This is a genomic window from Enterobacter sichuanensis, assembly GCF_002939185.1.
In the GTDB taxonomy this organism is placed as follows: Bacteria; Pseudomonadota; Gammaproteobacteria; order Enterobacterales; family Enterobacteriaceae; genus Enterobacter; species Enterobacter sichuanensis.
This window is the reverse complement of the sequence record NZ_POVL01000017.1, coordinates 1-82,592: the sequence shown is the minus strand read 5'-3', so window position 1 is coordinate 82,592 and position 82,592 is coordinate 1. Positions and strand designations below refer to the sequence as shown.

The 82,592-nt window shown below is 56.2% G+C and carries 77 protein-coding genes and 2 pseudogenes; 44 read left to right on the top strand and 35 right to left on the bottom strand.

Annotation, left to right across the window (positions count from 1 at the left end; genetic code table 11):
* Window positions 1-23 precede the first annotated feature (23 nt).
* Together tynA and C5687_RS10085 are read left to right on the top strand one after the other, a co-directional pair.
* The gene (gene tynA, locus C5687_RS10090; RefSeq protein WP_104556871.1) at window positions 24-2,297 is read left to right on the top strand and encodes a primary-amine oxidase; all 2,274 of its coding nucleotides are present in this window, start codon (window positions 24-26) and stop codon (window positions 2,295-2,297) included.
* 120 nt (window positions 2,298-2,417) lie between these two features.
* The gene (locus C5687_RS10085; RefSeq protein WP_104556870.1) at window positions 2,418-3,524 is read left to right on the top strand and encodes a GGDEF domain-containing protein; all 1,107 of its coding nucleotides are present in this window, start codon (window positions 2,418-2,420) and stop codon (window positions 3,522-3,524) included.
* A 98-nt stretch (window positions 3,525-3,622) separates the two neighbouring features.
* Here the strand turns inward: C5687_RS10085 and C5687_RS10080 are convergent, their stop codons facing one another.
* A complete protein-coding gene (locus tag C5687_RS10080; protein ID WP_104556869.1) occupies window positions 3,623-5,122 on the bottom strand; it encodes an aldehyde dehydrogenase family protein in 1,500 nt (499 codons plus the stop codon).
* A 241-nt stretch (window positions 5,123-5,363) separates the two neighbouring features.
* Here C5687_RS10080 and feaR point away from each other — a divergent pair, with 241 nt between their 5' ends.
* A complete protein-coding gene (gene feaR, locus C5687_RS10075) occupies window positions 5,364-6,272 on the top strand; it encodes a transcriptional regulator FeaR (RefSeq protein WP_104556868.1) in 909 nt (302 codons plus the stop codon).
* Here feaR and C5687_RS10070 read toward each other — a convergent pair whose 3' ends face one another.
* From C5687_RS10070 to C5687_RS10060, 3 genes are read right to left on the bottom strand one after another with little or no spacing between them, the layout of a single operon-like run.
* A complete protein-coding gene (locus C5687_RS10070; protein ID WP_104556867.1) occupies window positions 6,273-6,590 on the bottom strand; it encodes a YdbL family probable chaperone protein in 318 nt (105 codons plus the stop codon). It lies immediately after the preceding gene.
* Between the two features lie 7 nt (window positions 6,591-6,597).
* The gene (locus tag C5687_RS10065; protein ID WP_025757982.1) at window positions 6,598-6,789 is read right to left on the bottom strand and encodes a YnbE family lipoprotein; all 192 of its coding nucleotides are present in this window, start codon (window positions 6,787-6,789) and stop codon (window positions 6,598-6,600) included.
* The gene (locus tag C5687_RS10060; RefSeq protein ID WP_104556866.1) at window positions 6,786-9,425 is read right to left on the bottom strand and encodes a YdbH family protein; all 2,640 of its coding nucleotides are present in this window, start codon (window positions 9,423-9,425) and stop codon (window positions 6,786-6,788) included. The genes C5687_RS10065 and C5687_RS10060 overlap by 4 nt, the downstream gene beginning before the upstream one ends.
* Window positions 9,426-9,635: 210 nt before the next feature.
* On the opposite strand from C5687_RS10060, the gene C5687_RS10055 reads away from it, so the two are divergent.
* The gene (locus C5687_RS10055) at window positions 9,636-10,625 is read left to right on the top strand and encodes a 2-hydroxyacid dehydrogenase (RefSeq protein ID WP_025757986.1); all 990 of its coding nucleotides are present in this window, start codon (window positions 9,636-9,638) and stop codon (window positions 10,623-10,625) included.
* Here C5687_RS10055 and C5687_RS10050 read toward each other — a convergent pair.
* The 3 genes from C5687_RS10050 to dcp all read right to left on the bottom strand — a co-directional run bounded on the left by C5687_RS10050 (window position 10,609) and on the right by dcp (window position 16,916).
* Complete coding sequence (locus C5687_RS10050; RefSeq protein ID WP_104556865.1) at window positions 10,609-11,850, bottom strand: MFS transporter; 1,242 nt, start codon at window positions 11,848-11,850, stop codon at window positions 10,609-10,611. The two genes, C5687_RS10055 and C5687_RS10050, sit on opposite strands and share 17 nt — an antisense overlap.
* Window positions 11,851-11,944: 94 nt before the next feature.
* Entirely contained in the window at window positions 11,945-14,551 is a 2,607-nt protein-coding gene (locus C5687_RS10045; protein ID WP_104556864.1) for a bifunctional diguanylate cyclase/phosphodiesterase, read from the bottom strand.
* A 331-nt stretch (window positions 14,552-14,882) separates the two neighbouring features.
* Window positions 14,883-16,916 (bottom strand): peptidyl-dipeptidase Dcp, encoded by a 2,034-nt coding sequence (dcp, locus tag C5687_RS10040; RefSeq protein ID WP_104556863.1) that lies wholly within the window; start codon window positions 16,914-16,916, stop codon window positions 14,883-14,885.
* A gap of 129 nt (window positions 16,917-17,045) precedes the next feature.
* On the opposite strand from dcp, the gene ydfG reads away from it, so the two are divergent.
* From ydfG to ydfZ, 3 genes are all read left to right on the top strand, one after another.
* Window positions 17,046-17,792 (top strand): bifunctional NADP-dependent 3-hydroxy acid dehydrogenase/3-hydroxypropionate dehydrogenase YdfG, encoded by a 747-nt coding sequence (gene ydfG, locus C5687_RS10035; RefSeq protein ID WP_025757989.1) that lies wholly within the window; start codon window positions 17,046-17,048, stop codon window positions 17,790-17,792.
* Between the two features lie 91 nt (window positions 17,793-17,883).
* Entirely contained in the window at window positions 17,884-18,570 is a 687-nt protein-coding gene (locus C5687_RS10030; protein WP_025757990.1) for a GntR family transcriptional regulator, read from the top strand.
* A gap of 238 nt (window positions 18,571-18,808) precedes the next feature.
* Window positions 18,809-19,012 (top strand): putative selenium delivery protein YdfZ, encoded by a 204-nt coding sequence (gene ydfZ / locus C5687_RS10025; protein WP_025757991.1) that lies wholly within the window; start codon window positions 18,809-18,811, stop codon window positions 19,010-19,012.
* 43 nt (window positions 19,013-19,055) lie between these two features.
* Here the strand turns inward: ydfZ and C5687_RS10020 are convergent, their stop codons facing one another.
* The 5 genes from C5687_RS10020 to C5687_RS10000 all read right to left on the bottom strand — a co-directional run bounded on the left by C5687_RS10020 (window position 19,056) and on the right by C5687_RS10000 (window position 24,866).
* Complete coding sequence (locus C5687_RS10020) at window positions 19,056-20,519, bottom strand: mannitol dehydrogenase family protein (protein WP_104556862.1); 1,464 nt, start codon at window positions 20,517-20,519, stop codon at window positions 19,056-19,058.
* Window positions 20,520-20,738: 219 nt separating this feature from the next.
* Entirely contained in the window at window positions 20,739-22,106 is a 1,368-nt protein-coding gene (locus C5687_RS10015; protein WP_104556861.1) for an MFS transporter, read from the bottom strand.
* Between the two features lie 73 nt (window positions 22,107-22,179).
* Window positions 22,180-23,199, bottom strand: coding sequence for a Zn-dependent oxidoreductase (locus tag C5687_RS10010; protein ID WP_104556860.1), 1,020 nt, complete (start codon window positions 23,197-23,199; stop codon window positions 22,180-22,182).
* A 14-nt stretch (window positions 23,200-23,213) separates the two neighbouring features.
* On the bottom strand, window positions 23,214-24,428 hold the full coding sequence (gene manD / locus C5687_RS10005) for a D-mannonate dehydratase ManD (RefSeq protein WP_047958474.1): 1,215 nt from the start codon (window positions 24,426-24,428) through the stop codon (window positions 23,214-23,216).
* A 111-nt stretch (window positions 24,429-24,539) separates the two neighbouring features.
* Window positions 24,540-24,866, bottom strand: coding sequence for a YnfA family protein (locus tag C5687_RS10000; protein ID WP_045284860.1), 327 nt, complete (start codon window positions 24,864-24,866; stop codon window positions 24,540-24,542).
* Window positions 24,867-25,018: 152 nt separating this feature from the next.
* Here C5687_RS10000 and C5687_RS09995 point away from each other — a divergent pair, with 152 nt between their 5' ends.
* The gene (locus C5687_RS09995; RefSeq protein WP_008502414.1) at window positions 25,019-25,357 is read left to right on the top strand and encodes a DUF1283 family protein; all 339 of its coding nucleotides are present in this window, start codon (window positions 25,019-25,021) and stop codon (window positions 25,355-25,357) included.
* Window positions 25,357-25,917 carry a spermidine N1-acetyltransferase gene (speG, locus tag C5687_RS09990; RefSeq protein ID WP_104556859.1) on the top strand — a complete coding sequence of 187 codons (561 nt, stop codon included), beginning with the start codon at window positions 25,357-25,359 and terminating at the stop codon, window positions 25,915-25,917. Before C5687_RS09995 ends, speG begins: the two co-directional genes overlap by 1 nt.
* A 17-nt stretch (window positions 25,918-25,934) precedes the next feature.
* On the opposite strand, the gene C5687_RS09985 is transcribed toward speG, so the two are convergent.
* Window positions 25,935-26,645 (bottom strand): YnfC family lipoprotein, encoded by a 711-nt coding sequence (locus tag C5687_RS09985; protein ID WP_094917699.1) that lies wholly within the window; start codon window positions 26,643-26,645, stop codon window positions 25,935-25,937.
* 104 nt (window positions 26,646-26,749) lie between these two features.
* Between C5687_RS09985 and C5687_RS09980 the strand changes: the two genes are divergently transcribed.
* From C5687_RS09980 to dmsD, 3 genes are all read left to right on the top strand, one after another.
* Window positions 26,750-27,043: a DUF1161 domain-containing protein gene (locus C5687_RS09980; RefSeq protein WP_047958472.1), complete on the top strand. Its 294-nt coding sequence runs from the start codon at window positions 26,750-26,752 to the stop codon at window positions 27,041-27,043.
* A 131-nt stretch (window positions 27,044-27,174) separates the two neighbouring features.
* Entirely contained in the window at window positions 27,175-29,613 is a 2,439-nt protein-coding gene (gene ynfE / locus C5687_RS09975; RefSeq protein ID WP_104556858.1) for a selenate/tellurate reductase subunit YnfE, read from the top strand.
* A gap of 82 nt (window positions 29,614-29,695) precedes the next feature.
* On the top strand, window positions 29,696-30,310 hold the full coding sequence (gene dmsD / locus C5687_RS09970; protein WP_104556857.1) for a Tat proofreading chaperone DmsD: 615 nt from the start codon (window positions 29,696-29,698) through the stop codon (window positions 30,308-30,310).
* Between the two features lie 44 nt (window positions 30,311-30,354).
* Here the strand turns inward: dmsD and C5687_RS09965 are convergent, their stop codons facing one another.
* Window positions 30,355-32,070 (bottom strand): SulP family inorganic anion transporter, encoded by a 1,716-nt coding sequence (locus tag C5687_RS09965; RefSeq protein ID WP_047958469.1) that lies wholly within the window; start codon window positions 32,068-32,070, stop codon window positions 30,355-30,357.
* Between the two features lie 431 nt (window positions 32,071-32,501).
* Between C5687_RS09965 and C5687_RS09960 the strand changes: the two genes are divergently transcribed.
* Window positions 32,502-32,813 (top strand): hypothetical protein, encoded by a 312-nt coding sequence (locus tag C5687_RS09960; protein WP_104556856.1) that lies wholly within the window; start codon window positions 32,502-32,504, stop codon window positions 32,811-32,813.
* A gap of 79 nt (window positions 32,814-32,892) precedes the next feature.
* Here C5687_RS09960 and C5687_RS09955 read toward each other — a convergent pair.
* Window positions 32,893-33,198 (bottom strand): annotated as a pseudogene (locus tag C5687_RS09955) (nucleotidyltransferase family protein); the annotation flags it as partial.
* A 64-nt stretch (window positions 33,199-33,262) separates the two neighbouring features.
* Window positions 33,263-34,099 (bottom strand): MipA/OmpV family protein, encoded by an 837-nt coding sequence (locus tag C5687_RS09950; protein ID WP_104556854.1) that lies wholly within the window; start codon window positions 34,097-34,099, stop codon window positions 33,263-33,265.
* A gap of 200 nt (window positions 34,100-34,299) precedes the next feature.
* On the opposite strand from C5687_RS09950, the gene C5687_RS09945 reads away from it, so the two are divergent.
* The 3 genes from C5687_RS09945 to oqxR all read left to right on the top strand — a co-directional run bounded on the left by C5687_RS09945 (window position 34,300) and on the right by oqxR (window position 36,982).
* On the top strand, window positions 34,300-34,977 hold the full coding sequence (locus C5687_RS09945) for a response regulator (RefSeq protein WP_047958466.1): 678 nt from the start codon (window positions 34,300-34,302) through the stop codon (window positions 34,975-34,977).
* Window positions 34,977-36,365: a sensor histidine kinase gene (locus tag C5687_RS09940; RefSeq protein WP_047958465.1), complete on the top strand. Its 1,389-nt coding sequence runs from the start codon at window positions 34,977-34,979 to the stop codon at window positions 36,363-36,365. Before C5687_RS09945 ends, C5687_RS09940 begins: the two co-directional genes overlap by 1 nt.
* Window positions 36,366-36,502: 137 nt before the next feature.
* On the top strand, window positions 36,503-36,982 hold the full coding sequence (gene oqxR, locus C5687_RS09935) for an efflux pump transcriptional repressor OqxR (protein ID WP_025760257.1): 480 nt from the start codon (window positions 36,503-36,505) through the stop codon (window positions 36,980-36,982).
* A gap of 66 nt (window positions 36,983-37,048) precedes the next feature.
* Here the strand turns inward: oqxR and oqxB are convergent, their stop codons facing one another.
* Window positions 37,049-40,204: a multidrug efflux RND transporter permease subunit OqxB gene (gene oqxB / locus C5687_RS09930; RefSeq protein ID WP_104556853.1), complete on the bottom strand. Its 3,156-nt coding sequence runs from the start codon at window positions 40,202-40,204 to the stop codon at window positions 37,049-37,051.
* A 24-nt stretch (window positions 40,205-40,228) separates the two neighbouring features.
* Complete coding sequence (gene oqxA / locus C5687_RS09925) at window positions 40,229-41,404, bottom strand: multidrug efflux RND transporter periplasmic adaptor subunit OqxA (protein WP_025760255.1); 1,176 nt, start codon at window positions 41,402-41,404, stop codon at window positions 40,229-40,231.
* Window positions 41,405-41,740: 336 nt separating this feature from the next.
* On the opposite strand from oqxA, the gene C5687_RS09920 reads away from it, so the two are divergent.
* The 3 genes from C5687_RS09920 to C5687_RS09910 all read left to right on the top strand — a co-directional run bounded on the left by C5687_RS09920 (window position 41,741) and on the right by C5687_RS09910 (window position 42,792).
* Window positions 41,741-42,094, top strand: coding sequence for a helix-turn-helix domain-containing protein (locus C5687_RS09920; protein ID WP_032676801.1), 354 nt, complete (start codon window positions 41,741-41,743; stop codon window positions 42,092-42,094).
* Window positions 42,095-42,164: 70 nt separating this feature from the next.
* Complete coding sequence (locus tag C5687_RS09915; protein WP_047958463.1) at window positions 42,165-42,482, top strand: YebG family protein; 318 nt, start codon at window positions 42,165-42,167, stop codon at window positions 42,480-42,482.
* Window positions 42,483-42,576: 94 nt separating this feature from the next.
* A complete protein-coding gene (locus C5687_RS09910; RefSeq protein ID WP_104556852.1) occupies window positions 42,577-42,792 on the top strand; it encodes a DUF6500 family protein in 216 nt (71 codons plus the stop codon).
* A 101-nt stretch (window positions 42,793-42,893) separates the two neighbouring features.
* Here the strand turns inward: C5687_RS09910 and C5687_RS09905 are convergent, their stop codons facing one another.
* Window positions 42,894-44,051, bottom strand: a complete 1,158-nt coding sequence (locus C5687_RS09905; RefSeq protein WP_238380465.1) for a DUF6516 family protein — start codon at window positions 44,049-44,051, stop codon at window positions 42,894-42,896.
* Window positions 44,052-44,181: 130 nt separating this feature from the next.
* Between C5687_RS09905 and C5687_RS09900 the strand changes: the two genes are divergently transcribed.
* The gene (locus tag C5687_RS09900; protein WP_104556851.1) at window positions 44,182-44,583 is read left to right on the top strand and encodes a YybH family protein; all 402 of its coding nucleotides are present in this window, start codon (window positions 44,182-44,184) and stop codon (window positions 44,581-44,583) included.
* 52 nt (window positions 44,584-44,635) lie between these two features.
* Here the strand turns inward: C5687_RS09900 and C5687_RS09895 are convergent, their stop codons facing one another.
* Window positions 44,636-45,091 (bottom strand): hypothetical protein, encoded by a 456-nt coding sequence (locus C5687_RS09895; RefSeq protein WP_063618767.1) that lies wholly within the window; start codon window positions 45,089-45,091, stop codon window positions 44,636-44,638.
* 332 nt (window positions 45,092-45,423) lie between these two features.
* On the bottom strand, window positions 45,424-46,308 hold the full coding sequence (locus tag C5687_RS09890) for a LysR family transcriptional regulator (protein ID WP_104556850.1): 885 nt from the start codon (window positions 46,306-46,308) through the stop codon (window positions 45,424-45,426).
* A gap of 114 nt (window positions 46,309-46,422) precedes the next feature.
* On the opposite strand from C5687_RS09890, the gene C5687_RS09885 reads away from it, so the two are divergent.
* From C5687_RS09885 to C5687_RS09870, 4 genes are all read left to right on the top strand, one after another.
* Entirely contained in the window at window positions 46,423-47,550 is a 1,128-nt protein-coding gene (locus C5687_RS09885; RefSeq protein ID WP_104556849.1) for an alpha/beta hydrolase, read from the top strand.
* Between the two features lie 49 nt (window positions 47,551-47,599).
* On the top strand, window positions 47,600-48,784 hold the full coding sequence (locus C5687_RS09880) for an MFS transporter (protein ID WP_104556848.1): 1,185 nt from the start codon (window positions 47,600-47,602) through the stop codon (window positions 48,782-48,784).
* An 83-nt stretch (window positions 48,785-48,867) separates the two neighbouring features.
* Complete coding sequence (locus C5687_RS09875; RefSeq protein ID WP_095440764.1) at window positions 48,868-49,491, top strand: glutathione S-transferase family protein; 624 nt, start codon at window positions 48,868-48,870, stop codon at window positions 49,489-49,491.
* 160 nt (window positions 49,492-49,651) lie between these two features.
* Complete coding sequence (locus C5687_RS09870) at window positions 49,652-50,389, top strand: YoaK family protein (RefSeq protein ID WP_104556847.1); 738 nt, start codon at window positions 49,652-49,654, stop codon at window positions 50,387-50,389.
* Here the strand turns inward: C5687_RS09870 and C5687_RS09865 are convergent.
* Window positions 50,354-50,788, bottom strand: a complete 435-nt coding sequence (locus tag C5687_RS09865) for a MerR family DNA-binding transcriptional regulator (protein WP_104556846.1) — start codon at window positions 50,786-50,788, stop codon at window positions 50,354-50,356. The two genes, C5687_RS09870 and C5687_RS09865, sit on opposite strands and share 36 nt — an antisense overlap.
* A 92-nt stretch (window positions 50,789-50,880) precedes the next feature.
* Between C5687_RS09865 and C5687_RS09860 the strand changes: the two genes are divergently transcribed.
* The 6 genes from C5687_RS09860 (at window position 50,881) to clcB (ending at window position 56,949) form a co-directional block, all read left to right on the top strand.
* A complete protein-coding gene (locus tag C5687_RS09860; protein WP_104556845.1) occupies window positions 50,881-51,828 on the top strand; it encodes an NAD-dependent epimerase/dehydratase family protein in 948 nt (315 codons plus the stop codon).
* A gap of 275 nt (window positions 51,829-52,103) precedes the next feature.
* Window positions 52,104-52,814, top strand: coding sequence for an osmoprotectant ABC transporter permease OsmY (osmY, locus tag C5687_RS09855; RefSeq protein ID WP_059385289.1), 711 nt, complete (start codon window positions 52,104-52,106; stop codon window positions 52,812-52,814).
* Window positions 52,815-52,832: 18 nt separating this feature from the next.
* Window positions 52,833-53,732 (top strand): osmoprotectant ABC transporter substrate-binding protein OsmX, encoded by a 900-nt coding sequence (osmX, locus tag C5687_RS09850; protein WP_104556844.1) that lies wholly within the window; start codon window positions 52,833-52,835, stop codon window positions 53,730-53,732.
* 8 nt (window positions 53,733-53,740) lie between these two features.
* Entirely contained in the window at window positions 53,741-54,388 is a 648-nt protein-coding gene (osmW, locus tag C5687_RS09845) for an osmoprotectant ABC transporter permease OsmW (RefSeq protein WP_045284879.1), read from the top strand.
* Entirely contained in the window at window positions 54,388-55,536 is a 1,149-nt protein-coding gene (osmV, locus tag C5687_RS09840; RefSeq protein ID WP_104556843.1) for an osmoprotectant ABC transporter ATP-binding protein OsmV, read from the top strand. The genes osmW and osmV overlap by 1 nt, the downstream gene beginning before the upstream one ends.
* Window positions 55,537-55,638: 102 nt before the next feature.
* Window positions 55,639-56,949: a voltage-gated ClC-type chloride channel ClcB gene (clcB, locus tag C5687_RS09835; protein ID WP_095440770.1), complete on the top strand. Its 1,311-nt coding sequence runs from the start codon at window positions 55,639-55,641 to the stop codon at window positions 56,947-56,949.
* On the opposite strand, the gene bioD is transcribed toward clcB, so the two are convergent.
* From bioD to C5687_RS09820, 3 genes are all read right to left on the bottom strand, one after another.
* Window positions 56,884-57,579 carry a dethiobiotin synthase gene (gene bioD, locus C5687_RS09830; RefSeq protein ID WP_094917579.1) on the bottom strand — a complete coding sequence of 232 codons (696 nt, stop codon included), beginning with the start codon at window positions 57,577-57,579 and terminating at the stop codon, window positions 56,884-56,886. The two genes, clcB and bioD, sit on opposite strands and share 66 nt — an antisense overlap.
* Window positions 57,580-57,709: 130 nt before the next feature.
* Window positions 57,710-58,930, bottom strand: a complete 1,221-nt coding sequence (gene mlc / locus C5687_RS09825) for a sugar metabolism global transcriptional regulator Mlc (protein WP_104556842.1) — start codon at window positions 58,928-58,930, stop codon at window positions 57,710-57,712.
* Window positions 58,931-59,024: 94 nt separating this feature from the next.
* Window positions 59,025-59,957: a LysR family transcriptional regulator gene (locus C5687_RS09820; RefSeq protein WP_104556841.1), complete on the bottom strand. Its 933-nt coding sequence runs from the start codon at window positions 59,955-59,957 to the stop codon at window positions 59,025-59,027.
* A 121-nt stretch (window positions 59,958-60,078) separates the two neighbouring features.
* On the opposite strand from C5687_RS09820, the gene C5687_RS09815 reads away from it, so the two are divergent.
* Window positions 60,079-61,332, top strand: coding sequence for an MFS transporter (locus C5687_RS09815; RefSeq protein WP_047958437.1), 1,254 nt, complete (start codon window positions 60,079-60,081; stop codon window positions 61,330-61,332).
* Between the two features lie 75 nt (window positions 61,333-61,407).
* Here C5687_RS09815 and C5687_RS09810 read toward each other — a convergent pair whose 3' ends face one another.
* The 3 genes from C5687_RS09810 to C5687_RS09800 all read right to left on the bottom strand — a co-directional run bounded on the left by C5687_RS09810 (window position 61,408) and on the right by C5687_RS09800 (window position 64,574).
* Window positions 61,408-62,799: an APC family permease gene (locus tag C5687_RS09810; protein ID WP_104556840.1), complete on the bottom strand. Its 1,392-nt coding sequence runs from the start codon at window positions 62,797-62,799 to the stop codon at window positions 61,408-61,410.
* Window positions 62,789-62,974 (bottom strand): YmjE family protein, encoded by a 186-nt coding sequence (locus C5687_RS25350; RefSeq protein WP_420796104.1) that lies wholly within the window; start codon window positions 62,972-62,974, stop codon window positions 62,789-62,791. Before C5687_RS25350 ends, C5687_RS09810 begins: the two co-directional genes overlap by 11 nt.
* 181 nt (window positions 62,975-63,155) lie before the next feature.
* Complete coding sequence (locus C5687_RS09800; protein ID WP_013096832.1) at window positions 63,156-64,574, bottom strand: glutamine synthetase family protein; 1,419 nt, start codon at window positions 64,572-64,574, stop codon at window positions 63,156-63,158.
* Between the two features lie 214 nt (window positions 64,575-64,788).
* Here C5687_RS09800 and puuD point away from each other — a divergent pair, with 214 nt between their 5' ends.
* The 10 genes from puuD to C5687_RS09755 all read left to right on the top strand — a co-directional run bounded on the left by puuD (window position 64,789) and on the right by C5687_RS09755 (window position 74,360).
* Entirely contained in the window at window positions 64,789-65,553 is a 765-nt protein-coding gene (puuD, locus tag C5687_RS09795) for a gamma-glutamyl-gamma-aminobutyrate hydrolase (RefSeq protein WP_025758617.1), read from the top strand.
* Between the two features lie 25 nt (window positions 65,554-65,578).
* Complete coding sequence (gene puuR, locus C5687_RS09790) at window positions 65,579-66,136, top strand: HTH-type transcriptional regulator PuuR (protein WP_008502454.1); 558 nt, start codon at window positions 65,579-65,581, stop codon at window positions 66,134-66,136.
* 157 nt (window positions 66,137-66,293) lie between these two features.
* Window positions 66,294-67,787 (top strand): aldehyde dehydrogenase PuuC, encoded by a 1,494-nt coding sequence (puuC, locus tag C5687_RS09785; protein ID WP_104556839.1) that lies wholly within the window; start codon window positions 66,294-66,296, stop codon window positions 67,785-67,787.
* Entirely contained in the window at window positions 67,784-69,064 is a 1,281-nt protein-coding gene (locus C5687_RS09780) for an NAD(P)/FAD-dependent oxidoreductase (protein WP_104556838.1), read from the top strand. The genes puuC and C5687_RS09780 overlap by 4 nt, the downstream gene beginning before the upstream one ends.
* Window positions 69,065-69,089: 25 nt before the next feature.
* Window positions 69,090-70,361, top strand: a complete 1,272-nt coding sequence (puuE, locus tag C5687_RS09775; protein ID WP_104556837.1) for a 4-aminobutyrate transaminase — start codon at window positions 69,090-69,092, stop codon at window positions 70,359-70,361.
* 149 nt (window positions 70,362-70,510) lie between these two features.
* Entirely contained in the window at window positions 70,511-71,998 is a 1,488-nt protein-coding gene (locus C5687_RS09770; protein ID WP_104556836.1) for a carboxypeptidase M32, read from the top strand.
* A 163-nt stretch (window positions 71,999-72,161) separates the two neighbouring features.
* A complete protein-coding gene (locus C5687_RS09765; RefSeq protein ID WP_025758611.1) occupies window positions 72,162-72,701 on the top strand; it encodes a thioredoxin fold domain-containing protein in 540 nt (179 codons plus the stop codon).
* Between the two features lie 166 nt (window positions 72,702-72,867).
* Window positions 72,868-73,260, top strand: coding sequence for an acid resistance repetitive basic protein Asr (gene asr / locus C5687_RS09760; RefSeq protein WP_045284890.1), 393 nt, complete (start codon window positions 72,868-72,870; stop codon window positions 73,258-73,260).
* A gap of 92 nt (window positions 73,261-73,352) precedes the next feature.
* On the top strand, window positions 73,353-73,436 hold the full coding sequence (ydgU, locus tag C5687_RS25445; protein WP_021241182.1) for a small membrane protein YdgU: 84 nt from the start codon (window positions 73,353-73,355) through the stop codon (window positions 73,434-73,436).
* 102 nt (window positions 73,437-73,538) lie between these two features.
* Window positions 73,539-74,360 (top strand): trypsin-like serine peptidase, encoded by an 822-nt coding sequence (locus tag C5687_RS09755; protein ID WP_045284891.1) that lies wholly within the window; start codon window positions 73,539-73,541, stop codon window positions 74,358-74,360.
* A gap of 1 nt (window position 74,361) precedes the next feature.
* Here the strand turns inward: C5687_RS09755 and C5687_RS09750 are convergent, their stop codons facing one another.
* The 4 genes and pseudogenes from C5687_RS09750 to C5687_RS25345 all read right to left on the bottom strand — a co-directional run bounded on the left by C5687_RS09750 (window position 74,362) and on the right by C5687_RS25345 (window position 77,575).
* Window positions 74,362-76,524, bottom strand: coding sequence for a bifunctional diguanylate cyclase/phosphodiesterase (locus C5687_RS09750; RefSeq protein WP_104556835.1), 2,163 nt, complete (start codon window positions 76,522-76,524; stop codon window positions 74,362-74,364).
* An 84-nt stretch (window positions 76,525-76,608) separates the two neighbouring features.
* Entirely contained in the window at window positions 76,609-76,938 is a 330-nt protein-coding gene (gene mdtI / locus C5687_RS09745; protein WP_025758607.1) for a multidrug/spermidine efflux SMR transporter subunit MdtI, read from the bottom strand.
* The gene (gene mdtJ, locus C5687_RS09740) at window positions 76,925-77,287 is read right to left on the bottom strand and encodes a multidrug/spermidine efflux SMR transporter subunit MdtJ (protein ID WP_025758605.1); all 363 of its coding nucleotides are present in this window, start codon (window positions 77,285-77,287) and stop codon (window positions 76,925-76,927) included. Before mdtJ ends, mdtI begins: the two co-directional genes overlap by 14 nt.
* 117 nt (window positions 77,288-77,404) lie before the next feature.
* Window positions 77,405-77,575, bottom strand: a pseudogene (locus C5687_RS25345) (protein YdgV).
* Window positions 77,576-77,708: 133 nt separating this feature from the next.
* Between C5687_RS25345 and C5687_RS09735 the strand changes: the two are divergent.
* Window positions 77,709-78,743 carry an AI-2E family transporter gene (locus tag C5687_RS09735; RefSeq protein ID WP_104556834.1) on the top strand — a complete coding sequence of 345 codons (1,035 nt, stop codon included), beginning with the start codon at window positions 77,709-77,711 and terminating at the stop codon, window positions 78,741-78,743.
* Between the two features lie 3 nt (window positions 78,744-78,746).
* Here the strand turns inward: C5687_RS09735 and C5687_RS09730 are convergent, their stop codons facing one another.
* Window positions 78,747-79,694 carry a zinc-dependent alcohol dehydrogenase family protein gene (locus C5687_RS09730; RefSeq protein ID WP_104556833.1) on the bottom strand — a complete coding sequence of 316 codons (948 nt, stop codon included), beginning with the start codon at window positions 79,692-79,694 and terminating at the stop codon, window positions 78,747-78,749.
* A 28-nt stretch (window positions 79,695-79,722) separates the two neighbouring features.
* Entirely contained in the window at window positions 79,723-80,748 is a 1,026-nt protein-coding gene (locus C5687_RS09725; protein ID WP_104556832.1) for an LLM class flavin-dependent oxidoreductase, read from the bottom strand.
* 178 nt (window positions 80,749-80,926) lie between these two features.
* On the opposite strand from C5687_RS09725, the gene yajD reads away from it, so the two are divergent.
* On the top strand, window positions 80,927-81,274 hold the full coding sequence (yajD, locus tag C5687_RS09720; RefSeq protein WP_003857471.1) for an HNH nuclease YajD: 348 nt from the start codon (window positions 80,927-80,929) through the stop codon (window positions 81,272-81,274).
* A gap of 35 nt (window positions 81,275-81,309) precedes the next feature.
* On the opposite strand, the gene C5687_RS09715 is transcribed toward yajD, so the two are convergent.
* Complete coding sequence (locus C5687_RS09715; RefSeq protein WP_104556831.1) at window positions 81,310-82,095, bottom strand: MipA/OmpV family protein; 786 nt, start codon at window positions 82,093-82,095, stop codon at window positions 81,310-81,312.
* A 123-nt stretch (window positions 82,096-82,218) separates the two neighbouring features.
* Between C5687_RS09715 and C5687_RS09710 the strand changes: the two genes are divergently transcribed.
* A partial coding sequence (locus C5687_RS09710) for a response regulator transcription factor (protein WP_146086277.1) occupies window positions 82,219-82,592 on the top strand: 374 nt, incomplete at its 3' end.

The window sequence follows — 82,592 nt, the reverse complement described above, 5'->3', positions numbered from 1 at the left end:
AACACAACAAGATGAGGTCTACGATGGGAAGCAATTCTTCTTTTTCTGCCCGTAGAACGGCACTGGCCATGGCCGTTGCGCTGTGTTGCGCCTGGCAATCCCCTGTTTTCGCCCACGGCAGTGAGGCGCATATGGTCCCGATGGACAAAACGCTACAGGACTTCGGCGCGGACGTTCAGTGGGATGATTACGCACAGATGTTTACCATTGCGAAAGACGGTGCCTTTGTGAAGGTCAAACCGGGTGCCAAAACCGCCATCGTCAACGGCAAAACCCTCAAGCTTGAGGTGCCGGTGGTGATGAAAGGCAAGAAAGCCTTTATTTCAGACAGGTTCATCAACGATGTTTTCCAGTCCGGTCTTGACCAGACCTTCCAAGTTGAAAAAAGCCCTCACCCGTTAAACGCGTTAACGGCGGACGAAATTAAGCAGGCCGTCGAGATTGTGAAAACCTCTGCGGATTTTAAACCCAATACCCGCTTCACCCAGATTGCCCTCGCTGAGCCAGAGAAAGCCAAAGTGTGGGACTTTGTGCTTAACGGCACGCCAGTGGATGCCCCCCGCCAGGCGAAGATCGTGATGCTGGATGGAAAGCACGTTATCGAAAGCGTGGTGGATCTGAAGGATAAAAAAATCCTGCGCTGGGAACCGGTGAAAGACGCGCACGGCATGGTGCTGCTGGATGATTTCACCGCAGTGCAGCAGATCATCAACGAGAGCACCGAGTTTGCTGAGGTGCTGAAAAAACACGGCATTACCGACACCAAAAAAGTGATCACCACGCCGCTTACCGTGGGCTATTTCGACGGTAAAGACGGTCTGAAGCAGGAAGATCGCCTGCTGAAAGTGGTGAGCTATCTCGATGTCGGCGATGGCAACTACTGGGCGCACCCGATTGAGAACCTGGTGGCCGTGGTGGATCTTGAGCAGAAAAAAATCCAGAAAATTGAAGAAGGCGCCGTGATCCCGGTGCCCATGACCCCGCGCCCCTACGATGGCCGCGACCGGGTAGAGACGCCGAAAAAGCCGCTCGACATTACTGAACCGGAAGGCAAAAACTACACCATTACCAGCGACAGGGTTCACTGGCAGAACTGGGATTTCCACCTGAGCCTCGACTCCCGCGTCGGCCCGATGATTTCGACCGTGACCTATAACGACAACGGCAAAAAGCGCCAGATTATGTATCAGGGCTCCCTGGGCGGGATGATCGTCCCGTATGGCGACCCGGACGTGGGCTGGTACTTTAAAGCCTATCTCGACTCCGGCGACTACGGTATGGGCACCCTGACCTCCCCGCTGGTACGCGGGAAAGACGTCCCGTCCAACGCCGTGATGCTCAATGAAACCATCCCGGATTACACCGGCGCGCCGATGGAGATCCCCCGCGCGATTGCCATTTTCGAACGCTACGCCGGGCCGGAATACAAGCATCAGGAGATGGGCCAGCCTAACGTCAGCACCGAGCGCCGCGAGCTGGTGGTGCGCTGGGTGAGCACCGTTGGCAACTACGATTACATTTTCGACTGGGTGTTCCATGAAAATGGCACCATCGGCATTGACGCTGGCGCGACAGGAATCGAAGCGGTGAAAGGCGTGCAGGCGAAAACCATGCACGATGCTACCGCCAAAGACGACACCCGTTACGGCACGCTGATCGATCACAACATCGTGGGCACCACGCACCAGCACATCTATAACTTCCGCCTGGATATGGATGTGGATGGCATCAACAACAAGCTGGTGGCCATGGATCCGGAAGTGAAACCGAATACCGCCGGCGGCCCGCGCACCAGCACCATGCAGATCAATCAGTATGATATTGATACCGAGCAGCAGGCGGCGCAGAAATTCGATCCAGGCACTATTCGCCTGCTGAGCAACACCCGCAAAGAGAACCGCATGGGCAACCCGGTCTCGTATCAGATCATCCCTTACGCGGGCGGTACGCACCCGGTGGCGACCGGCGCGACGTTTGCCCCGGACGAGTGGATTTACCATCGCCTGAGCTTTATGGACAAACAGCTGTGGGTGACCCGCTACCACCCGGATGAGCTCTACCCGGAAGGGAAATTCCCTAACCGCTCGATCCATGATACGGGCCTGGGACAGTACAGCAAAGATAACGAGTCGCTCAACGACCAGGATGACGTGGTCTGGATGACCACCGGCACCACCCACGTGGCGCGCGCAGAGGAGTGGCCGATCATGCCGACGGAATGGGTGCATACCCTGCTTAAACCGTGGAACTTCTTCGACGAGACGCCAACGCTCGGCAAGAAAAAAGACAATAAATAACTCCCCCGCCGGGCAATTGCCCGGCTTTTTTTTGCCGCAACATTTGAGGATCGTCCAGGCTTGCTTATAGTTACTGATATCTCAGCCGCATGATTTATCCCCCGGACGGGAAAGGATTTTATGGAAAAAAGAAAAAAACCGCCCCTCGAACGGGCGACCTGGCCGACACGCCATGCCATGGTCATGCATGGCCTGGCGAAAAACCTGCCGTGGCTGGCCTTCGTCAACGTCAGTTTCGCGGTAATGATCCTGCTGCGACACGTCCTGCTTAAACCCGGCGATCCCCTTTATCCGACCTCTCCGCATCTGACAAAAATGGTCGATGCCTCAATGCTCGGCATTATTATCCTCTCTGCGGCACTGGTCCTGATGGCATGGCGACGTATCGCCGGTATCAGCGTGGTGCTGTTTTTCTGTAGCGCCATCTGGTCAGTCGCCTGTTTCTGGTTTGTGACCCAGCTGCTGCTGCCCCATGTCTGGCCGCTGTGCGTCATTCTGTTACTCGCCGGTTTGACGGCGCTCTACTTTTACCCCGAGGGGTTGCTCGCCTTTGAACTTCCGCTCTGGATCACCCTGCTGATTGCTAGCTGGAGGCTCAATGACGGTCTCAACCTTCACTTCGTCATCATCTGGAGCGTGTTTACGCTGATCCTGATCTGCGGGCGTTTCATCCTGTTGAGCTGGTTTGACGAAGCCTGGCGACGCAACCAGCAAAATCAGCTGCTGATATCCCGGCTGGACGCACTGGCGCATCAGGATCCGTTAACCAAAACCGCCAACCGCCGGAAAATGGAAGTGGTGCTGGAAAACGCCGTTGAGCAGAAAAAAACCTTCTCGGTGATCATGCTGGATATCGACTATTTCAAGCGCTACAACGATACCTACGGGCACCCGGCGGGTGACGAATGTCTGACGCGCGTAGCGCGGGTGCTGAAGCAGTCGGTGCGCACCCCGGAAGATGTGGTGTCACGCTACGGTGGCGAAGAGTTTCTGGTGATTCTGTTTAATTGCCCTGAAGCCATCGCGGAAAAGGTTGCCCTGCGTATTCAGGACGGCCTGCGCGCAGAGGCCATCCCGCATGGGGCCTCAGCGGTCAGCGACCATGTCACGGTGAGCATGGGGATTACGAGTATGGCGGAGGGGCTAGCCGGCACCGAGATCATCGCCCGCGCCGACGCGGCACTGTACCGGGCGAAAGAGGCCGGGCGGGATCGGTGGTCGCGGTGATAAAGCCCGGTGCGGCCTGATGCCCTCACCCTGACCCTCTCCCACGGGAGAGGGAACAAACACTAAAAAGGCAACCTCCCGGTTGCCTTTTGCTTTTACTAGTAGCGCACGCACACCGATTTGGTTTCGCACCAGCCGTCCAGCCAGTCCGGACCAAAATCACGTCCGGTGCCGGACTGCTTCATCCCGCCGAACGGCAGGTTGGCGTCAATCAGCGTGTGGCTGTTTACCCAAACGGTGCCCGCCTGCAGCCTGTCGGTATACTCCAGCGCCTTGCTGATATTCTGCGTCCAGACGCTGGCCGTCAGGCCATATTCGGTGTCGTTTGCCAGCTGGAGCGCCTCTTCCCCGTCGGAGACGCGCACCAGGTTGACCACCGGGCCGAACACCTCTTCGCGGGTCAAGCGCAGCCCGGCGTCCGGGTTTATCACCAGCGTAGGCGAAACGTAATAGCCTTTGCCTTTCGGGCCTCGGTTGCCGACGATCAGCTCCGCCTTGCGAGTTTTCGCTTCATCAAGGAAGGTTTGCACCTTGTCGCAATGCACGCGCGACACCAGCGGGTTGATAAACGCCTCCGGCGACATGCCCGGCCCAACGCTCAGGGATTTCACCGCCTGCTCAAAACCGCTGACCAGCGTGTCGAAGAGCGGCGCCTCAATGTAGATACGGGAACTTGCCGCGCAGACCTGCCCCTGGTTCAGGAAGCTGCCGGTCATCAGGCCTTCGATCACCCAGGCCGGGTCGGCATCCTTCAGCACAATGGCCGGGTTTTTGCCCCCCAGTTCCAGCGTCACCCCGGTTAGCGTGTCCGCCGCCGTGCGGGCAATCTGCTTGCCGGTCGCCGTTGAGCCAGTGAAACTGACCTTGGCAATATGCGGATGCGCGGTCAGCGCTGCGCCACACACCGCGCCGCTGCCGGTTACCACATTGAATACCCCGTCCGGGATCCCCGCTTCGCTGGCCAGTTCCGCCACGCGCAGCATGGTCAGCGGCGTGGTTTCCGACGGTTTAATGACGATGGAACACCCCGCCGCCAGGGCAGGCATCACTTTCCACATCCCGATCATCAGCGGGAAGTTCCACGGGACAATCCCGGCCACCACGCCAACCGGCTCTTTGCGCGTCCACGCCTGGTAGCGTGCGCCCTGCGGCAGCGGAATGGAGAGGTCGAGGGTTTTCCCCGCAATCTTTGTGGTCAGCCCGGCGGTATAGCGCATCCAGTTGAGGGTACAGCCGACTTCAAAGGCGCGGGAAATGTTGATGGACTTGCCCTGCTCCAGCGTTTCAAGCTGGGCCAGCTCCTCGCCGTGCTGTTCCACCAGATCGGCGAAATGGAGCAGGATCCGCTCGCGCTCCGCCGGTAATTTTCCGGCCCAGCTGCGGGCGACAAAGGCGCGCCAGCCGGACATCACGGCGCGGTCAACGTCATCGACGCTGGCATCGGCAGTCGAGGCTATCACCTCGCCCGTGGCCGGGTTATAGACATTGAGCCGTTTTTCACTGTCCGACGCGGCCTGACGCCCTTCAATCCACAGGCCATGATGTCGGTCTAAAAATTGCTGCACGGCAGGCTGAATAGCCACCTGTGATTCAGACATAGGATACTCCTTCGTTATTATTCGCAGGGTGTTTATCCAGTCTAAGAGGGGTTTCGCATTCCCGCTTTTGTCTCTGTGACATTCGCTTTGCCACCTGTGACAGGCTCCGCAAATCGTGATAATTCCGTCTTATAGCGCTGTCCCCGGTGAGTGTTCTTTCCTATAGTCAGCCTCAGAGCTCTGACAAAATGCAACACAAATGCAACAATGCGTAAACGTTGACGGTGCAGTGAGAAAAACGATGGCGTGTGCAAGCGAGCAGGAACAGTATCAGCAGTGGCTGGCGCAAATTAACCAGGTTTGCGGGCGTTTCAACGCGCGTCCTCTGGAGGGAAAATTCTTCGGTGAACTGGAGACCAGCTATGCGCGCAGCCTGAAGCTCAGTACCGTGACCGCTGGCGGCGTTACCCTGTTCCGCTCCCGCCAGGAGATCAGAGACAGTAACGATGCCTGGTTCTATACCGTGTTTCAGCTTGAAGGCAGCGCGCAAATCGAGCAGGACGATCGCCGCTCTGTGCTGAGAACCGGGGATATTACGCTGATTGACGCATCGCGCCCGTGCTCAATTCACTGGCAGGAAAAATCCCGCCAGATTTCGCTGCTGGTGCCCCGTCAGATCATTGAGCAGCAGTGCCGGTTTCAGGAGATCAGCTGCGCGCTGACGCTCTCCTGTTCGTTGCCGACGGTACAGTTAAGCCATCGTCTGTTGATGGAGAGTATGTGTAATGCCGACCTGAGCGACCGGGAAAGTGAAGCGGCGCTTGAAGCGATGGTGTGCCTGCTGCGCCCGGCGTTCCAGCAGCGCGAGTTGATTCAGCCACGTAAGGAACGCCAGTTCCGGCAGGTGGTGGCGCTGATCGACGACAACATTCAGTCTGACTCTCTGCGTCCGGAATGGATTGCCGCCGAAAGCGGAATGTCCGTGCGCAGCCTCTATCGCATGTTTGCCGAAAAAGGGCTGGTGGTGGCGCAGTACATTAAAAACCGTCGTCTGGATCTCTGCGCGCAGGTGCTACGCTCCGCCGGAGATGATGAAAAGCTGGCGGGGATTGGCTACAGCTGGGGGTTCACCGACCATAGCCATTTTTCAACAGCGTTTAAGCAGCGTTTTGGCGTCTCACCGGGTGAATACCGCAGGCGCTATCGCTAGCTACTTTTTGAGCCACTTTCCGTTAATGCCCTTCACGTACTCGCCCGGCTGCGCGCGGGCAACCAGCTTTTGACCTGCCATTTTCGCCACTTCATCAACCGGCAGATTGTTGCTGTCCGCCAGTTTCTGGTAGTTTTCCGTGCGCGCCGCGTTGATGCGGCTGACCAGTGCCAGCGTTTCCGCGTCCTGTTGAATCGGGGCCAGATAGCCGCTGAGGGTTTCCCCCACCCGGCCCTGCGCCCGGGCGTCGTTCAGGGTCAGCGCAGCCGCCTGCACGTTCATCCCTAATGCCAGTAAAATCAGAGCTAATCGATTCATAGCATCCTCAGAACAGATCGCTGCGCGATTTCAGCAGATTTTCAACGTCTTTATCGACCTTTATATGGATCTCATGTTCGATTTTGACGTTCATATTGATGGTAATCGGCTCTTTTGGCGCGGCGACTTCAATACGCGGCGTACAGCCAGTCAGTAGCGCGGCAGCGGCAACGGTGAGCACACCAGCCCTCGTTTTCATTGTTGTTCCTCACTTTCCTTGCCAGTCGAACTGCGGGGCGCAGGTATCGCCGTATGTTGCTCAAACCAGGTTTGCAGGTTGTCGCCAAAACGCAGGCTGCGCCAGAGGGTAAAGACATTCTCGTCATGGGTATAGTTCAGATTGACGGAGCTGCTTTTGCCCTCCACGCGGCTGGTCCCCTTGATGGTCGCCTGCATGGTTAATTCACCCAGGTTATCTAAATTGATTCTCGTCCACGAACGTGAAATTTCCATATAGCGGAGCCAGTTAATCGCGGCACCCGCCACCATATTATCTTTAACGATGGCGTCTGCCGTATCTTTGTCGATGCGCAGCGTCATGGGCCCCGGGTTGGTCAGCCAGCCATCTTTAATGATCCACTTTTCATTGTCCAGCCAGAACGGCAGCGCTCCGCTGACCGGGCCAGACATGGCAAACTGTTTCGGATTGACGGCACTAATCAGCTCGCTGGAGGAGATATTGTCCACACGCAACAGGGCCGGATCGTGCTGCGGCATCCGCAACTGCTGCATGGTGATCTTCCCGCCGAGGGTTTCCACCTTCACGTTGGTGAGCAGCAGCGGATTGTCCTCGGTCCAGGGATAGTCCCCCTGCAAATCCGCGGTAATGTTGCGCGCGGTTACCAGGTTTTCCACTTCGCCAATGCGCAACGTCACCGGTCCGCGGGTCCCCAACGACCAGGTCCCTTCGCTGAAGCGGAATGGCAGCACAAAATCGACGCCATTAATCTGGTTATCCGGCATCCAGGCGCTGCCGGATTTCAGTACGCCGTGCCCGCCGGCCTCAAAACCCTGATCGGCCGCCGCCGAGAAGGCAACCTGGGCATAGAGCTCCCCGTCGCGCAGGGTCATTTTCCAGTCTGGCGGGATCAGCGGCTGGAAGACGGTGAGCGACTGTTTCGGCCACCAGGCCTGCCCGCGAAGACGCTCCCCGTCCCAGCGGCCGTTGACCTGTACCGGGCCGATGTTGTCCGCGCGGAGATCGCCTTTGAACTGGAAAATCGTCGGATCGGTACCGTCGACGCTTAAGGTCAGAACCGACGGCGGCAACACGCTGCCGCCGGAGAAACGGGTCTGTCCGGCATTGAGCGACAACGCGCCGCTGAAGGACGGTTTTTCGGGGTCACGGAACCAGCGCACCGGTTGGTCGAGCACCATGCGTGGCTTGCTGACCTCCATCGTGCCGTACTGAAGCTTGTCAAAACCGGTGGAGAGCGCCGTCAGCTCGATAAGGTTGTCGCGCCACTCGCCTTTCCCGGCGACATCCCAGCGGGCATGCATCGGCGTAAAGCCGCCTTTCCCCCAGTAGCGCCACTGCCACAGGCCGTTATCGGGTAAAAAGTCGTTTGCCTGACCGTCGAGGTGGAGCTCAAAATCCCCCATTTCGTTTTCATGGGCGCGCAGAATAGCCTGTAAACGGCCGTCCACGCCCTTTTGCGTGAGCTTCACGCCCGCCAGCGGCCAGCGAATTTCATCAATATCGAGCGAGTCAATGATGCGCCCGCGCGAGCGGAGCAGCGCGCCAGGCTCAAAGGCGAGCTGCGGTTCATACAGGCTGCCGGTCAGTTTTGCCGGCAGCCTGGCGTAGAGAATAAGATCGTTCTGTTTCGCCTCACCGCTCAGGTGCAGCGGCATGTCGCTGTTTTCCATGCTGAGCCTGCCGGGCCCAATATTCAGTACCGCGTTGCCTTTCCCGGCATCGCCGTGGGTCAGCACATTCAGTCGACCGGTCAGGGTGGCCTTCTCCAGCCCCTGCTGCCAGTTGTCGGCACGAAGCGAAACGCGTCCGCTCAGCGGCATGCCGGAGAGCGCCCAGTTCCAGCGTCCGTCGCTGATGTTCAGCTGCTCCGCGGTGATCTGCCACGGCAGGTCAAGGAGCGGTTCGGGGTTGTCCCGCGCCATCACCACCAGTTGCCCCTGATTGTCTTCCCAGTCCAGATCGGCATCGACCAGGGACGTTAGCTGTGGAACGTTAAAGGTCGCCACCGCATGGCCCTTCACCGGCACGCCATCCGGCACCAGCGGCAGCGTGAATTCGCCCACCAGCTTAACGGGCTGCGGCTGGTCAGGAAGCTGCACATCGAACTGGGTAACGGAGAGCGTCTGCCCGCGAAGTGTCCCCTTAATGCTGACCTGCTCGCCTTTATAGGCGATCTCCTGTCTTGCCGGGGTCAGCGACGCGTTAAGTTCCCCCTGCCACTGCTGCCAGGGTGAAAGCGTCAGACGGTGAACCGTAAGCCAGGTATTCGGTAACACCGCCTGCCACTGGGCCAGCGTTTTCGGGGCAACCGTTGACGGTGCGGACTGGGGAATCTTGCTCAGACAGACGGCGTTGAGATCGAGCGTGCCGATATCCAGCTTCCAGCGGCTGGGATGTGACAGCGTCACGTTATCGATGCGGGCTATCTCGCAGTCTTCCACCAGATAGCGGAGATCGGGGATCACTAGCGCGTGACGAGTGAGCTTCGGGCTCTCTTCGAACGCGATACGCGTCCCAACGGGCAGCCAGATCCCGGCTAGCGTCGGTACCCACTGGGCGAGCGTCATCAGCAGCGTCAGCGGCAACAATATGAACAGCAGTAAAAGCGCAAGTGCGGCTTTGTATTTACCCTTCATGGGCAGTTAATATCCTGATTTAGCGAAAAAATTAAGCCGGCAGTGCCGATCATTGTCGCATGTTTGGCCAGTCAGTTGAAGGAAATGCCATTTTTAAGGATAGATGCTCTAGAATAATTAACAGAACTTATTGAATTCAATAATATTTTAGAAATTGTAAGATAATTTTAATCATGCTAACGTGAATGCAAAATCACTGGAGAAAGTCTTATGAAACTCGCGGTATATAGCACAAAGCAGTACGACAAAAAGTATCTGCAACATGTTAACGAGGCTTACGGGTTTGAGCTTGAATTTTTCGACTTTCTGCTGTCCGAAAAAACCGCCAAAACGGCGCACGGGTGTGAAGGTGTCTGCATTTTTGTAAACGATGACGGCAGTCGTCCGGTGCTGGAGGAGTTAAAAAAACAGGGGGTGAAATACATCGCCCTGCGCTGTGCGGGCTTTAATAATGTGGATCTCGATGCAGCCAAAGAGCTGGGTCTGAAGGTGGTTCGCGTGCCGGCGTACTCCCCGGAAGCGGTGGCGGAACATGCGATTGGCATGATGATGTCCCTCAACCGTCGTATTCACCGTGCTTATCAGCGTACCCGTGACGCCAACTTCTCGCTGGAAGGCCTGACCGGCTTTACCATGTACGGCAAAACCGCTGGCGTGATCGGGACCGGTAAAATTGGCGTCGCCGCCCTGCGGATTCTGAAAGGCTTTGGCATGCGTCTGCTGGCGTTTGATCCGTACCCAAGCGCGGCTGCGCTGGATCTGGGCGTGGAGTACGTTGACCTGCCAACCCTGTTCTCGCAGTCTGACGTAATCTCCCTGCACTGCCCGCTGACGCCGGAAAACTACCACCTGCTTAACCAGGCGGCATTCGACCAGATGAAAGACGGCGTAATGATCATCAACACCAGCCGCGGCGGGCTGGTTGACTCTCAGGCCGCTATCGAAGCGCTGAAAACCCAGAAAATTGGCGCACTGGGGATGGACGTCTATGAGAACGAACGCGATCTGTTCTTCGAAGACAAGTCGAATGACGTGATCCAGGACGACGTGTTCCGTCGCCTCTCCGCCTGCCATAACGTGCTGTTTACCGGACACCAGGCGTTTCTGACCGCCGAAGCGCTGATCAGCATCTCGGAAACGACGCTCGGGAATTTGCAGCAGCTGGAAAAAGGTGAAACCTGCCCTAACGAACTGGCTTAAATCTCACGCCGGGTGGCGTATACACTTCACCCGGCGCGTTCGTTTCCCAGCTACGGTGGGCAAAACGCCACCACAGCAGTACGCCCATCAGCGCAATCGCGCTTAATACACTGAATGCCGTCGCAAACGAGTAATGCCCGGCGATCGTACCGGTTAATGCCGGACTCATGGCTGCCCCCACACCCTGCATCAGCATCACGACACTCTGCCCGGCATTGACGTGCCCGCTTCCGCGCAGCAGCACCACGATAAACGACGGTACCACGACCCCCAAAATGCCGGCGGCCAGACCGTCGAGAATTTGTACCGGGATCATCATGAACGGTGCGTCCGTGCTTGCTGCCAGCGCCGCGCGTACCGGCATCACCAGCAGCGCCAGCATAATTAACCGCCAGTAGCCGTAGTGTTCTATCCGGCGTGCGCTCCAGATGGCGACGGGGATCATCACGGCCTGTGAGATGATGACGGTACCCGCCGCATACAAACCGGGGTTGATCGAGGCGGGTGCCGCTGCAACCCGCATGCTCAGCATCGGCAGCAGCGCGGCATTCGCCAGGTGGAACAGCAGAAGCGTCAGTCCGGTCACAAAAAGCGCTCGGTTTTTCATCAGCACCGCAAAGCCGGGAACCGGCACGCTCCCTGAAGATGACAGCCCCCGCGCGGCATTGTTGTCGATATCGCCGTTGCGAATGGCCAGCAGCGCACAGAGCGTGAGCAGCGTCGTACAGGTCATCAGCAGGAAAATCCCGCCGACGCCCCAGTACCAGGCAATGCCGCCTGCCATCAGCGCGGTGACAAAGTTTCCGCCGTGATTGAACGCTTCATTTCTGCCCATCTGCGCGCTGAAGCCGTTCTGGCCGGTCAGCCCCAGCGTAATGCCGGCGATCAACGGCCCGACAAATGCCGCACAAATACCGGTGATAATTTGCGAAATGGCGACCACGCTGCTCTGCTGGCTAAACCAGAGCAGAAGCGTGCTCAGGGTGATCAACAGGCAGAGCAGCGCCAGCACGGCACGTTTGTTCCTGGAAGTGTCAGTAATAAATCCTGCCGGGAGCGTGGCCAGTAATCCTGCCAGCCCACCGGCCGTCATCAGTATGCCGATATTGTCCGGGGTCCAGTGACGCTCGGTCAGAAAAATACCGAGAAATGGCCCAAGGCCATCGCGAACATCCGCAATAAAAAAACTGGCCAGGCATAATGCCCGCAGCGAACGAAGAGACATACTTCCTGCCTTTGTCTGTTATCGCCTGAAAAAATGAAAATGTAGTATAGCGGGTATTTTTGACAATCAGCGTCACGCGGGTTGTTCAATACTATCAATTCACTGTATGGCCCAGGCTATACGCACTTAATACCACTGCGTTTAAATTTAAGTCCGCAATGGCAGACGGTTTCCCGAGTAAGTACCCCTGCACTTCATCACACTTATTTTTCATGAGGAAAGTGAGCTGTTCGAGAGTTTCCACCCCTTCTGCGGTGATCTCCATGGAATAGGCCTTGCCCAGATCGATTATTTTCTCAACGACAGCCTGGTTCTGCGGTGAATCGCCTAACGTAAAAATAAAGCTTTTGTCGAGCTTGAGCCCATCAAACTGAAACTTCCGCAGATAGCTCAGCGAGGCATAGCCGGTACCGAAATCATCAATCAGAATGCGAACGCCCATTTTTTTGAGGGCCTTCATGGTCTGCAGGGTTTTTTCTGGATCGGAAAGCGTGACATTCTCCGTCACTTCGATTTCCAGCCGCTGGGCTTCGAGCCCGGTGTCATGAAGAATATCTTTAATCCTTTCGGCGAGATCGCTTGCCTGGAATTCAATCGCAGAAATATTGACCGATACCGATAATCCTGGCAAGAACGCTTGCGCATCCAGACACGCTTTGCGAATAACCCAGTTGCTGAGACTAATAATAAGCCCGGTTTCTTCAGCCAGCGGGATAAACTGATCGGGCATCATGTTTCCGCGTTCCGGGTGCTGCCAACGAACCAGGGCTTCCACGGCCTCGATTTTAGAATATCGGAGGCTATAACGCGGCTGATAAACCAGAGAGAGCTGGTCCTCGCGAATCGCAGTTCTGAGCTCTAATTCCAGTTTTCTGCGTTCAGTCAGCTTTTCCGACATATCCGGGCGATAATAAACCCACCGGTTTCTACCGGATTGTTTCGCCTGATAAAGGGCAATATCCGCAAAGCGTAAAAGATCGTTTGCGCTGCTGCTGTCCTGTGGCGCCATTGCAATCCCCATGCTGACGCCTATTGCCACATCGTTGCCATCAATGGTGAAAGGACGGTTGAGTTCTTCCACGATACGTTGACACACCTCTTCGATCTGCTCTTTTTGAGTGATGTTGCCGAGGAGCAGCATAAATTCATCGCCCCCCTGTCGGGCGACAAAATCCCCGCCACGAACACAATGTTTAAGACGCGAGGCGACCTCGCCAAGCAGTGCATCCCCCGTGGAATGGCCAAAAATATCATTGACGGGTTTAAACTTGTCTAAATCCAGGCAAATCATGGCGAAGGGGTAATGTTTAACGCCTTCTTTCGCTAACTGGCCCGCCAGAAACTCCTTAATATGGTACCGGTTCGGGAGGCCTGTTAATTCGTCATGCCGTGACAGGAACTCCACGCGTTTTGTGGCCTCCACTTCCAGAGAAACGTCGGTTGCCGCGCCGCGCAATACAACAGTGCCATCCGGCTGAGTCGAAAATTTAGCCAGCAGCGTGCAATACGCGGTGGCATGTTGATAGTTCGTATAAGGGCAGTTCTTAAATTCGAAGCGCCCAGTTAACGCATGGCCCGTTACAGGCTTATTAAAACTGCCTCTGGTCGAAGGAAAGAGTTCATCCAACCGGCGACCGATCCATTGACTCTGATCGTATCCTGTGACGGTGGAAAAACGGCCGGACAGCCATGTTATTTTTAACGATAAATCGGTTTCCCAGAACCAGTCGCTGGTGGTTTCACTGACGTCCCGGAAGCGTTTTTCGCTCGTGATAAGATTCAGTCTTGCCTGTTCAAGCAGAAATGTATTTTCGTCATGCATTCTCGCCTTGTGCATAATATGGCGCATGAGGATGACCATCATCGAAATTGTCAAAAGTACTGACAGGATCATTAACGGCAGAAAATAGATGATCAACGCCTGACCGGGGTTTTCACTGTCCCAGATAATGTCCACATCACCATTTTGGGTGCGCAGAGTAAATGCCGTCTGGTTATTTGCCTGAGCATTCTCTTTATTAATGGAAGCGCGTACATTATTTATTCCGGCATCCTGCCCAATCGTCAGCAGTTTTTTAGCCGTTAATTTATCAATAAAGACCATGACTGACGGCTTACCCGGTGAGGGTTGTACACTCGGATCATCGCCCGTTGTTATCCATTCGGCTGAAACAATGGCGGGGACGGAATGGATAAGCGTGAGCATGGAGACCGGCAGTCCATTTTTCAGGCTAAGCTCATGGAGTAAACGCGCTTTCGTAGGTTTATCTAACCAGCTTTCCAGTTCTTCACGTTTCAGTTTCCCGTCAAGCACGCTGTAATGCGTGGTCCCTTCCGCTGAGATAACAAACACCCCTTCGTAACCAAAGTTGTCGTACAGGGACTTACCCAGATTCTGCTTATCCCATGCCCAGTGAAGGTCAATTTTCTGATGAAGATGTTTATAGACATCGCCCCACTCGGCATTGTCTTTAAGATGACTTCGCATGCTTTCCTGGCGAGTCTCTAACGCTTTTTTTAATAAATATTCATCGTGTTGGTCGCTGATTTGGTTAACATTGTTTTTTATTATTAGCAAGGAAACGATTGCCGCAATGAAAATACTTATCAATAACGTAACGACATAGGTAAAGGTTTTATTTATCAGCCTTTTAGAATTTTCGGTATCCGTAAAGCCAGGAGTGTTCAGAGGTAGGGTCATCATTCGCCTTCTTAACTGCTCTTACGTCATGTTTTATGCCATCTTCGGTTATCGGCATAAAACAAGAAAATTTTAGCGTTAAAACCTGACACTAAAGAATATTTGTTTTCCCTAATCAAGATCAAATGATTAATCATTAACTATTTTGCAAACTCTACACTGTTTATAAAACATGCCGTGCAGAATGACTTTATTTCGCATAAATTTAATTTAAATATAAGGTTTGTTGGCGGGAAATAGGATATTACTTTGTCGGTGCCATTCCAGACTTCAGACCCGGTATAAAAAAACCGGGCGTAAAGCCCGGCTCTGTTTTCAGGCAACCCGGGTTCTACGCACTCAACCCGCGATTCTCCAGCATCGGTTCGATCTGCGGATCGTGTCCGCGCCAGTTACGATACAGTTCCGCTAAATCCGTGCTGTTTCCGCGAGACAAAATCGCCTCGCGGAATTTTTGCCCGTTCTCACGCGTTAAGCCGCCCTGTTCGACAAACCACTGGTAGCCATCATCCGCGAGCATTTGCGTCCACAGGTAGGCGTAATACCCCGCCGCGTAGCCGCCGCCGAAAATATGGGCAAAATAGCTGCTGCGATAGCGCGGCGGTACAGCGGGCAGATCCAGCCCCTCTTTTTGCAACGCCGCCGTTTCAAATGTGTCAACGTCCGAAACGGCCTCACTGATGCCGTGCCAGTTCATGTCCAGCAGCGCGGCGCTCAGCAGTTCCGTCATATCATAGCCCTTGTTGAAATGCGTCGCGTTGAGCATGCTTTCCCGCAGCGCGTCCGGCATCGGTTCGCCGGTTTCGTAGTGGCGCGCATAGTGCGTAAACACCTGCGGATGGCTGGCCCAGTGCTCATTGATTTGCGACGGGAATTCAACAAAATCACGCGGGGTATTGGTGCCGGAGAGCGTGGCGAAACGCTGGCTGGCAAACAGGCCGTGCAGCGTATGGCCAAACTCGTGGAAGAGCGTTATCACATCATCCCAGGAGAGGAGCGCGACACCGCCGTTCGCCGGTTTTTGGTAGTTACAAACATTATAGATAACCGGACGGGCCGCAAACTCGAACGATTGTTCGACGAAATTGCCCATCCAGGCGCCGCCCTGCTTGGAATCGCGCGCGAAGAAGTCGCCGTAAAACAGCGCCATGCCCTCACCGGTGTGGTCGAAAATTTCCCATACGCGAACGTCCGGGTGATAAACCGGGATATCGAAGCGCTCGACGAAGCGGATGCCAAACAGCTGGCTGGCCGCCCAGAACACGCCATCCTGCAGCACGGTATTGAGCGCAAAATAAGGCCTGATTTGCGACTCATCGAGGGCATATTTTGCCTGGCGCACGCGCTCCGCATAAAAGGCCCAGTCCCACGCCTGCACCGTAAAACCAGCCTGCTCGTCATCAATCACTTTCTGAATATCGGCCTGCTCGCGCTCCGCGCGGGCGCGGGCGGCAGGCACAATACCGCGCATAAAGGCCAGCGCGGCGTCAGGGGTTTTCGCCATCTGATCCGCGGTACTCCAGCTGGCGTAATCCTCAAAGCCCAGCAGGCGAGCCTGACGGGCACGCAGCGCCGTGAGACGAAGGATCAGCTCGCGGGTGTCGTTTTCATCCCCTTTCTGGGTACGTGTCCAGCCAGCCCTGAAGAGATTTTCACGCGTCTGACGATTGCGCAGCGCAGCCAGCGCGGGCTGCTGGGTAGTGTTCAGAAGCGGGATCAGCCAGCGATCGTTAAGCCCTCTCTCTGCGGCTGCCTGTGCCGCGTCCGCGATCTCCGTTGCGCTGAGCCCGTCAAGCTGGTGCGCATAATCCACCACCAGCCCACCGGTCTTATCGGCAGCCAGCAGACGTTGATTAAACTGGCTGGTCAGAGAGGCTGCCTCAGTATTCAGCGCCTTTAGCTCGGCTTTTTCTGTCTCATTCAGACGCGCCCCGGCCAGTATAAACCGCTGATACGTCTCCTCGACCAGCCGCCGGGATTCGGCGTCCAGCGCGGCACGGTCCTGCCAGACGCTCTCGACGCGGGCGAAGAGGGTATCATTCAGCCAGATATCGTTCGCCAGCGCGGCAAGTTCGGTGGAGAACTGTTCTTCCAGTTCCTGCAGATACGCGTTGGTGTGCGCAGAGGTCATGGCGAAGAAAACGCTGCTGACGCGCGTGAGCATAACGCCACTTTTTTCCAGCGCCAGCACGGTGTTATTGAAATCTGGCGCAGCGTGCTGAGCGACAATGGCCTCAATGTCCGCCCGCTTCTGGCGAAGCGCTTCATCGAAAGCCGGGCGATAGTGGCTGTCGTTGATTTCATCAAAACGAGGCGCCTGGTAAGGCAACAGACTGATGTCAAAAAAAGGATTGGTGGCCGCCATCTTTCACTCCTGAGTACGGGTTTCTTCCCAGAGTAGCCCCTGCAACGCTGTCATACAAATGTTGCCTTAACGCTCCCTCTGCGACCATGCTATGTTAGTACAACACAAAAAGCGTTGAGGAACAGTGAGATGATTATTTTAGTTACCGGGGCAACGGCAGGTTTTGGTGAAAGCATCACGCGTCGCTTCGTCGCCAACGGGCACAAGGTTATTGCGACCGGGCGCCGCCAGGAACGTTTGCAGGAGCTGAAAGACGAATTAGGCGACAGCATCCTGACCGCGCAGCTCGATGTGCGTAACCGCGCTGCCATTGAAGAGATGATTGCCAACCTGCCCGCTGAATGGCGCGCCATCGACGTGCTGGTCAACAATGCTGGTCTGGCGCTGGGCATGGAGCCCGCCCACAAAGCCAGCGTAGAAGACTGGGAAAACATGATTGATACCAACAACAAAGGGCTGGTCTACATGACCCGCGCGGTGTTGCCGGGGATGGTTGAGCGTAACCGTGGCCATATTATCAATATCGGCTCAACGGCCGGGAGCTGGCCTTACGCGGGCGGCAACGTTTATGGCGCGACGAAAGCGTTTGTACGCCAGTTCAGCCTTAACCTGCGCACCGATCTGCACGGCACCGCCATTCGTGTGACCGATATCGAGCCGGGTCTGGTGGGCGGCACCGAATTTTCCAATGTCCGTTTCAAAGGCGATGACGCGAAGGCGGATAAGACCTACGAAAATGCTAACGCGCTTACGCCGGAAGATGTCACCGAAACCGTCTGGTGGGTGGCGACGCTGCCAAAACACGTCAATATCAATACTGTCGAAATGATGCCCGTCAGCCAGAGTTTTGCCGGCCTGAACGTCCATCGCGGCTAACCGTGCCCTTCCCGGCCTGCGGGCCGGGTCTGTTTCGGGTTATAAAAGAATGGTAGTATGTTCGGGCTAACTCTCTGAGAAATGACAACTCATGGCCGCTGAATCGCAACTTAATCCCACCCAGCCCGTCAACCAGCAAATCTATCGCATTTTGCGACGCGATATTGTTCATTGCCTGATCCCACCGGGAACACCGCTTTCCGAAAAAGAGGTCTCCGTGCGGTTTGACGTCTCCCGGCAGCCGGTGCGTGAAGCGTTTATTAAGCTTGCGGAAAACGGTCTGATTCAGATCCGTCCCCAGCGCGGCAGTTACGTGAATAAAATTTCACTTTCTCAGGTTCGCAACGGATGTTTCGTTCGTCAGGCCATTGAATGCGCGGTGGCGCGTCGTGCTGCAACGCTTATCAACGACAACCAGTGTTACCTGCTGGAGCAGAATCTGCATCAGCAGCGTATTGCGATTGACCGTAAACAGCTGAATGACTTCTTCCAGCTCGATGATGAATTCCACCAGAAACTGGCGCAGATTGCGGATTGCCAGCTCGCCTGGGACACTATCGAAAACATCAAAGCCACCATCGATCGCGTGCGGTATATGAGTCTCGATCACGTCTCGCCACCGGAAATGTTGCTCCGACAGCATCACGATATTTTCAGCGCGCTCGAAAAACGCGACCCGGACGCTGTGGAAAAAGCAATGACGCTGCATCTGCAGGAAATTAGCGAATCGGTGCAGCTTATCCGTCAGGAAAATAGCGAGTGGTTTAGCGAAGAGTAACATTCGCCGCCCCTTACGGGTGCGGCGAGTCATGCGTTCTCCTGCCCGATTTTATTCCATCCAATGACGTTCGCGCTATATTCCCCTCTCTGCGATCGCTGCTCCTGCGAAATAAAGAAAAAAGTGTGAGTTTGATCAAAAACAAAAAACTGACCTGCGGACAGGCGTATTTATATGCCCCGTGAACGGCGTGCCTGAAATAACGCCGTAACGACCAGGTTAGAGAGGAGAAAATACCATGATGACATACGACCGTAACCGCAATGCAATCACTACTGGCAGCCGCGTCATGATTAGCGGCACAAACCAGTTCGGCGTGATTAAAGCGATCCACAGTGACGGCCTCAATGCCGAGCAGGTGCGTCGTAGCAAAACCGTGGAAGTGGAAGGATGTGAAGGTAAGTTCGAACCGATTGAGCTGATTCGTCTGGGGATGCACTAACCTGTGTCCCTGCATGCCGCCGCGAACGGCGGCATGTGCTGAACTACCGTTGCGACACGAACTGCGCCACGGTCGCTTTGGCGCCCTTCTGCAGTAACGTCTGATATGCCTTCATCACCGCATCCACAAAGTCAGCGTCCTGCGGTAACGCTTTACCGAAGATAGCCTCAATACCGAGCAGCGCATGCACCCGGCTTTCCCCTTCTGCACTGCCCTTCACCGCCGCCTGAATGACCGCCAGCTGCGGATCGCTCACCTCAATGGCCTTGCCCTGCTCATCCACGCCGCCGACATAGCGCATCCAGCCGGCAACACCCAGCGCCAGCAGCCGGAAAGGCTTCCGGTGCGCCAGATGCCAGCGCACAGAATCAAGCATCCGCTGCGGGAGCTTCTGGCTACCGTCCATCGCGATTTGCCACGTACGGTGACGCAGGGCCGGGTTGCTGTAGCGGGCTATCAGCAGATCGGCATAGCGACCTAAATCGACGCCTTTCACCTTCAGGGTTGGCGCCTGTTCGCCGATCATCAGCGCGTGCGCGGCAGCGCGGTAGTTCTCGTCTTCCATACACTCGTTGATATGTTGATACCCGGCCAGATACCCCAGATACGCCAGGAACGAGTGGCTGCCGTTGAGCATGCGCAGCTTCATCTCTTCAAACGGAATGACGTCAGCAACCAGCTCGGCACCGGCTTTTTCCCACTCAGGACGACCGGCGACAAAGTTATCTTCTATTACCCACTGGCGGAACGGTTCGCAGGCCACCGCTGCAGGATCGCGAACGCCGGTCAGCTGCTCGATTTTATCCAGCGTATCGGGCGTGACTGCGGGCACGATGCGGTCCACCATCGTTGACGGGAAGGTGACGTGGGTTTCGATCCAGTCCGCCAGCTCAGCATCAACCGCCCGGGCGTAAGCGCAGGTGACGCTGCGCATCACATGGCCGTTCTCCGGCATGTTGTCGCACGACATCACGCTAAATGCTGGCAGACCCGCCGCTTTGCGGCGCGCCAGCGCTTCCACCACCACACCCGGCGCGGATTTTGGCTGGTGCGGGTTTTGCAGGTCGGCGACGATAAACGGGTGATCGAGCATCAGTTGTCCGGTCGCCGGGGAATGGCAGTACCCTTTCTCGGTGATGGTCAGTGAGACAATCGCCACCTGCGGTTCGCACATTGCTACCAGCACGCTCTCCAGCCCGTCAACCTGCGCATGCAGCGCCTTTTTGACTACGCCAACCACGCGGGAGGTCCATGCATCGGCGGACATTTCCGCCACCGTATAGAGGTTATCCTGCGCGTTCAGATCGGCGATCTGCTGCTCGCCGCCAATCAGGTTAACCTCGCAGTAGCCCCAGTCGCTGCCCTGTTCTGCCGCGAGTATGTCGGCATACACCGCCTGATGCGCCCGGTGAAAGGCGCCAAACCCTAAATGAACGATGCGTGCTTTGAGGCTGTCGCGATCGTACTGAGGCAGCGTCGCGTGGGCCTGCAATAACTTGTTTTCCATGATTAAGACTCGTTAATTAGAACGCTGTGGAACGCTGCCGCATGTTGTTAAACGGCAGCGTCTGCTGACTACACCAACTAGAATGGCAGTTGGGGTAAACCATAACTGCCATCAACCATACTGATACTGCCGTTTGAGGTTTTGATTTATATTAACTTTTGCGCACGTGGTGTGACATAAAGAGAAAGTTGTGTGATATCTCACGGAAGATATAAACCACTAACGGCGCGAGGAGAGCGCTCCGTAACCAACAGTCTCTTCTGGCACCGTCTCCGCCGCGTCTTGCGGCGCGCTCAAATCACGGTCGCGCACCTCTGGCATCAGGATCGCCGAGACCAGCCCGATCGCGGAATAGGCCACCAGCATGGCAACAATCGGCCACCAGGAGCCGGTCATATTACAGAAGATCCCCGCCAGCACCGGACCAAAACCTACTGCCACCAGACCACCCGCCTCTTTTGAGATAGCCATGCGGGTAAAGCGATTTCGCGAGCCAAACATCTCCGCCATGGTGATATTTTCCAGCGCAAACAGCCCCAGTACGGCGAAATTGTGGATAACGATAATCGAGAGCATGATCGTCCCCGGCGCGTAGCTTTTGTCGACGATGATCGACAGCATCGGATACGCGAGAAGAATGGCGGAGATATTGAGGATTATGTACGGCAGCCGGCGGCCCACTTTATCGGAAAGCCAGCCCAACAGCGGAATGGAGATAAACCCAAGAATGGAGCTGATCATCAGCGCATCGGTCGGGATGGCTTTATCGAACAACAGCGTCTGAACCAGATAACCCGCGAGGAACGTCTGAATCAGGCCTGAATTCCCCGCCTGTCCAAAGCGCAGGCCGGTCGCCAGCCAGAAGGATTTGCTTTTCACCATAGAGCCCAGCGAGGTGTCCGGCATCGCGGTTTCTGCGTCGTTGACTTTCTCAAACACCGGGCTCTCTTTCAGGTTCATACGGAGCCAGATGGCGAAGATCATCACCACAACGCTTGCGAGGAACGGCACGCGCCAGCCCCAGGCGAGCAACTGTTCACGGTCAAGGGCGAAGAACATAATGGCCCAGATAGCCGTTGCGCTCAGCGTCCCGCAGTTGGTGCCCATCGCCACCAGCGAGGAGATAATGCCGCGTTTACCTTTCGGCGCGTACTCCGCAAGCATCGTCCCCGCTCCGGAGATCTCCGCCCCGGCACCCAGTCCCTGAATAATGCGTAGCGTCACCAGCAGAACGGGGGCGAAAATCCCTATCTGGGCATAGGTCGGCAGTACGCCAATCAGCGTGGTGCAGATCCCCATCATGGTAATGGTGATAAACAGCACCTTCTTACGGCCAATGCTGTCGCCCATGCGTCCGAAGATAAAGGCCCCGACGATGCGCGCAATATAACCTGCGCCGTAGGTGCCCATCGCCAGGATCAGCGCCATCGCGGCAGATTGTTCCGGGAAGAAGATCTCATGGAAAACCAGGGCGGCTCCCAGTGAGTAAAGCTGGAAGTCCATAAATTCGAGCGCGGTGCCCAGCCAGCCGGAAACGGCGGCTTTCACCAGATCGGAGGTGGTTCTTTGAGGTTGTACTTGCGTCATAATGGCTATCTCTGAAAGGTAAGATGCGTACCACTTAGCGCCTGTCTGCGCAGGCGCTTAACCGCGTAAATGATTATTGCCCGAACGTGAGCAAGACTTTGCAGCACTGCCGCTGGTCTTTTTCAAACAGTTCAATGGCGTCTGTAACGTGGTGATAGTCAAAGGTATGGGTGATCAGTTTTTCCGGGTCGATCAGCCCTTTTTCCAGCCAGTCGATGACGACCGGGAATTTGTTGGCATTCAGGCGCGAGGAGAAGATCGCCAGCTCTTTGCCGGTAATGCCCTGCTGCACAATCTGGCTCGGCTCGCTGGAGAAGCCCATCAGCACAATGCGCGCCGCCGGAGAGGCCAGGGTTATCGCTTCCTGCAGAATCGACGGATGACAGGCAGCATCAATGATTAACGTCGGCCTGATGCCTTTTTCGTCCAGCGCGACCTGCAACGACTGCTCGCCGTTATTGAGGACCCAGTCCGCGCCGCTGCGCTGCGCCATGGCAAGGCGTTCATCTATACGGTCAACCACGATAACCTGCTTCACCTTATAGACGCCCTTCAGCGCCTGTACGGTGACCAGCCCCATCGGGCCTGCGCCATAGATCAGCGCAACGTCCTGTTCAGTGGGATTGGCCTGCCCCGTCACGTTGGCAGCAATGGTGAAGGGCTCAACCATGACGGCATGGTTATCCGGGATCGCATCCGGAATGGGCCAGGCATTTTTAGCGGGCACTGTCGCATATTCGCTAAAACCGCCGTCACGGTGTACGCCCAGTACCACCAGCGAGGTGCAGACGTTCGGTTTCCCGACGGAGCACGGATAGCAGTGCCCGCAGCTGATCACCGGGTCGACGGAGACGCGCTGGCCCAGGCGGGCGCTGTCGACACCCTCGCCCACGGCGTCGATCACGCCGAAAAACTCATGGCCGATCACGCGCGGATACTTCGCAAACGGGTTGTGCCCGCGGTAGATGTGGCTGTCTGAACCACAGATGCCGGCCAGCCGGATGTTAACGCGGACCTCACCTGCGCCCGGCTCCGGGAGAGGACGCTTTTCAAGCACCAGTTCGTTCGGCTGTTGAATCACTACGCTTTTCATCGTTAGCTCCTCCATTACCAGTTCCACAGCGTACCGTCTTCGAGACGGGCCACCGGCAGATAGGCGGGATCGTAGGGGTATTTCGCGGCCAGTTTTTCATCAAATTCGATACCCAGCCCCGGCTTGTCGCCCGGATGCATATAGCCGTTATCGAAACGCCAGCTGTGCGGGAAGACTTCCAGCATCTGTTCGGAATAGCCCATGTACTCCTGTACGCCAAAGTTCGGCACCCACAGGTCGAAATGCAGCGCGGCGGCATGACACACAGGCGACAGATCCGATGGACCATGCGAACCGGTACGGACCTGGTAGAGCGAGGCGAAGTCCGCGATGCGACGCATCCCGGTGATCCCGCCCGCATGGGTAAGGGTGGTACGGATATAGTCGATAAGCTGCTCTTCAATGAGCTGCTTGCAGTCCCAGATGCTGTTAAACACCTCGCCCACCGCAATCGGCGTAACGGTATGCTGGCGGATAAGGCGGAAGCAGGCCTGATTTTCCGCGGGCGTAGGGTCTTCCATCCAGAACATGCGGAATTCTTCAATGCTCTTGCCAAAACGGGCCGCTTCAATCGGCGTCAGGCGGTGGTGCATGTCGTGAAGAAGATGTTCATTAAAGCCGAACTGGCTGCGCACCGCATCGAACAGCTTCGGCGTGAAATCGAGGTATTTCTCGGTGGACCAGAGCTGCTCTTCCGGCCAGTCGCCTTTGGTCGCAGGCTCGTAGGCCAGCCCTTTCCCTTTGGCCATGCCGTAGGTGGTTTTCATGCCCGGCACGCCGCACTGCACGCGGATCGCCCTGAAGCCCATCTCTTTATGCCGGGCGTAATCTTCCAGCACGTCGTCAATGGTGTGCCCGGTGGTGTGGCAGTAGACCATGACCCCTTCCCGGGACGCGCCGCCCAGCAGCTGGTACAGGGGCATGTTGGCGGCTTTGGCTTTGATGTCCCACAGCGCCATATCCACCGCGGAGATGGCCGACATGGTGACCGGGCCGCGACGCCAGTAGGCGCCTTTATAGAAAAACTGCCAGATATCTTCAATGCGGTGCGCATCGCGGCCAATCAGCTGAGGGCACAGGTGATCTTTCAGATAAGAGGCCACGGAAAGCTCGCGTCCGTTCAGCGTGGCATCGCCCAGACCGACTATCCCCTCATCAGTGGTGATTTTAAGGGTGACAAAGTTACGTCCCGGACAGGTCACAAATACTTCAGCCCCGACAATCTTCATAATTCCTTTCCTTACATCGCGTGTTGTGATGTGGGAAATTTACGCAACTGAGCTACTACCATACAAGTATGATGATCAAAATATCCGCGAAGGATCACAAAACTGGGGCGCTCAGGCGCGCCCCCATCCTGCGACAATAATCAGCATGCCGCAAAGGGCTACCAGCGCCCCGGCCCAGTCGTATGCGCTGAGTTTGACGCCATCTACCACCCGTAACCACAGCAGCGCGGTGCAGACATAAACACCGCCGTAAGCCGCATAGACGCGACCGCTGGCCGCCGGATGCAACGTTAATAACCAGACAAACAGGGCCAGCGCGACCCCGGCCGGGATCAGCAACAGTGCGCTTCCCCCCTTCTTCAGCCAGAGCCAGGGCAGGAAGCAGCCGATGATTTCGCACAGCGCGGTGGCAAAAAAAAGCAGTGTTGTTTTGAGCATGTTTCACTTCAGGTGAGGATCCATTTAGACATGATACCTGATGATGCCCTTTACTTTTCCATACTTGCCCCGCGGGTATGCCGTCATTTCGCTTTAGTGTAGAATCTGTACGGGGTAACTTGATTATCTGCACCCATTTAAAAGGAAACGCTATGACCACATTAAGCAAACGCCTTTGTCTGACAGCCCTGCTGGCGCTGTCATCGTTCGCCTTTGCCGCCTCTGCGACAGCGGAAACCAGCAAACTCATCATTGAGTCTGGTGACAGCGCGCAAAGCCGCCAGAACGCCGCCATGGACAAAGAACAATGGAATGACACCCGCAGCCTTCGCCAGAAGGTCAACAAACGTGCCGAAAAAGAGTGGGACAAAGAAGATGTCGCCTTTGACGCGCGCGATAAGTGTCAGCAAAGTGCAAACGTCAACGCCTACTGGGAGCCTAATACCCTGCGCTGCCTGGATCGCCGCACTGGCCGTACGGTAGCCCCATAATGTCGGCGCCCTGTGACGTAAAACTTCGTCCGCTGGAGCGTGAAGACCTGCGCTTTGTCCACCAGCTCGACAACAATGCCAGCGTGATGCGCTACTGGTTTGAAGAGCCCTACGAGGCGTTTGTCGAGCTGTCCGATCTTTACGACAAGCACATTCACGATCAGAGTGAGCGTCGTTTTGTGGTGGAGTGCGAAGGCGAAAAAGCCGGTCTTGTGGAGCTGGTTGAGATCAACCACGTTCACCGCCGGGCGGAGTTCCAGATCATTATTTCCCCTGAGCATCAGGGTAAAGGCCTTGCCTCACAGGCGGCGAAGCTGGCAATGGATTACGGATTCAACGTTCTGAATCTCTACAAGCTTTACCTGATTGTGGACAAAGAGAACGAGAAAGCGATCCATATCTACCGCAAGCTGGGCTTTATGGTGGAAGGCGAGCTGATTCACGAGTTCTTTATCAACGGTGAATACCGTAACACCATCCGCATGTGCATTTTCCAGCATCAGCATCTGGCCGGGCACAAACCGTCAGGCGCCAGCCTGCTGAAACCGACCGCGCAGTAACCTGCGCGGTTTTATTCTCAGTAGTATTCAATCGTATTTTTGATGGTGTATTTGCGCTCAACGGCGGGCTTGACGCTATCGTCCGTGATGATCAGGTCGCAGCTTACCGGGTTGTTGTGTCGGTCGTAGTCACAGCTCTGCTTCACGTTACCCAGCGGTTTGTCGTTCAGCATGCTGACTGCCGAGTAGTCCATTCTTTTGCGCAGATCCTTAGACGGCGTCGACTGGACGGACAGATGCTGATCCCCGGAAATGGTGGTTTTGCCCAGCGGGTAGCCATCAGCGTCGTAGCGATACTTCACTTCCATCTCTTTGCCGTGGGCCGCCACCACAAACCCGTTGTCGTCGGTATCCCACGTCACTCCTGCTGACGGCAGTTCGGCCAGCTGGCATTTTCCCTGCAGCTTCACTTTTCGCTGCTGGGTTTCCGCATCAAGGTAGTAATTGGCATCCAGTACCAGCGCCACGCCGGTATTGGCCTCCAGGTCGTGCAGCTCCAGCGTATCAAAACACCCTTCTGCCGATACGGTGCCGGTGACCCGTTTGGACACTTCGCCCTTTTCGTTGAACAGAGTCTGGGTAAAGTCTTTAACCGGGCCGCGCAGGGGATCAAAATCAAACTCGTTGGAAAAACTCGCCATCTCGGGCGTAAACGACAGCGGCGCGGAGTTGTTATCGCATCCCACCAGTGCTGCTGCCAGTAGCGTTATCGCTGCGTATTTCTTCACATTCATTTCCGTACAGGGAGATTATTCCCAATCATATTAGCAAATACAGTTGTTTACACGAAGCCTGCTAAAATTAATCTCTACACAGAGAAAAGGAGCTACAGATGAAACGGTTACCCTGGATTACCGCCCTGCTGTTAATGAGTGCCTCAACGGCCGCGCTGGCGGCACCGGATTCCTGCGAGCGTGTGAAAAGCGACATTCAGCAAAAAATCATCAACAACGGCGTGCCGGAGTCCGGTTTTACGCTGAACATTGTACCGAACGATCAGGCCGACCAGCCGGATGCACAGGTGGTGGGTCATTGCGCTAACGATACCTTTAAAATCCTTTATACCCGCACAGGCAGCGGATCGGCGGCAGGCGGCCAGGACTCCACGCCGACTGAACCGCAGTAATTTTCCTGCAATTCCCGTTGATTTGATGAGGATTAAGATCTAATCCCCCCAAATCAGTAACACTCACCCCATCATTAGCCCGGTTGTAATAACGGGAAAAATAATACGCAATTATAATGATGGGGTGAGCCATGTCCGATAGTGAACATCACGGCGGTATTAGCCGTCGAACACTCGTAAAATCTACAGCCATTGGTTCTCTGGCGCTTGCCGCCGGCGGTTTGTCGTTGCCCTTTGGCGTGAAACGTGCCGCCGCGGCCATGCAAAACGCCATGAACGCTGCCGAAGATAAAGTGGTCTGGGGCGCCTGCTCGGTTAACTGCGGCAGCCGCTGTGCATTGCGTCTGCACGTCCGTGACGACGAAGTGTACTGGGTTGAAACGGATAATACCGGTGACGATATTTACGGTAACCATCAGGTGCGTGCCTGCCTGCGCGGACGTTCTATTCGCCGCCGTATTAATCATCCTGACCGTCTGAACTACCCGATGAAACGGGTGGGTAAGCGCGGTGAAGGCAAATTCGAGCGCATCACGTGGGACGAAGCCCTCAATACCCTCACTGCCAGCCTGAAAGACGTCGTGGCCAAATACGGCAACGAAGCGGTTTACATCAACTACTCCTCCGGCATTGTCGGCGGCAACATCACCCGCTCCTCCCCTTATGCTTCACTGGTGGCGCGCCTGATGAACTGCTACGGCGGTTTCCTGAGCCACTACGGCACCTACAGCACGGCACAAATCGCCTGTGCGATGCCCTACACCTACGGCAGCAACGACGGCAACAGCACGTCTGACATCGAAAACACCAAACTGGTGGTGATGTTTGGCAATAACCCGGCGGAAACGCGCATGAGCGGTGGCGGGATTACGTACTATCTGGAGCAGGCTCGCGAGCGATCCAGTGCGCGCATGATCGTCATCGACCCGCGCTACACCGACACCGCCGCTGGCCGCGAAGATGAATGGATCCCCATCCGTCCGGGTACCGATGCCGCGCTGGTAGCCGGTATTGCGTGGGTATTGATCGCCGAAAACCTGGTCGACCAGCCGTTCCTGGATAAATACTGCGTGGGCTATGATGAAAAAACGCTGCCGGAAGGCGCACCCGCTAACGGCCACTACAAAGCGTATATTCTCGGTCAGGGCGATGACAAGACCGCGAAAACCCCTGAGTGGGCTTCCCGCATTACGGGCATACCCGCCGATCGCATTGTTAAGCTTGCCCGTGAAATCGGCTCCGCCAAACCGGCTTACATCTGCCAGGGTTGGGGACCCCAGCGCCAGGCAAACGGTGAACTGACCGCCCGCGCGATCGCGATGCTGCCTATCCTCACCGGAAACGTGGGGATCAACGGCGGTAACAGCGGCGCGCGTGAGTCGACATACACCATCACTATCGAACGTATGCCGCTGCCGGACAACCCGGTCAAAACGCAAATTTCCTGCTTCAGCTGGACGGATGCCATCGCTCGTGGACCGGAAATGACCGCCCTGCGCGACGGCGTGCGCGGGAAAGATAAGCTGGACGTGCCGATTAAGTTCATCTGGAACTACGCGGGCAATACCCTCATCAACCAGCACTCCGATATCAATAAAACCCACGATATCCTGCAGGATGAAAGCAAGTGCGAAATGATTGTCGTCATCGACAACTTTATGACCTCATCGGCGAAATATGCCGATATCCTGCTGCCAGATCTCATGACCGTTGAGCAGGAAGACATCATTCCGAACGATTATGCCGGGAACATGGGCTACCTGATTTTCCTCCAGCCCGTGACCGCGCCGAAGTTTGAGCGCAAGCCCATCTACTGGATCATGAGTGAAGTGGCGAAACGCCTTGGACCGGATATTCATCAGAAATTCACCGAAGGACGGACGCAGGCGCAGTGGCTGCAGTATCTGTATGCCAAAATGCTCGAAAAAGACCCCACACTGCCCTCCTATGACGAGCTGAAAAAAATGGGCATTTATAAGCGCAAAGATCCGAACGGGCACTTTGTAGCCTATAAAAAATTCCGCGAGAACCCGGAAGCCAATCCGCTGAAAACGCCGTCGGGCAAGCTTGAAATATACTCCAGCAAACTCGCGGAGATTGCCGCCACCTGGGAGCTGGAAAAAGATGAAACCATCAGCCCACTGCCCGTCTACGCCTCGACCTTTGACGGCTGGGACGCGCCCGAACGCGAGCAGTTCCCGCTGCAGCTGTTTGGCTTCCACTTCAAAGCCCGTACCCACTCAAGCTATGGCAACGTCGACGTGCTGAAAGCGGCCTGTCGGCAGGAGGTATGGATTAACCCGGTCGATGCCGAAAAACGCGGCATTAAGAACGGCGATACGGTGCGCGTCTTTAACGAACGCGGTGAGGTGCGAATTGAAGCGAAAGTCACACCGCGCATCATGCCCGGCGTGAGCGCCATGGGCCAGGGCGCCTGGCACGACGCCAGTATGAATGGCGATCGTATTGACCACGGATCATGCATCAATACCCTGACCACGCACCGCCCGTCACCGCTGGCAAAAGGCAACCCGCAGCACACCAATCTGGTGCAGTTCGAAAAGGTTTAGCACGATCGTGGTTTATTATACGGTCAGTATTCTTGGTTAACACAGCCGCGCGGGCGCAATCCGCGCGAGCAAGGAAGGTTTAATGAAAGACGTCACACCGCGTGAATCGTTCGCGTTCAGCGCCCGCGTACTGGGCGCGCTGTTTTATTTTTCACCCGACAGCGAGCAGGCCGCGCCGCTGGTGCAGGCCCTTACCGCGGGTGAATGGGTTCAGGACTGGCCGCTGCCACCGGAAACGCTGCAGCCCCTTGCCGAAACCTTTGCCACCCCAGCCGATGAGCCGCTGACGGACGCCTGGCAACGGCTGTTTATTGGCCCTTATGCTCTGCCCGCACCGCCGTGGGGCTCCGTCTGGCTGGATCGCGAATCGGTGCTGTTTGGCGACTCGACCCTCGCGCTGCGCCAGTGGATGCGAGAAAACGGCATTGCTTTTGAGATGCAGCAAAATGAACCGGAAGATCATTTCGGTACCCTGCTGCTGCTGGCGGCGTGGCTGGCCGAGAATGGCCGCGAAGCGGAGTGCGATCGGCTTCTGGCGTGGCATCTGCTGCCGTGGAGTACCCGCTTCCTCTCGGTGTTTGTCGACAACGCCGGGCATCCGTTTTATACCGCGCTGGGCAAGCTCGCGCAGCGGACGCTGGCGGACTGGCGTTCCGCGTTGCTTGTTCCGGTTGCGGAAAAAACGCTGTATCGCTAAGGGGTGCGGCTTGCTCGTGGCTGGCGGGCAAGCCAGGGTTTGGTTTATACCTCTCCACCTGATTCACTCGCACTCTCTTTGCTTTGAATGAACCGGAGTGCCAGATAGAGGTCTGGTGCCAGAATCATGTCATCATCATTCATTGTTGGCCGACTGTCTTTAAACCAGCGCGTTAATTCCGTTTTCCTGCCCGCCAGGATTAACGTCACCTGCCGGGCTTTGAGGTCGCGCTTTAACTCATTTATGGTTGCCAGAACACTGATGTCTGAATAGGTGAAGCAAGCCACGGCATCAATAATCACCCATTTAGGCTGTAATGCAGCACCATCAACTAAGTTCAATACCCGGCGTTTAAAATAAGCCACATTAAAATAGGTCAACGGTGAGTTAAACCGATACATCAGCACCCCCGGGACCATTTTAATATCGGTTGTATTGCCTAATGAGTGAATCATGCCATCTTCGTCAGTGCCCAGTAAGTGCTCGGAGGGACGAAAGACGGTACGCAGGAACTGTAACAGGCCAAGCAACACCGCGAGGCCGATCCCCTGGATAACGCCGATAATTAACACACAGCCAAACGTGAAGAAAGCCAGGCGAAAGGCCTGTTTATTTCGCCGTCTCAGGTTCCAAAGCCCACGTAAATCAATCAATGACCACGATGCGTACATTAGAACAATCCCTAACGCCGAAACCGGAATAAATTGTAATGGCTGAGTGAAAAATACCACGACGATACCGATGATTAAGGCGGCGACCACGGAAACCAGCTGGCTTTTCCCTCCAACTGAATCATTCACCGCGGTCCGGGAATCGGCGCCACTGATAGCAAACCCCTGAGATAATCCCGCCATCAGGTTCGCAATACCCAGCGCTCTGAATTCAGCATCCGCATTAATTTCATAACCATTTTTCGCGGCGAAACTGCGCGCGGTCAGCATCAGACTCACAAAACTGACCAACGCCAGGTTCAGCGCCGGGATCACCAAATCACGCATCGGACCAGGCTGAAACGTCTCCCAGTGAACAACGGGCAAACCAGGCTGGAAACCGTCTCCCCCAATGGTGGCAATACCGTACTGTTGTGCAGATGTCCCCCAGACCAGTAACGTTGTCAGAACAATGGCAATCAAAGGTGCGGGCCAGTGGCTGCGATACGTTTTGATAGCCATTAAAATAGCGAGCGTTAAAAGTGATATTCCTGCGGTTAAAAAATGGCTGTCTGAAATACGGCCTGGTAATGCGATGATTTTCTCGATCACCTGCGCTTCATCAAGCTTGATCCCTAAAACCTTGCCGATTTGTCCGACGATAATCGTCACGGCTACGCCATTCAGCAAACCGGTAAGAATGGGATGAGAAAGCAGATCGGCAAGCGCGCCGAGGCGGAATTTACTGGCAAGCAGGCACCATCCGCCCATCATCAACGTCATGACGATCGTCAGTTGCCAGTGCAGTTCAGGATTTCCCGCCGAAAGAGGAAACACCACGGCCGCAATCACCGCACAGGTCGTGGCATCAGGGCCGACAATAAGCTGACGTGAAGAGCCAAACAGTGCATACGCTATCATCGGTAAAACGCAGGAGTACAGCCCGACTATGGCCCCAACACCCGCCAGCTCCGCATAAGCAATCGCAACCGGTAGCGCGACAGCCGCGACGGATAACCCGGCTTTAACATCATGTTTTAGCCAGCTTTTATCGTAGGCTAACAAATTTTGCAGGCCCGGCATGTAGCTTAAAAAATACTTTCCGAACACGTTATTCTCCGGAGATTAATATTACCCGCGAAATGTTGGCACACTTTTAAGTGAGGTTCTGGCTTTCAAATGCTCCGGACGGAGGCCCCGCCGCTCGGGCCATATAAATACTTAACTATTTTGATATTCTGACTGGTGTTAAACATAGTTCAAAAACTACTGCTTAGCCGGGGTGGTCCCTGCCGGATGCTGCCGTGCTGCACGCGGACGACGGATGGGTGGAATCGACAGCCCGGGAGCCGATGATCTTACAGGTTTGTGGTTCGGTATGAGGAGTCTTGAGAAAAAGTTAAGCCCAGAAGATTGTCTGCTTAGTGCCAAAAGCGGACGTTGCTAACATCAATTCAGAAGTTCACCATAGAAAAAGTTGTGATAATTTGATTGGCTTATAGTGGTAAACCACGCCAACATATCATCATGGAGGCTGTTTAATGAGTTGCGATCGGTGCTTGGATTTATGTGTTAAATACGTTATCCGCCAACCTGAACAATTACGTAAAGCAATCCGTATTGCAAAGAATGCGCTCAGCGAAGGGGTTCTTGCCGAAATTGATGCAACGGATGACTGGAATCAATACAGCTTTCAAGAGTGTGCTGAAAAGATGATATGGGGCGATATCGTCGATTACCATTTTGTTTGTAGGCACTGTGGAACTAAGTTTGTATTAGGTGCTGAAACTTACCATGGCAGCGGTGGGTATTGGTCGCCCGAGAATGAAAAACCATCGAAAATAATTGACTAACTTCCGCTTCTCGCTCACACCAGACCTTCACCCCTCGCAACTTCCCTCTTCTCTCATCCCTCTTCTTTCCGACAAACCTTTAATAAAATAATGTCCATCCAACACACAGACTTGCTACAAAACATCGACGATGATCAGTGATGTGCTGCAACTGAGGATAACGCGCTAGCCAACGTTTCTCATCTACTCGTCGCCTAAAGACATCATACTTTTCCCGCTCAAATACGGGCGTCGGTCTTAAACGCAGCTCAAACCGGTCATTAAGAGCATAGGGTGCAATGACCTCGATGAGATCGTTATCGCCCAGTCTGACGGCCACGGCCGTCGCGGTTTCAGGCCAGTACAATATCGCATTTTCTGTTGTGTGATAGGCCGCCCCGCCATCGAAACCGGAGCGGCTTAAATTACCGTATTGCGCCCTCAAAACCACAAGCCGCCACAACCCACACTCAAAAACTGTACGTCACCTTCAGACTCCCCGTAGGCGACGTCTTACGATGCACAATCGGGCTATCGGCAGCATCTCCCGTCAGTTGCGTCACGCCTGCGGCGGCAAGCACGCTCCAGCGCGAGGTGAGCCTGTGGGTCCAGTCAAGATTCAGCGAGTACGCATAAATTCCGGCGCCAGCGTCATGGCGGGCAAACCCGGATGCCGCCGACTGGGCGGCACTGACGCCGTAGTAGGTCTGCATATATTTGTCAGATCCCCAACTGCCGGTCAGCGCCAGCGTGACTGTGTTATTCGGTGATGTATAGAGCGGGCTGGAAATGCCGAAGTGTACCGCCTCACCGTTGTCTCTCTCAGAAACCGGCATCTCACCCTGCACCTGCAGATTAAGCCAGTCGGTTACCTTGTAACCCAGACCGGGCACGACGATAGCCGAGCCTTTTATCTCGCCCATTCCACGTAGCTCGTCGCTGCCGGAGCTGATCGAATCGCTGCTCACGTCTTTATCTTTACGGCCTGTGCGGTAGCTGAGCGCTGCGCTGTAATCCAGGTTGCCCAGATTGTTGCCGTAACCGATACCCCGCGTGGTGCCGATAAAAAAGCCGTTGGCCATGGAATAATCCACCACCTGAGCCGCACTGACGCGGGTTTTATCCGAACCCGAGTAGCGTGGCGCGACGTCCACCCCGCCCCCCAGAGTTAAGACGTTACCCTGGCTCTGCTCTGCCGCCAGTAGCGGTGTGGCCAGTAACGCCAGCACGACGCCCGGCACGATGTTTTTCAGGCTGCGGCCCGGGAATAAATGGGGGAACGGATGACGCAGTTCGATGTTTCTCATTAAGGACGTCCTTATGGATGCAAATGATGACGATGAAGCGGTTAAACGCCAGAACGCCCATTTTGAAGCGTGACCCTAAGGTTCTTATGAGCCGAAAATGAAGAAACGCTGAAGCGCGCGGGTGCTGTAAACCGGACAAATTTACTGATACCGTTTTTTTCTTAAGATGTTCTTCATTCACTGCCGATACAGTTACCACTGTGAAAATTCTACTTATTGAAGACGACCTGGATCTCGGCAATGGCGTACGTATCGCCCTCTCCGATCAAGGCTTTGACGTTATATGGGTTCGCCGGAAAGAGGATGCGCTGCATCAGCTTGACGTCTGCGTGCCTGAGCTTGTTTTACTCGACTTAGGGCTGCCCGATGGCGATGGCATGAGCCTGATGACGCGTTTGCGCCAGCAGCTTAAGGGCATCCCCGTTATCATCCTGACGGCGCGAGGAACGCTACAGGATCGCCTTTACGGGCTGGATGCGGGTGCAGACGACTATCTCGTCAAGCCCTTTGTTCTCGCCGAGCTGCTGGCAAGAGTGAGAGCCCTTGCGCGACGCAGTTACGGTTTTGAAAATGAGGCAATAGAAATTCGCGGGCTGTCGCTTCATGTGCCGACGCGTCGCGTGACGGTGAGCGCGCGCCACGTTGACCTGACGGCCAGTGAATACGCCCTGCTTGAAACGTTGATGCTGCGCGCTGACCGCGTGCTAACGCGCCGGTTCCTGGAAGAAAGGATCTTCGGCAACAAAGAAAACCTCAGTAATGCGCTCGACGTGCATATGGGTAATTTGCGGCGAAAAATTGGCGACGGTTACGTGCGAACGGTGCGGGGCGTCGGGTATGTCATTGATACCGTCTCTGTCCAGAGGGTGACCGGTTAATGCGAAACTTTTGGTCCCACCTGCGCCACGCCACGCTGGTGCGGCGAATTATCATCGCCCAGATGCTGTTGCTTACGCTGCTGTGGTGTCTTTTTTTAACCTTCATTCTGTGGGAGGACCTGCGCAGTCCTCCCATCCTCACGGGCAGTAAAACCTACGAAACCCTTTTTACCCTGGTTGAGCGGATGGACGAACGCCCGCAGGATCGCACCGCGGTGCTCGAAGCCTTTAGCCAGGCGCTGCGCGAAGGCTATGGCGGCGGTGAAGATCCCGTGCTGTCGATTAACCTTATCGTGCGCAAGAACAATGCAGTTATTTTTGCCTCCGACGGCGCGCCTGCGGGGATAACAAACACCCGGTTCGGAGAACTGGATCGCGTTCAGAGTGACGATCGTACCTGGACCAGCCGCACCCTTAAATCCCCTCATTCCGACGTGGAGGTCACCCTCTTCACGCCAGCCAGTGGCTGGAACTTCTTTATCTACCTGAACTCGCGGGGTTACTACATCCTGCCGCTGCTGGTCTGCTTCCCTTTTCTGCTGTTTCCCGCGTGGCTGTCGATCCGCATTGCTATGCGCCCCTGGAACAGGGTGGTCAATGAAATTACGTTACGCACGCCTGACGATCTCTCGCCCCTAAAAGCCGTTCCCAGGCACAGGGAGCTTCGCCAGATGGTGGATGCGATCAATGATTTCCTTGCCCGGGTGCGTGAAAGCGCTGAGCGGGAACGGGTTTTCATTGCCGATGCGGCGCACGAGCTGCGTACTCCCCTCGCAGCGATGCGCATCAACGTGGAGGCGCTGCAGTCCTGGGTCATCAGCGAGAACCAACAGGAGCTGCTTGCGGGGGTAATTCGCAGCAACAGCCGTGCTGCACGTCTCGTCAATCAGCTGCTGCTGATGATGCACAGCGAAGCACGCATTGACACCGAGATGGAGCCAGTACCGCTGACAACACTCATTCAGGAGCGAATGGCCGAGCTGGAGCCGTTAGCCTCTGCGCGCAGGATTGAGCTGGAGTTCTTCTCGCAGGATGACATCTGGATCGCGGGCGTCAGGGAACGTCTGGTGTCGCTGATTGATAACCTGATTGAGAATGCGGTGAAGTACAGTCCTGAAGGGGGGCGGATTCAGGTCGACGTACGCGCACTCGATGGCTGCACGCAGCTGCGTGTCTCGGATGCGGGGCCCGGTATTCCGCCTGAACTGCGGGAACGCGTGTTCGACCGTTTTTTCCGCGACCCGAATCAGATGCAAAGCGGAAGCGGTCTGGGGCTTGCCATCGTCAAAGCGGTGGCGCAGCAGCACAACAGCCGCGTTAACCTGAGTACATCCGCTGAAGGCGGCCTGATGGTGACGGTTGACTTCCCCAACCGCACGTTTAGCTAAACCAGAACAGGGTGTTTGATCGCAAATGCCGCAGATTGCTTCAAAAAAAAAACCGTATTTGTTATATTGTTGTTTATTGCTTATTCACCTCTGCGGTGCCAAAAAGAACAAGATTCACCGCAACCCAGGATACAAAAATGTTAGATTACCGCTTCCCGACAGCTTTGCAGATGGTTCTCAGCGTAGCGATGGCGGAGCAATTGGGCGAACGTTCAACGAGTGCGATTCTGGCCTACGGCCTGGAAGCGAACCCGAGCTTCATCCGCAAATTAATGGTTCCGCTCACGCGTGACGGCATTATCGTCTCAACGCTTGGCCGCAATGGCTCCATTCATCTTGGTCGCCCGCCGGAAGAGATCACCCTGCGCGATATCTACCTTTCGGTCATCGAAGATAAAAAACTGTGGGCGTCGCGCCCTGACGTGCCGGCCCGCTGCGTGGTCAGCGCTAACGCGTGCTGGTACTTTAAATCAATTTCCGAAGAGGCCGAGCAGGCGTCGTTAGCCGTACTGGCCCGCCACACCGTAGCAAGCGCGCTGGAAGCGGTGAAAAACGCCGACAGCAGCGGATGGGATCCGCTCCCCGATCTTATCGCCCAGTATCAAAAAACGTCGTAATAATTTACCTGGTACAAAAAAAACCGCCTTCACTGTGAAGGCGGTTTTTTATTAGCTGCAACGTCCTTACGCTGGCAGAACGTCCCTTTCCTCTTTTTTCCCGCGCGTCACGAACTTACGCAGCGTCACGTAGAACACCGGCGTCAGGAACAGGCCAAACAGCGTCACGCCCAGCATCCCGGAGAAGACGGTGATCCCGGTCACGCCGCGCACTTCTGCCCCCGCGCCGTGGCCGAGGATCAGCGGAATGGTCCCGGCAATAAAGGCAATGGAGGTCATCACAATCGGGCGTAAACGCAGGCGGCACGCCTCCAGCGCGGCCTCCATTATCCCTTTCCCCTGGATTTCCAGCTCGCGGGCAAACTCCACGATAAGGATGGCGTTTTTACAGGCCAGCCCCATCAGGACCACCAGCCCCACCTGCACGAACACGTTGTTATCGCCACCGGTCAGCCAGACGCCAAACAGTGCGGAGAGCATCGTCATCGGCACGATGAGGATCACCGCAAGCGGCAGGGTCCAGCTTTCGTACAGCGCAGCCAGCACCAGGAACGCCAGCAGAACCGCAACCGGGAAGACGATCAGCGCCGTATTGCCCTGCGTGGCCTGCTGGAAGCTCAGGTCCGTCCATTCAATGTTCATCCCGTTCGGCAGGATCTGCTTAGACATACCCGCCAGCTGCGTCATCGCCTGCGTGGATGAAAGCACACGCGGGTCGGCATCGCCAATCAGATCCGCCGCCGGGTAGCCATTGTAGCGAATCACCGGGTCCGGCCCGTAGGTGGTCGTGATATTCACCATACTGCCAATCGGCACCATTTCGCCCTGGCTATTGCGGGTGCGTAAGTTCGCGATATCTTCCACGCTGTCGCGGAACTGCCCGTCCGCCTGCGCCATCACGCGCCAGGTACGGCCGAACTGGTTAAAGTCATTCACGTACGACGAGCCGAGATAGGTTTGCAGCGTCCCGAAAAGATCGGTCAGCGACACGCCCTGCGCTTTCGCCTTATCACGGTCAACCTGCACTTCCAGCTGCGGAACGTTTGCCTGGTAGGTCGAGATCGGGAAATGCATCCCCGGCGTCTGCATAATCGCACCGGACATGGTGTTCACCGCGTTTTGCAGCGCACCATAGCCCAGACCGGCGCGATCCTGAATGTACAGGGAATAACCCGACCCCTGACCCAGCCCTAAAATCGGCGGCGGCAGGATGGAGAAGCCAAAGCCCTCCTGGATTTGCGCGATTTTCGCGTTGATCTCCGCGTTAATTTCCGCCGCGGAATGCTTACGCTGGTCGAACGGCTTCAGGCCAAAGAACACCGTCCCGGTATTCGGCGTGTTGGTGAACTGCAGGGCATTCAGCCCTGGGAACGCCACCGCATAGTCCACGCCTTCGGTATTCATCCCGATTTCGCTCATTTTGCGGATCACCGCGTCGGTGCGCGCCAGCGAAGAGCCTTCCGGCATTTTCACACCGCCAATCAGGTACAGCTTATCCTGCGTCGGAATAAACCCGCCGGGTACCGCTTTAAACATCACGCCCGCCGCGCAGAGCAGCAGCAGGTAGACTGCGAACACCGCGCCGCGACGTCCGAGGGTTTTACCCACCAGCCCCTGATAGCCGTTCGAGCTGCGGTGGAAGAAGCGGTTAAACGGACGGAAAAGCCAGCCGAACAGTCGGTCGATAAGCCGGGTCGGCAAATCTTTCGGCGCGCCGTGCGGTTTTAACAGCAGGGCCGCCAGCGCCGGAGAGAGCGTCAGCGAGTTGATGGCGGAGATCACCGTGGAGATGGCGATCGTCACCGCAAACTGCTTGTAAAACTGACCGGTCACGCCCGAGAGAAACGCCATCGGCACAAACACCGCGCACAGCACCAGCGCAATCGCGATAATCGGCCCGGAGACCTCACGCATCGCCTGATGCGCCGCCGCAAGCGGTGCAAGCCCCTCTTCAATATTTCGCTCGACGTTTTCCACCACCACGATGGCGTCATCCACCACGATACCGATGGCCAATACCAGCCCGAACAAACTCAGGGTGTTGAGCGAGAAGCCCAGCAGGTAGAGGATGCTGAAGGTACCCACCACCGACACCGGCACCGCGATCAGCGGAATGATAGACGCACGCCAGGTTTGCAGGAACAGGATCACCACCAGCACCACCAGCACGACCGCTTCCAGCAGCGTTTGTACGACCGCCCGGATGGAATCACGCACAAAGACCGTCGGATCGTAAGGTGCCGCCCACTTCATATCGTCCGGGAAACGCGTGGACAGTTCGTCCATTTTGGCGCGCACCGCGTTAGACAAGTCGATGGCGTTCGCCCCCGGCGACTGGAAGATACCAATCCCGACCGCGTCTTTATTGTTCAGCTGAGAACGCAGCGCATAGCTGCCGGAGCCCATCTCAATTCGCGCCACGTCGCGCAGGCGGACAACCGTACCATCCTGCGTGGTTTTCAGAACGATATTGCCAAACTCTTCTTCAGTATGCAGACGGCCCTGGGCGTTAATGGAGATCAGGAAATCGCTCTCTTTCGGCAGCGGCTCGGCGCCAAGCTGACCGGCGGACACCTGAACGTTCTGCTCCTGCATCGCCGTCACCACATCCGAGGCGGTCAGCCCGCGCGCCGCCACTTTATTCGGATCCAGCCAGATGCGCATCGCGTATTCGCCCGAGCCGAAGATCTGGATCTGACCCACGCCAGGCAGACGCGCCAGCTCATCCTTCACCTTTAGGGTGGCGTAGTTACGCATGTACAGGGAGTCGTACTTACCGTTGGGCGAAAACAGATGCACCACCAGCGTCAGCGTCGGCGACTGTTTCTGGGTGGTAATGCCCAGACGACGCACGTCTTCCGGCAGACGCGCCTCGGCCTGCGCGACGCGGTTTTGCACCTGAACCTGCGCCTGATCCGGGTCAGTCCCCGGACGGAAGGTCACGGTGGTGACCAGCACGCCGTCCGAGCCCGCGACGGATTTCATGTACATCATATTCTCAACGCCGTTGATCGCCTCTTCCAGCGGCGTCGCCACGGTCTCGGCAATCACTTTCGGGTTGGCGCCCGGGTACTCCGCGCGCACCTGAACGCTTGGCGGCACGACGTCAGGATATTCGCTCACCGGCAGCAGCGGGATGGCGATCAATCCTGTGATAAAAATCAGAATCGACAGGACGGCGGCAAAAATCGGCCTGTCGATGAAAAAGCGGGAAAAGTCCATGGGTTGGATTCTCAGGTCAAGGGATCAGTTGAGGGCGGCGCTGGCGGTCATGGCAACGGTTTTGGCGTTAACCGGCATTCCCGGCATAAACACTTTTTGTAAACCCTCGACGATGACTTTGTCGCCAGGGTTCAGCCCCTGCCGCACGATGCGTAAACCGTCTGCCAGACGCCCCGGTGTAATGTCACGGCGCTGGGCTTTCCCCTCTTTATCCACGATGTAGACGTATTTGCGGTCCTGATCGGTCAGCACCGCTTTGTCGTCGATAAGCGTAGCTTTGAATGCCGCGCTGCCCGGCAGGCGTACGCGGGCAAACAGCCCCGGTGTGAACTGACGTTGGGAATTATCCAGCAGCGCGCGCATACGGATGGTGCCGGTACTCGGCGTGAGCTGATTGTCCAGGAAATCCACTTTGCCCTGATGGGGATAGCCTTCTTCGCCCGTCAGGCCAATCTCAACCGGCAGCGCCATATGATTGCTGGACGCCCCCTGTCCGCTGCGGGCGAGGTTTTGATAGTGAAGATAGGTCGACTCATCCACATCGAAATAGACGTAAACCGTCTTCTGCGAGACCAGCGTGGTGAGCACGCTGGCGGTATCGCCCGCGGTGACCAGATTACCGCTGGTGATCAACGCCCGGCTGGCGCGGCCATCGATAGGCGCGGTCACTTTAGTGAAGTCCAGGTTGAGCTGCGCTGCGTCTACCGCCGCCTGCGCGGCGCGAATGTCGGCCTGCGCCTGAACGGCGGCCGAGCGACGCTGCTCCCACTCTTCCCGGGAGACCAGGTGAGAAGCGATAAGCTTATCGGTACGGTTAGCCTCACTTTGCGCCAGGCTGGCCTGCGTTTTGGCCCTCGCCAGGTTCGCCTGCGCCTGTTCCAGCGCGGCGCGGTAGGTTCGGTCATCAATGGTGAATAGCACCTCGCCCTTTTTCACTTCCTGGCCGTCGGTGTAATTCACTTTATCAATGTAGCCGGAGACGCGCGGGCGCAGCTGAACGCTTTCCACCGCTTCAATCCGGCCGTTAAAACTATCCCACTGGCTGATGGATTTCACGACCACGTCAGCCGCACTGACGGAAGGCGCAGGTGGCGCGGCGTTTTGCGCGACGCTGTTATCACATCCGACGAGCAGCGCGGAGATCAACATCCCCCCCAGCGCGCTCAGATAAACGTTTCCCCAGGTTTTTTGCAGGCTCATTATTTTTATTCCGGTAATTGTAGCTGCCGGGCAAGACGCAGCGGGAGGCGCCGCGCCACTTCCTTTGTCCGGTAGCTGGCTGAAGGCCATTTGTGTCGTTCATCGCCACAAAACTGTAACAGTTGCGAGTACACTATCGCGGCGATTGTAGGAAGGCGCTTAACTAAGTGCAAGAATAATTGTTGCACTTTATGTGCTATTTGCGTCGATGTGAAAAGACCCGTTTCGGACAGGGATTTAAATGCAACAATAAAACTTGCAATTAACGGAAAAACACGCCACCTTTAAATGCAACAGATAAAGTTACTTTTTTCTACGCTGCGTGGGGGTAATCAGATGAACACTGGCGCATTTATGCACGATTTACTCGACTGGATCGACAACAACCTGGACAGTCGTCTGGACATTGAGACCGTCGCCAGGCGATCCGGCTATTCAAAATGGCACCTGCAGCGCCTGTTTAAAGAACATACGGGCTATCCCCTCGCCGGGTATATTCGTGCGCGGAAGCTGCAAAAATCGGTTGAACGGTTAACCCACAGCGACGAACCGATTTTGAACGTGGCCATCGCCCTGGGCTTTGACTCCCAGCAGTCCTTCAACCGCAGCTTCAAGCGTCAGTATGGCCAGGCTCCTGGGGCATGGCGGCGCAGCATGGGTGGCCCGGAAACACAGCAATTTCGCCAGTAATGCATATTTTGCTGCAACGTCGATCTGTTGCTGCTATACTGTATATAAATACAGTATAGAGAGGTGCACGATGGCTGTTGAAACAAAATTTGTTGTCGTAAGGAAAGGTGAAGAGAAAATGACATTTGCCAGTAAGAAAGAGGCTGACGCTCACGACAAGCTGCTCGATATGGCCGACGCGTTCACCGACTGGCTGTTGCAAAGCGGAATGCAGATGGACGAAACGCAGGCTGAAAATCTTGGTCTGTATCTCGCCGAGCAGAAAGAGACCGTGCAGCATATTCTGCGTACCAGCAAGCTTCCCGATGTCACTGCCCCAGCTGCAGCGGATAAACCAGAATCCGATGCGGCGGAAACGAAAAAAATCAGGGCCGTGAAAGCGGCCTGATTGTCAGAGAATCATCACCTATCCGAAAGCCGTAAGCAGATAACTGCTTACGGCTTTTTTTAAATCAGCAAATGAAAAGAGTTAAGGAGATGGCGTGCGGCAAGGAATGAAGGAAAAGATCATCAGGATCTGTGATTCAAAAATAGCCTCTAAGGGAAGCGATGTTGGGCTTTCGTTTTATGCTTTTTTTGCTAATAAAAATGACGATCCTGAACTGCTTATGGAAGTTGCGCACTGGTGGATTATGGAAATGAAATTGTACCATTTTGAAAAGGCAGAAAAGATCAGAAAGCTTGTTTTAGCTATGTAACACCTGTTTCAAAAAGGCAATGTTACAATCATATCCATCCCAAAGATACGAATATGTTGTAAAGCCGATGATTCTGACCTCAGCAGTATCTCCGGATCACCTTATAATTTATCTTCAGCCTCTTGGATCAGTTTTAAAAGCAGTTTCATATCCAGACAAATATGTCCGTATGTAAAGCTTGTCTCGACAACATTTTTTTTAGATTTACGCAGATCGAAATGTACATGATCAGGGCCGTAAGGGACTTGGTGATGATCGGCTGAATCGACCCTGGACAACTGCTTTCCTTCAGAGGTCATTATTATATAGGCATAATTCGACGGAGATTGGTGTCTGATTACTACGGTGATCCCCGACGGTCTTCGGGCGGTTACAGTTTCCCCTACAACTTTCATGATAGTGCAGTTGAAATTTACCTTAAGTATTTCGCAGGTCTGCTCAAGCATCTCTTCAGTAGTCAGTGGACGCATATTTGAGAACATAACTTTTCCACCCAAATGATTCGAGAGATAATTGAGAAGAATTGATTGCTTCTGAGATTCCTCTTCGTGTGTCAAACACAACTGCATACCAATCATCATGCCTGACTTCCCCCATACAGTAGTGGTCGCCATGCGATCGGTTTTTTCTCCACAAACCAAGCACTTTCCATTGGAGGACAGCCATATAGCTTGATCTACAGCAGTATTCTTAAGCCGCCCTCCCAGCAGACCATCGAATAATCTCGAGTCAGCTTTCCTTTTTTCGTACCACGGCTTATAACGTTGTACATACCCCGTATCATCAATGAGCTTTGAGAAGTTGGCATCATCTACTGGAGTGAGTTTGATTCCGTGTTGTTCCAGATAAACGCCAATATGGCCAACCCAGAAAAGGTCTTTTGATTTCATAAAATAAATTCTGGCTGCTGGAAAGCGGACAGTTGGTGCATACATTGCATTTACATGAAAAGTACCTGCGCTGATATAAACATGTACATCCGTTGCTCCTTGCATCATCCATAGCAATATTTCTTTGCTCGAAACTTCAATTGCCAAAACTGGCTTTTCTTTCCTCAGTATATTGCCACCGAAGCATTGAATAACATTATCTGTTGCAGTTCCACTTAATTTAAGATTAATGCAGTCAGTAATTACATCATTAAGTCTCAAAGTGTCATCCTTTATTATTCCAAACGGGGCTGCGCCTAAGTTTACCGGCCACTGATACACCAATACCACCTTGTTACCAGATAATTTTTTATACCGCAAGGGAGGCATGTCCGCTCCTCGCTCACCGCAGACCAGGCGTTAACTAAACCCAACGCTACCAGCCATAAAACCTGGTAGCTATACAAACGCGCCGAGCTGTTACGTTAATACGCGTTCCCCCTTCCCCGAGGAATTGCGTATGACCCGACATCCGCTACGCCAGATCATCGAATCCTGTGACCACGCCATCACCACCAAAAACTATGACGCGTTGATGGAGTACTACGCCGAAGACGCGGCTCTGGTGGTCAAGCCCGGCATGACTGTTAAAGGCAAAGAGAACATCCGCAGCGCATTTATTGCCATCTCTGATTATTTTCAGGGCCAGTTAGCGGTCGAACAAGGGGAGATGCAGGTGATCGAAGGTGGGGATAACGCCCTCGTTATCATGGAAACCGTTCTGCGCTTTCCTGATGCTCAGGGCGGGATAACAGAAATATCCCGCCGCGCGACCTATGTTTTTCGACTGGAGAGCGACGGTCGCTGGCGTTGTACTATCGACAACTCCTACGGTACGTCGCTTCTGGATACCGGGAACTGATCACGCTAATCACGGTTACAAAGGGGCGCTACCCCCTCTCCACGCCAGCCCCTTAATGCGCAGTAATGCGCGGCTCCTTCACAAACTCAGCCAGCAGCCACACCATATCGTGCAGCAGGCCCGTCAGTTCTTTTGTTACGTGAGCGGGCAGCGTTTCCCCCTTCACCGCTTGCGTCAGCGCCAGAACATAGTCCACCTGCGTTAAGGTGTCCTGCCAGCAATCGGGCACGCAGGAATTCAGTTTCTCACCGATGATCAGCTGTTCAATCAGGTATGGTGGAAGATCGACATCGCAGAGTTCACGCAGCCTGCGCAGAGCCTGAAGGAGACGCTCGCAAAGTGCAGTACGGCTCCCGACATCATCGGTTTCGACCAGTACGCTCACCAGCGCGGCGCAGTTGTCGGCGACGTCAAACAGATCGGCATCAGCCGGAAGCGGCCGGGAGATAAGTTGCAGAATGACGTTTTCGTCAGACGGGAGATAGGTCAGGGTTGGGATAGTAGTCATATCCAGCATCCTTCTATATGTAATCCATGTTACCACCCCTTGAGTTCCTACGCTCGGGGGGTAGCGCTGACAGAGGTAGGAATACCGCCCATATAGAAAAACGGCCAGCCTTACGGCTGCTCCGCCAGCGCCACCGCAATTGTAACGGGATCGGTGCTGCCGCGACATACGAAATGTCACTATATGGTAGATGCGGGTTCCTACCCCCGATTGTGGATATGCCGCAACGCAGGCACTTTACGACCCCGAACGATTGTAGAAAAGACATAACCCTGAATTTCACACGGTTACTTTGCGGTTTGCGAGGCGTCTTCCAGAAAGACAACGCTGCCCTAAATTTTAAGGGTATCAATCACCGCTCTCAGCGCAGGCGACACGTTGCGATGGGGATAATAAAGATACAGCCCGTCCATGCGCAGGCTGTAGCGCTGCAACACCCGGATAAGCGTTCCGCGCTCCAGATCGTCAGCCACCAGCTCCAGCGGAACATAGGCCAGCCCAAGCCCCAGCCGGGCGGCTTCGGCTTCCATGTAGCTGTCAGACAGCGCCCATTGCCCCTCTGGCCGATGGGTGATTCTCTTCCCGTCCTGAACCAGCTCCCACTGGTAGTCACGCCCGTCGGCAAACTGGTAGGCAATGCAGGGATGAACCACTAAATCCGCAGGCGTCTGGGGAAAACCGTAGCGGCGAAAGTGTTCCGGGGTAGCCACTACGGCCATTTCCATATCAGGGGTAATGCGCACGGCGATCATTCCCTGCCCTACCTCTGGCCCCAGCCTGACGCCCGCATCAAACCGCTCAGCGATGATGTCAACGAAGCGACTTTCGTTTATCAGCTCCAGCCGGATATCCGGGTAACGCTGTTTAAAAATAGCGAGCTTTGGCAACAGGCATTTGTCGATGGCGTGCTGGCTGGCATTAATGCGTACCGTACCGGACGGCGTCTGGCGGTAGTGCGCCAGCGTCGCCAGACCCGTATCAAGCGCATCAAACGCAGACTCGGCGGTCTGATAGAGCTGCTCCCCGGCGTGGGTCAGCGACAGCTTGCGCGTGGTACGGACCAGAAGCTGAACGCCCAGCCGCTCTTCCAGCTCGCGAACCGAGCGGCTGATCCCGGACTGCGCCAGGCCGAGCCGCTGTGCGGCCGCCGTGAAGCTCCCCTCCCTTACCACCTGCATAAACAGGTACAGCTCATTGTAGTTTTCCCGCTTTGCCATCGTGACTCGCCATTTATAACAATCTGGTATTAATCCTAGCAGTTTTCGGGCCCTAATCAGCACTATTTTTGCTAACTATAATGCCTGCATCACAACAACACAGGGCACCTGTTCATGAAAACATTCACCCAAAAACTGTCCGTTGCGATGCTGCTATGTGCATCATTAAGTGGAGTGACAACAATGAGTTATGCGGAGACAACCAATCCAAACGCCCCTGTTTCCATGGTGACCACCTGGGACAAAACCTTCGCCGAGAGTGATAAAGTCGACCACCGTAAGGTGACTTTTCAGAACCGTTACGGAATCACGCTGGTGGGCGATCTGTATCTGCCTAAAAACCGCGGCGACCGCAAGCTGGCGGCCATTGCCGTGAGCGGGCCGTTTGGCGCGGTCAAGGAACAATCCAGCGGCCTGTACGCCCAGACCCTGGCGGAACAAGGGTTTGTCACCCTGGCATTCGATCCGTCTTACACAGGCGAAAGCGGCGGCCAGCCACGCAACGTCGCGTCTCCTGATATCAACACCGAAGACTTTAGCGCGGCGGTTGATTTCCTGGGGTTACAGAAAGAGGTTGATCGTAATCGCATTGGTATTCTCGGCATCTGCGGCTGGGGCGGCATGGCGCTGAATGCGGCCTCCATGGACACCCGCGTGAAAGCGGTCGCCACCAGCGTGATGTACGACATGAGCCGGGCGATGGGTCACGGGGTGGGCGACGGCAAAGATCGTTATTCAACGTCCGATCGCCGTGCCGTCCTGCAGTATCTGAACGAGCAGCGCTGGAAAGATGCCGAGCGCGGCACATTCGCGCACGGCGGCCATGACATCTATGTCGATGCCAACGGCAAGGTGACCGCTGCGGAACGTATTCTGCCGGACGCATTACCCGCCAACCCAAATCCGGTACTCAAGGAGTTCTTTGATTACTACCGGATGCCGCGCGGCTTCCATGCCCGTTCCGTCAACTCCACCGGCGCATGGACCGCGACAATGCCGCTGTCGTTTATGAATATGCCGCTGCTGAGCTATGCCGACGAGATCGCTATCCCGACGCTTATCGTGACCGGTGAAAAGGCGCACTCTCGCTACTTTGCAGAAGATGCGTTTAAAGCAGTCGGCAGCAAGCAGAAGGAACTGGTGATTGTTCCGGGCGCAAACCATGTCGATCTTTACGACAATGCTGCCGGGAAGATCCCGTTCGCCCGGTATGCGCAGTTCTTCAAAGCCAGCCTGAAATAAACCCCTACGCCACCCGTTCTGCGCGGGTGGCTCTTCGCGAAAATAGACTATGCCCTCACTGAGCCATACCCCACCACAACACGCTGAACATGCGCGCTGGAGCGGCGTTTTTGCCATGACCCTCTGTGTATTTGTTCTGATTGCATCTGAGTTTATGCCCGTCAGCCTGCTTACCCCTCTCGCCAGATCGCTGAATGTCACAGAGGGGCTTGCCGGCCAGGGAATTGCCATCTCCGGCGCGCTGGCGGTTCTGACCAGCCTTTTCCTTTCCCAGCTCGCCGGGAATATGAATCGTAAATACCTTCTGCTGGGCATGACCCTGCTGATGGCACTTTCGGGGTTGGTTATTGGTTTCGCCCCGAACTATCTGACGTATATGCTCGGCCGCGCCCTGATCGGTATTGCCGTCGGCGGGTTCTGGTCCATGTCTGCCGCAACGGCCATTCGCCTTGTTCCCCCGCACCAGGTTGCACGCGCGCTGGCCATTTTCAACGGCGGTAACGCGCTGGCAACGGTGGTGGCCGCCCCGCTTGGCAGCTACCTTGGAGCTACCATTGGCTGGCGCGGCGCATTTCTTTGCCTGGTGCCGGTGGCGATAGCGGCGTTCATCTGGCAGTGTTTTAGCCTGCCGGACATGCAGGGGCGTAAAAACGGTGCGTCACAGGGAAGCGTTTTTCGGCTATTCCGCCAGCCTGCGGTTTCCGTCGGTCTAATGGCCTGCGGCCTGTTCTTTATGGGTCAGTTTGCGCTGTTTACCTATTTGCGCCCGTTCCTTGAAACCGTCACCCAGGTCAGTGGAACCGGGCTGTCGCTGATTTTGCTCACCATCGGCGTCGCGGGTTTTGTGGGGACCCTGTTCGTTGCCGTGGTGCTTAATGCCGCGTTTTACGTGACGCTGATCGCGATCCCTTTGCTGATGGCCGCCATCGCAGTCGCGTTGATTCTGACGGGCCATAACGTGTGGATCGTCGCCCTGCTGTCAGGCCTGTGGGGGATGCTGGCAACGGCGGCGCCAACGGGATGGTGGACGTGGATTGCGCGAACGCTGCCGGAGGATGCCGAAGCCGGCGGTGGTCTGATGGTCGCGGTGATCCAGCTCGCCATTGCGCTCGGTTCAACGGCGGGCGGTATAGCGTTCGATCGCTACAGCTGGCAGAGCACGTTTGCACTGGGTGGCATTGTGCTCCTCTGTGCGGCTGCGCTGACGTTTCTGCTTTCGCGTCTTCACAAATAACGCACCGGAGGATTTTTGACGCTTTTCTGCCTCGCAGGTGTATTATTTTTAAACAATAACATCCATTAAAGGACACCTGCGCAATGATCAACATCCTCGGCAAAACCACCTCCATCAACGTGCGTAAAGTGCTCTGGACCTGCGAAGAAGCAGGCCTCGAGTATCAACAGGAAGATTACGGCAGCGGTTTTGCCTCAACGGAAACGGATGCCTTTCGCGCCCTGAACCCCAACGCCATGGTGCCGGTGCTGATTGATGGCGATTTCGTGTTGTGGGAGTCCAATTCCATCTGCCGTTATCTGGCGCGCAAGGCCGGACGTCACGATCTGCTGCCCGCAGAACCGCAGGCCTGTGCCAACGTTGAGCGCTGGATGGACTGGCAGGCAACCGAATTCAATAACGCCTGGCGCTATGTCTTCCCGGCGCTGGGGCGTAAAAACCCGGACTTTAACGACCCGGAGCGCATTGCGGCGGGGATTCAGGAGTGGAACCACTGCATCACCATTCTGGAAAACCAGCTGCAGCGCACCGGTGCCTTTGCGGCGGGCGAGACGTTTACCCTTGCGGATGTGGTGCTTGGGCTGTCGGTGAATCGCTGGAAAATGACGCCCTTTGATAAGCCAGACGTGCCCGCTATTGAGGCCTGGTTTGAACGTCTCAACCAGCGCCCGGCGTTTTTGCGCCACGGCAATAACGGCATGGTATAAATCATACTGTCAGAATGAATATCCGCAGCGAGGCTGTTTTATTTAATTACGAAACCCTGATTGTTGTCAGAGGGAATAATAATTAAGCCATATCCTGGACAGCCCGTTGCACCGCTTTGCTAGCCTGAATAGTCAGGCAAAGCTCAACCCGGAGGTATTCTTGCTGATTAAACTCAAGAAAGAACGAACGCACCAGGAGGATCGCCGGCTTGCTCTCTGGCTGGCGACCTCTGCAGGTTTGCTGAACGCCATCGCCCTTGGGGCATTTGGCTTTTTCCCCTCACACATGACCGGCAACACCTCGCAATTATCCAGCGAAGTCTCTTCCACCGACCTGAGCGACATTATTTTCTTCGGCTCGATTATTCTCTCTTTTGTGGCCGGCGCCATTATTGCGCGAACGATCGTGATATGGGGCATTATCCATAATGTCAGGCTGGTTTTTTGCCAGATCCTGTTTGCCGAGGGGATATTACTGACCGGCGTTTCCTTCTACGAAATGTATTTTCATGCCCTCACCAGCAACCGCGTGATTATTCTTTTTCTCTGCTTTTTGATGGGCATTCATAATTCCACCTCCACGCAGCTTTCCGGCGGTCGGGTGAGATCAACGCATATTACCGGCACGCTGACGGACGCGGGGATCGCCCTGGCCTCTGTCATGGTGGCGATGCTCCGCAGGGATTACTCCAAAGATACGGCGGCGCAAAAAAGTCAGTTGAAAACCCACTTAACCACCCTTTTCTCGTTTATTTCCGGCGGTATCGTGGGGCTTATGTTGTTCAGATGGATTGGCTTCAACGCCATGTTGATACTCGGGGTGATGCTCGCCGTGGTCGCCACCGTCTCAATTATCACTGTCTCAACGCGCGTTCGACGGGTTCGTGCTTCCGTCTGAGTGCTGCAGCTGCCCCAGCAGACGCTGCATGTTGTCGTCACAGGTGATGCCCTCCGGCCGGTTGCTGAGACTGGCAACCAGCGTCAGCAGCTCTTTACGGTTTTCCTCAAGCTGCTTCTGCATCGCCTCTATCTCAGCAATACGCGTCTTAAGGGACTGGATCAGGCCCTCATGATCCCAGCGCTGTTGCGGCTGCGGCAGGAAGCGGCGTATTTGCTCGAGGGTAAACCCGGTACGCTGCGCATTGTCGATGATGTTCAGCAGCGTTGCCGTATCGGTGGAATAGGCGCGGTATCCGTTCTCCTGCCTGACCGGGCGCGGCAGTAAACCTTGAGCCTCATAGAACCGAATGCGCGACGGGGCAATGCCCGTCATTTTCGACAGTTCGCCAATTTTCATTTCGTTCACTCTGGCATATTGACCTTAAAGTTTACTTTAAGCTTAAACTTTTTATACGGTCAACCGGATCGTCATCTCATCAGGGAGCTAAAATGCAAACTATTCTGGGCGCCAGCGGGCAAATCGCCCGTGAACTGACCCGCGAGCTCAAACGCGGCTACACCGACGATATCAGGCTGGTCAGCCGCCATCCGCAAAAAATCAACGACAGCGATGTCACCGTTTCGGCCAATCTCCTTGATGCCGGGCAGACGCAGAACGCGGTTAACGGTAGCGACATAGTCTACTTTACTGCCGGTCTGCCGCCTGATTCCGCGCTGTGGGAACGTCAGTTTCCAGCCATGCTGGAAAATGCCCTGGAGGCCACGCGGCAGGCGGGTGCAAAATTCGTCTATTTCGACAACACCTATATGTACCCCCAGAACGCGGTGCCGCAGACAGAAGAGACGCGCTTTGCCCCCCGGGGACGGAAAGGACAAGTCCGGGCAGAAATGGCCAACCGTGTGCTTGATGAAATGAAACGGGGTGACATTCCCGTGCTCATCGGTCGCGCGCCTGAGTTCTATGGGCCCGATAAAACGCAGAGCTTCACCAATACGCTTATTATCGACAGGCTGAAGCAGCATAAGCGTCCGCGCGTTCCGGTCCGTGACGACACGCTTCGCACCCTCATCTGGACGCCGGATGCCAGCCGAGCGCTTGCCCTGCTGGGCAATACCCCTGACGCCTTCGGCCAGACGTGGCATTTACCCTGCTGCGACGAAAGGCTGACGTACCAGCAATTCGTCGCTCTCGCCTGTAAGATCTTCGGACAGCCAGCAGACTACGCCATACTCGGCAAGCTGGCCTTCGCCGCGACGGCGCTGTTTTCGCAGGGCGCCCGTGAAATACGGGAGCTGTTGCCCAGGTACGACGACGACAACCAGTTTGATTCGACGAAATTCAAACGCCGATTCCCTGAATTTGCCGTCACCACCTACCGGCAAGGGCTGGAAGAAATCTGGCGGGAGTGGCAACGTAAAGCGGCGAAAACGGCGTAATTTTTTGCCTCTCTGCATTGCGAGCGCCCCGCAATACGTGACAACGTCACACTTCAAGCTCTTCTTTAGGACTATTCTGCCCGCCTCACAATCAGGCCTTATGCCATAAGGCCTGATCTGAGGTTGCCACTAGTTTCATAGGGTTACTGATTTTCCCCCTTCGCTGGAACCCTTCCCAAACGCTTGCTATAGGTCAATTACCCCTGCCGAAACATGGCATAACAACAGGCAACCGGTGGTTGCTATAACGCATGCGCACAGGGAGACACACCGCAATGCACCCATTACTCAAACGTTCGCTGCTGTTTGTCGGCGCCATTCTGGTGGTCCTCGCCCTCCTCGTCTGGGGTATTGGGCTGGAGACAATCCGGGCGCGCCAGGTAGACCTGCTCTATCTCGGGCAACAGCACATGATTCTGGTTTTCTCGTCGATGTTTTTTGCCCTGCTGGTGGGTATTCCGGCCGGGATCCTGCTGAGCCGCCCGGCGGCGCGGGGGATCGCCGAATACGTGATGCAAATCTTCAACGTCGGCAATACGCTGCCGCCGCTGGCCGTGCTGGCGCTGGCGATGGTGGTGATTGGTATCGGCGATACGCCCGCCATTATCGCCCTGTTCCTCGCCTCGCTGTTGCCGATTGTGCGCAATACCTACGCCGGGCTGTGCGCGGTCCCGGCGTCGTTACTGGAAGCCGCAAACGGGATTGGGATGACCCGATGGCAGCGTCTGCGTCAGGTTGAACTGCCAAACGCCTGGCCGGTCATGCTCTCGGGGATCCGCATCGCCACCGCCATTAACGTCGGTACCGCGCCGCTGGCGTTCCTGATTGGCGCCAGCAGCTACGGCGAGCTGATTTTCCCCGGCATCTATCTGAACGATTTCCCGACCCTGATCCTCGGCGCGGCGGCCACCGCTCTGTTCGCCCTGATCCTCGATAGCCTGCTGGCGGCGCTGGGTCGCGTGATGAGTCCCCATCTCCCCCGATAACAATAACAAGGAGCTTTTATGAGACTGATTTCCTGCCTGGCGGCGCTGTGTGCCGCGGCGTTGTTTACCGGCCAGGCGATGGCGGCCCCGCTGATTCTGGCGACCAAGAGCTTTACCGAGCAGCATATTCTCTCGGCGATGACCGTGCAGTACCTGCAAAAGAAAGGCTTTCAGGTGCAGCCGCAAACCAATATCGCCACGGTGATTTCCCGTAACGCGATGATCAACAAACAGATTGATATGACGTGGGAGTATACCGGCACGTCATTAATCATCTTTAACCACATCAACAAGCGCATGTCGCCGCAGGCGTCTTACGAGACGGTGAAACGCCTGGACGCGAAACACGGTCTGGTATGGCTCAAGCCCGCCGACATGAACAACACCTATGCCTTCGCCATGCAGCGCAAGCGCGCCGAGGCGGAACATATCAACACCATGTCAGAGATGGTGGCGAAAATTGAACAGATCCGTAAAACCAACCCGGATAAAAACTGGCTGCTGGGTTTAGACCTGGAATTTGCCGGACGCAGCGACGGCATGAAGCCGCTGCAGGCGGCCTATCACATGACCCTGGACCGCCCGCAGATCCGCCAGATGGATCCCGGTCTGGTCTATAACGCGGTGCGCGACGGTTTTGTTGATGCGGGACTGGTCTACACCACCGACGGACGTGTGAAGGGATTTGACCTGAAAGTGCTGGAAGATGATAAAGGCTTCTTCCCGAGCTATGCGGTCACCCCGGTGGTGCGTAAGGAGACGCTGGAGGCCAACCCGGGCCTGGAAGAGTCGCTCAACACCCTCTCCGCCCAGCTCAATAACGACGTTATCACCGAACTGAACAAGAAGGTGGATATCGACCATCAGTCACCGCAGCAGGTCGCCCGAGATTTCCTGCGTAGCAAACAGTTGCTGTAGGAGGCGCTATGGAGACGATTCACTACATTCTCGACAACCGGGACTACCTGCTGACCCTGACGCTGCAGCATCTGTGGCTGGTGGCGCTGGCCGTGGGCTTAGCCATTCTCATCGGCGTCCCGCTGGGCATTTTGATTGTGCGTCACAAGTGGCTGGCGACGCCGGTGCTGGGACTCGCCACTATCGTGCTGACCATCCCGTCTATTGCCCTGTTTGGCCTGATGATCCCGCTGTTTTCGCTGATCGGTCAGGGAATTGGCGCCCTGCCCGCCATCACGGCGGTGTTTCTCTATTCGCTGCTGCCGATTGTGCGTAACACCCACACCGCGCTCGACAGCCTGCCGCCGGGCCTGCGCGAAGCCGGGCGTGGTATCGGCATGACCTTCTGGCAGCGCCTGCGCTGGGTTGAAATTCCGATGGCACTGCCGGTGATTTTCGGCGGGATCCGCACCGCCGTGGTGATGAACATCGGCGTGATGGCAATTGCCGCGGTGATCGGCGCGGGCGGTCTCGGCCTGCTGCTGCTCAACGGTATCGGCGGAAGCGATATTCGCATGTTGATTGCGGGCGCGCTGATGATTTGTCTTTTAGCGATTGTGCTCGACTGGCTGCTGCACCGTCTGCAGGTGGTTCTGACTCCAAAGGGGATTCGATAATGATAAAACTGGAAAACCTCACCAAACACTTTTCACAGAAGCACGGCCAAACCTTCAGGGCCGTCGACAACGTCAACCTGAACGTGCCCGAAGGGGAAATGTGCGTCCTGCTCGGCCCGTCCGGCTGCGGGAAAACCACCACCCTGAAAATGATTAACCGTCTCATCACTCCCAGCAGCGGGACGATACTGATTAACGGCGAAGATACCAGCGGCATGGACACCGTGACCCTGCGCCGCAACATTGGCTACGTGATCCAGCAGATTGGCCTGTTTCCGAACATGACCATTGAAGAGAACATCACCGTCGTACCGCGCATGCTGGGCTGGGACAAAGCGCGCTGTAAAGCACGCGCCGAAGCGCTGATGGATATGGTGGCGATGGATCCGCATAAGTTTCTCCACCGTTATCCGCGCGAGATGTCCGGCGGGCAACAGCAGCGCATTGGCGTCATTCGCGCCCTGGCGGCAGATCCTCCGGTACTGCTGATGGATGAACCTTTCGGCGCGGTGGACCCGATCAACCGCGAGGTGATCCAGAACCAGTTCCTGGAGATGCAGCGCAAGCTGAAAAAAACCGTCATGCTGGTCAGCCACGATATCGATGAGGCCCTGAAGCTTGGCGACCGTATCGCGGTATTCCGGCAGGGGAAAATCGTCCAGTGCGCCAGCCCGGATGAACTGCTGGCGAAACCGGCGAATGAGTTTGTCGGCTCGTTCGTCGGCCAGGACCGCACCCTGAAACGCCTGCTGCTGGTCTCCGCGGGTGACGTGACCGACCAGCAGCCGACCATTACGGTACGCGGCGCTACGCCGCTTCCGGAAGCCTTTGCCACCATGGATGATAATGATATTCGTGCCGTGACGGTGGTCGACGAGCACGGCAAACCGCTGGGCTTCGTGAAGCGTCGCGAAGCGCGTAACGCCAGCGGTACCTGCGCCGATATTCTGCATCCGTTCCGCATGACCGGCAAAGCGGAAGATAACCTGCGCGTGGTGCTGTCACGTCTGTATGAGAGTAATACCAGCTGGATGCCGATTGTGGATGAGGACGGGCGCTACAACGGCGAGATTTCCCAGGACTATATTGCTGAGTACCTGAGTTCCGGCCGTACGCGTCGGGCGCTGAATATTCACAGCGACAACTAACCTTTCCGGCCGGGCTTTGCCCGGCTTTTTCGCACGCAGACCTTTTGCTAACCCCGCGATTTCCCGCCACAATATCGTATCGTCCCCGTTTAATTACGACTCATGCAACGTCTTCATACGTATCCCGACATCCGCGCGATGTTTCGTCGACTGCTGATTGCCTCCGTCACCGGCGTGCTGGCCGCGCTGGCCGTTGCGGTGTTCCGTCACAGCATGTACCTGCTGGAGTGGCTGCTTCTCAGCAACGACAGCGGCAGCCTGGTGAATGCTGCCGCGTCGCTCTCTCCCTGGCGGCGTGCGCTGACGCCCGCGCTGGGCGGGCTGGCTGCCGGGCTGCTGCTCTGGGGATGGCAACGGCTGACAGCCCAGCGGCCTCATGCGCCCACCGATTATATGGAAGCGCTGGAGACGGGCGACGGCCAGTTTGATTACGGCGCCAGCCTTGTGAAATCCCTGGCGTCGCTGCTGGTCGTGGCCAGCGGCAGCGCCATCGGGCGTGAAGGGGCGATGATCCTGCTCGCCGCTCTCGCCGCCTCCTTCTTTGCCCGGCGCTTTACGCCCAAATCCGAATGGAAGTTATGGATCGCCTGCGGTGCCGCCGCCGGGATGGCCAGCGCTTATCATGCGCCCTTAGCCGGCAGCCTGTTCATTGCAGAGATCCTGTTTGGCACCCTGATGCTGGCCTCGCTCGGCCCTGTAGCGATCGCCGCGGTCGTGGCGCTTCTCACCACACAGCTCCTCGCACCGGGTGCGGGTACGCTCTACGCCGTGCATCTGAGCGGTATGCTCACCGCGGCGGATTATGGCCTGCTGGTCGCCATGGGTCTGCTGGCAGGGCTCTGCGGACCGCTGCTGATGTGGCTGATGGACTGCAGCCACGGGCTGTTCCTGCGTCTTAAACTTTCTCCGCCGTGGCAGCTGGCGCTCGGCGGTTTGATCGTCGGGCTGCTGTCCCTGCTCACGCCTAAGGTCTGGGGGAATGGTTACAGCGTGGTTCAGGCTTTTCTGCTCGCCCCGCCGGTCCTGACGGTGATTGCCGGGGTGTTTATCTGTAAATTGCTGGCGGTGCTGGCCAGCAGCGGCTCTGGAGCGCCGGGCGGAGTATTTACGCCCACGCTGTTTGTCGGCATGGCGACAGGCATGCTATTCGCCCAACTCTTCGCGCTGTGGTTACCGGGGTCTGAGACGGCGATTTTGCTAGGGCTGGCGGGGATGGCAACGCTGCTCGCCGCCACCACCCATGCGCCTATTATGTCGGCGCTGATGGTCTGTGAAATGACCGGACAATATTTTTTACTGCCCGGCTTGCTGGTCGCCTGCGTGCTGGCGTCCGTGCTGTCGCGAACGTTACGCCACGACTCGGTCTACGGTCAACACGCCACCGAGGGCCGGGAGATCGATGTATTGCGCTAGCTCGCGCTGTTCGGCGCGGGGCAGATAAGGCAGTTCCCCCACCAACGGCCCCGGCAGCTTGGTGCTCAGCACGTCGATGATTTCAGCGTAGTGCGCCAGGCCCGGGTTGATTCGGTTTGCCACCCAGCCAATCAGCGGCAGGCCGTCATTGGCAATCGCCTGCGCGGTCAGCAGCGCATGGTTGATGCACCCTTCCTGGATACCCACGACCATAACCACCGGAAGCTGTTCCTGCACCACCCATTCAGAGAGCGGACGCAGGTCATTCATCAGGCTGCGCCAGCCGCCCGTGCCTTCAACCACCACGTGATCGACCTTCTCGCTGAGGTTCGCCAGCCCGTCGGACAGCAGCGGATAATTGATCATACCGCTGTGCGCCACGCTGCTCTCCTCTTCGCTTAACGCAACAGGATTGACCGCGTGATAAGGCAGTTCCAGTGACGAGACGCTTTGCAGTACCAGGGCGTCTTTATTACGCAATCCCTCTGGCGTCTCTTTACTCCCTTTTGCGACCGGCTTGTACCCTGCCACGCGTTTACCGCTTGCTGCCAGCGCCTGCAGCAATGCGCGGGATACGACGGTCTTGCCGACAGAGGTATCTGTACCAGTAACAAAGAAACGCTTAAGCATGACTCACTCCACCTCTTGGGTATGCTTCGAAAATATAAACCAGGTAAATAATTCAGTGGAGGAAGTCTACGGGATGCGTGCGCTACCCGGCTTGAGATAGCGCAATTTTTCTTACATCTGCGGAAAAGAGTTAGCCCTGCAGCAGGCGGATCAACAGCGAGCCGTTATACATGGCGTCCTTGACCAGCGCTGCGCCGGCCATCGTCCCCTGGTTGGAAAACTGGGTGCTTTCTACCGCAATATTTTTGCTGTACGCGGGAAGCGACTGCTGGTGAATGCAGGCCGAGATCGCCGGAAACAGGATCTCCGCCGCCTGGCTGAGCGGCGAGCCAATGAGGATTTTTTGCGGGTTAAAGAGGTTCACCATGATGGCCAGAATGCGGCCCACGTTATTCCCCACGCCGGTTATGATGTCCTTCGCCAGCAGATCGCCCAGGCGCGCCGCGGCGCAGAGTGAATCTACCGTCAGGGGTTGTCCGTGCAGCGAAGAGCTCATGGACTGGCCGAGCCTCACCTGCGCCAGCTCCAGCACGCTTTCCACGCTGGCAATGGTCTCCAGACAGCCGTGGTTGCCGCAATAGCAACGCTTACCGTAAGGGTCGACCTGAGTATGGCCAATCTCCACGAGGCTGCTGCTGCCAGCGTGGAGAAGACGCCCGTCGGTGATCACGCCCGCCCCGACGTTATGGTCGATGACCACCTGAATCACATCCCGCGCACCGCGCGAGGCACCAAACAGCGCCTCCGCCATTGTCCAGGCGCTGATGTCATGCTGAATATAGACCGGCACGCCGGTATGGTTTTTCAGCACTTCACCCAGCGGCATCTCTTTGACGTCGTCGTAAAACGGCATGCGGTGAACAATGCCATTTTCGGTATCAATGATGCCCGGCATGGTGATGGCAATCGCCGTTAAGCGTTCCAGCCGCTGTTGATGACGGATAAAGAAGCGATCGATATGCGACACAATCGACTCGAGGAGCGGTTGCTCAGCGTTGAGCGGCAGCTCAAGCCGGTCTTCCACCACCAGCTTGCTGCTCAGATCCCGCAGGGCAAGGAAGATCTCCCCGCGGCTGATACGCAGTGACAAGTAGTGCCAGGCTTCCGTCTCGACCACCAGCCCGACTGCCGGACGGCCACGGCTGCCCGGCTCCTGAATTTCCGTTTCCTGAACCAGGTGCGCTTCCAGCATTTCGCGGACAATCTTGGTGATACTGGCAGGTGCCAGTTGTGCCAGGCGCGAAAGATCGATACGCGAAACCGGACCAAGCTGATCAATCAGGCGATACACCGCGCCAGCGTTGGTCTGCTTAATCTGATCAATGTGCCCTGGCTGACTATCAGCAACCACCTCGTACTCCCTTATTTTCGAGCATCGAAATAAACTTTTGGCTATGGTGAAGCACTTCCATGGCCGGCGTCAAATATTTACTTAGCCATGTGATTTACCGCACGTTTTTACCCCCTTTTGCCACAAAATCTCGCCCCGATGAGGCGTTAATGAGCTGCTGTTTGAAACGCTGCGCGGCATGACTCTGTTCACGATGTTTTGACCAGACCAGCCACATCTCTGACACGGCATCCTCTTGTGCGAGGGGAACCCAGCGCATTTCGCGCAACTGTACCCGCTTAAAGGAGGCCGGGAGAATAGAAACCCCCAGCCCGGCGGCGACCAGGCCAATAATGGTCATTGCCTCCCCCACTTCCTGAGTAATAACCGGGGCAAGATCGTAGCGGCGCATCAGCCCCAGGATATCGTCATACAGCCCCGTCCCGACCTGCGGGTCAAAAAAGACAAACGGCTCTTTTGCCAGGTCGGCCAGTGAAACCGTCGGACGCGAGGCCAGGGGGTGATCGTGAGGGATCATAGCCATCAGCGGCTCGCGCAGAATCACCTGCCATGCCAGCGTGTCCGGCAGTTGGGTATTGCGCATCAACCCCAGATCCAGCGTACCTTCATTGAGCGGCGCGATCTGCTCGCGGGTATTGATTTCACGCGTCTGAATATGAACATCGGGGAAATGGCGGCGAAATGACGACAAGGTCTCCGAGACGGCGCTGATAAACGGTGCGGATGAGGTAAAGCCAATTCGCAGCTCCCCTGTTTCACCGAGATACAACCGTTCAGCCCGGGCGGCGGCATCCTCAACCATATTCAGGATCTGTCGGCTGTCGACGAGAAACTGTTTCCCCGCCGCCGTCAGGCTCACGCTGCGGTTGGTGCGGGCCAGAAGACGCGCTCCGACCTGCTGCTCCAGGATCTGAATCTGCTGGCTTAAGGGCGGCTGAGAAATATTCAGCCGTGCCGCCGCACGGCCAAAATGCAGCTCTTCAGCGACAGCGACAAAATAGCGAAGGTGACGCAGTTCGATATTCATATTTTTAAAGTATCATTTGAGATTATTAATATATTAGACAGAATATTCACATTTTCCTACCCTGAAGGTGTGGTCATACCCGTCACCAGAAATCACGGGGATGTTTAAGCAAGGAAACTGTGTGAGTCGTACAACTACGATTGGTATCGATCCGGCAAGCGATATCAATGATTTACCTGCAGCATCGCAGCCGGTTCAGTTCATTAAACGTGGTACCCCCCAATTTATGCGCGTCACGCTGGCGCTCTTTTCAGCCGGTCTGGCAACCTTCGCCCTGCTCTATTGTGTTCAGCCGATCCTGCCCGTGCTTTCGCACGAATTTGGCGTATCGCCTGCCAGCAGCAGCGTATCGCTCTCCATTTCAACCGCTATGCTGGCGATTGGCCTGCTCTTTACCGGCCCGCTGTCCGACGCCATCGGCCGTAAACAGGTAATGGTGACCGCCCTGATGCTGGCCTCGGTCTGTACATTACTCTCGACCATGATGACCAGCTGGCACGGTATTCTGGTGATGCGCGCGCTGATTGGGCTCTCGCTCAGCGGCGTGGCGGCGGTCGGGATGACCTATCTCAGCGAGGAGATTCACCCAAGCTTTGTTGCCTTCTCTATGGGGCTTTACATCAGCGGGAACTCGATTGGCGGAATGAGCGGACGCCTGCTGAGCGGGGTCTTTACGGACTTCTTTAGCTGGCGTATTGCGCTTGCGGTCATCGGGTGTTTTGCGCTGGCATCAGCCCTGATGTTCTGGAAAATTCTGCCGGAATCGCGCCATTTCCGCCCGACCTCTTTGCGCCCAAAAACGCTGTTTATCAACTTCCGCCTGCACTGGCGTGACAAAGGGCTGCCACGCCTGTTTCTGGTCGGCTTCCTGCTGATGGGCTCCTTCGTCACGCTGTTCAACTATATTGGCTACCGCCTGATGCTCTCGCCATGGCATCTGAGCCAGGCGGTGGTGGGTCTGCTTTCCGTAGCGTACCTGACCGGCACCTGGAGTTCGCCGAAAGCCGGGGCGATGACCGCACGCTATGGGCGCGGTCCGGTGATGCTGTTCTTCACGGCGGTGATGCTCGTCGGTCTGCTGCTGACCCTCTTCTCCTCCCTGTGGCTGATTTTTGCCGGCATGCTGCTCTTCTCCGCAGGGTTCTTTGCCGCCCACTCGGTTGCCAGCAGCTGGATTGGCCCGCGCGCACGGCGTGCCAAAGGACAGGCATCGTCGCTGTATCTGTTTAGCTATTATCTGGGTTCCAGCATCGCCGGGACGCTCGGCGGCGTGTTCTGGCATCACTACGGCTGGAACGGCGTGGGCGGCTTTATCGCGCTGATGCTCTGCGCGGCGCTGCTGGTGGGGGGAAGTCTTCATAAACGTCTGAGGTAACACGCTTGCGGGAAGATATCCGGTAAGACGAGCGCTCCAGATAAACGGCACCAGCGTACTGGTGCCGTTTTACGTTCAGGAATCCCAGGCCTGCTCTATCTTACCGGCTTCAAACTGCGGAGGCGGTTTCCGGAAACGGCGCGTTAGCCACGTCAGGTAAAGGATCCCCAGAGCCGCCCAGATGAGGCCAAGCGTCAGGGACGTCGCTTCGAGGTTTATCCACAGCACGCCGACCGTTACGGCACCAATGAGTGGCAACAGGAGATAGTGGAACCGATCTTTCCACGTTTTGTTCAGCCCCTTACGCCGCCAGAAATGGTTGTACACCGAGAGATTAACAAACGTAAACGCCACCAGCGCGCCAAAGTTGATCAGCGCCGTCGCGGTCACGAGATCAAAGTACAGGGCCGACAGCGCCACGATCCCCACCATAATGACGTTCAAAGCCGGCGTACGCCATTTCGGATGCACGTAACCAAACACCCGCTCCGGGAAGACGTTGTCACGCCCCATGACATACAACAAGCGTGAGACGCTGGCGTGCGAGGCCAGGCCTGAAGCGAGCGTATTCACAAACGTGGTACACAGAAACACCGACTGGAAGAGCTTGCCGCCCACGTACAGCGCAATTTCCGGCAGCGCGGCGTCCGGGTTTTTGAAGCGCGCGATCGTCGGGAAAAAGAGCTGCATGAAAAACGAGGCAATGATGAATATCAGCCCGCCATACAGTGCGGTCAGGAAAATGGCTCTGGGGATCACCCGCGCCGCGTTTGGCGTCTCTTCCGACAGCGTGGTGACCGCGTCAAAGCCGAGGAAAGAGAAGCAGACGATAGTCGCGCCGGTAATAATGGGGATCAGGTGTGCGTTTTCGCTGATAAACGGCTGGAGCGACCAGACGGTGCCGACGCCCTCCCCCTTGTGCAGGCCATGCACCACGAGTATGACAAATACCACCATGATGGCGATCTGCACCAGCACAAACAGGGTATTAAAGTTGGCGACCAAATTAACGCTCTTCAGGTTCGCCAGCGTCAGGATCGTCACAAACCCCACCACCCAGACCCACGGCGGGACTTCAGGGAACAACGCGGAAAGGTAGATCTTCGCCAGCAGCACGTTGATCATCGGCAGGAAGAGATAGTCCAGCAGCGATGACCAGCCGACCATAAAACCCAGGTGGGGTCCGATCGATTTCTGCGTGTAGGTGTACGCAGAGCCCGCTTCCGGGAACTGTCGTACCAGCTTGCCGTAGCTGATGGCGGTAAACATGACGCCAGCCAGCGCCAGGAGATACGAGGCGGGCACGTGGCCATTACTGATACCGGACACAATGCCGAAGGTATCAAACACGGTCATGGGGGTGAGGTAAGCCAGCCCCATCATGACCACCTGCCAGAGCTTGAGGGAGCTGCGCAGCCGGGTTCTTCCGGCCATGCCCGGCGAGTCAAGAGACGTGTTAGTCGCCATAAACCGTCCCCCCCATGCTTACCGTGGTTTGCAATCGCGTTGTCCTTAACGCAAACCTGCTTAGCAAAGGGGGAAGTTGTAAAGAACACACGCGATCGGACCAGCACACCGTCTCTGGCTCGCACTCACAGCAGGAGCCTGACCGCCCCCCTTCGCCCTGCGGATAGTTGAACATCTGCATCATTTCCTACCTCGTCACACAGTGTCGTTAAGAAAATCCCTGTGCCGCCTGCGCTCCATAACGCGACGCCCGGGAGATAGCTGGCGTGCCAGCGAACAGTTCGGCCAGGCTCCGCGCAGGCCGTTTGGTGATACGTACGCGATGAAACAAAGCGGCCCCTTACCGGGGCACGTCATCAGGCGTTTTTCAGCATCCACTCGATTTCCGTTTCGGTAATCAGGCGTTCAAACTGCAGTAATTCATCATTTTTGCAGGCGTGATAGACGTGGCAGAAACGTTCGCCCAGGCGCTCGCGAAGGTGATCGTTTTGCATAAATTCCCACAGCGCATCGCTCTGACGAATCGGGAACGGCAGTCCGTCCTGCTCCAGACCATTACCTTCAACTTCTTCCTGCAGGGGTAAATCGTTATCCAGACCATGTAAAATCCCGGCAAAAATCGCCGCCATCACCAGATACGGATTCGCGTCTGCTCCCGCCACCCGGTATTCGACCCGATGGTTATGGCGATCGCCGCAGGGGATACGCAGGGCAACGGTGCGATTATTGTGTCCCCATGACGCCTGCGTCGGCACGTACATTCCCGGCTGGAAACGGCGGTAGGAGTTGACGTTCGGTGCCAACAGCGCCATGGATGCTGGCATCAGATCGATCATCCCGGCCAGCGCGCGTTTCAGCAGCGCGGAATCCTCGCCGCTGGCGTCTGCGAACACGTTCTCGCCTCTGTTGTTTTGCATGCTGATGTGGATATGCATCCCACTGCCCGCATGCTCTTCATACGGCTTTGCCATAAACGTGGCGTGCATCTTATGTTTTTCCGCCATCTGCCTGACGAGACGTTTTAGCGCCAGCGCATCATCGCAGGCATCGAGCACGTTTTCCGTATGGTGCAGGTTAATCTCAAACTGGCCCGGGGAGGCCTCAGCCACTGCCCCGTCGGCGGGGATCAACTGCAGCTGCGCCAGTTCGTCAATGTCATTCAGCACGTCAGCAAAGTGGTTCAGATTATCAACCGAGTAGACCTGACTCTGGGTGTTACGCACGTCGGTGCCCGGCGCGCAGGGGGGCTGCAGATAGCCGTCGGCATCGCGTTTACGGTCAAGTAAATAGAACTCCAGCTCTACCGCTACCACGGGGAACAGACCGCGCTGGCGCAGCTGCTGCCAGAGTCGGTTGAGTACGTTCCGCGGCTCAACGTCAAAGGGAGCGCCATCTTCATCGACCATGGTGAGCTGCACCTGACCAATGTATTCCGGGTCGGCGGCGGACGGTGTCAGGGTGCCCGGCACCGGCACACAGATACAGTCCGGCTCGCCGAGCTCCTGCCCCAGGCCCGCCTCTTCCACTACGTTACCTAAAATGTCCATGGCGAAAACCGATGCCGGGAAATAGCAGCCTTTTTCAAGTTTGCTCAGCCCGGCAACCGGGATGCGTTTGCCGCGAAAACAGCCGTTCAGGTCGGTCAGGAGGACATCAATAAACTGCGTGTCAGGATACTTTTCTAAATAGCGCTTCACTTCCTGTGTGAAGGCGCTGCCCCGCCTCTCATCCGTGTGCTGCACAAAGTTCTCAACTTCTACGATATTGGTTTCCATGATTTACCACCGTTTTTGGGATTTGCGTTCGCTGCTCTGGACTGTCAAATATAATGTCCACCCTATCGAATCTGTATGCAAATAATTTGTTTGTCAAATGTTAAATTAAGTTTGCAAAAGGCAGATCCCGTTGCTAGATTGAGAAAATATTGAACGAAAAGGCCGTTTAACAGGCGATAATGGCCTAAATTTAGTCCACTTTGTGAGGGCGATCATGGAAAATATAATGAACAAGCCAGTCATTGGCGTGGTGATGTGTAGAAACAGGCTTAAGGGTCATGAGACCCAGACCCTGCAAGAAAAGTACCTGAATGCCATTATTAACGCGGGAGGCTTACCTATTGCCTTACCGCATGCGCTGGCGGAGCCAGAGCTCATTACCGCTCTGCTGCCCACCCTGGACGGGATTTACCTTCCGGGCAGCCCCAGTAACGTGCAGCCGCACCTGTATGGTGAAAACGGCGATGAGCCTAACGCCGATCCCGGGCGAGATCTTCTGAGTATGGCGTTGATAGCCGCCGCGCTCGAAAGGCGCATCCCCATTTTCGCCATCTGCCGGGGGCTGCAGGAACTGGTTGTTGCGACGGGAGGGACGCTGTATCGCCGCCTGTTCGAGCAGAACGACCTGCTTGAGCACCGGGAAGATCCTGAACTGCCGGTTGAGCTACAATACGCCCCGTCTCATGAAGTTCAGGTTCAGGAGGGAGGACTGCTGTCTCAATTAATACCAGGCTGTAACACATTTTGGGTAAACTCGTTACACGGGCAAGGTGCTCGAACGTTAGGACCACGGCTCCGCGTGGAGGCCCGCTCGACGGACGGGCTGGTCGAAGCGGTTAGCGTTCATGACCACCCTTTTGCCCTCGGTGTGCAATGGCACCCCGAATGGAACAGCAGCGAGTACGCCCTGTCCCGTATGTTGTTTGAAGGTTTTATCACCGCCTGTCAAAGCCACATTGCCGAGAAGCAACGGCTTTGACCACTACCGTAAAGGAAATGCAACTATGAGCGATGACGGACTGGCGCCAGGGAAACGTCTGTCTGAGATCCGCCAGCAGCTGGGTCTCTCGCAGCGGCGTGCCGCCGAACTGTCTGGGTTAACACACAGTGCCATCAGCACCATTGAGCAGGACAAAGTCAGTCCTGCCATCAGTACGCTACAAAAGCTGCTGAAAGTCTATGGGCTGTCGCTCTCGGAATTCTTTTCGGAACCGGAAAAACCTGATGAACCGCAGGTGGTTATTAATCAGGAAGACCTTATCGAAATAGGCAGTCAGGGGGTTTCGATGAAGCTGGTTCATAACGGAAATCCGAACCGTACGCTGGCGATGATTTTTGAAACTTACCAGCCTGGAACCACGACCGGAGAGAGGATCAAACACCAGGGTGAGGAGATCGGTACGATACTGGAAGGTGAAATATTGCTGACCATTAATGGCCAACAATATCACCTGGTTGCGGGGCAGAGCTATGCCATCAATACCGGCATACCGCACAGCTTCAGCAACACCTCGGCAGGCATCTGCCGCATTATCAGTGCCCACACCCCCACCACGTTCTAATAACCACTCAGTCCCGGTGTAAGCACGCTTACGCCGGGACAAATAAAAACGATCAATGTCGGCATTCAACGGGTTAATTCCCGGGATGCCTCACGGCTTCGTATTGCCTGAAACGGCCATGCCTTTATTTATCTGATTGCGAAAGAAAGGAGTGAATATGCATTTTCAGCACCTGACTTACTGGCAGGATAAAGCAAAAAACAGCGCCATTGAGACCCGGTTATTTATTAACGGTGCTTACTGTGACGCCGCCGATAATGCCACGTTTGCAACCGTCAATCCCGCTACCCAACAGACGCTGGCGAACGTGGCCCGGGGCAAGCAGGCGGACGTGGACCGCGCGGTTCAGGCCGCGCGTGAGGTATTTGAGCGCGGTGACTGGTCGCAGGCGTCGCCGGCGCAGCGCAAGGCCGTGCTAAATAAGCTCGCCGATCTGATGGAACGCCACGGCGAAGAGCTGGCCTTGCTGGAAACACTGGACACCGGTAAACCCATCCGTCACAGCCTGCGCGACGATATTCCCGGCGCGGCTCGCGCCATTCGCTGGTACGCCGAAGCGGCGGATAAAGTCTACGGCGAAGTGGCGCCTACGGGTCCGGGCGAGCTGGCGATGATCGTGCGCGAGCCGATCGGGGTTGTCGCGGCCATCGTCCCCTGGAACTTCCCGCTGCTGCTGGCCTGCTGGAAGCTGGGCCCGGCGCTGATCGCGGGCAATAGCGTGGTATTGAAACCGTCGGAGAAATCACCGCTCACCGCCCTGCGGCTGGCCGGGCTGGCGAAAGAGGCGGGTTTGCCGGACGGCGTGCTGAATGTGATAAGCGGTTACGGCCACGAAGCAGGCCAGGCGCTGGCACTGCATCCGGAGGTTGAGGTGCTGACGTTTACCGGCTCAACCCGTACCGGCAAGCAGCTGTTAAAGGACGCGGGAGAAAGCAACATGAAGCGCGTCTGGCTGGAGGCCGGCGGCAAGAGCGCCAACATTATCTTTGCCGACTGCACGGACCTGGACAAGGCCGTGAGCGCGACCGCCGCCGGGATTTTTTACAACCAGGGGCAAGTCTGTATCGCCGGTACCCGCCTGCTGCTTGAAGACAGCATCGCCGATGACTTTCTGGCAAGGCTGAAAGCGCAGGACAGTCACTGGCAGCCGGGCAATCCGCTCGATCCTGACAGCACGATGGGGATGCTCATCGACGCCGGGCACGCCGATACCGTCCACACGTTTATTCGCGAGGGAACCCGGAAAGGTACGCTGCTGCTGGACGGGCGGGAACAATCGTGGCCTTGCGCAGTCGGTCCAACCATTTTTGTCGACATCGACCCTGACTCCCCGCTGTGCCGGGACGAGATTTTCGGGCCGGTGCTGGTCGTCACCCGTTTTAAAACCGAAGAGGAAGCGTTAACGCTGGCCAACGACAGTGAATATGGGCTTGGCGCGGCGGTATGGACCCGCGATCTCTCCCGCGCGCATCGCATGAGCCGCCGCCTGAAAGCAGGCTCGGTCTTCGTCAATAACTATAACGACGGTGATATGACCGTCCCCTTTGGCGGCTATAAGCAGAGCGGCAACGGTCGCGATAAGTCCCTGCACGCGCTCGAAAAATTTACTGAACTGAAAACCATCTGGATTGCCCTGGAGTCTCAATCATGACCGAACATACCACCAGCTACTACGCGGCCAGCGCGAACGCTTACGAACCTTTCCCGACGCTTAACGAGTCCATCAGCTGTGGCGTGTGCGTGGTGGGCGGCGGCTATACCGGCCTCTCCTCCGCGCTGCATCTCGCCGAAATGGGCTACGACGTGGTGCTCCTTGAAGGGGCGCGCATTGGCTTCGGCGCCAGCGGACGCAACGGCGGCCAGTTGGTTAACTCCTACAGCCGCGATATCGACGTGATTGAGAAAAACTACGGACACGATGCCGCCAGAGTCCTCGGGAGCATGATGTTTGAAGGCGGGGAGATCATCCGGGAGCGTATCCAGCGCTATCAGATCCAGTGCGACTATCGTCCCGGCGGGTTGTTTGTGGCGTTAAACCATAAGCAGTTGGAAACGCTGGAGGAGCAAAAAGCCAACTGGGAACGCTACGGCAACACGCAGCTGGAGCTGCTGGACGCCAACGCCATCCGCCGGGAAGTCGACAGCGAACGCTATACCGGCGCGCTGCTGGACCGCAGCGGGGGGCACATTCATCCGCTGAACCTGGCGATCGGCGAAGCGGACGCCATTCGCCTGAACGGCGGGCGGGTGTATGAACAGTCCCCGGTCACCGCCATTCAGCACACCAGCCCCGCCGTGGTGAGCACACAGCATGGTCAGGTGACGGCCCGCTACGTGATCGTCGCCGGGAATGCCTATCTGGGCGATAAGATAGAACCGGAACTGGCAAAACGCAGCATGCCCTGCGGCACTCAGGTGGTGACCACCGCCCCGCTGCCGGAAGAGGTAGCCCGCACGCTGATCCCCAATAACTACTGCGTGGAAGATTGTAACTACCTGCTGGATTACTACCGTCTCACCGCCGACAACCGCCTGCTGTACGGCGGTGGCGTAGTCTATGGCGCACGCGATCCGGACGATGTCGAGCGTCTGGTGATGCCAAAGCTGCTGAAAACCTTCCCTCAGCTGGCCGGCGTCAAAATCGACTACCGCTGGACAGGCAACTTCCTGCTGACCCTGTCGCGTATGCCGCAGTTTGGTCGTCTGGATAAAAACATCTATTACATGCAGGGCTACAGCGGCCACGGCGTGACCTGCACCCACCTGGCCGGACGGCTGATCTCGGAACTGTTGCGCGGTGACGCTGAGCGCTTTGATGCGTTTGCCAACCTCCCGCACTACCCCTTCCCGGGCGGCCGCAGCCTGCGGATTCCATTTACGGCGATGGGCGCGGCGTATTACAGCCTGCGCGATCGTCTTGGCGTATGATCGTTTTGACAAAAGGGTATCTGACATGAGTAACCAGGAATTTCATCAGCGCAGACTTTCTGCCACCCCGCGCGGCGTAGGCGTAATGTGTAATTTCTTTGCCCGCACGGCGGAGAATGCCACCCTTACCGACGTGGAAGGCAACGACTATATTGATTTCGCCGCCGGGATCGCGGTGCTGAATACCGGCCATCGTCATCCTGAACTGGTGGCCGCAGTGGAAAAACAGCTTCACCAGTTCACCCACACGGCCTACCAGATTGTGCCGTATGAAAGCTATGTTTCATTAGCCGAGAAACTAAACGAGCTGGCCCCGGTCCAGAGCCCGGCCAAAACGGCGTTCTTCACCACGGGCGCAGAAGCGGTGGAAAACGCCATTAAAATCGCCCGGGCCCACACCGGCAGACCGGGTGTGATTGCCTTCGGGGGAGGCTTTCACGGCCGAACCTATATGACCATGGCCTTAACCGGCAAGGTCGCGCCTTATAAGCTGGGATTTGGCCCCTTCCCGGGGTCGGTTTATCACGTGCCGTATCCCTCTGAGCTGCACGGCATCACGACACAGGATGCCATTACGGCGATAGAACGCCTGTTCAAAGCAGACATTGAGGCGAAACAGGTGGCGGCGATTATCTTTGAACCCATCCAGGGTGAAGGCGGATTCAACGTCGCCCCGCCAGAGCTGGTGGCCGCTATCCGCCGAATCTGTGATGAGCACGGGATCGTGATGATTGCCGACGAAGTGCAGAGCGGCTTCGCCCGTACAGGTAAACTGTTTGCCATGGAACATTACGCCGACAAGCCCGACCTGATGACGATGGCTAAAAGCCTGGCGGGTGGAATGCCGCTGTCTGGCGTGGTGGGTCGCGCCGAAATCATGGACGCGCCGGCTCCCGGTGGTCTGGGGGGGACTTATGCCGGCAACCCGCTTGCGGTGGCCGCCGCGCACGCGGTGCTGAATATTATCGACAACGAGTCGCTGTGCGAGCGCGCCCGTCATCTGGGCGATCGACTGAAAGCCACGCTGGAGGAGATCCAGAGCACCTTTCCTGCGCTCGTGGCGATAAGGGGAAGAGGATCGATGATTGCAGCAGAGTTTTTTGATCCCGAAAGCCGTGAACCTTCGGCCGCCATCGCGCAGGCGATCCAGCAAAAAGCTCTCGCTCAGGGCCTTCTGTTATTGATCTGCGGCCAGTACGGCAACGTGATCCGCTTCCTTTATCCGCTGACCATTCCGGATGCCCAGTTCACCCAGGCGCTGGCGATCCTGCAACAGGTTATGCGTGATAAGGCCTAAGTGCCCAGCGAAAACCGTCTGCCGGGATGCCGGCGACGGTTTCAGCGAAGGAAATCTGCAGAGATCTCCTCCGTGCGGGAAATGTTGGGGAATTTGGTCTGTTTCATTGTATGCTCCCTGAAACACATCCCTGGCAAGAGGAAAAACAATTGCAAAAAACATCCGCCTATCAGTCACTTGTGAAAACCTTCCAGCGCCTCTCCCGTTTCTCGCACCTCTCCTCCATCGCCAGCTGGGACATGTTCACCATGATGCCGCCTGGCGGCAGCGCCGCGCGCGGCGAAGCGCTGGCAGAAATGAGCGTCCTGCAACACCAGATCCTGACCGATAAGAAAGTGGGCGATCTGCTGGCTGCGGCAGCAGGTGAAGATCTGAATGACGTCGAACGCGCCAACCTGCGGGAAATGACGCGTCAATATCAGCAGGCCTCACTGCTGCCGGAATCGCTGGTGGAGGCCAAATCCCTGGCGGGCAGCAAGTGTGAACACGCCTGGCGCACCCAGCGCCCCGCTAACGACTGGCAGGGCTTTTCCACCAACCTGAAAGAGGTGGTCAAACTCAGCCGCGAAGAGGCTCGTCTGCGGGCCGAAGCCAAAGGGTGCACACCGTACGACGCACTGCTGGATATTTTTGAGCCCGACATGACCAGCGCCCGTCTGGACGTTCTGTTCGGCGATATGAAATCCTGGCTGCCGGACCTGCTGGCAAGCGTGGTGGAAAAACAGGCTCAACGGTCGTTTGTTCCCCCGCAGGGCCCCTTCCCAACGGCAACACAGCGCGAGCTGGGGCTGGAAGCGATGAAGATGCTCGGCTTCGATTTTAACGGCGGTCGCCTGGACGTGAGTGCGCACCCGTTCTGCGGAGGCGTACCGGAGGACGTGCGCATCACCACGCGCTATGACGAAGATGAACTGCTCAGCGCGCTGTTTGGCGTGATCCACGAAACCGGACACGCGCGCTACGAACAAAACCTGCCGCGCGCCTGGGCAGGACAGCCGATTGCCCTCGCCCGCTCAACCGCGATCCACGAATCCCAAAGCCTGTTCTTTGAAATGCAGCTTGGCCGTAGCGAGGCCTTCCTTAAACATCTTCTCCCTGCGGTGCACGCCCGCTTTGGCAGCCAGGCGGCGTTCAGCGAAGAGAACTTTATCGCCTGGAACCAGCGCGTGAAGCCGGGCTACATCCGCGTGGATGCCGATGAGGTGAGCTACCCGGCGCACGTGGTGCTGCGCTATGAGATTGAGCGCGCGCTGATCAACGGCGAGATCGAGGTAGACGACATTCCCGCCCTGTGGGACGAAAAAATGCAGGCCTGGCTTGGGTTATCAACCAAAGACAACTACCGCAACGGCTGTATGCAGGATATTCACTGGACCGACGGTGGATTTGGTTACTTCCCGTCGTATACGCTGGGGGCCATGTATGCCGCACAGCTGTTCCATGCGGCGAAAACGGCGCTTCCGGATCTGCAGTCCTCAATCGCTGAAGGTGATTTTTCGGCGCTGTTTGACTGGTTGCGCCAGAACATCTGGCAGCACGGCAGCCGCTTTACCACCTCGCAGTTGATTACCCAGGCGACGGGGGAAGATCTCAATATCCGTTACTTCCGCGAACATCTCACTTCACGTTATTTGTAATTCCCTTCTGCCGGAGCGCGCTCCGGCACTTTCCTTGCCCTTCTGCATAAGAAGATGATTTTGCACATTCCTTTCCGAGCGCACTTGAGGTATGTAGTTAAATCCTAGCTATATAAATACACCGCAATCAGGCCAGGGTTAACAATAAATAAAGGGATGAATAATGAAAGGCATAATGAAAACGATGGCGTTAGCCGTACTGTGTGCGACGAGTTTAAGCACCTTCGCGGCCGCGGATAACACTCCGCAAGAAGCATATAACGATATCACCCACTCTCTCGCTGACCTCCAGCCCATCACATTTCAGGCTCCCGCAGAAAAATACAAGCTACTGGTGTTTATTGATAACCAGTGCATCTACTGCAGCAACGTGGTGAAAAACGTCAGGCAGTATACGGATGCCGGTTTGACCATGTCGTTTTTGACCGTTGCCCCCGACGCTATTCGCGACTCGGTCATTGAGGATATGGGGCGCGTCTGGTGTTCAACCGACAGGGTCAAAAGCCTGCAAAAAGCGATGACGGGTTTTTTACCGGATAACGACACAACGCAGGCCTGTTCCGACCGGATCGCTCGCCAGTCTGCGCTGGCTGAAAGGCTGGGCATCAACATCACACCGTTCATGGTGGTCATTGAGCCTGAATCACGCTCGATTGTTGGCAGCCAGCCACCGGCTGCAATTCTGGCTGCGTTAAAGAAATAGCCCTCACGTGTACGAACGGGCCTGTTCGTACACGCTTCTCCCCCTTTGTACATTCCGTTACACGCCGATACCAATCACTCACGGAAACCCCGAATTTACAGGGATATAGTTATTTCAACGGCCCCGCAGTGGGGTTAAATGAAAAACCAAATTCGAGGGTATGAACATGAATAAAGTATTAGCTCTGGTTGTTGCCGCTGCTATGGGTCTGTCTTCTGCTGCGTTCGCTGCTGAGACTACTGCAACTGCTCCAGCTGCCGCTGCGCCAGCTGCAACCACCACCGCTGCGCCTGCAAAAGCGGTACACCACAAGAAACATCATAAAGCCGCTAAACCTGCTGCTGAGCAAAAAGCGCAAGCGGCTAAAAAGCACCACAAAAAAGCCGTAAAACAAGACGCGACTAAACCTGCTGTAGAGCAGAAAGCGCAGGCCGCTAAAAAGCACCACAAAAAAGCGACCAAACCAGCTGTAGAACAGAAAGCGCAGGCTGCTAAAAAGCATCATAAAAAAGCAGTAAAACACGAAGCTGCTAAACCAGCTGCACAGCCAGCTGCGTAAGAGTACAAGCTTAACCGTGCCCTTCGGGGCACGTTGGTAAACCGGCGCTGAACCGGAAAAGGTTCCGCGCCGTTTTTTTATCTGGAGGGCGTATGCTGCGACGCTATCGGTTTGAGCTGATTCTGATCCTGCTTATTTTATGCGCGCTCATCGCCAGCCATTTTTATCTTTCCTGAATGTAGCACGCTGATTTTACTCCCACTTTAGCGCTGTCCCGTCTATAGTATTTTCATAGGGTTCACTTTTAATAATCATAATTACCCCCACCAGAGTGTGATATGCGTAAATCTGTTGTGTTGTTACTGGGAACGTTTGGTCTTTTTTCTGGATTCTCACATGCGGATGATGGCGGTGATGACACCATTAGCGCGAAAGAGCTAAAGACGCTTTTTTTCGGTCATGACGATCGCACGCGCGTCGCCGATCCCACCCAGGCCCCCTGGGATGCTATAGGTCAGCTGGAAACCGCCAGCGGTAACTTATGTACCGCCACGTTGATCACCCCGCAGCTTGCCCTGACGGCAGGCCACTGTCTGTTAACGCCGCCAAACGGCAAGCCGGATAAAGCGGTTGCCTTGCGCTTTGTGTCGCAAAAAGGCACCTGGCGCTATGAAATCCACGGCATTGAAGGCCGGGTAGATCCCTCTCTCGGCAAACGCCTGAAACCGGATGGTGACGGCTGGATTGTGCCGCCCGGCGCCGCCTCATGGGACTTTGGCCTGATCGTTTTACGCTACCCGCCTTCAGGTATTACGCCACTGCCGTTGTTTGACGGTGATAAAGCCGCCCTTACCGCCGCGCTGAAAGCCGCAGACCGGAAGGTGACGCAATCAGGCTATCCTGTCGATCATCTGGATACGCTTTACACGCACACCGACTGCATTGTGACCGGCTGGGCGCAAACCAGCGTACTCTCTCACCAGTGCGATACGTTACCAGGCGATAGCGGCTCACCGCTGATGTTGAAAACGGAAAACGGCTGGCAGTTGATCGGTGTTCAGAGCTCCGCCCCGGCGGCGAAAGACCGCTGGCGTGCCGATAACCGGGCCCTGTCCGTCACCGGGTTTCGCGACCAGCTGGAAGCGCTGGCGCAGCAGTAAATCAGCACCGTCTGACCTGATGTAACGCCTTGATTGACTCTATCGGCATGGGCTGGCTGAACCAAAAACCCTGCAGCTGATCGCAGCCAGCCAGCCGCAGGAGTTTCATTTGCTTTTCGGTTTCGACCCCTTCTGCAACCACCGCCATGCCCAGCGCATTGGCGATCCGCACCGTGCCGCTCACCAGCGCGGCCGCCTGTTCATCATTGTCTACCAGCCCGGCCAGCGACTTATCGATCTTGATGGTGTCAAAGTTGAAACGCCGTAAATAGCCAATGCTTGAATAACCGGTGCCAAAGTCATCCAGCGCTACCGCGATACCCAACGCTTTCAGGTTGGCTATTGCCATACGGGCACGCTCCGGGTTTTCCAGCACATAGGACTCGGTGACCTCAAGCTGCAGTCGGTTGGCCGGAAAATCGGTGATCTCCAGCACGCTGGCGACTTTTTCTTCGAAGGCAGGATCGCGAAATTGTGCGGGGGAGATATTAACCGAGAGCGTTAAGTCACTGTACGGCTGCAGATCCTGACAGGCACGCTGCAACACAAACTGCCCCAGTTTGTAAATCAGGCCACTGGTCTCCGCGATGGTGATAAAGGTATCCGGGCCCAGGGGCCCTTCCGGACGCCGTGGCCAACGGACCAGCGCCTCGACGCTGCTCATTTTCTGGCTGTGGGCGTCAATAATCGGCTGATACCAGACCTCGAACTCATCACGCTCCAGGCCGTTACGGATCTGATTCTCAATCGCCAGCTTGCGTTCACGGGCGCTGTTCAGTTCGGCGTCGTAGTGGGTAATCCGCCCTTTCCCGCTCATTTTGGAATGATACATGGCAATATCGGCGCGACGAAACAGCTCGGAGCTGGTGCATTCAATCAGGGTTCCGCTGGCGATACCGATGCTGGCCCCCATATGGATTGTGCGTTCCCCCAGCTGAATCCGGGTGGCGAACGCGTCCAGCACCGAAACGGCAAACGCGGCGGCCCGGGCTTCCGCGTTATCTCCGCCAATGGTCATGGCAAATTCATCCCCGCCCATTCGCGCCAGCATTCCGCCCGGCGGCACGCGTTCATTCAGTGTTTTCGCAATCGCCACAATCAGATCGTCACCCACGCTGTGACCGTAGATATCATTGACGTCTTTAAAGCCATCCAGATCGATGAACACCACGCTTTTGACGTCGATATCCCCCCGTAAACTCACCCGGTCCAGCGCTTCAATGAGCGCACGCCGGTTCGGCAGACGGCTTAGCCAGTCCGTTCTGGCGACCAGACGCGCCAGACTCTCTCCGCGGGCAAGCTTGTACAGCCCCACGCTGCTCACCAGAATAAAAAGCAGGATCAGAGCCGAGGCCAGCACCACAATCTGTCTGATGTCAGAAGAGGCCGCCCGGGCGGCCTGCGCACCCGGAAGCCGCGCCTGCCAGTTCAGATAACCGACCAACTCCCCTGCCGCGCTGCGCAGCGGCATGCTCAGCGCGTTGATTTTTTCCGGCGTAAAGTTGAGGTTCTCAATCTGAAAGGTCGCCCCCAGGTCAGACAATATTCGGGCATTCAGGTGACGGGTAATCACCAGATAGCGGCGCGTTCCATCGGTCACCCGCAATCGTCCAACCATTGGGCGTATCAGCCCAATCCCCACAAAGGCGACGCCGCTTCGCGTTTTGCTGATCCCGGCATAGATATTTTTCTCGCTCGCTAAGGCGCGCGCATGCTGGTCAATGAGGGCTTTCAGGCCTTTGCCGAAAAAATCGAGCGTCGTCTCCTGAAAAGGCTGACTTTTAAACGATCCCCAGATGACATTGAAATGTTCATCCAGCACGAAGGTGCCGTCATAGAGGTTGTTGATTTTAAATCCGGCGCCCCAGGTGTTGTACAACCACTCGGTATCCAGCGTGGAGCGGTAAGCCTCCCGCACCGCATCGTCCCAGACGGCGTTATCAAGCACCAGCGAGGAGACGCGATTTACCGATGTCTGAATGGCGCCCTGCACGGAAAGCGCCGTGCGGTGTTCATCAATTTCATTGGTTTTGGTACTGATAAGATGCAGGGAAAGATAGAGAAGTGCGACGATGGAGATAATTAAGCCGATCCCCGCCATGAAGACCATGGCAAACAACGTTCTCGCATTGGGAATATTGCGCCAGCTTAATGTGCGATACATCAGCCATCCTCTTCACGGTTTTGCTTTTCTAAGCGTAATACAGGCAGCGAATTTCGCTGCCTGTAAATCATGGCGTGAAGTCTGTCAGGCGAGTTTTATCATGATCATGCCGGCAAGCAGCAGTATAAGCCCGATCCAGCCTTTGTTATTTAAACGCTGCCCGAAGAGTACCCAGCCTGCGGCCAGCGTGGCGGCGATACCAAAACCGCCCCACAGCGCATAGGCCACCGACAGGTCGATCCCTTTGACCGCCTGGGACAGGGCGCTGAATGCCCCCAGCACCGCGGCAATCGACAGCAGGCCATAAACTTTACGACGGAAACCGTCGGAGAATTTCAGCAGAACGTTCGCCAGAATTTCCAGCACGATGGCAAGCCCCAGCCAGGCCGCATGAACCCACTCAAACTGTTGCATGGTTTTGCTCCTTCAGCTGTTTAGTCGGTTTACGGGTACCCGATTTAATCAGCACAATACCCGCGACCAGCGTTGTTAAGCCAGCGATCTTCATGGTTGTTAATGTTTCGTCAAATATCAGCACGCTGAACAGCGTAATTAATAAAATGCCGATCCCTTCCCACAGGGCATATGCGACACCCAGCGCAATTTTCTTCACCGCAAACGAGAGGAAAATATAAGAAAGGGAAATCATCACCAGCATTAAAATAAATCCGGTATTACCCTCGCTGACGCTTGCCCATTTCATCGACAGCGTGCCGGTAATTTCCGCGATAATTGCCAGAGCTAAAAGGATCCAGTAAAACATGTTTTTCTCCTGCTTGAGAATATAATCCATCGTGGCTCGCTGTACGCAGCAAACCAAAAAATACGAATTGAAATCAGATAGCTAAGCGCTTAGCGCCAGCTCAGGCAGAAGATATGACTATAGTGCGGTGCGCCAGTGTTGCTCACCAGAAAGCAGGTAAAAAGAGGTGAAAAATACAGCAGTGTGGTTTGAAGAGTACGTCCTGAACATATTGTCCATAAAATTACAATTATCCGCGGTGTTGCTTCTCGTCTTTGCGGATCAAAATTGTCCTCGGTAGTTGAACACGCCAAATTTGTACCATAAGCCAGGATTTAACTCAAAGTCTTTGCAATTCTTTACTCATCCCGTTTGATTTTGGTTAGTTTATTGCATCGCCCTTCACCTTTATTATAAATAAAAAGAACATTGCGGAGTCACCATGGCCAAACCCATCATTACCCTGAACGGGTTAAAAACTGTCATCATGCTGGGCATGCTGGTGATTATACTGACAGGCGTTCGCGTTGCCGCCGACATCATTGTGCCGTTTATTCTGGCGCTGTTTATTGCGGTGATCCTTAACCCGCTGGTGCAGCGCATGACGCGGCTACGCATCCCGCGCGTGCTGGCGATCACGCTGCTTATCAGCATTATTATTATTGCCATGGTCTTGCTGGTGGCTTATCTCGGCACTTCGCTGAATGAGCTGGCCCGAACGCTACCGAAATACCGCTCTTCGCTGGCAATACCACTGCTGCAGATGGAACCCTGGCTGCAGCGCGCAGGGATCGAAGTCTCGGTCGAAGAGCTCCTTAAATATATCGATCCCAATGCGGCCATGACAGTTGTCACCAGCCTGCTGACGCAGCTTTCCAATGCCATGACCTCCATTTTCCTGCTGTTCTTAACGGTGGTGTTTATGCTGCTGGAGGTGCCCCAGCTGCCGGCGAAGCTGCAGCAGATCATGGTCCGGCCGGTTGAGGGAATGGGGGCCATTCAACGCGCGCTGGACAGCGTTTCCCGCTATCTGGTGCTGAAAACGGCTATTAGCCTGGTGACGGGCGTTGTCGTCTGGTTGATGCTGCTGGCGCTGGACGTCCGCTTTGCGTTTGTCTGGGGATTACTGGCGTTTGCGCTCAACTATATTCCCAACATCGGGTCGGTGCTGGCGGCAATCCCCCCTATCCTTCAGGTGCTGGTGTTCAGTGGGTTCTATGACGCGCTGGTTCTGCTGGCCGGATATCTGGCGATCAATCTGGTGTTCGGCAATATTCTTGAGCCTCGCATGATGGGGCGAGGGCTGGGGCTCTCCACGCTGGTGGTCTTTTTGTCCCTGATATTCTGGGGCTGGCTGCTCGGGCCCGTAGGGATGCTGCTCTCCGTCCCGCTGACCATCATCGTCAAAATTGCTCTGGAACAGACGGCGGGCGGGCAAAGTATCGCCGTGCTGCTAAGCGATATGAGCCATCAGTAGCGGTCAGTCCATCATTGACAGGAGGGGCTTGCAGGTCCTTCCACCTTCACGATAAGCACTGAGCGCCCTCTGCCATTCCGCCAGGGGGTATACCGCGACATCGCTGTACCGGCTGGCGGGCAGGCGAAGCCAGATGCGATCGAACGCCGTGCGCCACGTCTCCGCGCTGAGCGCATCCAGGCCGTTACGGATATGGAACCACGCCACGCGTGGCTCAGGACGCAGCTGTCGGAAAGTCTGGCCGGAGAGCAGTCCGTAGCAGACAAACATCCCCTGCCCGGGCATCACGCTGAGGATCGCTTCCGCAAGCGACCCGCCGGTGGCATCGTAAACGACGTCGCTGCGCGCGGCGACGGAGGCGATCCGCTGCGCGTCATGCTGCGCAACAGGAATGATCCCCATCGCCTCCAGCCGTTGCGCATGAACCGCAGAACGGTGAATGCCGTACACAGCTTCCGCCCCCGCCTGACGCGCCCACTGCCCCAGCAGAATGCCGCAATCGGATCCTGCAGCCGTAAGCAACACCCGTTTTCCCTGAGCGGGGTAGCGGGTCAGCATCATCTGCGCCGCCAGCGGATTGATATAGGCCCGCGCGGCCAGGCGCGAGTCGACAGCGTCCGGAACGGGTATCGCATACTCTGCCGGGCTGTCCACATAGCGCTGCCAGGTGCCTTGCCCACGCAGCGGCAGAACACGTTTACCCAGCAGATGACTAAACGACGCGGGAGCCTGAGTAACGACACCTACGCCTTCATACCCCGCTACCGCCGGTAACGGGGTTCTGTGCCGATAGGCGCCCGTGATGGGAATGAGATCGGACGCATTGACTGGCGAAAACAGCATCCAGACACGGAGATGGCCCGGTGCTAGCGCCCCCAATGACGCGGTTTCAGGTTGCAGAACAGATTCTGGCTCGCCAAACCGGCGATACCAGAGGGCCAGATTTTCCATAACGATCTCACGGCTGCTAGCGTAACAACTACTCGCGCCAGCCCATTGCCGGTGCGACATGTTTGAGAATGGACTCAATCACGTGCGCATTATAATCCACACCGAGCTGGTTCGGCACGGTCAGTAAGAGCGTATCGGCCTCGGCAATCGCCTCGTCCTTTTTCAGCTGTTCAACCAGCTTATCCGGCTCCGCGGCATAGCTGCGCCCGAAGATGGCGCGCGTTTTCTCATCAAGATAACCCACGCTATCGCTGTCGTTGCGGCTGGCACCGAAATACATCCGGTCACGGTCGTCCATCAGCGCAAAAATACTGCGGCTAACCGACACGCGCGGCTCGCGCGTATGCCCTGCGTCTTTCCAGGCCTGACGGTAGGCGCGGATCTGTTTTGCCTGCTGAATATGGAACGGCTCACCGGTTTCATCGTCTTTCAGGGTTGAACTTTGCAGATTCATGCCCAGTTTTGCCGCCCATACCGCCGTCGCATTAGAACCCGCGCCCCACCAGATACGCTCGCGCAGCCCTTCGGAATAGGGCTCCAGGCGCAGCAGCCCCGGCGGATTGGGGAACATTGGCTGCGGGTTTGGTTTGGCAAACCCTTCCCCACGCAGCACCTCAAGCAGCACCTCGGTATGACGACGCGCCATATCCGACTCGTTTTCCCCTTCCTGCGGGACATAGCCGAAATGCCGCCAGCCATCAATAACCTGTTCCGGAGAGCCGCGGCTAATGCCAAGCTGCAAACGACCGCCGGAAATCAGATCCGCCGCACCCGCATCCTCGGCCATATACAGCGGATTTTCGTAACGCATATCGATCACGCCCGTGCCGATTTCGATGGTTTTCGTTTTTGCGCCAATGGCGGCCAGCAGAGGGAACGGCGAGCTAAGCTGTCGGGCGAAGTGGTGCACGCGGAAATAGGCGCCGTCTGCCCCCAGCTCCTCAGCCGCCACGGCTAAATCAATGGACTGCAGCAGCGTGTCTGCCGCCGAGCGCGTGCCCGACTGTGGCGAAGGCGTCCAGTGACCAAAGGATAAAAATCCGATCTTTTTCATAACCATTTTTCCTGATAATACGTTGCGTTCTGTCCACTTTACGCATTACCCGATAAGAATAAATGCCGTTTATTTAACGGAAAGCATCAAATAAATTGACAGAATAGCGTGATTCTTCATTCCGCCCCATAATGGGATATAATCTTCCCCACTCTTTTCATGGCAGGTAAAACCGGCAATGGCTTTGATCCCCAAAAACTACGCGCGGCTGGAAAGCGGCTATCGCGAAAAAGCATTAAAAATCTATCCCTGGGTGTGTGGACGCTGCTCGCGCGAGTTTGTCTATTCCAATCTGCGTGAACTCACGGTTCACCATATCGATCACGACCATACCAACAACCCGGAAGATGGCAGCAACTGGGAACTGCTGTGCCTGTTTTGCCACGATCACGAACATTCGAAATACACCGAAGCGGATCAGTACGGTACTACCGTGGTTGCCGGGGAAGACGCGCAAAAAGACGTGGGCGTCGCCACGTTTAACCCCTTTGCTGATTTAAAGGCGATGATGGATAAGAAGAAGTAATCCTCTCCCTCTCGCTCACATCGTGATCCACGAATTTAGAATGTCCAGGTGATAGCGGCGGTTGCAGACCCCTCATTACGCCGCAGCACTATCGGGCTGTCATTTGCATGGTCGCCAAGCCAGGTATAGTCCGCTCTCAGGACCGTCCCCCAGTGGGCATCGAACTGATGGCTCCAGGTCAGGCTGGTGTCGACGCCGTAAAATCCACCCGGCGCAGCATAGCGGCGATAGCCGGTGCGGCGGCTCTGCTGCTCGCTGACCCCATACCAGGTATTCAGGTAACGGCTGTCGCCAAACAGGGCCGCAGACTGCAAGGCGATCGTGTCCTGGTTATTTTGTACCGGGATCAGCGTAACGGAGGCCTGATAGCTTGCCCCCTGGCTGTCGGTTAACGGCAGCGTCGCTTTGCCTTCCATACTCAGCCATGGCGCGGCCTGCCAGCCGACGGCAAGGCCGGCATTCAGGGTGGCATCAATGTCCCCCATCCCTTTCAGGTTGTTTGCACCCTCACGCCAGCCTGAATTTTTATCAGCCCTTCCGGGGTCGTAGCCCAGCGTGTGTTCGAAATACCAGCCGCTGTCGTTTTGCAGGTCATACCCCACCCCTTTTTGCGCATCAACGAAGAAAGCGCCTTTGCGTCCCTGCAGCACAGGAACCACCTGCCACACCTGCTTGTCTGAGCCTGAGTAACGCGGGGCGTATTGCCCTCCCAGCCCGACGGTTAGGGAATCGGAAGCGGTGCCATCATCCGCCTGCACGCCGGAAGTCACGATCATCAGAAGCGGGACGGACATATACAGGACTTTATTTATCGCTATCATACTGCTCTCCATACAGACGCTGGCGTCTCCTGATACAGGACGGCCACACAATGTTGGCGCAGTATGATTTGGCTGAATCAATGAATCGTCGGGATAGTGTTAAGAAATGGTCAAGGTGAACGGATGTTGTCCAGAAGAGTGCTGATTATTGAAGATGACGCCGATGCGGCTGGCGTGCTCGAAGCCTATTTACGGCGGGAAAATTACGACGTGACCATTACCGGGGACGGTCATTCCGGGCTGGATATGGCACAGCGGTGGAAGCCAGACCTCATTCTGCTGGACGTGATGCTGCCGGGGCTTAACGGCACCGAAGTGCTGGCTGGCCTGCGTCGTAAAAGCGATGTGCCGGTGATTATGGTCACGGCCATGGGGGATACTCCCGATCGCATTGGCGCCCTGCGGTACGGTGCCGATGATTACGTTGTGAAGCCTTATCATCCGGGGGAAGTAGTGGCTCGGGTGCAGGCGGTGCTGCGGCGCAGCAGTAAAAAAGA

Excerpts from the sequence above, each read along its gene's own strand:
- dcp (WP_104556863.1), bottom strand. The coding sequence starts at position 16,916 with ATGGCGGCCACCAATCCTTTTTTTGACATCAGTCTGTTGCCTTACCAG.
- asr (WP_045284890.1), top strand. The coding sequence starts at position 72,868 with ATGAATAAAGTATTAGCTCTGGTTGTTGCCGCTGCTATGGGTCTGTCT.
- oqxR (WP_025760257.1), top strand. The coding sequence starts at position 36,503 with ATGTTAGATTACCGCTTCCCGACAGCTTTGCAGATGGTTCTCAGCGTA.
- oqxA (WP_025760255.1), bottom strand. The coding sequence starts at position 41,404 with ATGAGCCTGCAAAAAACCTGGGGAAACGTTTATCTGAGCGCGCTGGGG.
- C5687_RS09780 (WP_104556838.1), top strand. The coding sequence starts at position 67,784 with ATGACCGAACATACCACCAGCTACTACGCGGCCAGCGCGAACGCTTAC.
- yajD (WP_003857471.1), top strand. The coding sequence starts at position 80,927 with ATGGCTTTGATCCCCAAAAACTACGCGCGGCTGGAAAGCGGCTATCGC.
- C5687_RS09730 (WP_104556833.1), bottom strand. The coding sequence starts at position 79,694 with ATGGAAAATCTGGCCCTCTGGTATCGCCGGTTTGGCGAGCCAGAATCT.
- C5687_RS09875 (WP_095440764.1), top strand. The coding sequence starts at position 48,868 with ATGATCAACATCCTCGGCAAAACCACCTCCATCAACGTGCGTAAAGTG.
- mdtI (WP_025758607.1), bottom strand. The coding sequence starts at position 76,938 with ATGCAACAGTTTGAGTGGGTTCATGCGGCCTGGCTGGGGCTTGCCATC.
- C5687_RS09890 (WP_104556850.1), bottom strand. The coding sequence starts at position 46,308 with ATGGCAAAGCGGGAAAACTACAATGAGCTGTACCTGTTTATGCAGGTG.
- C5687_RS09915 (WP_047958463.1), top strand. The coding sequence starts at position 42,165 with ATGGCTGTTGAAACAAAATTTGTTGTCGTAAGGAAAGGTGAAGAGAAA.
- bioD (WP_094917579.1), bottom strand. The coding sequence starts at position 57,579 with ATGCTTAAGCGTTTCTTTGTTACTGGTACAGATACCTCTGTCGGCAAG.
- speG (WP_104556859.1), top strand. The coding sequence starts at position 25,357 with ATGTCGGCGCCCTGTGACGTAAAACTTCGTCCGCTGGAGCGTGAAGAC.
- C5687_RS09755 (WP_045284891.1), top strand. The coding sequence starts at position 73,539 with ATGCGTAAATCTGTTGTGTTGTTACTGGGAACGTTTGGTCTTTTTTCT.
- C5687_RS09880 (WP_104556848.1), top strand. The coding sequence starts at position 47,600 with ATGCCCTCACTGAGCCATACCCCACCACAACACGCTGAACATGCGCGC.
- C5687_RS10085 (WP_104556870.1), top strand. The coding sequence starts at position 2,418 with ATGGAAAAAAGAAAAAAACCGCCCCTCGAACGGGCGACCTGGCCGACA.
- C5687_RS10055 (WP_025757986.1), top strand. The coding sequence starts at position 9,636 with ATGAAACTCGCGGTATATAGCACAAAGCAGTACGACAAAAAGTATCTG.
- C5687_RS10030 (WP_025757990.1), top strand. The coding sequence starts at position 17,884 with ATGGCCGCTGAATCGCAACTTAATCCCACCCAGCCCGTCAACCAGCAA.
- C5687_RS09895 (WP_063618767.1), bottom strand. The coding sequence starts at position 45,091 with ATGACTACTATCCCAACCCTGACCTATCTCCCGTCTGACGAAAACGTC.
- osmW (WP_045284879.1), top strand. The coding sequence starts at position 53,741 with ATGGAGACGATTCACTACATTCTCGACAACCGGGACTACCTGCTGACC.
- C5687_RS09900 (WP_104556851.1), top strand. The coding sequence starts at position 44,182 with ATGACCCGACATCCGCTACGCCAGATCATCGAATCCTGTGACCACGCC.
- ydfG (WP_025757989.1), top strand. The coding sequence starts at position 17,046 with ATGATTATTTTAGTTACCGGGGCAACGGCAGGTTTTGGTGAAAGCATC.
- C5687_RS09995 (WP_008502414.1), top strand. The coding sequence starts at position 25,019 with ATGACCACATTAAGCAAACGCCTTTGTCTGACAGCCCTGCTGGCGCTG.
- C5687_RS09725 (WP_104556832.1), bottom strand. The coding sequence starts at position 80,748 with ATGAAAAAGATCGGATTTTTATCCTTTGGTCACTGGACGCCTTCGCCA.
- C5687_RS09800 (WP_013096832.1), bottom strand. The coding sequence starts at position 64,574 with ATGGAAACCAATATCGTAGAAGTTGAGAACTTTGTGCAGCACACGGAT.
- ydgU (WP_021241182.1), top strand. The coding sequence starts at position 73,353 with ATGCTGCGACGCTATCGGTTTGAGCTGATTCTGATCCTGCTTATTTTA.
- C5687_RS09735 (WP_104556834.1), top strand. The coding sequence starts at position 77,709 with ATGGCCAAACCCATCATTACCCTGAACGGGTTAAAAACTGTCATCATG.
- C5687_RS25350 (WP_420796104.1), bottom strand. The coding sequence starts at position 62,974 with ATGTTCAACTATCCGCAGGGCGAAGGGGGGCGGTCAGGCTCCTGCTGT.
- C5687_RS09860 (WP_104556845.1), top strand. The coding sequence starts at position 50,881 with ATGCAAACTATTCTGGGCGCCAGCGGGCAAATCGCCCGTGAACTGACC.
- C5687_RS09885 (WP_104556849.1), top strand. The coding sequence starts at position 46,423 with ATGAAAACATTCACCCAAAAACTGTCCGTTGCGATGCTGCTATGTGCA.
- feaR (WP_104556868.1), top strand. The coding sequence starts at position 5,364 with ATGGCGTGTGCAAGCGAGCAGGAACAGTATCAGCAGTGGCTGGCGCAA.
- C5687_RS10020 (WP_104556862.1), bottom strand. The coding sequence starts at position 20,519 with ATGGAAAACAAGTTATTGCAGGCCCACGCGACGCTGCCTCAGTACGAT.
- C5687_RS10050 (WP_104556865.1), bottom strand. The coding sequence starts at position 11,850 with ATGTCTCTTCGTTCGCTGCGGGCATTATGCCTGGCCAGTTTTTTTATT.
- ydfZ (WP_025757991.1), top strand. The coding sequence starts at position 18,809 with ATGATGACATACGACCGTAACCGCAATGCAATCACTACTGGCAGCCGC.
- C5687_RS10060 (WP_104556866.1), bottom strand. The coding sequence starts at position 9,425 with ATGAAGGGTAAATACAAAGCCGCACTTGCGCTTTTACTGCTGTTCATA.
- puuD (WP_025758617.1), top strand. The coding sequence starts at position 64,789 with ATGGAAAATATAATGAACAAGCCAGTCATTGGCGTGGTGATGTGTAGA.
- C5687_RS09810 (WP_104556840.1), bottom strand. The coding sequence starts at position 62,799 with ATGGCGACTAACACGTCTCTTGACTCGCCGGGCATGGCCGGAAGAACC.
- C5687_RS09750 (WP_104556835.1), bottom strand. The coding sequence starts at position 76,524 with ATGTATCGCACATTAAGCTGGCGCAATATTCCCAATGCGAGAACGTTG.
- osmV (WP_104556843.1), top strand. The coding sequence starts at position 54,388 with ATGATAAAACTGGAAAACCTCACCAAACACTTTTCACAGAAGCACGGC.
- C5687_RS09960 (WP_104556856.1), top strand. The coding sequence starts at position 32,502 with ATGAGTTGCGATCGGTGCTTGGATTTATGTGTTAAATACGTTATCCGC.
- C5687_RS10080 (WP_104556869.1), bottom strand. The coding sequence starts at position 5,122 with ATGTCTGAATCACAGGTGGCTATTCAGCCTGCCGTGCAGCAATTTTTA.
- C5687_RS09980 (WP_047958472.1), top strand. The coding sequence starts at position 26,750 with ATGAAACGGTTACCCTGGATTACCGCCCTGCTGTTAATGAGTGCCTCA.
- puuC (WP_104556839.1), top strand. The coding sequence starts at position 66,294 with ATGCATTTTCAGCACCTGACTTACTGGCAGGATAAAGCAAAAAACAGC.
- C5687_RS10010 (WP_104556860.1), bottom strand. The coding sequence starts at position 23,199 with ATGAAAAGCGTAGTGATTCAACAGCCGAACGAACTGGTGCTTGAAAAG.
- puuE (WP_104556837.1), top strand. The coding sequence starts at position 69,090 with ATGAGTAACCAGGAATTTCATCAGCGCAGACTTTCTGCCACCCCGCGC.
- C5687_RS09905 (WP_238380465.1), bottom strand. The coding sequence starts at position 44,051 with ATGCCTCCCTTGCGGTATAAAAAATTATCTGGTAACAAGGTGGTATTG.
- mdtJ (WP_025758605.1), bottom strand. The coding sequence starts at position 77,287 with ATGTTTTACTGGATCCTTTTAGCTCTGGCAATTATCGCGGAAATTACC.
- C5687_RS10070 (WP_104556867.1), bottom strand. The coding sequence starts at position 6,590 with ATGAATCGATTAGCTCTGATTTTACTGGCATTAGGGATGAACGTGCAG.
- C5687_RS09765 (WP_025758611.1), top strand. The coding sequence starts at position 72,162 with ATGAAAGGCATAATGAAAACGATGGCGTTAGCCGTACTGTGTGCGACG.
- puuR (WP_008502454.1), top strand. The coding sequence starts at position 65,579 with ATGAGCGATGACGGACTGGCGCCAGGGAAACGTCTGTCTGAGATCCGC.
- oqxB (WP_104556853.1), bottom strand. The coding sequence starts at position 40,204 with ATGGACTTTTCCCGCTTTTTCATCGACAGGCCGATTTTTGCCGCCGTC.
- C5687_RS09865 (WP_104556846.1), bottom strand. The coding sequence starts at position 50,788 with ATGAAAATTGGCGAACTGTCGAAAATGACGGGCATTGCCCCGTCGCGC.
- C5687_RS09715 (WP_104556831.1), bottom strand. The coding sequence starts at position 82,095 with ATGATAGCGATAAATAAAGTCCTGTATATGTCCGTCCCGCTTCTGATG.
- tynA (WP_104556871.1), top strand. The coding sequence starts at position 24 with ATGGGAAGCAATTCTTCTTTTTCTGCCCGTAGAACGGCACTGGCCATG.
- C5687_RS09940 (WP_047958465.1), top strand. The coding sequence starts at position 34,977 with ATGCGAAACTTTTGGTCCCACCTGCGCCACGCCACGCTGGTGCGGCGA.
- manD (WP_047958474.1), bottom strand. The coding sequence starts at position 24,428 with ATGAAGATTGTCGGGGCTGAAGTATTTGTGACCTGTCCGGGACGTAAC.
- dmsD (WP_104556857.1), top strand. The coding sequence starts at position 29,696 with ATGAAAGACGTCACACCGCGTGAATCGTTCGCGTTCAGCGCCCGCGTA.
- ynfE (WP_104556858.1), top strand. The coding sequence starts at position 27,175 with ATGTCCGATAGTGAACATCACGGCGGTATTAGCCGTCGAACACTCGTA.
- C5687_RS10065 (WP_025757982.1), bottom strand. The coding sequence starts at position 6,789 with ATGAAAACGAGGGCTGGTGTGCTCACCGTTGCCGCTGCCGCGCTACTG.
- C5687_RS09920 (WP_032676801.1), top strand. The coding sequence starts at position 41,741 with ATGAACACTGGCGCATTTATGCACGATTTACTCGACTGGATCGACAAC.
- C5687_RS09950 (WP_104556854.1), bottom strand. The coding sequence starts at position 34,099 with ATGAGAAACATCGAACTGCGTCATCCGTTCCCCCATTTATTCCCGGGC.
- C5687_RS09820 (WP_104556841.1), bottom strand. The coding sequence starts at position 59,957 with ATGAATATCGAACTGCGTCACCTTCGCTATTTTGTCGCTGTCGCTGAA.
- C5687_RS10045 (WP_104556864.1), bottom strand. The coding sequence starts at position 14,551 with ATGACCCTACCTCTGAACACTCCTGGCTTTACGGATACCGAAAATTCT.
- osmY (WP_059385289.1), top strand. The coding sequence starts at position 52,104 with ATGCACCCATTACTCAAACGTTCGCTGCTGTTTGTCGGCGCCATTCTG.
- C5687_RS10015 (WP_104556861.1), bottom strand. The coding sequence starts at position 22,106 with ATGACGCAAGTACAACCTCAAAGAACCACCTCCGATCTGGTGAAAGCC.
- osmX (WP_104556844.1), top strand. The coding sequence starts at position 52,833 with ATGAGACTGATTTCCTGCCTGGCGGCGCTGTGTGCCGCGGCGTTGTTT.
- clcB (WP_095440770.1), top strand. The coding sequence starts at position 55,639 with ATGCAACGTCTTCATACGTATCCCGACATCCGCGCGATGTTTCGTCGA.
- C5687_RS10000 (WP_045284860.1), bottom strand. The coding sequence starts at position 24,866 with ATGCTCAAAACAACACTGCTTTTTTTTGCCACCGCGCTGTGCGAAATC.